Raw genomic sequence first — 112602 nt, 5'->3', positions numbered from 1 at the left:
CGCCCTCATGGCCTGAACCCCGCTCACACGGCCGGAAACCCCGCCACAATGGCCGGATTCTTACCGCTCAAACGGCCGACATCCACTTGACGGAACACATCGGTACCTGAAACCCCACAAGGCCGCCGCGTACCCGGTCACGCTGTCGGGCACGAAACGTTCGCATATCCTGCGATCCTCGATCGCGACCCGCACCGTCATGGACGACCCGCTCACCGTGCCCGGGTTCATCGAAGTGGACACCATCGCGCACTGCGGGCATTCGCTCAAAGGCGAGTTCCTGTGGACGCTGGACGGCACCGACCCCGTCACCGGGTGGGGCATGATGCGCACCGTGAAGAACAAGGCGTACGTGCACGTGCACAGCGGACTGGAATGGTTCATCGGCAAGGCTCCCGGCTACAGCTGGGAAGAGAAGGCTGCGAAGGAGGACCGCGACGTGCCAGCGAAAGGTCAACGACCACTCGCTGGGCGGTGGCCGGTACGTCGCCGCGACGACAGGGTCGATGTGGCAACCACAGTTGAACTGGGCACTCGCGGCATAGCCGGGTCAGTAGAACCTCTGCCCGTCGACCACCTGCTTCGACGCGGTTCCGAGGGGGCTCGTCCAGAAGACGCGCCACGGAACCTTTGTACCGTACTCGCGCACTTTCAACTCACGATATGGACCGGTCACGACGTCACGGTCCTCGTCAGCTTCGATCGTTCCAAGCTCGAAGATCTGCGAGCGAGGTTCTGTGTCCACCACCAATGTCACGTTGGCGGCCGACGTTAGGCCCCGGTGTCTGAGCGTGAACACCCAGCCGTCCTGATTCTCCAGGTGGTGGCTACCCTCCCACCGCACGTCACTGAACTCTGCGGCTCGCGCGTCGATCCTCTTCTGCAAATCGAGGGCCTCTGCGGTCATTCGGTTCGCACGATCTGCGCGCGTGTTTGCGCCCCACGCGTAGAACGCCAACGCCACTGCAGCAGCAGCCGCGACCACAGCGATGACGAATGCGGCGATGTCCATGCGCCGAGCCTATTGCGTGACCCTTCTTAACGAGGGAACAGCCATGCGAGCAAACCGATCAAACCGGGGATGGCAACTGCACACCACGCACCTACCGTCCCTGAGCGGGTCCATTGCCGGGCCCGCGCGGTTTCACGCTTGTCTGCGTCACGCTCAGTCTTCTCGGTCTCCGCATACTCGACGAGCTTGTCCAGCGATTCGATCTGACGTCTCTGCATCTCGTTCGCGGCGAAATGGATTGTCGATGCAAACTCAGCGACGGTTTCTTCCGTGGCGTTCGCATTGGACTCTAGCTTCCAGAGCGGCTTCATCCCGACTTCGACTCCAGCCAACTTAGCCACTCCCGCCGACGACTTACTGATCGCGTCGAATGTTGACTGCATCCTCTCGCTGAGGGGCGCGAGCATCGACTTCAGAGACTCTTGGATCGGCGCAAACATCTCGTCCTGGACCTCCAGCGCCTTCGAGTGCAGCGGGTTGCCCTCGTGTTCGACGATGTCGCTGAACTGGCTGAAGGTCATCCCATAGAGCGCGTCTTTGTCAGCGTCGCCCGTCGACTCACGCTTACGCGGCTCCCCAACGTTGAATGCGAGACGCTTCCGCTCCTGGTGCTCTTCGTCGTGTCCCTCCGGGTTACCGTTCGGCATGCGTTGGCCTCCGCCCCACGTTTGCTCGGTATTCAAGCCTACGAGCCGCCACCGACACCAAGAGAGCTTCCCGTGTCCGGCCGGGTCGGCCCCTCAGTAGGAGCATCACGACCAGGAGAACTCATGGCGGAGTCTGCCCATCTGTTTCCGGAAGCCCCGGGCTGAGCACCGGCGGACCATCACTGTCCGTCGTCGTGCAGATCGGCACACCGTGACCTACCGGGTGACAGCCGACCCTGACACGTGCATGCGGATCGAGCATTCCACGCAAACGAAGGGCGACTACGGGCACACGCACCACCACGACGCGATCATCTACATCAACCCCCGGATCCCCGCCCGACGTGCAACGAGTCACCCTCTGGCATGAAGTCGGAGCGATGGGGGGGTACCACCCCGACAACGGATTGAACCCGATCATCGTCACAACGTAGTTGGAGCTTGGAGGCGATACCGCCTATTGGCTAGGCCAGAGCCCTTGCGGCCCGTGTGTTCTGAGTCGAACCGCAAGAGTTCCATGGGCCTGACGGTGGGCTTGTGTCGAAGTCCACCTCGCGTGCCGCGCGTCGCAACTCGTGAAGTGCGGCCTGAATCCCGTCGTCAAGGGTGATCTCAGGGGTACCGCGCAACATGTTGTCTGCAATCCGGTCCCGTGCGGCGTCATCTGTTCTGGCGATCGCGATCGCCTCGTTCTGTATTCGGCCTCGTGTCATGCCGACATACAGCCCCGACGCATCCACCCCCGGCCCCACGATCGAAGCATCAGTCGTCTCTCCCTGAATGCCATGCACCGTCGACGCGTACGCGAGATGCACGTGCTCAGCCGCGTAATCCCGCGAAACCGTTCGAGTGTCGAGACTGTCACCAAGGCTGGCGAGTTCGAGCCCGCAGGCGGTGATTCGCCGAATCTTCCAGATCGCACGGTTCTCGACTTCCGCCTGACGGTCGTTCCGGCGCGTCTGGACGACATCCCCTTCCAGCAGCCGTTGCTCGTTCTGCCCGACAGCAATGCGCGAATCGCTCAACTCGCCGCGATCGACTCGACGTTGTTGAATGGCTTCGTTGATCGCGTCGGCTTCCTCATTCGTGTTCGTCACCAACGCAATCCGTCGCCGGACCGCCGCCCAGCGGAAGTACTCTTCGACCATCACGTCGCGCGCCTGCTCGTGATTGTCTACGCGATGGATCAGGCCGCGCTTGTCGAGCTCCAACGCAACCATGAGTGCTGCCTCTTTCGACGTGGGCTCCCGCAGGCGCAGCGTGAGCTCCGCGTACTCGGGATCGTGGAAGCGGTGCACCGCCGTCATCTCAACGACAGCGGTTGCGCGACGGGTCAGCGCGGCCATTGCTCCGGAATGACCGACTGGACGAGCTTGGAGGGGGTCCCCCACCATCGCGATGCCGGCCCCTGTGTCGGCAGCGACCGCCGCCAACGCGTTCGCGGCGTGCAAGTCGACCATGCCCGCCTCGTCCACCACGATTCGGTCACCAACACCCAACACAAAGCGACGCGGCCCCTCGAACACGCGGCCGGTGGTCGGGTCCGTTTGTCCGACGGACAGCCGCATCCACGCAGCGGCGCCGGCGTCGTCATGCCCCCACCGGAAGCCGTGATCGGCGAGCAGCGCGTGCAGGCTTGATGCCGACGTGCCAATCTCGCGACCGGCCACGGACGCTGCCTTCTTCGTTGGAGCAACCACGAACATCCGGCGGCCGCTGCGGTTGAGCACCGCTTTTGCGATACGCAACATGGTGGTCTTACCCGCCCCTGCTGGCCCGGTCACGGATGCGAGGCGGTCGGTTCCGCCGATCGCGGCAGCCGCCGCGAACTGTTGTTGATTCAGGTTGACGTGAGCCGGCAACGCGCGGGCTGCAGCATCCACGATCAACGCGTCGTCAGCGACGGCACCCGCCTGGGCCAGTGCGTCGAAGCGCGCTGCGAGATCGACCTTGAGCGTGGCGGTAGCGGCAGCCATGTACCCCTTTACATGCGCGGGACGATTTGGCTCCTCGAGCAGGTCGATCGTCAGCGTCAGCGCCCGGTCAGCCACCCGATCGATGGTCGGCTGCAGTTCCGAACGGTCAGCTACGGCGCCGGATGCCGCGACCGCGCGAATCGCACCGGCTCGGATGTCGAAGCCGCTGAAGCGCCCACCAGAAGCTGCAGACCGTGCATCCGCCTCCACAATCGCTCGCGCCGCAAGCAACCCGATGTCCACGTCGGTGATGGCGACCGAGCGCGGCGACACGGGCCGGCGAAGAGCCAGGATATGAGAGTCGACGTGTTGAAGCTCGTCAGCGATGAACTGCTCCCACTCGTGCTCATTGATCCCGCCCGGCTTGTTCGGGCGCGACTTCGCCCAAGCGAGCCTGTCGACCTGCTGCAACACGTCGGGCGACGGCTGCTGTCCGGGATGCTCGCCCCGCCACGCCGCGAGGAGCATCGCGCGATTCGCCTCGATCTGCGTGGACCGTCGCGACAGCGGGCGTACCGCGTGCGCGAGCTCCGCGATCTCCCCGTCTGCGCTTAGCGTGTATCCGTGCCGGGCGAGCGCGTCCACCCACTGCGGATCGGTGCGCGCGGCAAGCTCTCCCTCTGCGTTGATGACCGTGTGGAGCTTCATCGCTACGCGGGAATCGACGTTCGACCACTTGCCGTCTTCACCCAGCACCTTGACGTTCAACCACAGGTGCCGGTGGATGTGCGGGTCGAGCGCGCGCGATCGCCGGTGCCGCAGTTCGACCACCTCGACCCGCTGCAGTGGTTCCCGGATGCAGCCTCCTGCCCCTCGGCGCGCATTGAGCTCGCGACGCCATGTGGTGATGATCCGATCACGCATTCTGTCTTGCAACGCTTCGAACTCACGGGCGAGGTCCGGGTTGATCAGTGCGACGATGCTGTAGGTCTTCGGGGCGTTGATCGTGCCGTCCAGGACCAGGTCTGCGTCTGGCGACGATAGCTCGCGTCCACGACGCTCGCCCGTGTGGGGGTCGCAGCCGTCCACCCAGCGACGCAGCTGCGCCTCATCCAGTGAGTCAACGCCGATGACGTCGGCTTCGACCGTGAACCTCTGGACTCCGAGGTTGGCTGCGTCGCTGTACCCGGCCAGCGCGTCGATACCGGCCGCTGCGCGGAGATGAGAATCGCATGATCCTTGGAACGCGTACGCAAGCGCTTGTCGGACCCCGTGGGATCCAGCACCACGTTTCCAGCGTTCGAGCCCTCCACGCATGCACCCAGGCTACGCGCTAGTTGCGTAACTCGCTACGCATTCCACAGAAAGTGCCTGCGTGCATCATTCCAATCGCGGTCCGATCGTGATGGACTATGCACGTTCTACCCGCCGCTCGACGCCTCGACGAGAGAGCGCGCCATCACTTTGGATGGCTGCGATGTTGCTCGACGTATGCGGCGCGACTCGTGTCATGCGCCCGGCCCGAGCCGACGCTCGGCGACCTAGGCGATGTCCGGTGCATAGACGCTGAGCAATGTTCGCGTGAGCTGCTCCCCGCGAACAGCGATGGCGTCGAGTTCAGCGGCTTTCATGGGAGCGAAGTTCGTCGGGTATTTCTCAACCTGGCTACGCGGAACAAGATCTGCAAGCGGGACGGGCAGTCGCTCGTCTCGCATCCCGAGGTATACGTGGATGAACCCCCTCAGCTCAGCGTTCTCGCGAGCGGCGTGAATGCGGCTACGCGCGGCGTCCTGAGACTTGGTATGGGTGATGTCGAAGCTTTGCGACATTCGGCCCAGCAGGTACCGGGCTGCCGTCTTCTCCGCACGACCGCGTCCGGCATCGACCGCGACAATGTAGTCGAGGTCATAGACGTGGGAGTTGAACCGAGCCGACCGGCCAGGCAGCAGCGGTGCGAGTCCGAGGTTGTCATAGACGCCGCCATCGGTCATGGTCAGCTGCTCGCGGCGGCGTGTGCCGTCTCGGCGCTCAAACTCGTAGCCCCGTCGTAGCGCCGGGAGCAGTAGGGGGAAGGCGGCTGAAGCGGCGACAGCTTCCGCGACGGGGATGTCATCAAGGATTGTTCCGTACGGCGAGCAGGCGCTGATGACGCTCCCGAACCGTACGGCATTGCCGCTCCTCATGTCGGTCGCTGAGATCACGATGTCGGTGCGGGCATGCGTGGGGTTGGCGACAAGCTTGCGGCCGAATTGCCGCGCCGCCAATGCTTCAACGAGTGCGTCGGTGCGGGAGTAAGAACGCTGCCGCTGTGGGCCGAGCGCGCGGACGGCGCTCGCGATGGCTCGACCTGCTGCTCGAGGCGCGAACGCGCGTCGAGCGAGCTCAGCCTGCAGGCCCGTGCGGAGCAGCGCCGTCACGGTGTCGTCGAACTCGTCGAAGCGGTCCGGGCCATAGGCCCACATCGCGGTCAGGAGGCTTCCGCCGCTGATCCCGGACACCACAGCGACGTGGCGGAGAAGGTCGCGGTCTTGTAGGGCTCTCAGGCTACCGAGGCCGAACGCTGTCGCTCGGAATCCGCCGCCCGACAGCGCCAGTCCGATCCGCGGGCTCATCCTTCGGCTCCTCTGCTTCCGCGCGGTCCGTTGCCGCCGCGCAACGCGGGGTAGCCATATCCGCCCCGGAACCACTTCGCGGACGAGGTCACGTGCAGAGCGAGCAGCCTCGCGGGTTGGCGGGTGGCATTGCGATCGACAACGCGTGCGTATACGTCCGGAGGTGTTCCGTCCTCGAGCCAGCGCTCCCAGACCGTCGTTTCGCCGCCCAGAATGAGCATGAGGGACCGTCGGCTATGCCCACCCGAGGCGACGATGTCGGCCATGCCGGTCTCGTCGGTCGGGCTTGGCGACGCGATCCCGTAAGGGTGGGTGTGCCACATGCCGGCGAACCCGACGCGACTCGCCGTGGCGTCCCCGTAGGCGCTCACGATCTCTTGCGTCCCGTCAGTGCCGTGGTCGAAATACGCCGCTGAGAGATAGCTGTCCGGCGAGGGACCAGCGACCGTGTCCACGAACACGATCTGCGTCGCCTCGTCGAAGCTACCCAGCAGCATCCCGCCAGTCTCGATCCGAGGCCCTCGCACTCGACGCCCGCGGCGCGCTTCCGCACGCATCTCCGCGAGTGCGCGTGAGCTGATGCGGATCTCATTCTCTCCGGTCTCATCTGTGAGCGTCAGATCGTCGCTCCAGCTGAGCGTGACAGGCCGCGGGCCCTTCGCACCCGGCGCGAGGTCGCAGCCTACGGCTGTCATGGGGTCGGCGACTTCGCCCGCTACGAGGGCGATCGCGGACACGAACAAGGCGGAAGCCAGAGCGGTGGTCTCAGCGGCGGAACCGGTGAACGTGGGTGCAGAGCAACCCGGCTCGGGGAAGAACCGCTCGGTTCGAGGAGGATCGGGGAAGACATCGTCTGCGATGCTTTCCCAACCCGCTGGTGACGTCGTGGCGGTGTCGATGGCGAGTCGCCGGAGGATGTCGCACCCGCTGCCCGTTGCCCCTCGTCGTGAGATCGTCGCCACGCCGCGTTGAGCGGTGTGACCGAACAATGCGCTGATGGTGGTCGGCCACTGTTCACGAACGGCCAAGCGGGCTCGTTCGATGCCGACCCGGACTCCGATGTCGGCGGTGGCATCGATGATGAGGTCGTATTGCAGCAGGCTCTGCGGATCGGTGAGCACACCGGTGACGATGTTCGCCCGGGAGCTGGTGACGGTCAGATCTTGGCGGATTCGCGACAGGCGCCGCGCGAGTCGCTCCGCCTTGTTGTATCCGATGTCGACGTCTTCGTATGGCTGCCGGAGGAGGATCCCGGGCGTGACTGCGCCCTTGTCAATGAGGTGCAGCTGCGCGGCTCCGGCGCGGACGCAGTGTTCGGCAATGGGGGCGCCGAGAGCGCCGCAGCCCAGCACCAGTACATTCTTGTCTGCGAGCCACTGCGTCGGCGAGCCGGTGTCTCGCCGGCGCGTCACCTCCGGGCGTGCTTCGTGGATGACCATCCACTGCACGTTGGCAAACCCGAACCAGTCGTCCGCCAGCTCCCGGACCCGCTCATTGAGTTCGACATGTTCGGGCGCGATCTTCTCAAGCAGGCCGGTGATCTTCGTACCAAGGTCGTCGACGTGCCAACCGGTGATGTGGGCGAGGATCTCCCCCGACTCCAGACGACGCGCAGGTGTGCCCAAGAGCATCATCGTGGGCGCGGCGTCGCCGCCGTCAAGCGCCACACCGACGACCTTGTTGACGGTTCGCGCGCCAATGAGAGCCCTCAACAGCTCGTCGCGGCTGACCCCATACGCATCGAGCGCGGTCACGAGGAGCTTGGCCGTGCTCGGGTACTCCATGTCAAGTGTGTCACTCACCAGCACCAGCGGCGCTACAAACAGCGCGACTCCGTCTTCCTGCCGCGCCGGAAGCTGCCCCGCCGTGTACCGGTCGTACACCTGCTGGGCGGTGAGCCATTCGAGCACGTCCACCCGGTTGCCTCGCTGCGCGCACCATGCGTAGAGGAAGCGGACTCGGCCGGACCCGGAGGGCGACCAGGGAACGAGGTCGCCGAGGTCCGGGCGGACTATGACCGAACCGTTCCCGTAGGAGCTGTACGCGACTGGCGGATGGAGTGGCTGCCCGGCGGGGTCGAGGTCGGCAGCGGCCGCGCGCTGCAGCCAGAGATTGAGGCGAGCGACCAGTCCCCGCATCCCATCTGACGGATTCCACTCCACGGCGGGAGCCGCGTAAAGGCAGAGCAAACGTCCCCATTGTACGTGCGGGGTTCCCGCCCATCGCCGATGCGTGACGTACACGTCGGGGTGGATGTATGGGAAGGAGGAGTCGACCGCGATCTCGAACCGCTCGCGCGTGCGAAGCCGAATGCCGCCACCCTTGGTCTCGATTCCGGACGTGTCGAGGGAAACGGTGTAGGTGGTCAGTCCGTTCTCGTCGGGATCGACGCCCAGCAATTGGATGGCGCCATCGCTGATCTCGGCGAGTTCGGTCAGCTGACGGTGCGCAAGGTCACTCAATGCCGAACCCGACCGGTGTCTCGGGAGCGCGGCTGCCACCCCGGTCAACGCTCACCGCCATATCCACCCGCTCGGGGCCGGTGAGCGGCGCAACCGCGGCCGCCGACCGCGGAATCTCGCTCGCCACCGCGACGGCCGCCGCGGTGATAGCGGCGAACCGGCGCCCGACCGCGGAGGCAGCCAGCTCGACTACAGCCTCGGATGCGGCGGACTTCACGAGCTCACCGCGAATGATGCGGGCGCCAGCCGTGTCGACACCGAAGACGACCGGCGACGGTGCGCCCTCATCGACCCACGACATTGTGCAGATCACCTCGTCCGCAATCTCCTCGTACCGGTCTGCAGCCATCCGATGCGGCGGGTTGTGTCCGTCGACATCCTCATCTGGGAAGGTGCCGCTGCTGCACACGACGGTCCCACCGGTGCGCGCGTTCCGCTCGAAGGCGTTGAGGACGTCCATTTGCAGTTGCTCGGTACCGTCCGCGTCGCGCTTGTACATCACCCGCTTCGAACAGTGGTGCGGCGCCAGCAGCAGGTCCCACTCGAGGTATCGCTGACGGTTGTGGTACTCGCTGTAGTTGAAGACTTTCATGATGGTGTCGTGCGCGAGGTCGCCGAACAGCAGCACCTTGCCATCGACGCCGGTCTCGTCGGTGAGGGTCACCTGCATTGACAAGGAAGTCTCGTTCCGCGGTGCCGACGCATCATCCTTGAATGGCGCGTGAATGAATGCTTCGAACACGCCGCGACGATCATGACCGTCGAGCGTCGTCAGAGACTGTCCAGGCCACGCAAGGTACTCGTCGGGGAGCTCGTCGTACGCGTGCGAGCCATGACCGTCGTCGTAGCCCACGACCCGAATCCGATCGCCACTCGCCGGGACGCCGCCCGACTTGACGGCATCCATGGTCGCCGTGATGCGGCGTTCGGACTCTTCGCGGAACGCGACCGCGTCGCTGCACAATTCCGGAGCGTCCGCGTCGTTGTACTCCCGCCACAGTCGGGGTGTCGACCACAGTTCCCCGATGTTCACCTTCTCCAGTAGGTCCGCGAACCCGAGGCAGTGGTCCTTGTCGGCGTGGGTGAGCACGAACGTGGCGAGGTAGGGCGTTCCGTCGATCACCGGCAGCGCCTCGACGAGGCGATCCACGACCGCCACCTCCGGCGTGTCGGAGTCGTCCGCCTTGGCCATGTCGTGGATGTCCACCTGCATGACGACTTCGTCGTCGACAACCACCGTGGTGCTGTCCCCGGTGCCGACCGGCCAGAACACCACGCCGCGGGCCGGAAGCCCTTCAGATTCGCTCACGTCTACTTCTCCCCAGATGATCGAAACATCTCAAGCCACGCTACCTGGGGGCTCTGACACCGACGCTCCAGCCGCCATACGGCCAGAGATTCGGGACTGCCCGACAACGACTAGACCGAGCACGTCGGGGCGGCAGAACGTCGTGAGGTCACGATTGTCGGAAGTAGCGTGAGACACATCGAGGTCCTCCGCATGGGCAACGTAAGAACTCCCGCCCTCCGGGGACCTCAAGCCCTACCCGCCCACCATCACCCCGCGAGCCTCACCACACCGGATGTGCGAAGAGCCGACAATGCAGACCCCATTTCCAGATCGCACACTATCGTCACTCGATCGCCTGCCATGCGCGCCCTTGGCGGACCTAAAACGAATCCCTACTGATGACACCAGTCTCGGCCATCCGCGCGAGGAGCCGAAGCAATACCGCGGCCTGCTTCTCACTCGGAACGCCGCCGGCGCGCTGGCCGAACAATCGAACAAGATCGCCCTCCAAGGGCGACAGGTTTCCGGACTGAGCGACGCTCGCCCACGTCGCCGTCGGCACAGCCATCACCCTCGTCGCGTTTTCGATGCCCGCGTCCATCACGCGTTGCTTGCGTTCGTCTTTGATCGACGACAGTGCTTCCTCATGGCTGATGAGATCGGCCGCGATCGACGCGGGCAGTCGCATCTGCGACTTCGAAAACCGGTCCCAACACGCTTGCTGCTTGGCCCACTGCGTCACGTTCGCTTGCGGTCGACTGTCATCTGTCAGATGCAGTTGGGCGGCGTGGGCAACGTCGAGGAGCGCCGTCAGCGTGTTGTCGCTGATCGCCTGGCGCTCCCAAACCCGGCCGAAGTCGTACTTCGCGCCGCTGAACTGAATGTCGATCTGCAGTGCGAACCGGGCAATCGCGTAGGCGACGATATTCGCCAGGTAGCCCGGCGTCGATGTGTACCAATCCTGCCTGAGCACGGCGGATCGGAGTCGTTCGTAGAGGATCGCCTTACCGACGTTGCGTCGGAAGTAGCCCTCTCCGAACTGCGCGTCATCGCTCTCCCACTGCCTGTCGACGGCGACCGCGTAGTCCGCGAAGACGCTCTGGGCTCCCTTGCTCACTAGATGGGGCTTCTTTCCCCAGCAGTACGCGTACTTCGCCCAGTCGGTCTTCGTGACGCGCTGCGCCTTCGGATACTCGAGTTCGAACTTCTTCTGCTCGGACGGCGATCCGCGAGCGGCTCGATCGTTCTCCCATTGCCCTCGCGCTCGCTCGTAGTACCAGCCCGTCCGATACTGCTGTCCCTCCTTCGCCGGAGCACGAAGTCGTCGGCTGATCTGCTCCATCCGCACGTGGAAATCGTGAGTGGAGAACAAATCAGCCCCGCTGATCCGGTTCTGGCTGTTTGCAAACTTGGCGACCGCATGCACAACGCCGGATGCTTCGACTGGGTCGACGACGACGAGTTTCATCTGGACTGAGACTCCGTCGGCTTTGCGGTCCTTGCCAGCGCGGAGGAAGTGCGCGATCGACGCCGTGGTTTGTCCACCGTTGACGATCTGCCAGCCCCTGATCGACTTGATGAACGTGCCTCGGCGGACGTCGTCGACCTCGACGCTTATCGCAGTTGTCGTAAGGCCGTTGTTATATGCGAGAAAGCGGTCGGGGGCATCGCGCAACGTCTCTTGGATGCCTCGATTTACGGCGCCCCGGGCGCTGAGGAAGGTGCGGACGTTCGATTCGAGGAGCAGGCTGCCGTGCTGCTCGAAGATGTCTGCAAGGATCCTCGCCGGGAGCACGGCGAGATAGCTGGGCAGGGAGGAATCTGCGGAGGCTGCGATCAGAGACGGCAACCCGCTCGGCAACCAGCGCGTGAAGTCGATCTCGATGTCTTCACTACGGGATTCCGGTTGCGCTGCGTCCAGGATGCGCCGCTGGTCCCAGATCTCGTAGGCGGCTTTGACGCCGGCGACGGTGTCGCTATCAATCGTGCGGATGCGGTCGCTCATCACCCCATCGGTGATGAGCACGACTCGAATTCTGGAGACCATGCCCGAGCTGAGCCGTCGGCGGAAATAGTCGGCATACTCGGCCTCGCGGGACGACTGCTCGAGGTTCGCTCCGAGCCATCCGTCCGCAGCCGAGTCTACGAACCCTGTCGCCCTTCCGAACACTTCCTTGGCATCGGTCAAAGTGAGGGTCGAGTCGGTTCCGAAGTAGCGTCCTGCGAGGAGGGTCAATGAGTCGTCGGTGGCGTCCTCGGCGTAGCCGAGGAGTTCTAGTTTCCGGCCGCGGATTCCCCTGCACTGCAACGCCTCGACGTTCAGGTCGAAGACCTGCTCCGCGTCCTCCAGTCGACGCGCGTACACGCGTGCGAATGCCTCGACTTCAAAGGCGGTAGATCCCGCCGCCTCGATTTTGATCTCGTTGCGGAGTTCTTGCATTTGCTCGTCGGTCATGGCATAACCTCGAGGTCGTCGAAGCGTGCAGCGAATGCCTGCAGGGAGTCGAGTCTTAACGAGTACGCGACCTTCACAACTCCCGAAGGGATGTCGCTCTCTCGGATACCGGGAAAGCCCTCGGTGACGACGAACCGCAACCAGTCGCCGAGCAGGAACTGCCATTGTTCGTAGTATTCATCCGCGAGGTCCAGTCCAAGGACACGCACGGCCGCATCCCAAAGTTCTGCGACATCCCCGCCGTGAGTCGCGGCCAGTACACCGATCTCTCGTACCAGGTCAACGAAGCGGACGTCCGCCTCTGTCCCGATCGCAACCCTTTCCAGAGGAAGGACGACAAGGTCCAGGCCGTCTGGAAGCGGTGCAGTTTGCGCTGGCGAGGAGATGCGGATCTCTGCTGGCGGTCTGTGCGACGATTTCACCTCTATCGCGTTTCCGGCCGCGAATTCGAAGTCGTGGAGAGCGCCAAATGGCCCACCCCAGGCGTGGAAGACATCCCATGTGCGAGCCGCTTCACCGCCATGCAGGTGGAGCAGGAGAAGCAACTCTGCGATGAGCCCTCGGATCTCCTCCTCGCCCAGTCGATCGGGGCGCCGCTGGAAGAAGCGCTTGAACTCGTTGACTGCGGCCACGAGCAATCGGCCTGCATCAGCGGCATCGCGCGCTTCGGCGGTCCGCTCGAGGACGTAGTCGACGAGTTTCAGGAACAGCAGGCTGATGCCCAAGTCTGTGGACGCGATCCGTACGAAGTCGTCGGAGCCGATCCGGACGGTGGTAACGGAGAAGCCTCGTCCGTCCGGAACTATCTGGGTCGGATTGAGCGTGAGCTTTGCAAGCAGCGCGGGGCGGCCGTTGTGGTTCTGAGCGAGGAACGTGACGCGTGGGTGCGGAAGTTGGATCACCCGTTCGTTCGTGCCGCCCAGCGCTGCGGCGAACGCCCCGTAGTTCGCCGTGCTCATTCATCGTCTCCGGTATCAAGGTCGTCGCCGTCGTCCAGGTATCCGCGCATGTTGTTCCACCAGACCGTGTTCACCCAGAACTTCTGGACTCGGCGCGCGTTGATTCGCGCGGCCGCTTCGGCCACGTCAATGGCGGGGAAGGCGAGCACGACTGCAATGAGCGGGTCGCTCGGGAGGATGGCTACCTTCGGCGGTTCCCCCGTGATCTTGTCCGGCGCCGTCGTGATCGCGTACAGGAGGAGCATCGGGTGGCGGAGCTGCTGCAGCACCCGTTGCTCGGTGGTCTTCTCGTCAGGGCGGAGCGCCTCGTCGAGGGCGCGGTTCGCGTCCGGCGTCAGGGCCCCTGCGAGGTTCGTCGCGGTCGCGACTCGGCGGTTGCCGATCTCGATCGTTTGCCCGTCACTGCTGAGCGAGTTCCGGAGGCTGCTCTTGATCTTGATCCGGGGGGCGATCTCGACCTCTTCGGCGCCGCCCTGGACAAGAACGACGTCCCACGTCTCCGCCCCTTCCGCTTCACCAAGGTAGGGCGCGATCTGCGGCACTGACATTCCTGGCGCGAACCCAAAGAACGGATCGCGTCGGTCGGCACGGAACCGCGTGAAGAAGTCCTCGACGACCGCCAGCGGAACACCGCGCCAGGACGCATAGCCCGCAGCCGAGGGTTGCGAGGCAGAAGAATCGGCAAGACCGCGGACCAGATGGGCGGCTGCACGGCGATTCTGGTCCCGCACTTCCGGGCTCGCGTCCAGGTAGTACGACTCGAACTTGTTGCCGTGAATGAGCACATCACCGTTTGTCAGCTCGGCGTTCTGCCGCTTGTTGGCGGCCACGATCTCGAAACCGCCGGGGTGTGCGCGCACTCGAAGACCGAAGTCGCGCGGCGTCAATTCTTTGGCGCGCATCTCGATGAGCAGGTCGCGGAGTTCGTGCGTGACCTCCGCCGACCAGACGAAGTCCGCCTCCGTGGACTCCGGCATCCAGATTCTGACGAGGTCGTCGTAGCCGGGCCGGTAGCCGAACCAGCGGCCCATCTGCATCAGCGTGTCCATGGTGCGTGGTTCGCGAACGAAGTAGCTGACTTGGAGCCCATCAAGGGTGAGCCCTCGGGCGAGAACATCGCCACCGACGAAGATCGTGGGTCTGGCGTCTTCGGCTGCGCGCTGGTCAGCGGTCATCGCCCGTCGACGCTTGGCTCGTGCGGTCGCGGTGGCGCTGTTGACCAACTCGACCCGGATGTTTCCGGCGACAATCTTGAGGAAGGGGACGATGTCCTCCCAGCGTTCATCCTGCTTGTCGTCGCCGAACTCGATGGTCCACACCCTGCGCATTCTCGCGCCGAATGCACTGGCAGGCCGGCCCTCATCGCGGGCGAGATCGGCGGTGATGAGTCCGTTGACGGACATGGAGAACGCCTCGATCAGCTCGCTGAACTGTGCCTGGACGTCGTTAAAGCGCGAGACGTTTACGAGCATTGACGCGGCACTGGTCTTGCCGCGTCGACGGAGTAGGCGAATCGCCGTACCCAGGTAGAAGGTCAAGATGGCGTCTTCGAGGCTTCGGGGAAGCTCATCGACTGGATGGGTCTTCTTGTGCTTGATCGGCAAGAGGGCGAGGCAGTCCTCGACGTTCCGATGGATTGCGGGGTGCTCTCCGGTGAAGTAGCCGCCGATGCCCTGGTAGTTGCTCGGGCTGCTCATGACCCGGATATAGTCCGCAGGGAAGAGGTCCTGACCGAGGTCCTGACTCTCAGCCGTGTGGTCGATGAAGATGTTGGCAAAGGGTGTGGCGGTTATCCCGAGATAGGAGCTGCGGCGAGAAGTGTCGAGGAGCCTTCGGATCGCTGCATTGACCCGGGTCGGGTCTGTGTCGCTCCCCGTGTTCGGCGTTCCCCAGTCGGCTTCGTCGTCGATGAGCACGAGGGGCATGTCAAGGCGCCCGCCGTTCGTCTGCTGCTTGATGTAGGTCGTGACGTTCTGGATGACCTTGGCGTTCTTCTTGATGACCAGAACTGTCGGCAACGAGTCCTGGATCCAGTTCAGTCCCGCTCGTGTCTTGCCCTTGCTGAAGTCGCCGTCGACTGTGGTGAGCACGTTCGCGCGGATCGTCCGATCGAATTCGGCGACTCCGATCGGATCAAGTGCTGAGGTGGAGATGTTCTCGCCGATCCTGCTGGTGTCGTATCCGATGAGGTCGGAGTCCATTCGCACCTGCGTCTGACGGCGGAGGTCGTTCGTGTGCCCGCCGATCACGATGATGAGCCGGTACCCGTAGTCGATCGCCTTGTTCAGGATCCCGATGTATGTCGCGGTCTTCCCGGACTGCACTTCGCCAAGCAGTAAACCTCGCCGTGCCATGTCGTTCGGATCTGCAGGATCGCCGAGGAGCTCGACAACTTCATCCGTCTGCTCTGCCAAGTCCTCGATCACCGACTTTGCCCAGTCGCGCGAGACCAGGAGTTGATTGTAGGCGTTCCACCGCGCGTGGGAAACCGAGCCCCGGCGGTCGGCCAACCACTTCGTGAACGTCTTGGGGTCGTAGACGGTGCCGCCGCCGGCAAGCACGATCTCCTCCTCCTGCGTGATCTCCATGACGACTGCTGTGATCTCGGCTTCTTTGAGCTCTTTGAAGAAGAGTGCTGCGAGCTGGCTCGCGACCGCCGTGAGCTCGACGAAGTCGACCGAAGCGTTGCCTTCGACGAGCTGCTGCTTCAACGAGCGCTTCAGGCTCAGTTGCCGTTCACTCAGTGCCATCGAGATCCTCCTGCCAGATCTTGCGGACTACAGCGTCCAGGTCGCTCATGGTGCTGAACGGCTCCACGTGGGCAAGCATCGCAACCACTTCATCCACAGGCGGACGCGTATCCGTCGAGTCGCGGAAAACGCGGAGCGACTCGACGGCCGCATCGTCAGCCCGGTCCGCGGAGATCGGAGCGACATTCCCCGCCATCTCCGCGAAGAGGTCGTGCACCGGGAAGGCATCGGCAAGGGACTCGAGCAACCGGAGAACCCGCGAGGCATCGCCGGTCGGGAGTCCGCTGAGGAGAGCTGAGACGACGGGGTGCTCCAGGTTGACCTCGTAGCGGAACCCGTCGCGTTCTCGGATCTTCTCCCAGAGATGAACTGTCGGGGCGCCGCCTTCCCTGCGACCCCGGTAAGTATAGACCCGTCTGCCCTTCTCGATGACTCCGCTCATCAGCCTCCGAAGCTCCGTCTTGAAGGAGGCCGGAGGCTCTGCGCGCGACTTCTTGATATCGAGGTTCCAAAGGTAATCGATGGTGTTCGGCACATCCACCTGAACCCGGGTCTGCTTCGAGAGATCGTCCATCCGGGCGAGGCCATACCAGTGGCCGTGCGAGATCAGTCGCTCGTTCCGGTAGATGTAGAAGCCCTGCATCTCGCGCATGTGCTCGCCCAAGTCCGGCCGCCGCCGCTCGTCTGGTGTCAGACCGGACACGTGCGGCAGCGTGTAAGCCGTCACCTTCACCTCATCGCCGCCGATTGCGATCTTTTGCGTCGGCGATACCTGTGTCTTCGGATTCGAGGTGAGGAACGGGTCAAGCGGCTTGACTGTGTTGCCGTTCACGACGATCTGGATGCCGCCTTTCCTCGCGTGCAGGTAACGGTGAAACACGAGCGCAAGACTTTCGATCAACGGTTCGACCCGTTGCCTCACGAGCTCACCCGGGTCGGCAGCATCCCCGACGAGAAGGTCCAGTCGTTGCCAGAGGACAAGGGTTCCAGACTGTTGGAGGTCCAGTCGGTTCGCCCAGGGCAGCTTGCGCACTTCGATAGGCGCTAGCCGAAGAAGGCTCCACCGTCCGGAAGCCTTGATGTGATCGATATCCCAGCGAAGCGCAGTCCTCTCCCCGAGGTGCCTCGTGACGACGGTGAGGCACCGCGCTTGCGACAGCGACGCGGTCTTCAGTCCGAGTCCGAATCTGCCGAGGTCCGAGCTCGTCCGCTCACCGACAGACCCCGCGAGCCGCAAGGCCTCGACCGCAGCATCGGGCGCGATCCCCTTGCCGTCGTCCAGAATCGCGACGTAGTCGCCCGAAGCCGGCTCTAGGTCAATGTCGATGTGCCGAGATCCGGCAGCGATGCTGTTGTCGATCAAGTCGGCGATAGCGGCCTCGAGAGAATAGCCCACAGACCGCATTGACTCGAGCAGATCGATGCTCGGGGCGACGTCTTCCTCCAACACGCCGACCTCCACATCTGATCACGTCGGACACTGCCACCATTCTGGTCGGTGGCACCGACATAGCGTTCACGACTGCCCGAGATGTCCAGGCGAGAGGATCTTCGCAACCTCGATGTTCGGATCGATCGAGGGATACGGTGCTCGTGCGAAAGACTTGAACAGGGCGGTGAAGATGGCCTCGGCACCCTTCACGGGGACCGCCATTCCGACTTGCTTGCGGACACTGTCCTTGAGTCCTTCGAATATGAAATCGTCGGGGAACGACTGGAGTCGGGCCTTCTCCCGATTCGTCAGGGCTCGGCTGGCCGACCAGTGGTACATGTGCGAACCGCCACCGCCCGCGCCTGTGACTGTGTACGCGGGCTTATCCGGCTCAAGTCGCTTATAGATCGTGCTGATCGTGGTCTTGGTCTTGATACGGAGGTGTTTGGGCAAGACCTTGACCACTCGCGGGGAGAAGGCGTGCTCGCCCGGATATATGTGGTTCAGCCGGTCGACGACATTCTTGGACTGTCTCGTGAACTCGTGGTTCGGTGCGCGACGATCGATCGGCGGCGAGGTGATTCCCGTTCGGGCGGTGACGTCCACGTCCTTGTATATCTCGGGCGACGGCACGCGGAACTCGACGTCGATGTCTTCCCGAATGCCGACAATCACAATCCGCTGACGGCGCTGGGGGACCCCGTAGTCGTCGAACGAGTACAGGTGCGGGACGATCGTGTAGCCAGGACCGTCATCGGGCCTTTGGAGGTGTTCCAGGATCTGCTTGAAGGCACGCCCCTCGTTCGCACCGCGGAGGCCTGACACGTTCTCGGCGACGAACCACTTGGGCTTCTTCGATGCGAGCACCTTCACCCCGTAGGAGTACAGCGGTCCGTATGTACCGGCCAGCCCCTTCCACTCTCCAACGAGGCTGTAGTCGTTGCAAGGGAAACCGAAGGCGAAGCCCTCGATGTCGCCAAGTGCATCGATGTCGAGGTCGTGCACGTTCTGATGGACGATTCCTCCGCCACCGACAGGCAATTCGGTCGACGAATCGACGACCTTTGCATCCTCACCATATTCGGGTACAAGGATGTTGCGGCGGTAGGTTCTGCAGGTGTCGAGGTCGTAGTCATTCGCCCAAGCATGCAGAAGCTCGACACCCTCGGTTGCCTGCGCCGCGAGCCGGGCTCCGAGAGCCATGCCTCCGGGGCCGCTGAAGAGCTCCCCCATCCGGAAGGACTCGGACACGATCAACTCCTCGGTGGGTTTGTCTGTGAAGTCGGACTCTGAATTAGCAGCCTACCGGGTACATCGACATCACGCAGCGACGCAGCGCCGAGTTCGCTCCGAAGGCACCCCGAATACTAGTTCGAGGGTACGACATCGTCGATTCGGCGTAGCGTTGTGAGATGTCGTGGGCGAGCTCGGACGGATCACGCCGATCGATGCAAGGGAATCGGCGTCGAGACACATCGCCCGAGCTTGCCATCCGAAGACGCATCCACGCGGCAGGACTCCGCTACCGAGTCGACTTCGCACCGCTCGGAGGGCGGCGTAAGGCGGACATCGTGTTCACCCGCAAGCACATCGCAGTCTTCATTGATGGATGCTACTGGCACAGCTGCCCCGAGCACGGGACCTTGCCCAAGCGGAACAGCGAGTACTGGCTGCCGAAACTCCAGCGGAACGTCGAACGCGACCGCGAAACCACCGGGCTACTGCAGGAGGCTGGGTGGATCGTGATGCGGTTCTGGGAGCACGAGGCCGCGGACGATGTCGTGAGGCGCATCAAGGCCGCCGTCCTATGAGCGGATGCCCACTCACCTGAGCGGATGCCCACGGGCCTTGACCCTCGATCGTGGACACGGTGTCGGTTCGGTTATGCCGCTTCCGCGAGGGTAGCGGACGTGGCGGCTGCGTGGGCGGCCTCGTAGCTGTTCGGGGTGATCTGGCCGATCGCGGAGTGGCGTCGGCGAGTGTTGTAGCGGCTCGCCCATCGGAACACGGCCCGGTAGGCGGTGGCCTGGTCAGGGAACGCCGACCGTCCCTCGAGCAGCTCCCGTTTGAGCGCCGCGTTGACGCTCTCCGCCAGCGAGTTGTCGGCACTCGATCCGATCGCGCCCATGGACTGCGTCACCTTCAGCTCCTTGCAGAGCGCGGCGTAGTCCTTCGACGTGTAGACGCTGCCGTGGTCGCTGTGGAAGATCGCGCCGGCCAGTGAGCCGCGGTCGCGGGCCGCGGCGCGGAGGGCGTCTTCGACGAGTTCGGTGCGCATGTGGTCGGCGATCTGCCAACCGGCGAGCTTGCGGGACCCGAGGTCGATGCAGGTCGCGAGATACAGGTTCGAGCCGTCCGCGATGGGGAGGTAGGTGATGTCGCCGACGTAGCGACGGTTCGGCTCACCGATGCTGAAGTCCCGTCCGATCAGGTCGGGGTACTTGCGTCCGGACTGGTCCGGGATCGTGGTCTTGACCCGCCGGCGCAGCCGGATCCCCGCGAGCTGGTGTTCCCGCATCACGCGGGCGACTCGCTTGTGATTCACCCGTTCCGTGGGCGTCGCGCCGTCGTTGAGGTCGGCGGTGATCCGCGGCGCCCCGTAGGCGCGGTCGCCACCCTGAGCGGGGTCTTGCAGCACCCGGATCCGCTCGGCGAGAGCCGCGTCCTCCGCCGCTCTCGCGGCCCGTCCCGGGGCGGCTGCGAGCCAGGCGTAGAACGACGACCTGGCGATCTCGACGACCTCACACAACCGCTTCACGCCGTAGGCGTCCTTGTGGTCCTCGACGAACTGGAAGCGGTTCACCAGTTCGTCTCCCCGGCGAAATACTTCGCCGCCTGACGGAGAATGTCCCGCTCCGTCTCGAGCTTCAACTTCTCCGCCTTCGACTCGGCCAGCTCGGCCTCCAGCCGTGCGATCCGCGCCGCCTGGGACTCCGGCCGACGACCCACCGGCACCGGCCCTGCCCCCGCGGTCGTGGTCCCGGAGCTGTGCTTCTCGACCCACTCCCGCAGCGCACCGCGGGAGACCCCGAGGTCTGCCGCGATGCCCTTCAACGTCGCCCCAGGCGTGGACTCATACAAGTCCACCGCCCGCTGCCGGAACTCGTCCGTGTAGTTCTTCCTAGCCATCCCCTGGATTCTCGCTTCCCCAGCAACGTGCTGGAATCAGCGTGTCCAAGATCAGGGGTCAAGCGCCCACTCACCTTTCGACACCGTGCGGCTCGTCTGGGCGCGTGAGGAGTGAACCCGCAGGCACGAGGTCCTCTGAGTCTCCACGCGAAACTCGCACGGTACCTTTTCGGCGGCGAGGCTACGATGGGTGCTGGGAGGCGAGTTTGGCTGAGATGTCGGCGTGGCGGGTGAATGATGTCGTCGCGTACGACCGCTTGCGCGCGGCTGCCACGTCGCTCACGGCGTTGTTACTCGGTTCTGCGCTGCCTCATGATGTTGCCCGTGCCGAGGTGATTCAGCTGCGCCGCGATCTGCTCGCTGTCGACGGCTTCGATCGCACTGCCGTCGATGAGCTCGCGGGGCGTGTCAGTGAGAGGATCCGCGACCTCGCGGGTGGGCGCTCATGACGGGCTCGGATCTGAGTGAGGATGCCCGGCGCGAGATCTTCGAGCGCAAGATCGTGCCGCTCTACTTCGCACCGGGATCGGCGGACGATGAGCCGGTGCTGGTGCTGTTGGCAGCGCAACTGGGTGCCGGGCGAGCACGCGCCGCGGCCGCGCTCGTCGCAGAGTCTGGTGGCACGCTCAGCGCTCTGCATGGTGACGACCTCCGCGCGTTCCACCCGGGCGCGGTCGAACTGATGAGATCCGGTTCGCAAGAGGCCGCCGCGGGCCTCGATCGGGCGACGGCATCGTGGGTCAGCGCGGGCATCCGGTATGCGCGCGAGCATAGGCGCTCTCTGCTTCTGGATGGCACCTTCCCGGACCCAGCGCTTGTGGCGGCAACCGCGGAGCGCTTCGCCGATGCGGGTTTCCGCACGCGTGTGGTCGTGGTGGGGTCGCGACGGGCGGAGAGCCTGTTGACGGTGACGTCGCGTTATCTGCGGGACGTGCAGGCGGGTGTTCCTGCCCGTTTCACCAGCCGCGAGGCCCATGACAGCGGATTCGACGCGACTCGTGTTCTGGTCGCAGCGCTGGAGACGACACCATTCACGGACCGGCTGACTGTTCTGGACCGAGGCGGTCGTGCCGTGTTCGACGGCCAGCGCTCGGATGGAGAGAACGCCTTCACCGGAGCCCGCGATGCGCTGCTCGCGGCGCAGTCGACGCGCATGGGTCGCCGGGATGCCACGCAGTGGTTGAGTGAGTTGCACCATGTCACCGAGTTCGCGGCATCCCGTCGTGATCTCCCCGTGGGAGTCACGGAGGCGCTGGTGGATCTTCATGAGACCGCGTTGCGCGAGGTCATCCCGGAACTGCACGTCCCCGCCAACGGGAAGTTCGCGACCTTGATCGAGCAGCGCACCGTCGCACGCCTGGTGGCGCTGCGGCGCGATGTGCAGCGCGAACATGAACAGCCGGATGTCGCGGCGCCCATACTCGTGCCGCGCGGGCCCGACCGCGACGGTCCGACCCGATGAACCGACTCATCGGTTACACGCGCGACCTGTCCGGCGGAAGCGGAACGCAGGCGGATGTCGATGCGCTGGCGGGCGCGGGAGCGAGACGCGTCTTCACCGATATCGAATCAGCGGATGTGCGTATGCGGCCGGGGCTGCGGGACTGTCTCGCGCTTCTGGAGACAGGTGACGTGCTGGTCGTGCCGAGTGCGGCTGCGCTGTCGCATACCGTTGCGCACTTCCTGGCCACGGTCGACGCCCTTGCCCGTCGCGGGGTCGGGTTTCGCTCGCTGGCGGAGCCGGCGCTGTGCACAGGCGATGTCGCGGATCCGGCGGAGGTGTTCGCAGCGCTGGAGTCGTTGCGACGACGGTTGACGAGTCTGCAGACACGTGCCGGCATGGCATCAGCTGCCAGCGAAGGGCGCCGACCGGGCAGGCCCACTGTGATGACGCCGGAACGGATCGCGATGGCCGTAGAACTGCGCAACCTCGGCCGTCCCATCACTCACATCGCGCGCGTGCTCGGGGTGAGCGCGAACGCCGTCAAGCGCGCACTCGGGGCGACAGCGGAGACTCCGGTCACCGTCCGGCGCGGTGACCTGGCCGAGTAGCGCGCGGACTACCTGCCGATTTCGCTGGCCCTGCGGCGCCAGATCGGCGTGTGACGCGCGACCTTCTGCCACGCCACCGCTACTGCACCCGCCTGTCGCGCACCACGCTCTCGACCATTCCTGGGCGGCTTCCTGGCAAGTGGCTACGGGAAGCGACCGGAGGGGTGCGCAGTGCCGGGACCGTGGAATACCGGAGCCCCGGAGCGGTAGCTGCGGGGCGAGGATATGCCGCGAAAGCCCGGCACGGAGAGGCCCGGAGGGAGCTATCATCGGCCGCCAGGAGGTTGCGCTCCTCCGCGTCCTCCGCCGACGCGGTCACCCCTCCGCGAGGGAGGCGAGTCGTGCGATGAAGTCGCGCCGGTTGGCCGTTGGGTTGGTGATCATCGCGCGGACGGCGCTGCGCATCTCGGTCAGGACTGCGTCGGGCAGGGAGGCGAGAGGCTCTATGCACCATGCGACGTCTTCATCGACGGTGTAGCCGGGTTCGGCGTCCGGCTTGTCGGGGTAGTAGGTGAATGCGCTGATCGCGACGCGGTACAGCGTCGTCTCAGTGTCGGTGCGGTCGATCATGAAGTCTCCCTGGCTGATCGTACTTGTGGTCATCGGTTCATTCCCCTCGGCTGCTGCGGCTGCAACATAGGATGCGGCGCGGCCGGATCCGGCCACTGGTGACGGCGCGGGGTCTGGCGCAGACGGTCGTTGATCTGCCGGCCGATGTCGTCGAGCCGTTCCGCCTCGGCACGTGCTCGCCTCGCCGCCTCCGCACGGCGGGCTTGATCCCGTTGTGCGCCGCGGTCGAGCTCTTGGTGGAGGCGGGCGAGCTCGTCGCGCTTTTCGGAGAGGCGGTGTGTGGCGCGGGCCCGCGTGCAGTCCCGCACCCAGGCGGCCAGCAGCTCGGGTGGTGTGGCAATGCTGGCGCGGCGCATCCGGTCCACGTCATCGGGGCTCCATTCCCGTGCGAAGAAGGCGTCCGCGTCACGCTCGTTGAAGAACCGTTCTCGCGCGGTGGTCTTGTGCGGTTGCGGGGGCGGCAGTCCGAGTTCGCTGACGCGGCGTTCCAGGCCCCTGCGTTCACGACTCACAGCGCGCTGATGCGCGTTCTTCGCGGAGGCGCGATCGCGGTGGCGCGCCCGCACCTGGTCGGCGTGCTCGGCATAGTACTTGTCACGGCTGGTCTTCTCCCGCTCGGGATGCAGGTGATAGTCCTCGCGGCGCTTGGCGCGCCGCTGCTCCTTGTGCCGCTGGTAGTACCGGTTGGTGCGCGCACGCTGCTGCGCCTTGATCCGCTCCGGGTCCGCGGCGCGCCGGCTGGCGGCATGCTGCTTGGACTGTTCGAGGAGCTTCTCGCGGTGCGCGACGTAGTAGTCGTGGTTGTACTGCTGCTGTCGCTGACGCTGCTCATATTGGCGTTTGCGCAGTCGGGCTCGTGCGGCCGCGATTGCGGCCTGCACGTCTTCGGTCTGACGAGTGAGCTCGTCGGCCGCGTCGTCGTCAGTCATCAGGGTTCGTCCCTTCCGGTGTGTGGGATGCCGGCGGCCAGCCGGTCGATGAGGTCAGGCCGGAAACCGGCCCAGTGCTGGTCTGGCTCGTCGTCCACAATCACCACGGGCGCTTCGCTGTACCCCAGGTCATCGGTGAGGTACTGCCGCGTGTGGGAGTTGGCCTGGGTGGTGAGGTCAATGACCCGGGAGGGGATGCCCGCTTCGGCGAGCTTCCGGCATGTGAGCATGCACCGCACACATCCGCGACCAGTGCTGTAGACGGTGACCGTGGTCATGGCCGGCCTCCCGGAAGGAGAGTCTCGGCGATGGGAGTGACGTCGGTGGCTACGTGGGTCGCGGCATCCGATCCCGTGCCCATCGACGCTCGACACCGGCTTCCCACTCGGCGCGGTTGGTCGGGTCGTTCAGGAACAGCTGCGGGTCCGGCGCTGAGACGAGGGCGGTCAGGAACTGCTCGGTGAGCAGGAATCTGCGGGATGCCGCGGTTATGCCGGATGCGTCGGTTGCGGCATCCGTCCCCTGGTCGCGGACCGTTTCTGCCCACGCATGCAACTGTGCTTCGAGTTCGGAATCGGCGCGTTCCCATGCCAGCCTGGTCAGCGGCGGCGCTGTCGGAATGCCGAAGTCGTTGAACGCCTCGCCCACCGCCATGGCAGTGGCCGTGTCCAGCCGTGCACCCTTGTCCAGCGGGTGTTCCCCCGGTCTGTCGCGGCCAGCGAGTTGCGGGGTGAGTTCCGCAACTCGGCGGCTGATTTGGTGGCCCATCCACGTGAAGAACTTGTCGGGGTTCTCGGTCTGCGCGTACGCGTCGGGCCGGTGGGCACGCCAGTACCCCCGCGCCATCCGGCCGTACTCGTTCATCGGAGCCTCCGCTCTCAGGATCACGCACCGCGATCCCGGTGCGGTCGCGACGTGCGGGGCATCCAGCTTCTCGCGCAGGGATTCGTTCATAACCGGTTCCTGTCATGCCGTCACCGTCGCCTCGCCGACGCGACGCCCGCGCCGACCGTCGGCATCCCGGAAGTACCGGACTGCGGCGAATGCGGTGTGCGGGCCTGCCTCGGCCCGGATGTCCGGGTGTCCCGTACATCAGTGGTCGGGAGCTCCGGAACCCCGGAACTACGGGAAGCCCGGCCTGTGGAAGTTCGGGAGTGCGGAAGTGCGGTAATGATGCCGTCACGCAGTTCGTTCTCCGTTGAGCCGCGCAGTTCGTCGGCGTGGGCCAAGAGCAGGTCGATAGCCACCCGGATGAGCGTGTTCTCGGTGATGCGTTCGGCCTTCACGCGACGCTGGCGCATCAGCGACCTCGCGAGCGCTGTCAGCGCGGCATCCTGGTCAACCCGGATCCGCGCGTCCTTGCGCGCCATCCGCGCGAACCTCGGCTCCGTGTGGCCGGTCGGCGCCTGCTCCCCATCGATGCGTGCACGTGCGTCCTCAAGCCTGTCGGCGAGGTCGATCCTGCCCATCGTCACCACCATCCGTTCAACGCCGGTGTGAACTGTTCGGACATCTCGTGGCCGATCCGGGTGACGTCGGCGATGGTTCCAGCGGTGCGACGGTTATCGCCCAGTGTCGTGGCGAGTTCACCCAGCACGGGGGCGTCAGACTGCGCCTTGTACTGACGCAAATACGCGTCGAAGCGAGGGACACCCCACGTGGTGTCAAGCAGGTCCTGCCAAGTGCGCAGCTGTGAAGGGATGCGGGGATCAATCCGGTTCAACAGCACCGCGTATCGCAGTTGTCGCGGCTCGATCAGGCACGAGATGGTCCGCATCGACGACTCGACGGCGAGGGGCTCCGGCGTCAACGGGACGACCGCATAGTCGGCCGCGTCGAGCACAGTCTCCAGTATCGACGTGTCCTCGAGGCTGCCCGGGGTGTCGACCAGCACGAAGTCGTATTGGATGTGCAGGTCGCGCATCCGGGTGAGCGACTTCGGGTTCTGCTCACCGGTGAAATCGAACGGGAGCCGGTCGCGCATGTTCTCGGCCCACCAGACTGTCGACCGCTGCCGGTCGACATCGACAACGAGCACCTGGTAGCGGCGCGACAACGCGGCAGCGAGTTGCATCGTGACCGTGGTCTTGCCGACTCCGCCCTTCTGGTTCGCGACCGCGACGATACGCATCGGGGTGACGTCGGCGCTGAGCTCAGTCGTCATCTCGCAGCCCAGTCCCGCCCTCGAGACCCTCAAACCACGCCTCGAGGTCGTCAAATGGATACAGAATGATGCGCCCGACCTTGTAGAACCGTGGCCCCGTCTTCTTGTATCTCCACTCGGCCAGCAGCTTCAGCTTGAGCCCCGGGATAAGCGCGACCACGTCGCTCGGCGTCAGTAACTGCTTCGTCAGCACCGGATCCGTCGGCTTCACCGTGGTTGTCATCTCCGACTCCTTCTGCGTAATGCTCGATCCACTTGACATGAGTACACACCTAAGCAATATGGTTAGTCAAGAGGTTTCTGCAGAACGCAGCAGCGGTAAGGCAAACTAAGGGGGTGAAGGTCGACGTGAAGACACCCGACGGCGAGATCATGTCCGCGCGCGCCGCGACACAAGCCGTAGGGGCCGCTCTGCGTATCGCTCCCGCGTTCGTCGCGACAGCAGTCGATGAGACGAGCGGCGTCGAGACCACGATCGAAGCGCACTACCTCGCGGAGCGCGGCCGATACATCATCACCACGATCGTGAACCGGGCAGTGGCGGCAGACTTCGATGAAGACCGGCTCAAGCACACGGCGCCACAAGCCATCCTGCGCATCGCCATCCCCCACTGCGTTGCATTGCAGCTCGACGACAGTCCAACCGCCAGCTGGACGACCGTGGCGGACCTGACCACCGCCGAGGGCCGCATCGTGCCGCCCTGGATGGCACAGGCCGTCGTCAAGCGCGGGATGAAGGACGAGCGATGGGAAGTGATCGAGATCCTCTACGGCACCGCGACGCTCGCGGACCTACCGCCTGTCAAGCTCATCGCACTTGAGCTCAATGTGCCCGAACGCACCGCCTCCGACTGGATTCAGAAGGCTCGTGCGGCCGGCTGGCTCGTCGGAATGACGTCCAACGTCGGTCGACCGGCGGGTGGGTAGCGTCGCCTCGTACACGACCACCCAGGGCAAGCGATACCGGGTGCGATACCGGCGGCCCGACGGTACACAGACCGACAAGCGTGGATTCACGACCAAACGCGACGCCGAACTCTTCCTCGCCGGCGTCGAAGTCTCGAAGGCCAAGGGCGAGTTCATCGATCTCAGCGCCGCCGAGGTCAAGATCGGAAGCCTGGGCGCGAGGTGGGTAGCGTCGCGCGAGCAGGTGCTCAAGCCGTCGGCGTACCGCTCCATCGAGTCCTCGTGGCGGATACACGTCGAACCAAGATGGGGTCGTCGAGTACTGGCGAAGGTCCGCCACTCGGAAATCCAGGACTGGGTATCCGAGATGTCAGCGACACAGAGTGCGACGAACGTCTTGCGAGCACACGGGATCTTGGCCGGCATCTTCGACACAGCTATAGAGGACCGGATTCTTTCGAGCAACCCGGCCCGCAAGATGACTTTGCCCCGCAAGACCAGCAAGCGCAAGGCCTATCTCACGCACGCGCAGGTAGAACTGCTCGCCCTCAATTCGCGGGATCCCGTGCTCATCCGGTTCCTCGCCTACACCGGCCTGCGCTGGGGTGAAGCCACAGGCATCCGCGTACGCCACCTCGACCTGCCGAGGGGCCGGGTCCGGATCGAAGAGAACGCCGTCATGGTCAACAACACGGTCGTGATCGGAACCCCCAAGTCGCATCGACACAGAACGGTGCCGATCCCCCCATTCGTGGTCGACATGCTGACTCTTCGCGCTCAAACACGCGGCCCCGAAGCCTTCGTCTTCGGTGACGGGGCACAGCCGATGCGTCTGCCAAACTCGCGTGACGGATGGTTTGCGGGCGCGGTTCGCCGAGCGCAGAGGTCTGACCCGAACCTCCCGCGCGTGACCCCACACGACCTTCGTCACACCGCCGCCTCGCTTTCGGTCAGCGCCGGCGCGAATGTCAAAGCCGTGCAACGTATGCTCGGCCACGCGAGCGCCGCCGTCACCCTCGACATATACAGCGACCTGTTCGATGACGACCTCGACAAGGTTGCCACGGCGCTCGACAGAGCGCGGACCGAGAGCCTCAACCGCACGATCCCCGAATCGCCGACGACTCAGTGACGCGGCCGGCCCGCGAGCCGGTCTTGATCATGGGAACTGACGACGCCGCGACCCCGGCATAGAGACCGAACATTCATGCGATCTCGGCAACTCGCAGCGCACGTCCCCACCCCATTTCCCGCTCTCAATCGCCCTGGATCGCTTTCAAGTGTGGGCAAAATGTGTGCACGGGGCCCTTTTCGGGCAAAGAGCAAGCCCCGCGATCCCAGTGTTTTCAATGGATCGCGGGGCTTCTAAGCTGGCGGTGACGGTGGGATTTGAACCCACGGTAGGGGGTTACCCTACACAACTTTTCGAGAGTTGCACCTTCGGCCGCTCGGACACGTCACCGCGCACAAGTGTACGTGACGAAAATAGGCGTCACCAAATGCCGGCGGCCTGCCAATCAGCGGCTCGCCACCCGCGACAGCGCGCCGGCACCGGCCGCGATCGCCGCGCGACATCAGCCACCCGCCCTACCAGGCCGTAGCAACCTCCGCATGCGCCCGCAGAATGCCGTCCGTCGTACCCTCCGGCGCACGCCCGATGCCGCACTCGGTGGCCACGCCGAACGTGTCGACATGCCGCAGCGCCGTCGCGATCCGCCGCTGTGCGCCCTCGGCACCGTCCTCGCGATGCACCAGCCCCAGGTACAGCTCGGTGTCACCGATCTCAAGCCTCTCCAGCGGCGCGAAATACCCGTCGTCATCCCGCTCGATCGGCACCGGCAGGTGGATCCAGTCGACGTGCCGGCCGGATGCCGCCACCAGCGCGTTGGCGAACCGCACCAGGTTCGCGGCGTCTGCCGGTTCGATGAAGTGCTGCTCGGCCACGTCTCCGTAGCAGAGGTGGAATCCGACCTCGACGTCGGCCGGCACCCGGTCGGCCTGCTCACCCGACCGCGCCGTCAGCCCGTCCCAGACATCCCCGCTCCACCAGGGCTGTCCCCCGATCTGCTCGACCTGCTCGATCAGCCCGAACTCGACCGCGTTGTCCCACTGGATCGCCAGATCCTCGTGCGGGATCGCCGCGAGGATCTCATCGAGCTCCCGATACAGCGCCTTCCGATACACCGGCTCGATGCCGGCGCGCTGGTCCGGCGGGAAGAACGCCCCCACGACGGCCAGCGGCGTGGGCAGCGAGACCTGGAATCGCGTCCCGGCCGCCACCACCCCCTCGCCACGCAGCCGCGTGAAGATCGCATAGGACTCGATCGCCGCGCTCGCATAGCCCAGCGCCGCCAGCCGAATGGATGCCGGGTCGACCCCGTCGGCCACCCGCACCGGGCGGGCATCCAGCATCCGCAGCGGAATCGGCTCGTCGCCGACCCGCTCGATGCCCTCGGCCTGCCCGAGGATGTCGGCCTGGAAGACGATCCAGTGGAACCGCCGCCCGGGCTCGCCGTCCGGGATGCGCTTCAGATGCGCCCCGAGGATGCTTGCCGCCTGCCGGATGGTGGTCTCGGCGTCGTCGTAGTTGACGCTGCCCACCAGCTGCGCGCCTCGCACGTGTGTCATGGCTCTCTCCTTCGTGAAGGTCGGGAGCCCAGACGACTCCCGGCACGGATATGGGGAGTCGCAGCCAGTGCCCATGATGGGCGCGAGGCTTCGCGTCAGCGCTGCGAACGCACTCACTCTGCCACCGCGCCTCAGGGCGGCATAGCGCCGTGTCGCGGGCCGTAACAATGTCGGACCCGGGATGTCGGCGGCCGGGCCTAGCCTGGACGCATGGCCCGTCGACCCGCAACAGCCGCCCCGTACCGCTGCACCGAATGCGGGTGGACGACGCTGAAGTGGGTCGGCCGCTGCGGCGAATGCCAGCAGTGGGGCACCGTGGTCGAAGCGGCCGATGCCACCGGCATCCCGTCCCGCGCCGTCACTGCGATCGCTCCCAGGGCGAACCGCAAGGCCCGCCCCATCACGATGGTCGACACCGCCGCCACGCCGCGCCGCACCAGCGGCGTCGGAGAGTTCGACCGGGTGCTCGGCGGCGGCATCGTGCCCGGCGCGGCCATTCTGCTGTCCGGCGAGCCGGGTGTGGGCAAGTCCACGCTGCTGCTCGAGGTCGCCGCCCAGTCCGCACGCTCGGGCCGGCGTGTGCTGTACGCCAGCGGTGAGGAGTCCACCGCCCAGGTGCGCCTGCGCGCCGAGCGCACCGGCGCGCTGCACGACGAGCTCTTCCTGGCGGCCGAGACCGATCTGGCCACGATCCTCGGGCACATCGACGAGGTCGAGCCCGAGCTTCTGATCATCGACTCGGTGCAGACGATCTCCTCCAGCCTCAGCGACGGCCTGGCCGGCCACCCGGGTCAGGTGCGCGAGGTTGCCGCGACCTTGATCCGCATCGCGAAGGAGCGCGCGCTGCCGGTCATCCTCGTCGGCCACGTCACCAAAGACGGGTCGATCGCCGGTCCCCGCATCCTCGAGCACCTCGTCGACGTGGTCTGCCACTTCGAGGGCGACCGGCAGACCGCGCTGCGCTTTCTGCGCACCCTGAAGAACCGGTTCGGACCCACCGATGAGGTCGGATGCTTCGACATGACCGGCGCCGGCATCGAAGAGGTGCCCGATCCGAGTCGGCTGTTCCTGGGCAGCGGCAAGCCCGTCGCCGGCACCTGCATCACGATCGCACTGGAGGGCCGGCGCGCGCTGCCGGTCGAGGTGCAGGCGCTGACCGTGCCGGCATCCGGCCCGAATCCGCGGCGCGTGGTCAGCGGCGTGGACTCCTCCCGCGTCGCGATGATCCTCGCCCTGCTCGAGCGCCGTGCCGAGATCGACCTGTCCCGTCACGACGTGTACGTCTCGACCGTCGGCGGGGTGCGTCTGGTCGAACCCGCCGCCGACCTTGCCATCGCCATCGCCATCGCGACGGCGCTGCGCGACAAGGCGGTGCGGCACGACCTGGCGGCGATCGGCGAGCTCAGCCTGTCCGGCGAGATCCGGCCGGTGACCCTGGCCGATCAGCGCCGGCACGAAGCCCGCCGGCTCGGCTACCGCACCGTCGTCGATGAGAAGTCCGAGTCCATCGGCCGCGCGCTGAACGTCGTCAAGGCCACGGCGATGGCGGCGACCTCCGACGACGTGCCGCGGTTCTGACCCGGGTCGGGCGCTGCCACCAGGCGACAGGACCGGGCAGCGCCTGACCGTCTGAGGCTCAGGCTCCAGGCGCGGGGTCCGGTGCAACCCAAATCTCCGTACCGCCCACGCTCACGCGGTGGGATGCCACCGGCCGGGTGGGTGGGTCCGAGAGCACCGATCCGTCGCGCAGACAGAACCCGCCCTGAGGTTTGAGAGCGCGACCGGCACCTGTTCCGGAGCGACCCCCGAGTGCCCACCGATCTTGACGCCATCGAGCTCGCGGAGCCGTGACCCTCGTGGCAGTAGGGCGATAACTGGTATCCGGGTTCCGCCATTCCCCGACACCCCACGCACACCTAGCGTGGGCACCGTCGCGCATCGAGGTCGCCTACGCAGAGCTCAACGGTCGCGGCACCCGTAGGCCGAAGCGCACCCGCAAGCATCACCAATCAATGAGGATCAGATGAACACGAAACCCCTACCCCGCCTCCGCCGCCCTGGCACAGTGGCCCTCGCCCTCGGCGCGGCCCTGACGCTTGTCACCGGTCTGACGGCTTGTTCTACGGACGCCGGCGCACCGGCCGAAGCGGCCGCCGCGGACGGCACCGCAGTCACGACCATTCGAGTGCAGACGCCGCCGTTCGCGTTCGAAGGCGTGGAGATCGGAATCCGCAACGGCATCTTCGCCAAGCACGGCTTGAAGGTCGTCAGCGACTACGCCGGCGGCGATCCGACCTCCCAGATCGCGAAGGTCGTCAGCGGGCAGCTCGATCTCGCGATGAGCGGCGGTCCGGACGCGATCCGCGCCGTCGCGAAGGGCATCCCGATCATGATCACCGGCGGCGCCCAGCATTCCAGTGCCGACGGCGAGCCCACCGACGGCATCCTGGTCGCACCCGACAGCCCGATCAAGGACTGGAAGGATCTCACGGGGGCCACCATCGGCATCTCTGGGCTGGGAAGCCTTCCCCAGATCGTCACGGACATCGCGCTCGAGAAGAACGGGGTCGACTTCTCCACCGTGAAGTACGTCAACCTGCCCAATGACGCACTCGAGGGTGCGGCGGCCAAGGGCCAGATCGACGCGGCCCTGCCGACGTCGGTGTTCTACACGAAGGCCGTCGCGGACGGCTTCCGGGCGCTGGGGCGTGGTACGAAGGAGTTCTTCCCAGGGGCGCCCCAGATCGTGTGGGTCGCCTCGAAGGCCTTCGTCCAGAAGAACGCCACGGCGCTGAAGGCGTTCAACGAGGCCATGGCCGAAGCCAACGCCTATGCCAACCAGCACCCCGACCTGATCCGTCAGATCGACCATGAGAAGACGAAGCTGCCGGCCGCCTTCATCGACAACCGCCCGATCGAGAAGATGGACAACACCGTCGATCGCAACGTGTATGCAACGCTCACCGGCGCGATGAACAAGTTCGGCTTCGTTGAGAAGAACGTGTCGGTCGACGACGTCGTCTGGAAGGACGCCCCCCAGCCGTGATCCGTTCGGCCGGGGGCGGCATGCCCTCCCCCGGCCGAACCCGTCCTCCCGAGAGGAAAGGTACTTCGTGAACGGGCTCCTGAAGACACCCGCCGGTCTGATCGGCGCGCAACTGATCGCGCTGGTGGTGATCATCCTGCTGTGGTGGGGCGCGGCCATTGCCGCAGTGCTTCCGCCCGCCGTGCTGCCGACGCCGTATGCCGTCGGGCGCGCGTTCGCAGAACTCGTCACCGACTCGGTCTACTGGGCTGCCATCGGCAACACGCTGATCGGTGCACTCCAGGGCTTTGTGGCGGCGATCATCGTCGGCATACCCGTCGGCATGCTGACCGGGAGGTCCCGCTTCGCTGAAGAGTCCGGCCGGTTCCTCGTCGAGTTCGGGCGATCATTCCCGACCATCGCACTCCTGCCGGTACTCGTGCTGATCCTGGGCGCGACCACGCCGATGAAGGCCGTCGTGGTATTCACGGCGACGCTGTTCCCGCTCATCATCCAGGTGCAGCACGGCGCGCGACGGATCGAGCCCTCGATCACCGAGACCATCCAGGCGTACCGGATCCCCCCGATGCTGCGCGTCGTGAAAGTCGTGCTGCCCACCGCGGCGCCGTTCATCGCCACCGGGATCAAACTCGCCGCAACCGTGTCAGTGCTGGTCTCGCTCGGCGTCGAGGTCCTGGGCGGAGTACCAGGCGTCGGCCGCCAGCTCACCATGGCGCAGCAGGACGGCGCCCCCGACTTCGCGTTCGCCTACATCTTCACCGCGGGGGTGCTCGGCTTCGGCGTCAACGCGATCGTCGGGCTGCTGCGCGACAAACTGGTCCGCTGGGACACCGCGGACACGGAGGAGTGAGCACCGTGAACGAATCGACTCGCACACGCACCCTCCTGGTACGGCTGCTGACCATATGCTGGCTGCCGGTGCTGCTGGTGGCAGCGTGGTTCGTCGTCTCGGCGAACTCGACCGACGTGTTCTGGCCGCCGCTGGCCACGATCCTCGACGAACTGGTGACATCGTTCACGGCGGGAACGATGTGGTCCGACCTCGGCTACAGCTTCACGAACTACTTCGCAGGGCTCGCGATAGCCCTCGTCGTGGCCATGGCGATCGGCATCCTCGTCGGCGAGGTGACCGTCCTGCACAAGACCCTCATGCCGTTCCTGGACTTCGCCCGAGCCACCCCGCACGTATCATTCGTGCCGATCATCATCCTCGGCTTCGGGATCGGCGCGGGGCCCAAGATCTTCCTGATCGCGTTCGCCTGCCTCTGGCCGATCCTGCTGAACACCATCGACGGCATCCGCGCGGTGCCCGCCAGCGTCCACGAATCCGCACGCGCCTTCCGGATTCCGCTGCACCTGCGGATTCTGAAGGTCACGCTTCCGGGGGCACTGCCGCAGATCGTGGTCGGAGTCCGCATCGCCATCTCAGTGGGCGTCGTGATGCTCATCGTCAGCGAGATGTTCGGAGCCGATCGCGGCATCGGCTACTTCATCGTCGACACCGGAGCGAACTTCGCAATCGCCTCGACTTGGGCGGGTGTGATCCTCATCGGGCTCATCGGCTACCTGCTGAGCCAGGCCTTCAGCCTTCTCGAGAACCGCCTCCTGCGATGGCACCGGCAGTTCGTGCCGTCCGGAAAGACCAAGGCATCCTCGCCGCTGCCAGGTTCCGACTCGGCATCCCTGGCATCGGCCTTGAACTGATACGAAATGGACGACAAGATGATGACTTCCCCGATTCAGGCCCTACCCGGCGTATCGAACACTCCCACCCCATCGGGCGGCGGTGCCGGCGAGCTGATGCTGACCTCCACCGGGGTCGCCAAGAGCTATGGCGCGCACCGGGTGCTCGCCGACGTCGACCTCGAAGTCCGCCGCGGTGAGATCGTCTGCATCGTCGGACCGTCGGGTGCGGGAAAGACCACACTGCTGCGCTGTCTGGCGGGGCTGACCAAGCTGACCGAGGGCGAGGTGACTCTGGCCGGGCAGAAGGTGACCGGCCCGATGGCCGACATGTCCCTCGTGTTCCAGGACTATCGAGGGTCGCTGCTGCCGTGGATGCATGTGATCTCCAACGTCGCGTTCCCGTTGGAGGGCAACCGCGTGCCCAAGCGCGAACGGCTGGAGCGGGCGCGACGCCGGCTGGCCACGGTGGGTCTGATCGGCTCCGAGGACAAGTACCCGTGGCAGCTGTCCGGAGGCATGCAGCAGCGGGTCGCGATCGCCCGCGCCCTGGCCTACGACTCCCCCGTCATGCTGATGGACGAACCATTCGGCTCGCTTGATGCGCAGACACGCTATGACCTCGAGGAGCTCGTCCTGCGGCTGCGCCGTGAACTCGGCATCACGATCATCGTCGTCACCCACGACATCGACGAGGCCGTCTTCCTCGGCGATCGGGTCGTCGTTTTCGGTGGTGCGCCCTCCAAGGTCGTCGAGAGCGTCGATGTCGACCTCGGCGATGAGCGCGACCAGATCGCAACCAAGGCCCTGCCCCGGTTCGCCCAGCTGCGCTCGCACATCCTCGGCGAGATCAAGCAGCTCGCAGCGGTGACCGGACCGATCGGGACTCTGTGATGGCGGCAGACGGGTCTGCGATCCCCGCCGGGGCACGGGGCTACGAGGGCTTCGCCGGGCAGATCGGCGATACCTTCGCCCAGTCCACCCCGTCTTGGCCGGCCCCGCCGGCCGCCCCGGATGGCGCCCCCAACGTCATCGTCATGGTGATCGACGACATGGGCTGGAGCGATCTCGGCCCGTTCGGCAGCGAGATCCCCACGCCGACGATCGACTCCCTCGCCGCGCGGGGCGTCGTCGCGACGAACTACCACTCCGCCCCGGTCTGCTCACCCGCGCGCGCCGCGCTGCTCACGGGGATCAATCCGCACCGCGCCGGCTACGCGACTGTGGCCGGCGCCGACCCGGGCTTCCCGGGCTACACGCTGCAGCTGCCCGAAGACGTGCACACGATGCCCGAGATCCTCCAAGCGAACGGGTACGCGACCTTCGCCGTGGGCAAATGGCATCTGGCGAGCGAGCACACGCTGCACGAAGGCGGCACGAAGCAGTCCTGGCCGGTGCAGCGCGGATTCGACCACTATTACGGGTGCCTCGAGGGGTACACGACGTTCTTCGCGCCCAACGCCCTCACCCGCGATAACAGCACGGTCGAGGTCGACCGCTACCCGGACGACTACTACCTCACCAACGATCTCACCGACCAGGCGATCTCGATGATCCGGGATCTTCGCGCCTCGGACGAGCGGAAGCCGTTCTTCCTGTACTTCGCCCACAACGCGATGCACGGACCGTTGGGCGCACGCCGGTCCGACATTGAGAAGCACCGCGGCAAGTACGCCGACGGGTGGGATGCCGTCCGGCGGGCTCGCTTCGAGCGGCAGCGCGCGTCCGGGGTCATCGCCGCCGACACCGAGATGGTCGACCGCAACGTCGAGCCGGGGTTCGACGTGCAGCCGTGGGCCGAGCTCAGTGACGAGCAGCGCGGTCTGGCGCAGCGGCACATGGAGGTCTACGCCGCGATGGTCGACAACATCGACCAGAACCTCGCCCGGCTGCTGGACGCCGTCGACGACTACGGGCAGCTCGACAATACGATCGTCATGGTCGTCTCCGACAATGGGGGCACCAGCGAAGGCGGTGCCGACGGCACCCGCAGCTACTTCAGCCAGTTCATCAACGGCCTGCCACTGCCCGACGACTGGGATCGCGACCGCCCCCTCGACCCGGAGCTGATCGGCGGCCCGCAGGCGATGATCCACTATCCGCGCGGCTGGGCACAGGCCTCGAACACCCCCTTCCGGCTGTACAAGATGACTCCGTATGAAGGCGGCATCCGGGTCCCGTGCATCATCAGCTGGCCCGCGGGGCTGCCCCGCCAGGCCGCGGACGACGGCATCCGCGGTCAGTACCTGTACGCCACCGACGTCCTGCCGACGCTGCTGGCCGCCATCGGCGTCGAGGCACCGACGACCCGCAACGGGCTGCCGACGCGCGACATCGACGGCGTCAGTGCGCTCGAGGTCCTCCGCAGCCGGGATGCTGCGCCCGTCCGTGCGCAGCAGTACACCGAGTTCAGCGGCAACCGCGCCTATAGTGACGGTCGGTTCAAGATCGTATCGCTCCACCCCCGCGGCGCCGCCGCACTGGACGACGGCTCCTTCCGGCTGTTCGACATGCGCGCGGACCCCGCCGAGGTGCACGATCTGGCCGCCCAGCAGCCGGAGGTGGTCGCACGACTGGCGGCCGAATGGCGCGATGCCGCATGGCACAACACCGTGTTCCCGATCGCCCTCACACCCGGCGACGTGTTCGCGCCCCGGCGACCCGGCACGGAGCGCCTGCAGCAGGCGGTGACGATCTTCCCCGGGACCCCCACCCTGGAGAGGTTCCGGTCGCTCGAGCTGATCGCGCTGCGCGACGTGGACATCGACCTGGACGTCGACTACGCACCCGGTGACGAGGGCGTCCTCGTCGCGCACGGCGATCAGGGCGGCGGCTATGTCGCGTACGTCGAAGACGGCAACCTGGTGCTCGAGTACAACGAGTACGGCATCATGCACCGGATGGCCACGCCCGTCCCCTGCCCCGGGCGCCGCACGACCCGGATCAGCGCCCACTGCCGCCCCGGCTACCGCTGGGAGTGGAGCATCATCGCCGACCTCGACGCGGCCACGAAGCCCGTGGTCATGGAGCAGGTGATGATCATGGCTGGAATGGCTCCATTCACAGGGATAGACGTGGGGATCGATCGCCGCGGCCCGGTGTCCTGGTCGATGCACGAGCGACACGGATCGTTCCGCTACACCGGCCGGCTACGGTCCGTCCGCTACCTTCCGGGCGCACGGGGCGACTTCGATCCGAGCGAACTGCGCGGGGCCGAGCGCGCCGCGGCCAGGGTGTTCGACTGACGCCAGGCCGCCGACCGAGAATCCAACCAAGAATCCGTCCGAGAAGAGGAACCATGCAGGAGTCCCGTTTCCGCGAGTACATCGCCCGTTTCAACGCCGAGGACGACACGGCGTTCGACGACTTCCTCGCCCCGGATGTGCACGTGAAGAACGGCACCCTGGAGTTCATGGGGATCGACGGGATGAAGCACCACTACCGCGATCTGATCTGGCCGGACTTCACGGAGGAGCTGACCGTCCCGCGCTTCGTCTCCGACGCCGGCCGCGCCGCGATCCAGATGCACACGCGGTTCACCGCCCGCCACGACGCCAAGGAGTCTCTGTTCGGCCCCGTGCACGCGGGCGAAACCTTCGAGTTCGACGGCGTCATCATGTACGAGATCGACGACACCGAGCGCTTCCGCGACATCCTGGTCGCGTACAACAGCTTCGTCCACACCGACCTCGCCGGCAACAGGCGGGATCTCGGGATCCCGCACTGATCCCCGGTCAGCCAGGGGCGAGGCACCTCAGGCGGTCAGCTCGGCGAACGCCTCGGCGATCCAGTCGGCCGTGAACTGGCCGACGTAGGGCATGTTGTCGAGGCCGATGTGCTCGGCGCCGCCCTCTTCCCGCGTGAAGATGCGCAGTTCGCGCTTGGGCGAGTTCACCGCGGCCTCGTACTCCTGGTGCGCGTACGCGACCGGGATCTGCCGGTCGCCCTCGCCATGCGTGACCAGGAACGGCACGGTGATCTTCTCGACCACCCCCTGTAGGCGCATGTTCTTGGTCTTCTCGATGAAATCGTCCAAGTCCGACGCGCCGAACACCCACTGCACGTGGTCCCAGTAGTGCGGCACCGGGTTCTCGCCCTCGCGGTTGCGGCGTGCCTGCTGCACGGCTGCCCAGTCGTAGTTCGCGCCCCACGCGACCGCCAGGGCGATGCGCTTGTCGAACGCCGCCGCACGCGGCACGTAGTAGCCGCCGAGCGACCAGCCGACCAGGCCGACCCGGGCGGCATCCACGTTCAGCTCGGCGGCATTGCGCTCGATCCAGTCCAGCGTCGACGCCGCCCACACCTCGGTGTCGTAGCGGGCGTGCAGGTCGCGCATGCGCAGCGCTTCACCAGACCCGGGCGGGTCCATCATGAGCGTCGAGATGCCGCGCGCGGCCAGCTGCTGCCCGAACCCGGAGGTGTACATCATCTCCTTGGTCGAATCCAGTCCGTTCCACACCACCACGAGCGGGTGCGGGCCTGCTCCGGGGGCGCGGTAGAAGTAGCCGGGCAGTGCGGCGCCCTCGGACGCGTCGTCGCCGTGGTACGGGATCTCGACGGTCGTCAGCGGGACGCCCCCGAGCTCGACGTGCTTCAGGAGCAGGTCGATCGACTTCTGGTAGGCGGCGCGGCGCCCCTCCCACTTCGGCGACTGCAGCCGCTCGGCCTGCGAAGTGTACAGCGCGGCGCGGTAGTACTTCTCGGCGGCGCCGAGCTTCCAGCCCCGCGCCTCGTCCTGCTGCGCCGAGGCCAGGATGCGGTCGGCGACGGCCTGCCACGAGTCGTAGAGCAGCTCGGTGCCCACGTCGTCACCGTGCTCGGACGCCTCCAGGACGGGGCGCGACGCCTTGTCGACGTCGTCGATGAGGCCGCCGTTGTTCAGCGTGGCGACGACCGACATGCTCCAGACGTAGTTGGTGGGGAAGTACATGTACACGGAGGACTCCTAGGAGGTCTGGGGACGCACCGCGTCCGAAAGATAGGTGGCGACACCGGAGAGGTACTGGCCGCCGTCGGCGCTGATCTCGGCACCGGTGACGAAGGATGCGGCATCCGACAGCAGGAACACCACGACGTTCGCGACCTCTTCGGGTTCGCCGCCGCGGTGCAGCGGCGACACGTCGAGGTTCGCCGCGAGGAATGTGCTGGGCGCGTTCGCGGTCATCTCCGTGCGGATGTAGCCGGGGTGCACCAGGTTGGATCGGATGCCGCGCGGCCCGAGCTCCGTGGCGGCCGAGTGCGAGAGCCCTCGGATCGCCCACTTGCTCGTGGTGTACGCGGCCGTGTAGTGCCCCGTCAGCCCCGCCGCCGATCCGATGTTCACGATCGACGAGCCCTCGGCCATCAGCGGCAGCAGCGCCTGGATGCCGAGCATTGCGCCCGTGACGTTGACCGCGAGCACGCGGTCCCAGTCGGCGCGCTCGACGGCGCCGATGCGCACCCGGTGGGTGACCCCGGCGTTGTTCACGAGTCCCTTCACCGTACGTGAGCCGAGCGAGGCGGCGAGCGCCTGCCACGCGGCCTCGTCCGTGACGTCCAGCCGGCGATAGGTCACCGTGCCGGCCAGGCCTTCGGCCTCGGCCCGCAGCTCGGGCGCCTCGTCGCGGATGTCGGCGGCGACGACATCCGCTCCCTGGCCCGCCAGCAGCAGCGCTTCTTTGGCGCCCTGGCCGCCGGCCGCGCCGGTCACGACGAAGAGGTTCCCCGCGATGCCGGGAAGGTTCAGGTCGGTCACGATGCCACCGGGCTTCCGGGAGAACCGGGACGGTCGAGCATCTCGATGAAGTTCCCTTCCGGGTCGGCGACGAACGCCATCCGCACACCCGAGACCGGCGAGTCGCCGGGCGGCTGGACGGGCGACGCGCCGGCCGCGATCAGCCGGTCGTACTGCACGTCGACATCGTCGACGCGCAGGCAGATGTGCCCATACCCCTGCGTCAGCACGTGCTCGGGTGCGGTGGCTGCCAACGGCGGATGCTGCGAACCGGGCCGGTGCAGCAGCTCGATGGCCCACTTGTGCTCGGGTTCGACGAGGAACACGACCCGCAGCCCCACCGCGGGGATGCCGCCGGGCTCGAGCTGCTGCAGGCCCAGGGCGCGGGTATACCACTCGGCCTGGGCGTCGAGGTCGGCCACCGAGAGGCCGACGTGGTCGAGGGCTGGGCCCCCGCGCCCGCAGGCTCCGGACGACGCACCGGCGGCGTGCGGGGTGGGTGCGGGGATCATGCGTTCTCCTTCACAGGAGTCGAGCCGGGCGCGTCGCGGGGGCCGTGGCGCATGAGCGAATCGCGCACGCCGTCGGGCAGCACGGCGAGGGTGTCGTCGCCGTACCGGCCGCCGACGAGCACGAATGCGACGCGTGCGATCAGGTCGCCGCGATTGGCCCATGCGTGGTCGGTGCCGCGCTGGACGACGATGTCGCCCGCCCGAGCGGTCACCTCGCTGTCGTCGAGGATGAGGGTGATCTCGCCGTCGAGCACGATGCCGTAGTCGATCGACTCGGTGCGGTGCACCGGGGACTGCAGCCCGCGCTCGTCGAGGTGGCCCGGCAGGAACTCGTTGATGCGGATACGCGTGCCGCGCTCCGGCGGCGGCACGGTGATGCTTCCTGCCGTCGGGTCCTCCGGGCCGGCATGGATCGGTGCCGGCGAGTCGCCCGTCAGCCACACCTCGTGGAAGGCGGCGCCGTCTTCGTCGAGGATGCGGCTGACCGGAACGGGGCCGTCGCTGATCACGACCGAGGCGCCCTGGGCGTCGTGGCCCGTGACGATGCGGCGCGGCGCGTGAAACCCGGCGGCATCGGGGCCACCGGTCACGGGGCCGCCTCCAGCGCCACGAGCGATTCGGCCATCACGCGACCGGGGTCGGCATCGGGCGTGCCCGGATGCAGCTCCCATTTCGCGAGCAGCAACGAGGCATCCACCACGCCCTTGATGCGTGGGATGCGGCGGGAGTGGAACCGGGTGAGCAGGTGCTCGAAGTCGCCGTCCTGTGTGAGGTGCTCGGCGAACACCACGGCGTCTTCGAGACACTGCGCGGCGCCCTGGGCGATCAGCGGCGGCACGGCGTGAACGACCTCACCGAGGGCTACCACGCGGCCGGAGTGCCACGGCCCCTCGACGAAGATCCACTCGATCTCCTGGAAGTTCAGGAACGTGTCGGGGCCCAGCGATTCACGCAGGTAGTCCAATTCGCCGTGATAGTTCGCCATCAGGCGCCGTACCTCCTGCCAGTCCGCAAGCCCGTTGTCGGGGCGCTCCGGCGGGCACAGCACATAGATATAGCACTGGTCGTCACTGACCGGGGTGTAACCGACCTTGTAGGCGCCGGTGTCGTCGGGGGGAAACGCCATGCCGCCGGTCATCTCAGGCAGCCGTGACGTGACGGCGCGCCAGATGCCCAACCCGGTGGGCTGACGATCCTCGGTGATGCCCAGTTTCGGGCGCGTTTGCGACTTGATCCCCTCGGCGATGACGATGACATCCCACGTCTCGGTCGTCCCGTCGGAGAGGACGGATGTCGCCGAATCGGCGTGGTTCTCGAATGAGGTCAACTCGAGTCCGAGCCGGATCCGCACGCCGAGCTCTTCCGCACGGCGCAGCAGGATCTCGTGCAGGTCGGGCCGCAGTGCGCCGATCGTGGCGGGCAGGTCGTCGCCGCCGGTGCGCGGAGTGGGCAGCTCCGCCATCACCCGACCGTCGGCGTGGTACAGCATGACGCTGTTCTCAACCTGTCCCTTCGCCAGCACCTCGTCGATGACACCGATCTCGCGGAACACCCGAAGCGCGTTGCCTTGGATCGTCAGGCCGTGCCCGACGCGCGCCCACGCCGGCGCCTTGTCGATGAGGGTCACCTGCACATCGCGCTGGGCGAGCGCAATGGCCGTCGTCAGACCGGTGAATCCGCCACCGACGATGAGCACGTTCCGAACCGACATCTGCGTCTCCCACTTCTGCGGCGCCCCGCCGTCGGGGCACCTGTCGCTTGGCTCGACGTTAGGGCGCGCTGACCGCATGCCACCAGTCGCCCAGCACGATGCCTGCTATCGGAGCGGCAAGGCGGCGATGTCGGCACGCCGGCGCCCGGATCGCGGATGCATGGTATCCGTGGCACGCATGGCACGCCGACATCCGATCACCCTAGCCTCGGGAGAGCGCCCCCAATGCGTCCCGACACGTGAAAGAAGGTCGACGATGACTCAGCGCCTCGTTTCCCACCTGCGCTATGCCGCCCTCGCTGTCCCGAACTTCGAGCAGGAGCGGGACTTCTTCGTCCGCCACTGGGGACTGACCGAGGTCGAGTCCGCAGACGGGCTCAGTTACCTCGCCGCCGAGGGTTCGGACGAGCCGTTCATCCTGCGCCTGCGCAAGGACGACAAGCGCATCGACCTCGCCGGGTTCGGTGTGCGCAATCGTGCGGACGTCGATGCCCTGGCCGCGAAGCTGCATGCCGACCACGTGCAGTTCGTGCACGAGCCCCAGGCGCTGACCGGCTACAGCGGCGGCTACGGCTTCCGCGTCTTCGACGGCGACGGCCGGGTGCTCGAGTTCGCCACGGGCTACCAGCAGCGCCAGGCGCGCAAGATCCGCGAGCGCGAGCCGATCCCCGCGAAGCTCTCGCACATGGTCTTCAACTCGGCCAATCTGAACGACACCGTCCGATGGTACGTCGACCACCTCGACTTCACGATCTCGGACTCGCTGATCACTCCCACCGGCGAGGACATGATGCATTTCATGCGGTGCAATCCGAACCACCACTCGATCGCGATCGCGCGGGGCCCGCATCACGCGCTGCACCACTTGTCGTTCGAGATGCGCGGCATCGAGGAGTGGATGCGCGGATCGGGCAAGATCCTGCGGTCCGGTGCCCGCATGGTCTGGGGCCCCGGCCGCCACAACGCCGGAGACAACACGTTCGCGTACTTCCTGGACCCCGCCGGAAACACGATCGAGTACACCACCGAGCTCGCCATGGTCGACGACGACTCGTGGGTGGCGAACCGCCACGACATCAGCCACCTCTCGACGCAGGATCAGTGGGGAACCGCCGCAGAGATGAGCGAGCTCGTCGCTCGCGAGTCGTTCAATGACATCGACAAGGGACTGTTCGTCGCCCCGCCGGTCTGAGTCCCGCAGCTTTACCCTTGGACCTGGAGGTCAGATCATGACACGCATCCACATCGCCGCCGATCACGGCGGATATCAGCTGGGTCGTGCGCTCGAGCAGCGCGCGGGCGCGGCGGGCTTCGACGTCGTCTGGCACGGCGCCGACGCGCTCGACCCCGGTGACGACTATCCCGTCTTCGCGATCCGGGTGGGCGCCGCGATGGTGGCCGACCAGGACGCGGGTATCGACGCGTTCGGGGTGCTCGTCGTCGACGAAGCGGTCGCCGGCGTCGTCGCCGCCAACAAGGTCAACGGCGCCCGCGCCGTGACGACCACGTCGCCGCGCGCGGCGATGAGCGCCCGCGCCGTGGTCGACGCCAACGTGCTCGTGGTCGAGGGCATCGCCTTCGAGGAGTCGGCGTGGCTGAGCGTCCACGCGTTCGTCACCTCGCCGATGGAGCAGACCGTCGAGCGCGGCCGCCAGATCCTGCAGATCGAGGAGTACGAGAACGCGGGCACGATCGAGGGATGGGCCGTGCAGCTCGAGCCCGACCAGATCCACCGCTCGTACGAGTGACCCCACCTGTGCCCGCACGCGTGACCTGCTCGTGAAGGAGACTCGATGACCCGCGCCGCCCTGTACGACCGCACCGGCGGACCGGACGCCCTGTACGTCGGTGCGGTCGCGGACGCCGAGCCCGGCCCGGGCGAGGTGGCCGTGCGCGTCCACGCGGCCGGGCTGAATCCGTTCGACGGCAAGCTGCGGTCGGGGTTCATCCCGTCCTATGCGGCGTTCCCGCGCCGCCTGGGCTCGGACCTCGCCGGCACCGTCGAGGCCGTCGGCGCGGACGCCGTCTACTGGGACGGCACGGCGATCGCGGTGGGCGACGAGGTCCTCGGCCGCGGCGAGGGGGCGGTCGCCGAACGCGCGATCGCACCGGCGGACGCACTCACCAGGCGGCCGGACGCCGTGCCCGTCGAGGTGGCCGGAGGCCTCTGGGTGGCCGGACTCACCGCCGTCTCATGCCTGGCGACCGTACCGGTCGGCGCCGGGGACGTCGTGCTCGTCGGCGGCGCATCGGGCGCCGTGGGTCTGGTGACCACGCAGCTGGCGATCGCCGCGGGCGCACGCGTCATCGGCACCGCAGGCGAGCGCAACCATGCGTTCCTGCGCTCGATCGGCGCCGAGCCGGTGACGTACGGTGCAGGGCTCGTGACGCGGGTCGCCGCGCTCGGCGAGATCACCGTCGTGATGGACTGCCACGGCCGCGAGGCGCTCGACGCCGGCGTGGCGCTCGGTGTCCCGGTCGAGCGGATGGTGGCCATCGCCGCCTACGCGGCGCTCGACGAACTGGGCGTGCACAACGCCGAGCGCGCAGCGCGGACGGCGCAGAACCTCGCCGGGCTGGCCGGCCGGATCGCCGCCGGCATCCTGGTGCTGCCGGTCGCGGGTGCGTTCGCGCTCGACGACGTGGCCGCCGCGTTCACCGCGCTCGAGTCTGCGCACGCCCCAGGCAAGGTCATCGTCACCCCCTGACGCGCGGCGGCGGCCGCGCGCTGTCGCATCGCGGGCGCCTCTTACAACGCATCACCCCCAGGGCGGGAACGCCGCACGTTCTGAGACCGGATCCCCGCGCCGGTCCCACACGATGTCACTCCAGGGCGGGAACGCCGCACGTTCTGAGACCGGCTCGCCGCGGCACTGAGCGCGCCGATCGGCACCGGCCTACACCTCCGCCCCCGCCGCCGCCTCCGGGAGCGGCCGGTGCCCGCATCCATCGTCTTCGCCGATGGCTGGCATGCCCGGGCACGCGTTCCGCATGGAGTGGATATTGGATATTCCTTGGGTATGGCCACCCTGTCACCCCGTCGCATGACGGACGAAGTCATCCGGATCCTGCGTGATCGGATCATCGCCGGCGAGCTGCCGCCCGGCAGCCGCATCGACTCGGCGACGTTCGCCGCCGAGCTCGGCATCAGCCGTACGCCGGTGCGCGAGGCGATGCTGCAGCTCGAGGCGGCAGGGCTCGTCGTGCGCCAGCCCTACCGTGGCACGGTGGTGAGCGGCATCGACCCGAACCGGCTCGAAGAAGTGACCGCCCTGCGCATCGACCTCGAGGGCCGGGCGACCCTCCTCGGCGTCCCCCGAATCTCCGATGCCGGCGTCGCGCGGATGGCGCGGATCCTCGACGAGCTCGAACAGCGCCGCACCGACGACGACTTCTCGATGGGCGGGTTCAACGAGCTCAACCACGCGTTCCACGGCACCTTGTACGGTGCCGCCGACAGCCCGACACTGCTGCGACTCATCGACCTGCTCGGCGCAGAGGCCGACCGCATCCGGCTCCACTTCGATCTGCGGGCGCCGCTCGCGGACGCATATCACCGCGCCATCCTCGACGCCTGCCGGCGGCGTGATGCCGACGCGGCGGCCCACTCGACGCGCCTGCACCTTCTCGAGTCGTGTCTCGGCATGCGCGGCGGCGACCGCGCCGTGCACGACGGCATCCTCGCCGACGTGCTGCGCGAGCAGGGGATGGAGGTGACCCGATGACCGACAGCGGCGTCGCGGCCGAGGCCGCGACGCTTTTTCTCACCGACGCGGATGTCGCCGCCCTCGCCGACTGGGACGCGGCGATCGCCGCGCTGCGTGACGCGTACGCACGCCCTGAAGACCCGAAGGCGACGCCGGAGCGTGCCGTCGCAGTGACGGCGACCGGCTGGCAGCGGGTCATGCCGTCTGCTCCCCCCGGCGCACGCTTCGCCGGGTCGAAGACGATCGCCGCGTCGATGACCGACGGCGTCGCGAGCTATCTCGTCACGCTCTTCGACCAGCACGATTCGCGGCTGGCCGCACTCATCGACGGCAATCGGATCACCGGCATCCGCACCGCGGCGACCGCGGCCGCCGCACTCACGGCGCTGCTCCCCGACCGCCCGCTGACGGCGGCCGTCGTCGGCAGCGGATTCGAGGCGCGCGCGCAGCTGCGCGCGGCATCTCGCATCGCCCGCATCGAGGGCGTCCGCGTGTCGAGTCCGACAGCGGCCCACCGTGCACGGTTCGCCCGCGAGCTCGGCACTGAGCTCGGCATCCCGATCACGGCCGTCACCGACGCGCGCACCGCCGTCGACGGAGCCGACCTCGTGCTCTGCGCGGCGCGCTCGCACGACGAGACGCCTACGGTACTGGCCGACTGGGTGACTCGCGATGCGACCATCGTCTCGGTGGGCTCGACCACGCCGTCGCAGCGAGAGCTCGACCCGGCACTGATCGACCGCGCCGGATTCATCGTGGCCGACGCCCTCGCCGAGGTGCTGCACGACAGCGGCGACATGATCGCGGCACGTGAGGCGGGATTCGATCCGGATGCTGTGACGGTCTCGCTGCACGATCTGCTCGGCGGCGCCGCGAGAAGGCCGGAGCAGGGCATCGCGATCTACAAGTCCACCGGCAGCGGCTTCCAGGACATCGTGCTGGCCGAGCTGCTGTACGACCGCGCCGTCGCGCAGGGCGCGGGAACGCCCCTGCCGGTCGGCATCCTGACCATCCGCAAGTAAGGAAGAGCATGGCGAACTATACGAAGTCCGAGGCCCGCGACTGGGCGCGCGAGCGCCTCGTCGGGGCAGTGAACTGCACGATCCCCTCGTTCACGACCGACCTCACCGCGATCAACGAGCGCGGCATCCGGCACGACGTCCGACTCGCCACGGAGCATGGATTCCTCGGCTCGCTCGCCGTCTCGGAAGTGAATATCACGCTTCCGGAATATCTCGAGTTCATCCAGATCATGAAGGACGAGGCCGGCGACGACCTGGTCATCGTGCACCACGGCAGCTGGTCGACCCTCGAGCAGAACATCCAGGCGGTCAAGGGCGCCGAGGCCGCTGGTGCCGAGCTGGTGCTGCTGAGCTACCCGCCGAACTTCTACCCGCAGTCCGAGCAGGACATCTACGACTACACGAAGGCCGTGTGCGATGCGACGAACCTCGCTGTGATCGTGTTCCCGATGTTCCTGTGGGGCTTCTCCAGCCGCATCCACCCCTCCGACATCCCGGCCCGACTCATCCGGCGGATGCTCGATGACATCCCGAACATCGCCGTGATCAAGGCCGAGGGCGGGTTCCCGTCCATCATGGGAATCGTCGAGGCGCACCGCCTGTTCGGTGACGAGGTCGTCATCTCGTGCCCGATCGAGGGCGAACTGCTGCCCCTGGGCCAGCTCATCCCGCTCCAGCTGTCGGCCACGAGTGACCACGAGTTCTGGGGCCCGACGATCCCACATGCGATGAACCTGCTGCGCGACGGCCGGTTCGACGAGGTCACCGAGCTGTACTGGCAGATGCATCCAGCTCGAAGGGCCAAGGGCGCGATGGCACAGCAGCTCAACGGCGGCCACTTCATCGACCGGGAGCTGTGGAAGTTCCAGGGATGGCTGCGCGGCTACAACGGCGGCCCGCTGCGGCTGCCGACCCAGCGCATCCACGACCCGCAGATGAACATCCTGCGCAAGGGGCTGCTGGATGCCGGTTTCGAGCCGAGCATGGACCCGTTCAGCGAGTTCTTCGTCGGCCGCAACCCCATGTGATCACTGCTCCGGCGCGGGCAGCCGCGATCTCGAGATACGCCGCATCGTACGCAGTCAGCCTCTTCTCGGCGGCCCATTCGATCGTCGAGGTCGAAGACGGCTGAGCCAGCTCGAGCTCGAGCGATCCGAAGGCTCGCATCAGCTCCCGGACCCGATCGTGCGTCAGTTCGCCGGTGCTGCTGGCTCGCCCGAGCTGCCGACCGGTAGCCACTGGGGAACAGGAACCGCACGGCCATCTCCTGCAGCAGGGCGGTGAAATGCCTGAGTGCCACGACGCGGAACAGGTCGGCCGTCCATGCACGAGCCGCGTGTGTGCGCTGCGCGACTTCGGCATCGACCTCCGTGCGCCACTGACCCCGCCGCACCGATGCCTGGCATCGCCCCGCCACGGTGGTCCGCGGTATCCCGCACCCCTAGCGTGAAGCATGGGGCTCGTGCCCCGACGACGATGTTGAGAGAGGAAAACCCCATGGCCTTCATATGCAGTGCCACCTGGACCGCCAAGCCCGGTGAAGAGCAGACCGTCCGCGACGCGCTCGAGAAGCTCTCGCCCGCCTCGCGCGAAGAGCCCGGCAACCTGTACTACCAGGCGTATCAGGACCCCGCCGAGCCGAGCGTATTCCGCATCTTCGAGGTCTACACCGACGAGGCGGCGTTCACCGCCCACGGCACCTACCCGCACTTCGAGAAGTGGGCGGCCGGCCAGGCGGTTCCGGCACTCGCGATCCGACAGAAGGACTTCTACGAGACGCTGGACTTCTGACATGACGCAGTACGCGCGCTACGTCGGGCCGAACGGCATGGTCCACACCGGGCGCGTCCAGTACGGCAGACTGCAGGACATCCCGGGCGACCCCGAGATCCTCGATCTGCTGAACGCGCCGGCCGGCGTGCGTCGCGACCTCGACGTGCGCGCCGGCCGCCAGCAGAGACTCCCTCTCGAAGAAGCGACCCTCGCCGTGCCGGTGCAGCCGCGCGCGATGCGCGACTTCCTGGTGTTCGAGGCGCACATCGCGGGCATGAAGAAGCTCGATGGCCCCGGCACGCCCGTGCCCGCCCAGTGGTACGAGGCGCCTGCATTCCTGTTCATGAACCCGTGGTCGGTGCTGCCGAGCGGCGCCGACATCCCGATGCCGCCGTTCACTCAGCGGCTCGACTTCGAGCTCGAGGTCGCGATGATCGTCAAGGACACCGTCCGCGACGTTCCGATCGAAGAGGCCGCCGAGCACATCGCCGGGTTCTGCATCCTCAACGACTGGAGCGCGCGCGACATCCAGGCGGGTGAGATGCGGGTGGGGCTGGGGCCTTCCAAGGGCAAGGACTTCGCGAACACGCTCGGTCCCTGGCTGACCACCCCGGACGCGCTCGAGCAGTACCGCGAAGGCGACCGCTACGCGCTGCAGATGTCTGTCGCGGTCAACGGCGAGGTGGTGGGCACCGACAACCTGCGCAACATGTCGTGGTCGTTCGAGGAGATGCTCGTGCACGCCTCGCGCGACGCGTGGGTCGGCGCGGGCGACGTGCTCGCCACCGGCACCGCCTCGCAGGGCGCGCTGAGCGAGCGCTGGGCGCGCTCTGGTTCGCTCACGCCCGCGCCGCTGCAGGTGGGAGATGTCGTGACCATGACGGTCGAAGGACTCGGCACCGTCTCCAACCGCATCGTCGAGTCGACCAGCCCGGCGCACACGGTTCCGCCGGCACGCCGCACCTATGGGGCGGACCGGCTCTGAGCAGCGCCGGCCGAGGCCCAGCGGCACAGGGTGCGTCAGCGGACCGGGCCGAGTGCGCCCGTGCCCGAAGCGCCCTGCCCGGCGGAGGGTGCCCGGTCGCCACCGGTGATCAGACGCATCTGACCATCACCGGCGAGGACGACGAGATCGTAGTTCTCGATGCGTCCGTCGGACAGCTCCGCCTCCACATGGCGATCGACGGCGATCGATCCCACGAGCCACGTGCCCGGGCGCTCCTCCACGGAGGCTTCGCGCCCGCGGCCCCTCGCTGCGCAGGCGCCCGCGGATGCGTCGATGCCAGGCCATAGGGCGACCGCCTCGAGGAGATCGGCTCCCACCGGCAGCACCATGCCGGCTGCGACATCCTGCAACCGCGGCGAGTGCCCGACGAGCGTCACGTCCAGACCCCGGCCGGCAAGCGCGATCGCCGCCGCGCGGCTGCTGTCGCCTTCACCTGCGACAAGGACGGATGAGACCACCATCGACACCACTCCCTCTTCTGCTGCACACGAACGTATGCGGGTGCAGGCCGGCCGGGAACGCGATCCAGTCGATGACAGCTATCGGCTGCAGGCTACGAGCCGGCGGGTGCCTCGGCGCGCACGGCTGCGATCAGCTGGTCACGGAACCACACATGCGCGGGGTCGCTGTCGTGGCTGGCGTGCCACCACAGCTTGAGATCGACCGGAACGCGGCCGAACGGCGCGTCCACACCGATCACGCCGTTGACGGGTCCGAGCTGTTCGGCGAGCACTCGTGGCACCACCGCGACCAGGTCAGTGTCGGCCACGATCGACGGCAGCGCGAGGAAGCTGCCCGCCGTCACCCGTGGCTCGCTGCGGTCGACCCCGAGCTCGCGCAGCCGACGGTCGGCGGGAGTGAAATGCAGACGACCGAACTGAGCGACCGCTTGCGGCAGCGCGACGAACGCCTCGAACGAGAGCACGCCGTCGACCAATGCCGGGTTGTCCGGATCGATGAGACACACATAGTCGTCCACGATCAGGTCGGCGCTCTCGCCGTCGATGCCGATACCCGCAACCGTCACCACGAAGTCGTTGGTGATCAGGTCCCGCTCGCTCTCCATCGGATGCTCGGGCAGCGCCACGACGTCGATCTCGATGTCAGGCGCCTGCTCGAGCACGGCACCGAGCGGCCCGCGCAGGCGCATGGCTCCGTAGTCCGTCGCCATCAGGGTGAGACCGCGTCGGGCCGTGGCCGGATCGAACTCCTTCTCGCCACGCAGCACGCGTTCGATCAGCGGCAGGGTGTGCTGCACTTGTGGCAGCAGCAGCCGGGCGAGCGGCGTGAGCTCGTACTCGCGCCCCACCCGCACGAGCAGCTCGTCGTGGAACACCGTGCGCAGGCGTGCCAGCGCAGTGCTCATCGATGATTGGCCCATCTGCACCCGCTGACCAGCACGCGTGACGTTGGCCTCTTCCAGCAGGGCGCGCAGCGGCACGAGAAGGTTCAGATCGTACTCGGCACCGGCCATGCCCCGCATGCTATCGCGCACGGCTGTGCGGCGCCGGGTCCCGATGGTGCGCGCCGGCGGCGGACGATAGCTGCTATGCCGACACCGGCATTCCGTCACAGTCAGCCGACCCCTAGCGTATGAGGGCGGCCTCGGATGCCGCCCACCTCAGGGAGGAGCCCGCAATGGGTCGACTGCAGGACAAGGTCGCGCTGATCACCGGTATCGGCGGTGGCATGGGCCGCGAAGCGGCACGCCGCTTCGCGGCAGAGGGCGCTGCCGTCATCGGCTGCGACATCGACGCGGCGGCGCTGGAGGAGACGGTGCGTCTGGTGCGGGCCGACGGCGGCACGATCAGCGGTTCGGCACCGGTCGATGCGGGCGACGCGGCGGCGGTGCAGGCCTGGATCGACGATGCCGCGGCCGCCCACGGCGGAATCGACATCCTCTACAACAACGCCTCCATCCAGCGCTTCGGGGCGATCGACGAGATCAGCGTCGCCGACTGGGACTTCGCGATCGACATGGAGTTGAACATCGTCTTCTACGCGGTGCGCGCCGTGTGGAAGCACCTCAAGACCCGCGGCGGCGGCGTGATCCTCAACATCGGCTCGATCGCCGGCACCCGAGGAGTCGAGTTCATGCCCCAGAACGCGCACGGCGCCGCCAAGGCCGGCGTGATCAACCTCACGCAGCAGCTTGCCGTCGAGGGCGGCCCACACGGCATTCGCGCCGTGTGCATCTCGCCGGGCTTCATTCAGACCCCGGCCACCACGTTCCTCGTCGAAGACCCGCCGCCGGCGTTGCGGGACGCATGGGAGCGCATACCCCTGCGCCGTGTCGGCCAGCCCGACGACGTCGTCAACGCCGCCGTGTTCCTCACGTCGGACGAGGCATCCTGGATCACCGGCGTCAATCTCGTCGTCGACGGGGGCGGCTCCACCCTCGGGTGACCCGACGAGCCGAGGCCTGTCCCCGGTCACCACCCCGCCTGATAGCTGGTATCCCGCCTGCGATCTTCAGGCTCCGGCATCTGCTCTCTACCGTAGGTCCCACACACACCGAGGAGTTCGACGATGACCCCTGACACGCTCGCCTTCGACGGCCGCCTCGTGCTGCCCACCGACCCCGAGTGGGACGACGCGCGCGTCGGCCGCGTGTTCAACGGCCGCCGGCCCGACCGGCAGCCCGACGCCGTGCTCATCGCCGCGAGCGTCGCGGACGTGCAGCGCGGCGTGCGCCTGGCTGCCGCGCGCGGCTGGACGGTCGCGGTGCGCTCGGGTGGCCACGCGTGGGCCGCGTGGAGTGTGCGAGACGGCGGCCTGCTCATCGACCTGGGCGCATTCGACGAGATCTCCTACGACGAGCAGACCCACATCGTCAGCGCCGGCCCGGCGACCAAGGGCGGCGAGGTGCTCTCGCCCTATCTCGAGGAGCGCGGTCGGTTCTTCGGCGGCGGCCACTGCCCGACCGTGGGCATCGGCGGGTTCCTGCTGCAGGGCGGCCAGGGCTGGAACCAGCGCGGCTGGGGCTGGGCGGCCGAGGCGATCGTCGCGCTCGACGTCGTCACCGCCGACGGCGCGCTCGTCCGCGCCGACGGGGAGCACAACAGCGACCTCTACTGGGCGGCGCGCGGCGCCGGACCCACCTTCCCCGGAATCGTCGTGCGCTTCCACCTGCAGACGCGGCCGCTGTTCGGCGCCCTCGCGCACACCGTGCACGGCTACGAGCTCGACGACTTCACCGAGGTGATGACGTGGCTGTACGAGACGCACCACCGCATCCCCGACAACGTCGAGATCGTATGCGTGTCGACCCCGGTGGAGCTGCCCGACGGCTCCGAGCGCCGGCTGTTCCTGGTGACCGGCACGGCGTTCGGCGACGACATGGCGCAGGCGCGCGCGTCACTGGCCGAGTTCCGCACCTCACCGGTGCTCGGCCGCGCCGTGTTCGTGAAGGATGCCGCCCCCTCGGCGATGGCCGAGCACCGCCAAGAGCAGGTCAAGCAGAATCCTGAGCACTGGCAGTACATCTGCGACAACGCCTGGATCGATGGCGAGAACACGCCGGAGGGCATTGCCGCGATGGTCGAAGGCATCCGGCCGCTGTTCACCACGAACCCGACCGAGCGCGGCTTCGCGATCTGGATGAGCAATGCCCCGCGGCGACCGCTGCCCGACATGGCGTTCTCGTTGCAGACCGACGCCTATGTCGCGGCCTACACGGTCTACGAGGACCCCACCGAGTTCGCGCGCAACCGCGCCTGGGTCGACGATGTGTTCGCGCACGCCGAGCCGGTCACCGCCGGGCAGTACCTCGGCGACTCCGACATGACGAACCGGCAGCTGACGTTCATGGCGCCGGCGAACTGGACGAAGCTGCAGCAGATCATCGCCGCCCGCGACCCAGAGGGCCGCTTCCACCGGTACCTCGCCGGCGACCCTGCGACCGTGAACGTCAACCACTGGGAGCTCGCGCGCGCATGAGCGACTCGCTCCTCTCCCCCGCCGGGCTGTTCTCGCTGGCCGGCCAGGTGGCGATCGTCACCGGGGCGACCAGCGGCATCGGACTCGCCTCGGCCGAGGCGATCGCCGCCGCAGGTGCACGGGTGGTGCTGGCCGGGCTCGGCGACGCCGACGGTGCGGCGGCGGCGCTGCAGGGGCGCGGCCTCGATGTCGTGGGGGTGCCGTGCGACCTGAGCGACCCCGGCGCGCCCGCATCCCTCGTCCGCACCGCACAACAGCACTGGGGACGCCTGGACATCGTGTTCGCCAACGCCGGCGTCGCACTCGGCGAGGACGTCGCATCGCTGCAGGCCATGTTCGACCTGCACGTGATCTCGGTGCTGCGCCTGGCCGACGCGGCGCTGCCGGTCATGGCCGACGGCGGCGGCGGGCTGTTCCTCGTGATGTCGAGCCTGTCCGGCCTGCGCGGCAACAAGGCGATCGGCGGGTACGGCATCACGAAGGCTGCCAACGCCCAGCTCGCGCGGAACATCGCCGTGCAGTGGGGGCCGCGCGGCATCCGCGCCAACGCGCTGTCGCCCGGCGTCATCGCCACCGAGTTCGCGACGCCCATCACGGGCGATCCGGATGCCGCGCACAGCCGCCTCGCCAAGACACCGATGGGCCGCTTCGGCACGCCCGCCGAGGTCGCCGGCACCGTCGTGTGGCTGGCTTCGCCGGCGGGCGCTTTCGTCAGCGGACAGAACATCGTCATCGACGGGGGCACGCTGGCCTCGGACTGACCGGATGCCGCCCGCGTATCGCCATGCCCGATGTGTGGCATCAGCCCGGCGGCGTTCCGGATCCGCTCGTTCGTTGGTGTGATGGCAGAGTTGGCGAAGCAGCCAGACCCGACGCAGGCGAGGACGCCCTGGCTTCCTCCCGACACACAGCAGGAGTGTCAGTGAAAATCACACGCACATTCGCGATGGCCGCAGCCGTCGCCGCGATCGCGCTCACGGTGAGCGCATGTTCCACCGGCGATGCCGGCGCTCCGGCCCCGAGCGGTTCCAGCTCGCTCAGCAGCGCTGCCCAGACCGCGCTCGACACCGCCTACACCGGCGTCGGCTCGACGCTCGACGACCTCACCCCGGCCAAGCCCAAGGCCGGCCTCAAGTTCTACGCGATGTCATGCGGCGAGTCCAACGCGACATGCTCTGCGCCGGCCGCCGCGATGGTCGACGCCGCGAAGGCCGCCGGCTGGTCCGGCACCGTCGTGGACGGCAAGCTCAGCCCCGAGGGCTTCGCGACCGCGATCCGCCAGGCGGTCGCCGGCGGCGCCAACGTGCTCGTGCCGGTCGGCATCAGCTGCTCGGCGGCGGCAGCCGCGTTCGCCGAAGCCAAAGCCGCCGGCGTCACGATCATCGGTGGCGGCGGCGTGGACGACTGCAGCCCGAAGGAATGGGCCTCTGAGCGCCTGTGGCTGAAGGACTCGCCCGTGCCCACCCCCTTCCAGGCGATCGGCAAGCTGCAGGCCGACTACACGTTCGGCAAGAACAACGGCGACGTCAAGGCCGTCGTGCTCAACATGACCAGCAACCCCTGGGGCGGCCTGGTCACCCAGGCGTACAAGGACGAGCTGAAGGCTCTGGGCAGCGGCGAGGTCGTCGAGACCGTCGACATCTCGGACCCCGAGCAGGCGGACGGCTCGTTCGTGCAGAAGGTCGTCAGCGCACTGCTGGCCAACCCCGACGTGAACACGCTGGTGATGCCGACCGACGGATTCCTCGTGAACGGCCTCGCCGCGGCCATCGCCCAGGCGGGCCTCGCCGACAAGATCGTGTCGGTGGGCGGCTTCGGCTCCGCAGCGGCCCTCGACATGATCCGCAGCGGCCAGCCGGGCATCACCGCCACCATCGGCCAGGCGCAGAACTGGCAGGCCTGGGGTTCCATCGACACGGCCATCCGAGTGCTCGACAGCCAGAATCCGGCCTACATCGGGGAGTCGGTGCAGGCGGTCGACAAGGATCACAACATGCCGAAGTCCGGTCCGTATGACGGCAGTATCGACTGGAAGTCGAAGTTCCTCACGGCGTGGGGCAAGTGACCGACGCCACGACGAACCCGGGAGCGGCAGGGTCCATCCCTGCCGCTCCCGGCACGTCGACCTCCGATCTCGCCGTGGAGGTCCGGCACCTCGACAAGGACTTCGCCGGCACCAGGGCACTGAACGATGCCTCGCTACTGGTGCGCGGCGGCACGGTGCACGCCCTGCTCGGCGGCAACGGCTCGGGCAAGTCGACGACGATCAAGATCCTCGCGGGCGTCTATCGGGCGGATGCCGGCGACCTGACGATCTTCGGTCAGACGCATGACCTGGGCGAGTACACACCCGCCACCGCCCAGCAGGCGGGGCTGCGGTTCGTGCACCAGGACCTCGGGCTGTTTCTCGACCTGTCGGTCGAGGAGAACTTCGCCCTCGACTCGGGCTACCCGACGCGCCGCGGCGGCATCGACTGGCGCGCGCTGCGCCGGAAGGTCACACGGCTGCTCGCCGAATACGAACTCGACGTCGATCCCCGCGCCGCCATACGCACGCTGCGCCCGTCCGACCAGACCATGGTCGCGATCGCGCGTGCCCTGCAGGATCAGGATTCCGAACAGCAGCTGATCCTCGTGCTCGACGAGCCGACCGCGCGCCTGGCCGCGCACGAATCCGAGCTGCTGCTGCAGCGCGTGCGCCGTCGCGCCGACGCCGGCCAGACAGTGCTCATCGTCAGCCACCGGCTGCGCGAGGTGCTCGGCGTCTCGGACGACTTCACGATCTACCGCGACGGCCGCCTGGCGGGCGCGCTCGTCGACGCCTCGCCGACCGAGGAAGAGCTCGTCGAGATCATGGCGGGCAAGGCCGTGCGGGCCCTGCACCCCACCGGCGATCGCGCCCACGCCGACGGCACTCCGGTCTTCACCGCGAGGGGCCTGCGCGGTGGACCGGTGCGCGGCATCGACCTGACCGTGCACCGCGGCGAGATCCTGGGGCTGACCGGTCTGGTCGGCGCCGGCCGCTCCAGCGTGCTCAAGATGCTCTTCGGCGAGCACACCCCGGCCGGCGGCACCATGACCCTCGACGGCAAGCGCTACGCGCCGCACAACGTGGGCGAGGCGATGGCGGCCGGTGTGGCGATGGTCCCCGAGGACCGCGCGCACGAGGCATCCTTCATGGACCAGACCGTCACCGAGAATCTCGCGGTCGCTCGCCTCTCGGAGAACTGGACCGGCGGATTCATGCCGCGCGGACGGGAGCGCGACGCAGCCCGAGAGCTCATCGCCGAGTTCGGCGTCAAGGTCGCCGGGCCCGAGGCCCCCTATTCGTCGATGTCCGGCGGCAACCAGCAGAAGGTGGTGCTCGCGCGCTGGATGCAGCGCCGCCCGCGCCTGCTGCTACTGGACGAACCGACCCAGGGGGTCGACGTGATGAGCCGCGCCGACATCTACGACAGCATCCGCCGCGCCGCCGCCGCCGGCTGTGCAGTCATCGTCGCCTCCAGCGACCTGGCCGAGATCCACGCGCTCTGCGACCGGACGCTGGTACTCAGCCGCGGCAAGATCTCTGACGAGGTCGCCGCCGGCACCCTCGACGTCGACGCCCTCACCAGCCTGGTGCTGCGTGAGAAGACCATTCCCGATGCCGCCACGGAGGCAACCCCATGACCGATACCCAGAGTCCGCCGACGACGGCGACCGTCTCCATCCCAGCAAGGCGCAGACCCAAAGCCATGCAGCTGCTGGAGAATTACGCGCTGCCGCTGCTGACGGTCATCGTGTACGCGTTCTTCTGCCTCTTCCCGCTCTCGGCGCGGGCCTTCCCGACGGTGAACAACCTCAACGTCATCCTCGGCAGCAACGCGCTCATCGCGCTCATCGCGATCGCGGCGATCTTCCCACTGGTGTGCAATTACTTCGACTTCTCGCTCGGCGCGAACGCCGTCATGACGCAGGTGATGACGGCGGGCATGATGTCGGTGTTCGGGATGCCGCTGTGGCTGTCGATCGTCATCTCGCTGTGCCTCGGAACCCTGGTGGGCGTTGTGAACGGCTACTTCGTCACCAAGCTGCGGATGAACCCGTTCGTCACCACCCTGGGCATGTCGATGCTCCTGGCAGGTCTGATGTCGTGGTTCACCGGCGGCCGGACGCTGGTCAGCGGCATCGACCCGGCGCTGATCACGTTCGGGTCGACGCGATTCCTCGGCATCCCGCTCGTGTTCCTGATCACCCTGCTGGTGGGGCTGGTCGCCTGGTACTTCTTCTCGCACACGCCGTTCGGCCGCTCGCTGTATGCCATCGGCTCGAACGCGACCGCGGCACGGCTCGTCGGCCTGCCGGTGACCCGGAACGTGTGGTGGAGCTTCATCGTGGCCGGATTCATCGCCGGATTCGCAGGCGTGCTGCAGCTGTCGCGGGTGGGCAGCGCCGCCGCATCGGACGGCGGCAGCCTGCTGTTCCCCGCCCTTGCGGCCGTGTTCCTGGGCGCCACCGCGATCCGGCCGGGCTTCTTCAACGTGTGGGGCACGATCATCGGCGCGGTGTTCGTGTCGGTGTCGGTCAGCGGGCTCGCCCTGTCCGGCGCCAGCGGCTGGGCGTCCAACGTGTTCAACGGCGCTGCGCTGCTGGCGGCCGTCGCGCTGTCGACGTACCTGGGTCGGGTCAAGCGGCAGGGGTGAGCCGGGCGCCGCCCGTAGGATGGGCGCGTGACCGATGTCCGCAAGCTCGACCTCAACCTCGTGGTCGTGCTCGACGCTCTGCTCGCCGAACGCAATCTCACCCGGGCCGGCGAACTGGTCGGCATGGCGCAACCGGCCGTCAGCGCCGCCCTCGGGCGCCTGCGCGAGCTGTTCGATGATCCGCTGCTCGAGCGCGCCGGCCGCGGCTTCGTGCTCACCCCGCGCGCCGAATCGCTCATCCCCAGCGTCGCCGAGTGCATGGCGGCTGTGCAGCACACCTTCCAGGCGCTGCCGACCTTCGAGCCGGCCACCAGCACCCGCACGTTCCTGGTGTCGGCATCCGATTACGTCCTCGCCGAGATCACGAGCCCGCTGCTGACGGTGCTCGGACGGGATGCTCCGCACACCAGCGTCGAGTTCGACGGGCTCCCCGTCGCAGAGATGGTCTCGCCCATCGATCTGCTGCGCCGCGACATCACGATCGCCGGCACCGGGCGCGGCGTTCCCGGCAAGCGGGCGTCGCTGTTCTCGGACCGATTCGTGTGCGTCGTGGATGCCGCCAACCCGGCGCTGCAGGACGGCGCACTGTCGCTGCAGTCGCTGGCGCGGCTGCGGCACGTGCGCTCGGTGTTCGGCCCGCACGTGTCCACCCACATCGATGACATGCTCAGCGCCGCCGAGATCTCACCCCGGGTCGCCCTGACCGTGCAGGGCTTCATGACGGTGCCGTTCGTGCTGGCCGGCACACCGTGGGTGGGCTGGGTGCCCGAGCGCACCGCGAACCGCTATGCCGCCTCGCTCGGCCTGGTGATCGCCGACACACCGATCGCGCCGAGCGTGCTCATCGAGGCCGCCTACTGGCATCCGTCCAAGTCCGACGACCCGGCACTGCAGTGGCTCGTGCAGCAGCTGCGCCGCGCCGCCGAACTCGTCGAGTTCGGCGAGGACGCCGAGTGACCCGTACTCGTCGGGGTGGCCGGAGGAGTCCCGATGCCCCATTCCGCTGACAACCCGATCGTCGTGCTCGGCGGCGGTCCCGCCGGCATGGCCAGCGCTCGCGCTGCATACCGCCGGCCACCACGTCATGATCCTTGAGCGTTATCGCGAAGCGCGGCCAGCCGGCAACATCCTCAACCTGTGGCCGCCGCCGATCAAGGCGCTAGGGCTGATGGGTGTGGACACGGATGACCTCGGCGCCCCCTGCCACTCCACATTCCGCAGCGTACGAGGCGAGATCCGCGCGGACATCGACATTCCGGCCGATGTCGTCGCCGAATACGGCGGGGGATTCACCGGGATGCTGCGCCCCGACCTGTACCAGCGCATGCTCACCGCTCTGCCGGACGGAATGCTGCACACGAGCCAGGAAGTCGTCCGCATCGACGACCGCGGCGATCACGTGGAACTGCAGCTGAAGGACGGCGCCGTCCTTCAGACACCGCTGCTGGTGGGCGCCGACGGCATCGACTCGGCAGTGCGCGCGCATCTGTGGGGTGCGTCCCCCAAGCGAGAACACCGGCTGCACATCATCGGCGGGTACACGTTCGATCACGTGCCCGGCGTCGAGGAGGGCGAAGCGATCATCGCGCACTCCCGCACGGTGCAGGGTTCGTACACGGCCATCCGCAGCCAGGGTCGAGACGGAGACCAGTGGTGGGTGCTGCAGGCCTGCGATCCGGACGCGGCGGCGCAGGCCGACCTGCGCCGATTCGCGCTGGAGAGTGCGCAGGAGTTCGGCGCACGGCTGACCTCGCTGATCGAGGCGACCGGCGAGGCGAAGTCCACACCGTACATCGTGGCGATCACGAGCTCGGCGAAAAGCATCGTCGCGATGTCGAGACCGGCTTCGCCTCCGAGCGCAAGGGTGTCGGCGGCGAGCCGGATCACGCGTTGCGCCTCTTCGACGCCACGGTCGTGCACCCAATCATCGCGAAGGGAAGCCGCGATGATGGGCCGCAGCAGATCCGCGTTGCGTGCGAAATGGTCGGCGAGAGCCTCAACGACGGCCGCGATGCGCTCGGCCAGCGGGCGTCGGACCCCCGGACCCCCGCAAACGCTGCGCTGTCGGAGCGCCGGAGATCGACCATGGCATGCTCGTAGACGGCGGCGACCAGGCCCGCCAGCCCGTCGACGCGCGCATACAGCGAGGGCGCCGAAATCTCTGCCCGTCGGCACACCTCACTGATCGTGAGCCCATCCAGCCCGCCCTCGATGAACAAGGCCAGTCCGACATCGAGCACACGGTTCCACGCCTCGCGGGTGCGCTGCTGCTTCGGCTCACGCACGACTGGAGCCTGGGTCACCCCTCGATTCTCGCGCGCGCTCAGGCGCGCTCCCCTTTCTGCCCGAACCGGCGACGCCGGGTTCTGCCCGAACCGGCGATTCCTGGCATCATCGCCGCGCGGTGGTTCACGCCATCGGTTCGCCGGCGCCGATGACAGGCATCGCGCCGACGACGTCCCCTGAGAGCCGGTCGCAGCGTAGCGTCGAGCGCGCAGACGTGTCATCGTTGATCGGGGCACACACCCCGCGGCATCCAGGAGGACCCATGGCCATCGCCATCACCAACCCGACCACCGGAGAGGTCGTCGAGACCTTCAAGCCGCACAGCGACGACGAGGTCGACCGCCGCATCGCGCAGGCGCAGTCGGCCTACGAGGCTCTGGCCGGCACGACGTTCGCGCAGCGCGCCGCGTGGATGCACCAGGCCGCCGACATCCTCGAATCCGACGTGGACCAGCTGGCCCGCATGATCACGATCGAGATGGGCCGGCCGATCGTGCAGGCACGCGCCGAGGTGCTCAAATCCGCGCGCGGATGCCGCTTCTACGCGGACAACGCCGAGGATTTCCTCGCCCCCACGACGCTCGGCGATCCGAGCACCGTGGGTGCCTCGGCGGCGGGCACCCGCTATGCGCCGATCGGCATCGTGCTGGCCGTCATGCCGTGGAACTACCCGCTCTGGCAGGTGCTGCGCTTCGCGGCCCCGGCTCTGATGGCCGGCAATGCGGGCCTGCTCAAGCACGCCTCCAACGTCCCGGGGTCGGCGCTGTACCTCGACGCGCTCTTCGAGCACGCCGGGTTTCCCGAGGGCTCGTTCCGCACGCTGCTGATCCCGGCATCCGGCGTCGAGCGCGTGCTGCGCGACGACCGGGTCAAGGCGACGACGCTCACCGGCTCGGAGCCGGCCGGCCGGTCGCTGGCCGCGATCGCCGGCTCCGAGGTCAAGCACGTCGTGCTCGAGCTGGGCGGGTCCGATCCCTTCGTCGTGATGCCCAGCGCCGACCTCGAGCGGGCCGCGACCGTGGCCGTGACAGCGCGCAATCAGAACAACGGGCAGTCGTGCATCGCCGCCAAGCGCTTCATCGTGCACCAGGACGTCTACGACGCGTTCCTCTCATCGTTCGCCGCCAAGGTCGCCGCGTTGACCGTCGGCGACCCGCTGGACGAGTCGACCGACATCGGGCCGCTGGCCACGAAGTCGGGGCGCGACGAGCTCGCCGGTCAGGTCGATGACGCCGTGCGGCACGGGGCGACCGTCGTCACGGGCGGCCAGGTGCCGCAGCGTGCCGGGTGGTATTACCAGCCCACCGTCGTCGCCGACATCACCCCCGAGATGCGCCTGTTCGCCGAAGAGGCGTTCGGGCCGGTGGCATCCGTCTACAAGGCCGCATCACGCGAGGACGCGCTGCGGCTAGCCAACGGCACCACCTTCGGGCTGAGCTCGTCGGTCTGGACGAACGACGCGGATGAGGAGGACTGGTTCGTCGATCACCTCGACGCCGGAGCCGTCTTCGTCAACGGGATGACCGCCTCGCACCCCGAGCTGCCGTTCGGCGGCGTGAAGGACTCGGGCCTGGGGCGCGAGCTCGCCGCCGCCGGCATCCGCGAGTTCTGCAACCTGAAGACCGTCTGGAAGGCCTGACCCGCGGCCGTTTCCGGCATCCGCGCATGAAAGAAACAAGCGCGGATGTCGGAAACAATAGCGCGAGCCGCGCCAGCGCCCGACCGCACGCCGTCGCGAACCACTCAGACGACCGCGCGAGCAGTAAAGCGGACGGGATCAGAACACGTACTCCATCAGGTCGACGCCGAGGGTGCGGAACGCCTCGTGTGCGCGCAGCCGATGCGTGATCGACAGGTCGTCGAAGCACACGATCAGCGCATACGCCACCCCGGCACGGGGACCGGCAAGCACGCCGGCCTCGGCTCGGATGCCCGCACCCCGCCCGGTCTTGTTGATGAACAGCAGTCCGTGCTGGTCGTTGAAGTGCGCGAACGGGTCGAGCCCGGTCGCCGACGCCACCAGCGACAGGTCCTGGTTCAGGCTCAGCCATTCGGCCACCTGCGCGCTGACCCCGGCGGTGACCGCCTCGGAGTTCACGAGCGCCGCGAACATCTGCGCGAGCTCGCGCGTGGACGCGAGCGCCACCTCGGGTGCGTCATCCGGCCCGCGCTGGTCGCGGAACCGGTCCAGCAGCGCCGACCGGGCCAGCCCGAGCTGCTCGATCCGCGCGCGCACCGCCGGCAGCGTGACCTTGTCGATCAGCGCGTTCGCGGCGATCGCGTCGCCCGACGCCGCCGCCAGCACCGCGAGGTCGACCACCGGCAGCGCGGGCGCCTTCAGGTGCTGCCACACACCGGCGACCTCGACGCGTTCGAGCGTGGACCGGTCGATGATCTCCAGCGGGTCGAGCGTGCCCGCCTCGATCTGGGCGGCCACTTCGATCAGCAGCGGGACGATGCCCAGCCCGCCGACCGGCAGCGTGACGAAGTCGTCGCCGCTGAGCACGGTGCCACCGCGATCGAGGTCGTTCACGCGCACCGACACCTTCGCGCCGAGCGATGCGAGCTCGTCGAGCGACTTGAGCGTCGACGTGAACGTCCGCCGGCCCACTGCCGCCCTCCTCGGCAATGGTCTGGCCCTGCTGCTGCGTCGCGACCCCCGTAGCGATGCAGTGTCCCGTTGGGGCTCTGGGGGCGTGCCCACTGGATTCCTTCCTGAGCTGAGGGGCTCGTGCGCGCGGCGCGCGCGACGGTGTTCAGTCGTCTGCGGAGGATGCCGCCGCAGCGGTCACCAGATGGTGACGCGCTGTTGCTCGGGCAGCCACAGCGCGTCGGATTCGGTGACCTCGAACGCATCATAGAACGCATCGACGTTGCGCACGATCTGATTGCACCGGAATTCGTTGGGCGAGTGCGGGTCGATCGTCAGCAGTCGGATGGTCTCGGCATCCCGGCCCTTCTGCCGCCACACCTGACCCCAGCTCAGCAGCAGACGCTGGATGCCGGTGAGCCCATCGATCTCGGGCGCCGGCTCGTCGCCCAGCGACAGCTCGTAGGCGCGGATCGCAATGCCCAGGCCCCCCAGATCGCCGATGTTCTCGCCGATGGTCAGGGCCCCGTTGACGTGGTGCTCGCCGTCCAGCCCCAGCGGCACCAGCGCGTCGTATTGCGCGATCAGACTCTTGGTGCGCTCCTCGAACGCGGCGCGGTCGGCGTCGGTCCACCAGTCCGCCAGCTTGCCGGTGCCGTCGTAGCGGCTGCCCTGGTCGTCGAAGCCGTGGCCGATCTCGTGGCCGATCACGGCGCCGATGCCGCCGTAGTTGGCCGCGGCATCCCGATCCGACTCGAAGAACGGGTACTGCAGGATCGCCGCCGGGAAGACGATCTCGTTCATCAGAGGGTTGTAATAGGCGTTCACGGTCTGCGGCGTCATGAACCACTCGTCGCGATCGATCGGCTGGCCCACCTTCGCCAGTTGGCGGTCGTGCTCGAGCACGTGCGCGGCGCGGACGTTGCCGACCAGGTCGTCGGCATCGATCTGCAGGCCGGAGTAGTCGCGCCACTTCACCGGGTAGCCGATCTTCGGCGTGAAGGTGTCGAGCTTGGCCAGGGCGCGCCCGCGGGTCTCGGGGCTCATCCAGTCGAGCGCGGTGATGCTCTGCCGGTAGGCCGCGATGAGGTGGGCGACCAGCTGGTCCATCGCCGCCTTGGCCGCCGGCGGGAAGTGCCGCTGCACGTAGACGCGGCCGACCGCCTCGCCCATCGCCGCCTCGACGATGCCGACGCCGCGCTTCCAGCGCTCGCGGTTGACCGGCACGCCGGTCAGCGCGGTGCCGTAGAAGGCGAAGTTCTCCTCGACGAACGGGTCGGACAGGAACGCGGCGGCACCGTGGACGATCTTGAACCGCAGCCATGCCTTCCAGTCCTGCAGGCGCTCATCGACCAGCAGTGCACCGAGCCCCTCGATGAAGCTCGGCTGATAGACGACGAGCTCGTCGAACGCGGCGTCGTGTGCGCCGGAGACAGCGGTCCGCCACGGCTGCAGGTCGACGCCGGCCAGCGCCTGCACCTCGGCCCAGGTCTTCAGGTTGTAGGTCTCGATGGCGTCTCTGCTGCGCACATTGTCCCAGTGCTGCCCGGCGATCTCGGTCTCGAGCGCGAAGACGCGATCGGCGTCGCCGGTGGCATCCGGGATCTCGGCGAGCGCGAGCATGCGCGCGATGTGCGCGCGGTAGGTCTCGCGCACCTCGGCGAAGTTGTCGAGCCGGAAGTAGCTCTCGTCGGGCAGCGTGATGCCGCTCTGCACGACGAACGGCACGTACCGCTCCGGGTCGCCCGGGTCCGGTTCGACGTACACGTCGATGATGCCGCCGACGCCGTCGCGCTCGAGCCGCCCGACGGTGGCCAGCAGCTCGGGGATCGACTCGATGGCGTCGACCGCCGCGAGCTGGTCGACGATCGGCGCGGCACCGGACTGCTGAATGCGCTCGGTGTTCATGAAGCTGGCGTACAGGTCGCCGATCTTGCGGTCCTCGGTGCCCCGGGCGGCATCCGGTGCCTCTTCGATGATGGCGCGGACGTCCTTCTCGGCCTGCTCGGCCAGGAAGTGGAATGAGCCCCAGCGGGCCTTGTCCTCGGGGATCTCGGTCGCCTCGATCCAGGCGCCGTTGACGTGGCGGAACAGGTCGTCCTGCGGGCGGATCTGGGCGCGGAACGCGTCGAGCTCCAGGCCCGAACGGGGGGATTCGGTCATGCCCTCCAGGATATGCCGCGAAGGCGACATCCGTGGCTCGGGCACCGGGCGACGCCGACGGTGCCCATAGGCTCAGAGCGTGCACACGCCGACGACGCTGAACCGCGACATCCTGCGGCTCGCCGTGCCCGCGCTGGGCGCGCTGATCGCCGAGCCGCTGTTCCTCATCCTCGACTCGGCCATGGTCGGCCATCTCGGCCTGGTGCCGCTGGCGGCGCTGGGCATCGCCGCAGCGGTGCTGCAGACGATCGTCGGCCTGATGGTGTTCCTGGCCTATTCGACCACCCCGGCCGTGGCGCGTCGGTTCGGCGCGGGCCGGCCCGCGAGCGCCGTGTCGGTCGGCATCGACGGCCTGTGGCTCGCCCTCGGCCTGGGCGCGATCCTGGCCTTGGTCGGCTACCTGTCGACGCCGGCGCTGATCGGGGCGTTTGGCGCCTCGCCCGAGGTCGCCGCCGACGCCCGTGCCTACCTGGGCATCTCGATGTGGGGGCTGCCGGCGATGCTGATCGTGTTCGCCGCGACCGGTCTGCTGCGCGGCATGCAGGACACCGTCACGCCGCTGTGGATCGCCGGCTGCGGCTTCGGCGCCAACGCGCTGCTGAACTTCGCGTTCATCTACGGGCTGGGCTGGGGCATCTCGGGCTCGGCGGTCGGCACCGTGGTCGCGCAGTGGGGCATGGTGGCCGCCTACGTCGCCGTGATCGGCCGGCTCGCACGCCGCCACCAGGCGCCGCTGCGCCCGCGCCGCGAGGGCGTGCGCGGGTCGGCCCGCTCGGGCGGGTGGATGTTCCTGCGCACCGTGTCGCTGCGCCTGGCGCTGCTGCTGACCGTCGCGGTGGCGACCGGGTTCGGCACACACGAGCTGGCCGGCTGGCAGGTGGCGTTCACGATGTTCTCGACCGCGGCGTTCGCGCTGGATGCCCTCGCCATCGCCGCGCAGGCGCTGATCGGCAAGCAGCTCGGCGCCGGTTCCACGGCCGAGGTGCGCCGCGTGCTGCGCCGGACGCTGGCGTGGGGCGCCTGGTTCGGCGTGATCACGGGCGGCCTGGTCGGGGCGCTGTCGAGCGTGATCGGCCTGCTGTTCACGGGGGATGCCGCACTCGCGGCACTCGTGCAGCCGGCGCTGATCGTGCTGGCGGTGGCCCAGCCGGTGTGCGGAGTCGTGTTCGTGCTGGACGGTGTGCTGATCGGCGCGAACGACGCCCGCTATCTGGCGATCGTGGGCGGTCTGAATCTGGTGGTGTACCTGCCGACGCTGCTCGCGCTGTGGCTGTGGCATCCGGGCGGAGCCGGAGGCCTGGCCTGGCTGGCCGTCGCCTTCTTCGGCGTGTACATGCTCGCGCGGCTGGTCGGGCTCGGCTGGCGACTGCGCCGCCCGGTCTGGATGACCCAGCCGGCCTGAGCGCGCGGCCGCGCGAGCGCGTCAGGTTGCAGCATCCGCCCCGCTTTCAGTCGGCGCAAATGCTTACCTGAGGGCCCGCCAACCCTGCATATGCGACGACCGAACGAGAGCGCCAATCCTTCAGTCGGCGCAAATGCCTACCTGCGGGCCCGCCAACCCTGCATATGCGACGACCGAACGAACCGGCCCGACCTCGAGCATCCACCCGACCGTCAGCGCGCGGGCGCGGCCCAGCGCCGGCACCAGTCGTACATGATCACGGCGGCCGCCGCGGCGGCGTTCAGCGACCGGGTCGAGCCGTACTGGCTGATCTGCACGATGCCGGTGGCCGCTTCCAGCGCCTCCGGCGACAGCCCCGGGCCCTCCTGGCCGAACAGCAGCACGCACCGCTCGGGCAGTTCGGCCGCCGGCAGCGCGACCGAGCCGCCGATGTTGTCCACGGCGATGATCGGCAAGCCCTCGCCGGCGGCCCAGGCGGCGAGCGAGGCCACATCCGGGTGATGGACGACGTGCTGATACCGGTCGGTGACCATCGCGCCGCGCCGGTTCCAGCGCCGGCGGCCGACGATGTGCACGGTGTCGGCCAGGAACGCGTTGGCGCTGCGCACGATCGACCCGATGTTCAGGTCGTGCTGCCAGTTCTCGATCGCGACGTGGAACGGATGCCGGTGGGTGTCCAGCTCGGCCACGATGGCGTCCATCCGCCAATAGCGGTACCGGTCGACGACGTTGCGGCGGTCGCCGTCGGCCAGCAGCTGCCGGTCATACCGGGGGTCGTCGGGCCAGGCATCCGGCCCACCCGGCCAGGGACCGACGCCGTACGCCGGGGCCGCAGCGGCGGGCACGGGCGGCAGATCGGTCACCCATCCAGCGTAGCCGCGGCGCCGAGGCGGCGGCCGGACAATCGTCTGGATCGGTTTCGGCACACCGAAAACAGCGGTAGAATTTCGGTATGCCGAAATCTGCCGAGGTCCTCGCCCCGGTGCAGCATGCGTCCCAGGGTCGTGCGGCATGGATGCTGGGGCCGGCCCTGGTCGCCGGCGTCGCGTACCTGGACCCCGGCAACGTCGCCAGCAACATGACCGCCGGCGCCCGGTACGGCTACCTGCTGGTCTGGGTCGTGGTGCTGGCGAGCCTGATCGCCTGGCTCGTGCAGTACCTGTCGGCCAAGCTCGGGGTCGTCACCGGACGGAGCCTGCCCGAGCTGCTCGGGCAGCGCATCCAGCGCCGCGGCGGCCGCATCGCCTACTGGCTGCAGGCCGAGCTGGTCGCCATCGCCACCGACGTCGCCGAGGTGATCGGCGGTGCCGTCGCCCTGCAGCTGCTGTTCGGCCTGCCGCTGGTGTGGGGCGGTGTCATCACCGGCCTCGTCTCGCTCGCACTGCTGAGCCTGCACTCCGGCCGCGGCCCGCGCACGTTCGAGTTCGTCATCATCGGCCTGGTCGCCGTCATCGCGATCGGCTTCGTGGCCGGCGTGTTCGTCGCCCCGCCCAGCGCCGGCGGTGTCCTGGGCGGCCTGGTGCCGCGGCTGACCGACTCGGGGTCGGTGCTGCTGGCGGCATCCATCCTCGGCGCCACCGTGATGCCGCATGCCATCTATGCGCACTCGGCACTGGCCCGCGACCGGTTCGCGCCCGATCCCACCCCGATCCCCCGCATCCTGCGCGCGACCCGCTGGGACGTGTCGATCGCGCTGGGCGTGGCCGGCGCCGTGAACGTGTTCATCCTGCTGCTGGCGGCCGCGAGCCTGGCCGGAGTGCCCGGCACCGACTCGCTCGAAGGTGCCTATGCGGCGCTGCGCGCGGGGATGGGACCCGTCATCGCGGTCATGTTCGCGATCGGGCTGCTGGCCAGCGGCCTGGCCAGCACGTCGGTCGGGGCCTATGCCGGCGCCGAGATCATGCACGGCCTGCTGCGGCTGCGCGTGCCGCTGCTGATCCGCCGACTGGTCTCGATCCTGCCGGCGCTGCTGCTGCTCGGGTTCGGCGCCGACCCGACCCAGTCGCTCGTGCTCAGCCAGGTGGTGCTCTCGTTCGGCATTCCGTTCGCGGTGATCCCGCTGATCGTCCTGACCGCGCGGCGCAGCCTGCTCGGCCGGTTCCGCAACCGCTGGCAGACCACGGCGCTCGGAGTCGCGGCATCCCTGTTCCTGATCGTGCTGAACGGGATGCTGCTGGTCCTGCTCTTCACCGGTCGCTGAGCGGGCCCGGGTACCCTGGTGGGCGTGGCATCCCCCGCGGTCGACGACTATCTGAAGACGATCTACCACCACACCGAGTGGCAGGACGAGCAGATCACGCCATCACAGCTGGCCGCCGTGCTGGGGCTGGCACCGTCGTCGGTCACCGAGATGGTGCAGAAGCTGGCCGCGCAGAACCTGGTCACGCACCGGCCCTACGGGCCGATCTCGCTGACCGCGGAGGGCGCGCAGCGGGCGGCGGCGATCATCCGCCGGCACCGACTGGTCGAGACCTGGCTGGTGCAGGAGTTCGGCTACGCCTGGCACGAAGTGCACGACGAGGCCGAGGTGCTCGAGCACGCCGTCAGCGACCGGCTGCTGGCCGGCATCGCCGCCCGACTCGGGCATCCGCACTTCGACCCGCATGGAGATGCGATCCCCGACGCCGACGGACGGGTGCACCGCGAGGACTTCGTGCTGCTGCGCGACGCCGCGCCCGGCCACCGCGGCCGCGTGCTGCGAGTCAGCGATCGCGATCCGCAGCTGCTGCAGGCCCTCGAGGATGCCGGGCTGTCGATCCGCCGGCAGGTGGAGGTCGTCGACGCGCAGACCGTGCGCATCGACGGAGGGGCCGACGCCGTGCTGCCGGACGGGGCCGCCGACGCGGTGTGGCTCGCCGCCTGAGCGGCCGCCCCGTCTCATCTCCGCGGGCTCTTACCAGAGTGCAGCTCGGCGCCGCGTGACCGGCCGCTCAGCGGCGCCGGCGGCGGGCCTTCGCGGCCTTCTCGAACGGCCAGCGCACCCGGGTCGCGTTCTCGCAGTACTCCCACAGCCGCACCCCGACTTCGGGGTCGCGCTCGGTGCGGGTGGCGCGGCCGCGATGCGGCGCACCGTGCACGATGAAGCGCGGGCCCCAGTACTCGCCACCGGAGATCTCGGGATCGGTCAGCGCCCGCACCAGGTTGTGGGCGCCGGTGTCCTTGGACTGGGCGATCGGCAGCTGCAGGCTGTCGACGAAGCGGGTCAGCCGGGTCGGCTCGTTGACGCCGCGGATGCCGATCGTCCGCCCGCTGATCGCGTAGCCGGGATGGACCACGACGCTGGCTGCCGGCACCCCGGCCTCGCGCAGCCGCCGGTCGGCCTCCAGGCCGAGCACGGTGGTGGCGACCTTGGACTGCACGTATGCGCGCCACGGCGTGTACCGCGTGGTCAGCTCGGGGTCGACCGGCTCGTAGGCGCCGAGCGCCGTCGACATGCTGCCGAGCCACACCATCCGGCCGCTGACGACCGCGAGGTTCTGCAGCAGCTCGCCGGCCAGTGCGAAGTGGCCGAGCACATTCGTGGCGAACACCAGTTCGTGGCCGCCGGCGGTGCGGCGCTTCTTGGGGGCGTGCACGATGCCGGCGTTCAGGAGCAGGCCGTGCAGCGGCCCGCGGGTGCGGGCCGTGGCGGCTGCGGCCCGGATCGATCCGAAGTTGCTGACATCCATCAGCAGCGTCTCGACGGACCCCGGCGGGGCGCCGGTCTGGTCGGCGTCCGCCCGCTCCACCACCCGGCGCAGGATCGCCGCATGCGCGGCTTGCAGGCGGTTCGGGCTGCGGCCGGTCATGATCACGTGCGCGCCCGCGCGCACGAGCTGTTCGGTGGCGAAATATCCCAGGCCACGGGTGGAACCGGTGATCAGATACCGCCTGCCCGAAAGGTCGAGCAGACGCTGCTGGTTTCGCCCTGCCCGCGCCACACTCCGAGCCTATGCCCACTGCGCCCGGCATGCCCGTGCGGAGCCCGACGACGCGCCCGCGATCGCTAAGCTGGCCGCATGCGGACTCGCGCGGACATCGACTGCTGGCTGACCGACATGGACGGTGTGCTGGTGCACGACAATCGGCCGATTCCGGGCGCCGCCGAGCTGCTCGCACAGTGGCGCGACGAGGGCACGCCGTTTCTGGTGCTGACGAACAACCCGATCTTCACGCCGCGGGATCTGTCGGCCCGGCTGGCACGCTCGGGCCTGGATGTCCCGGAGGAGCGGATCTGGACGTCGGCGCTGGCGACCGCCGAGTTCCTGCGGTCGCAGCTGCCCGGCGGCTCGGCGTTCGTGATCGGCGAAGCGGGCCTGACCACGGCGCTGCATGAGGCCGGGTTCATCATGACCGAGACGCAGCCCGACTACGTCGTGGTCGGCGAGACCCGGCAGTACTCCTTCGAGGCGATCACGGCGGCGATCCGGTTCATCGGCGCAGGGGCCCGGTTCATCATCACCAACCCCGACTCGACCGGGCCGACGCCGTCGGGTGTCGTGCCGGCGACCGGGTCGTTCGCGGCCCTCATCACGAAGGCCACCGGCCGGGAGCCGTATGTGGTCGGCAAGCCGAACCCGATGATGTTCCGCTCCGCGATGAACAAGATCCGCGCGCACTCCGAGAACACCGGCATGATCGGCGACCGGATGGACACGGATGTCATCGCGGGCATCGAGGCGGGCCTGCACACCGTGCTGGTGCTGACCGGCATCAGCGACCGCGACGAGGTGGACCGCTACCCGTTCCGGCCCGACGAGATCGTCGACTCGGTCGCCGACCTGATCCGCCCGGCATCGACGTGAACGGGGTCGAGCAGGCGCTGCTGTACGGGGCCACGATAGTGGTGCTCGCCGGCACCCTGGTCGTGTTCGTGGTGCAGTACCTGCGGCGCAACAAGCACGACGACAGGTAGCGCCGCGAGGCGCCACCCGGCATTCGAGTTCCACAGCCGACGTGGGGTCGTCAGATATGGCGACATGGATGCCGATCCACGCGGCATATGTGACGACGGAAGAATTCGGGTCGGCGTTCGGTCGTCGCATATGGCGACCTGCCGCGCGATTCGGCCGCCATATGCGACGACTCAACGGGCCGTCCGCGCGTGCGCTGCGTTGCGCTGTGCTGCCGCGTGCTCGCGCCGACACGGTCGCGCACGCCACGAGCCGGGCAGCTGGACAGGCTGGGCCGCATGCGCACCCGTGCCCAGGCCGACGACGATGGGCACGACCGACGAGCGGATGCCCCGGCCCCACGGGTGATCCACACCGGGCAGGCCCCGGGTTTTCCACAGACCCCGATCGACACCAACGGCGCGGGCGACACGCATACCGGCGCGCTGCTGGCCGGCATCGCCGCCGGCGCGACGTGGGCGGCGGCCTGCCGGCGGGCCGACGCCGCCGCGATCAAGGTCACCCGTCGTGGGCCGACCACCGCACCCACCGCCGCCGAGGTCGACGACTTTCTGCGCGGCCGGTGACCGCGACCGCCGCGGAGCCGAGCCGTCGCGCATGACGGCCCGGGCCGCGATGGCCCATCGCCCGCGGCGACCGGGCTGAGTCGAGCGCACGGCGTGACGCGCCGTGCGACTACACCCCCGGGTGCAGCACCAGCGCGGCTGCGCCGATGACCGGGCCGTCGCCGGCCAGGCCGCTCGGCACCACGCGCACGGCGGCGGCGTACGGCAGTGTCGCCGCCTCGCGCAGCGCGGCCGCCACCAGATCGACGTAGTCGTCAGACACCTGCGCGAACCCGCCGCCGATCGCGATGACGTCCAGGTCGATGAGCACGGCGGCATCGGCCAGGGCCTGGCCCACCGCCCGTGCGGACCGCTCGATCGCGGCCCGGGCAACGGGGTCGCCGGATGCCGCGGCCTTGCCGAGCTGCTCACCCGAGTCGCCGTCCCAGCCCTGCTCCCGCGCCCATGCCACGCTGGCGGGGCCGGAGGCGATCTGCTCGAGCATCAGAGCGCCGTCCACGCGGGTCTGACCGAGGTGCCCGGCGTTGCCGGATGCGCCGGTGACCCACCGACCGTCGAGCACGAGGCCGCCGCCGATGCCGGTCGAGACCACGATCGACATCGACGCCGCAGCCCCCTGTGTCGCCCCCACCCACGACTCGGCCAGGGCGAGGCATCCGCCGTCGTGTCCGAGGCGCACATCGACGTCGCCGAGCTCGGCCCAGCGCGCGGCCTCGGCCACGGCGTCCCGCAGCGCGAATCCGCTCACACCCGGCAGGTTCACGGGAAAGATCGTGCCCGCGGCGCGGTCGACGGGCCCCGCGCTGCCGACCCCGATCGCCTGCACCGGCCGCGGCGCGTTGCGCACCGACTGGCGCACGACCTGGATCAGGGTGGCCTGCAGCAGATCCGGGGTCAGCCGCGCCCCCGTCGGGCGGCGTGCGCGACTGCCGGGCAGCACCGCGCCGCCGGAGTCGACCAGCGCGGCCTCGATCTTCGTGCCGCCGAGGTCCACGGCCAGTGCCAGTTCGGTCACGATCGGCTCCATTCCTTCATCGGTCCTGCACTATCTGCCCAGCCCGCTCTGCTGCGCCTGGACCAGGGCGGCCTGCAGCACTTCGGCGTCCCGCGTGGTCACATACTGGCCGAGCGCCGTGGTGATGTCGGTCAGCCACGACGTGGGCACTGCGGCGCCGTATGCGAGCGAACTGACGATCGGGTCGGCGGCGAAGGCCGCGATCGCGCCCTGCTGATAGAGCGGATAGTCGTCGGGTGCGACATCGGTGCGGGCCGGGATCGAGCTGGTCAGCAGCGTGAGCACCTTCTGCCCGGCGTCGGAGCTGACGGTGTGCAGCCATTGCAGCGCCGCATCGGGGTGCGCAGCGCCCACCGGCAGGGTGAACGAGTCGGCCGAGAAGTCGAACGCGCCGGCGGTGCCCGGCGTGGGCCAGGCGGTGTAGTCGCTGTCGTAGGTCTGGCCGCTGGCGGTGAACTCGATGGGCGCCCAATCGCCGGTGACGGTGTAGGCGGCGTCACCGGCGATGAGCAGGTCGACCGCCGCCCGCCAGTCCTGCTCGGCGCCGGCCGGGGCCGTGAACGCCAGCAGCCGCCCGTAGTAGTCGATCGCCCGGGCGACGGCAGGCGTGTCGAACCCGATCGATCCGTTCCACAGCGCCTGGTAGTCGCTCGGGCCGAGCACCGCCAGCAGCACGTTCTCGAACAGCTGCACCTGGCCCCCGGCGGCGGCCACCGCCAGCGGAGCGGTCACGCCGGAGTGCTTCAGCCGGGCCAGGTCGGCCAGCCATGCATTCAGGTCTGCGGGGGCGGCGCGCGGATCGATGCCGGCCTTGTGCAGCAGTGCGGCGCTGGCCCACACCATGTTGACGCGGTGGATGGCGACGGGCACGGAGTAGATCGACCCGCCGACGGTCAGGCGTGCCAGCAGCGATGCGGGGAGGACGTCATCCAGTCCGCTGTCGGAGTAGAACGTGCTGAGGTCCTGCAACCGGCCCGCCGCGACGTAGTCGCCGAGCCCGGCACCGGCAGGCGCCTGGAACGAGTCCGGCGGCTTGTCCGCCTGCAGCAGGGCAGCCAGTGCCGCGGCCGGGTTCGACCCGGCGCCGCTGGATGCGGCGACATCGACGAAGGCGACGCGCGGGTACTGCCGGGCGAACACCTTGACCAGACTGTCCAGGCCGAGCTTGCCGGCACCGGACGACCACGAGGTGAACACGTCGACCTGGCTCGTGGTGTCGGGCGTCTGGGCGGGGCCGGGCAGGCCCGTGCAGCCGACCAGCGCAAGCGAAGCGACCGCCAGCCCGGCGATCGTCGCGAGTGCTCTGCGCATCTGGTCCTCCCCGGCTACTGCGGGTCGAGCCCCAGGTCGTCCAGGTCGATGGCGGCCAGCCACTGCAGGCCCGCGGCCTCGACGGCGGCTTGCGCGCCGGTCTTGCGGTCGACGATCACCGCGACCGCGACCGGTTCGGCGCCTTCGCGGCGCAGGGCCTCGACCGCCTTCAGCGCGGACTGCCCGGTGGTCGAGGTGTCCTCGACGACGACGACGCGCTTGCCCACGACATCCGCGCCCTCGATCTGGCGACCGCGGCCGTGGTCCTTGGGCTCCTTGCGCACCACGAACGCGTCCAGCGGCCGGCCCGCGCGCACCGACTCGTGCATGACCGCGTTGGCGATCGGGTCGGCGCCGAGGGTCAGGCCACCGACGGCGAGGATGCCCAGGTCGCCGACCAGGTCGAGCATGATCCGCCCGATGGCGGGAGCCGCTCGGTGATCGAGGGTGAGCTTGCGCATGTCGACGTAATAGGTGGCCTGCTTGCCGCTGGACAGCGTGAAGTCACCGTGGAAGACGGCCTCGGCGGTGATCAGGCCGATCAGCTGCTGGCGGTCGGCTTCGAGTTCGGGCGTGGCGGCGACGGTCATGGCCTCGATTCTACGGGCGGGGGCGCACCGCCACACTCACGCGGGAGGATGCGCACAGCCGGCCCGAGTCATCGGTGAAATCGACATCCCATACCCAGCTGGTGCGGCCCCGATGCAGCGCACGGGCGTCCGCATGGATCGTGCCGCCGGAGATGGGGCGGAAGAATGACGTGCTGTTCGAGCTGCCCATGGCGCTGTCACCGCGCGGCCAGACGTGGTGCACGGTGGCCTCGGTCGCCACCATCTCGCCCAGTGCGGCATACACCCCGCCGTGCACGACGCCGAACCGCTGGCAGATGCGGTCCGCGAACGGCACCTCACCGCGCGCGGTGGTCTCGCCCACCTCGATCAGGCGGAAGCCCAGCACCCCGTCGAGCGAGTCCGCCGGGGCGACCGGATAGTCGTCGAGGATGTCGGGCATGCCCAGAGTGTCCCGGTGGCTGTTCATGGCGACGCCCCTTCCACGAGTTCCGCAGTCGGCGGCGGCCGACGCCTGCGTTTCGATCACGGTATCAGTTCTCTGTAAGAACCGACTCGCGGTACATTCGGGTGCATGCCCGGCTCCCCCACGACCTCCGTCCAGCGGATCGAAGCGCTTCTGCAGTTCGGCGCTACCTCTGTCGTCCTCCGCGAGGCGTTCTTCGGAGTGCGCCGATTCGACCAGTTCCAGCGGAACCTCGAGATCTCGCGGTCGGTGCTCACCCGCACCCTGAAGTTCATGGTGGAGCAGGGACTGCTCCAGCGCCGGCTCTACCAGAATCGACCGGACCGGTACGAGTACCGGTTGAGCGAATCCGGCATCGAGCTGTACCCGATGTTCCTGGCGATGAAGGCCTGGGGCGACCGCTGGCTCGGGGGCGACGCCGGCCGCGTGATCCTGCATCATGAGCTGTGCGGAAAGGACTGCTCACCTCGAGTCACCTGCGACCGGTGCGGCAAGCCCGTGCACGCCCGCGAGGTCCGCTATCGGATCGAGCCGCCTCCTGCCGATGACGCCGGCGCCCTCTAGCGCGAGCGGTCCAGGAAGAGTAAGTTCTCTATGAGAACTCACTCGGAGGAGGTCGCCGTGCCGAAGCAGTCGCTGCAGTCCATCGTCGACGGAGCGTCGAGCATCGTCGACGTGCTCTATGCGAACCCGCCCAAGACCGCGCTGAACGTGTTCGGCGTGATGATGCCCACAGACGTGGTCCGCGCGGAATACACCACCTGGCGCGACGAGCAGCGTTCCTGGCGCGAGGGCGTCGCGCTGCATGACCAGAGCTACCACATGAACAACCTGCGGCTGCACGGCCCGGACGCCATCGCGCTGCTGAGCCACCTGGCGATCAACTCGTTCGCGAGCTTCCAGCCCGGCGCGGCCAAGCAGTTCGTGGCGTGCTCGCCCGAGGGCTTCGTGATCGGCGACGCGATCCTCTACCACCTGGCCGAGAACGATCTGCTGCTGGTCGGCAACCCCGCCACGACCGATTGGGTGCAGTTCACCGCCGAGACCGGCGGCTTCGACGTCGATGCGGAACTGGACCCGATCTGGGTGCTGAACAAGACCAAGCAGCGCATGGCCTACCGGTATCAGGTGGAGGGGCCGAACGCGTATCACTTGCTCGAAGAACTCAACGGTGGCCCGCTGCCGGAGATCAGGTTCTTCCGGTGGGCGACGATCACCATCGCGGGCCACCAGGTGCGCGCGATGCGGCACAGCATGGGCGGCGTGCCGGGACTGGAGCTGTCCGGCCCCTGGGCCGACCGTCGCGACGTGAAATCCGCACTCGTGGCCGCCGGCCGCAAGCACGGCCTGCGGCAGGTGGGGTCACTGGCGTACTTCAGCACCGTGATCGAGTCGGGATGGTGGGCGGTCCCGTTCTCTGCCGTCTATTCCAGCCCGCAGCTGCGCGGCTATCGGGAGTGGCTCTCGGACAAGAGCGCCTCCGCGCGGATGTCTCTGGGCGGCAGCTTCTATTCCGCCGACCCGCAGGACTACTACGCGACCCCGTGGGACCTCGGCTACGGCCGCATCATCCGCTTCGATCACGACTTCGTCGGCCGCGCAGCGCTGGAGAAGATGCAGCCGGAGCCGCACCGCACCAAGGTGACCTTGCTGTGGAATGCCGATGACTTCACCGACGTCTTCCACCGCCTCGTCACCGACGGTCCCACCGCGCAGCACATCGACCTGCCGGTCGCCGCCACCGGCCGCATGCACTACGACAAGGTGCTCGACGCCGACGGCGCCGTGGTCGGCGTGGGCACCTACCCGACCTACACCTACAACGAACGCTGCATGATGTCGCTCGGCTGCGTCGACGACCGGTTCAGCGCACCCGGAACCGAGCTGACCATGATCTGGGGCGAGGACGGCGGCGGCGCACGCAGCGCCGGCCTGGTCGAGCCGCACGAGCAGGTCGCCATCCGGGTGAGGGTGGCCCCATCGCCGATCAGCTCGACGGCGCGCGAGTACCGTGATCGCAGCCGCGCGCAGTCGGCGCCCCAGTGACATCCACCGCACACCCGACGATCTCTGCACACTGTCAAGGAGGACACGATGACCCGGCGAGGTTCCCGCGCGGAGCAGACCCGCACCGCCTGGAAGGACGTACTGGAGAAGTACCACGAGGATCGCGACGCCCCGGTGCATCCGGACTACTGGTCGGACAAGGACCTCTGGCCGCGGGACCGCATCCGCGAGGTGCAGGACGAGAAGATCGCCGCCGTCGCGCCGTTCCTGTACGAGAACAGCGCGTTCTACCGGGCACGATTCGACCGGCTGGGCATCGCCCCGACGGACATCACCTCGGTCGACACCATGATCGCCAATTGGCCGATCGTCACGAAGGAGGAGATGATGGCGGATGCCTCGGCGCATCCGCCGTACGGCACGTACTCCACGTGCGGCCCCGACGAATGGGATGACCGCGGCTGGATGCTGTTCTCCTCCTCCGGATCGACCGGGGTACCCCGGGTGTTCCGCTACACCCATTTCGATCGCGCGTACTGGGAGCAGGCGAACGCCCGCGCCCTCTATTCCGGCGGGCTGCGCAAGGGCGACAGCGCCATCCCGGTGGTCGGCTTCGGCCCGCACGTGTTCGCGTGGGGCGTCCAGTTCGCGCTGGTGAAGATGGGGCTGCCGCTCGTGCCCGGCGGCGGCATGGACAGCGCCGCGCGGGTCGGACTGATCGATCGGTTCCAGCCGCACGTGCTCGTGTGCACGCCCTCCTACGCGCTCTATCTCGGACATGCCATGCAGGAGGCGGGCCTGGATCCGGCCCGCAGTTCGGTGAACTGGATCGTCCAGGGCGGCGAGCCGTTCTCCGGCGTGCGCGGCACGATGGAGCGCATCCAGGACCTGTGGGGCGCGACGGCGGTCGAGTTCTACGGCTGCACCGAGGCGTCTCCGCATTGCGGCGGCTATTCCTGCCCCGAGTACCAGCGCGGCGACGAGACGTTCATCCACCTGATGGAGGACATCCAGGTGTGGGAGACGGTCGACCCCGACAGCCTCGAGCCCGTCCCGGCGGGCGAGCGCGGCATCTCGGTGTGCACGAACCTGAACTCCGAGAGTTCGGCGCAGCTGCGCTTTCTCGTCGGCGACTACACCCGGCTGTCCTACGAGCCCTGTGCGTGCGGGCGCAACCACGTGCGTGCGATGGGGTGCATGACCGGCCGCGCCGACGATCTGATCAACCTGCGCGGCATCAAGTTCTTCCCGGTGCAGATCGAAGAGGCCGTCCGTGCCGTGCCCGGCACCGGCGACGAGTTCCAGATCCGCTTGTCCACGCATCCCGACGGACTCGACGTGATGACCGTGCTCGTCGAGCATCAGGATCTCGCGGCCGCCGAACACGTCGCCCGCGAGATCCATGCCCGCTGCGAGATCCGGTGCGAGGTCGACGTGCTGGCGCCGAACACGCTGCCGAAGACCCAGATGAAGGCCAAGCGGGTCTTCGACGAGCGCGCCGGGGTCTGACGCCGCGGTTCGGGCGGGCGGCGGCCGCGCACCTTCCGGCACGCGAAGATCCGCCGGTTCTTTCGCACCGGATCGCGGGCAAGACCGCGATCCGGGCGCGAAGCGCACCTATAGTCGGTGACATCGACGATTTTCCGCTGCGGGGCACGTTCCCGTCATGCACCCGCGCGGCCGACGGCAAGAGGGAGTCCATTGATGCGCATCGGCATAGTCGCGCAATCCCCCGGCGAGAACCGCGTGGCCGCGACACCGGACACCGTCGCGCGGATCCGCAGACTGGGTTACGACGTTCTCGTGCAGCGATCGGCGGGTGCGGCATCCTCGTTCCCCGATGACGCCTATGCGGATGCCGGAGCGACCCTGGTCGATGCCGCCGCGGCGTGGGCGGCCGACGTCGTGCTGATGGTGACGGCGCCCACGCCCGACCAGATCGCCCTGCTGACACCCGGCGCGACGCTGATCGGTCTGCTCTCGCCCGCGCTGGAACCCGACCTGCTGAGTCGGCTGGCCGCCCGCGGCGTGACGGCGCTGGCGATGGATGCCGTCCCCCGCATCTCGCGCGCCCAGTCGATGGACGTGCTCAGTTCGATGGCCAACATCTCGGGCTATCGCGCCGTCATCGAGGCCGCGCATGAGTTCGGCCGGTTCTTCACCGGCCAGGTCACCGCTGCCGGCAAGGTGCCGCCGGCGAAGGTGCTCGTGGCCGGCGCCGGAGTCGCCGGGCTCGCCGCGATCGGCGCGGCCTCCAGCCTGGGCGCGATCGTGCGGGCCACCGACCCGCGGCCCGAGGTCGCCGACCAGGTGCGCTCGATCGGCGGCGAGTACCTGCCGGTCGACGTGCAGGTCGAGCAGTCCACCGACGGCTACGCCAAGGCCACCAGCGCCGCCTACGACCGGCGCGCCGCCGAGATCTACTCCGAGCAGGCGCGCGATGTCGACATCATCATCACGACGGCGCAGATCCCCGGGCGCACGGCGCCCCGGCTGATCACCGAAGCGGACGTCGCGGCGATGCGCCCGGGCAGCGTCATCGTCGACATGGCCGCCGCGCAGGGCGGCAACGTCGCCGGCTCCGTCGCCGGCGAGCGCACCGTCACAGCGAACGGCGTCAAAATCCTCGGCTACACCGACCTGGCGGGGCGTCTGCCGGCCCAGGCGTCGCAGCTGTACGGCACGAACCTGGTCAACCTGCTCACGCTGCTCACCCCCGAGCAGGACGGCGAGCTGAGCATCGACTTCGACGATGTCGTGCAGCGCGCCGTCACCGTCGTGCGCGATGGCGACGTCACCTGGCCGCCGCCGCCCATCCAGGTCTCGGCGGCGCCGGCAGCGGCGAAGCCCGCTGAGGCATCCACCGCCCCGGCTGTGAAGCCCAAGATGTCCTCCGGCAAGCGGGCCGGGCTCATCGCGCTCGGCATGGCTGCGCTGTTCGCCCTGTGCGCGATCTCGCCGCCGCCGCTGCCGCAGCACTTCCTGGTGCTCGCGCTGGCGGTCGTGGTCGGGTTCTACGTGATCGGGCGCGTGACGCACGCGCTGCACACCCCGCTGATGAGCGTGACCAACGCGATCTCGGGCATCATCATCGTCGGCGCCATGGTGCAGCTGATCTCACCGAGCCTGATCGTGCAGATCCTCGCCGCGCTGGCCGTGCTGGTGGCCAGCATCAACGTCTTCGGCGGCTTCGCCGTCACCGAGCGGATGCTGTCGATGTTCGTCAAGGCCCCCGCCGATACGTCCCGCGCGGCGAAGGGTGCCACCCGATGAACGACCAGGTCCTGGCCGGCGCGATCGCCGGCGCGTCGTACATCGTCGCCGCCCTGCTGTTCATCATGAGCCTGGCGGGTCTGAGCCGGCACGAGAGCGCGCGCGGCGGCGTCGTCTACGGCATCGTCGGCATGATCATCGCGCTGCTGGCCACACTGTGGCTGATGATCGCCGACGCCTGGGGTCAGCCCGGCGCGGTGCTCGGCTTCATCCTGCTGGTGGTCGCCATGGCCATCGGCGCCGCGATCGGCCTGTGGCGCGCGGCGACCGTGAAGATGACCGGGATGCCGGAGCTGATCGCGCTGTTCCACAGCTTCGTCGGGGCCGCCGCCGTGCTCGTCGGCTGGAACGGCGCGCTGTCGGTCGAGGGCATCGCGCCGAACCTGCTCGGCATCCACCGTGCGGAGGTGTTCATCGGCGTGTTCATCGGCGCCGTGACCTTCACCGGCTCGATCGTGGCGTACTTGAAGCTGTCGGCGAAGATCTCGTCGCGGCCGCTGATGCTGCCCGGCAAGAACGCACTGAACATCGGCGCGATCGTCGTGTTCATCGCCCTGACGGTCTGGTACGTGATCACCCCGCAGCTGTGGCTGCTGGTCGTGGTCACCGTGCTCGCGCTGGCCCTGGGCTGGCACCTGGTCGCCTCGATCGGCGGCGGCGACATGCCGGTGGTCATCTCGATGCTCAACAGCTACTCGGGCTGGGCTGCCGCGGCCGCTGGGTTCCTGCTGAACAACGACCTGCTGATAGTGACCGGCGCGCTGGTCGGCTCGTCCGGCGCGTACCTGTCGTACATCATGTGCAAGGCCATGAACCGGTCGTTCATCTCGGTGATCGCGGGCGGCTTCGGCATCGAGGCACCGCGCAAGGACGGTGACGAGCCGGCCGGCGAGCACCACGACACCGACGCGGCCGCCGTGGCGCAGCTGCTGACCGGGGCATCCACCGTCGTGATCACCCCCGGCTACGGCATGGCCGTCGCGCAGGCGCAGTACCCGGTCGCGGACCTGGCCCGTCGGCTGCGGGAGCGGGGCATCGACGTGAAGTTCGGCATCCACCCGGTCGCCGGGCGGCTGCCCGGGCACATGAACGTGCTGCTGGCCGAGGCGAAGGTGCCGTACGACATCGTGCTCGAGATGGATGAGATCAACGACGACCTGGCCGAGACCGACGTGGTGCTGGTGATCGGCGCCAACGACACCGTCAACCCGGCAGCGGCCGAAGACCCCGGCAGCCCGATCGCCGGAATGCCGGTGCTGCGGGTGTGGGAGGCCGCGCACGTGGTCGTGTTCAAGCGGTCGATGGCGTCCGGCTATGCCGGCGTCGCCAACCCGCTGTTCTACCGCGACAACACGCAGATGCTCTTCGGCGACGCGAAGGAGCGGGTCGAAGACATCCTGCACGCCCTGGCGGCGGTGCCCGCGCACTGAGGCGGACGTGGCCACGACGGGATCGCGCGGGCGCGCCGGGCCTCGCGGGCGCCACCGGGACGCGCGGGCGTGCGCCGAACTCCTCTGATTTCGAGAGCGCGGTCGATATCAGGGCCGTTCCGGGCCACCCGGGCGGTTTCTGGAGGAGTTCTGCACGACGCCGTGCGGCCGCGGCGACCCGGCGCGCCGGGTAGCCTGGGCGGCAGGACTGCGACGAAGGAGGACGGGATGCTGGAGTACGACCCGTATGCAGAGCTGGCGCGGCTGAAGCACTTCCCCGCGATGACGGTCACGAGTGCTGATTTCGAGAACGGCCGACCGGTGCCGAAGGAGTGCTGGGGGGCGGGCATGGGCGGCGCGGATCGTTCGCCGCAGCTGAGCTGGTCGGAGGCGCCGGAGGGCACCCGCAGCTTCGCGCTGTCATGCTTCGACCCGGACGCGCCGACGGGGTCCGGCTTCTGGCACTGGGCCGTCTACGACCTGGATCCGTCGGTCACCTCGCTGGATGCCGACGCCGGCAACGGCACCGCCGGGGCGCTGCCGGCCGGTGCGGTGACCCTGCCGAACGAGGCGCGCACCGAGCGCTACATCGGGTCGGCACCGCCGGCGGGAACCGGCGTGCACCGGTATTTCTACGTCGTCGACGCCCTCGACGTGTCGCACCTGGACCTCGCGCCGGGCTCGACGCCGGCCGTCCTCGGGTTCAACCGGCACTTCCACAGCCTCGCCCGCGGCATCCTGATCGGCACTGCGTCGTCGGACTGACCCCGCGAGCCGCTGCGGGGGGCAGGCCGGGCGGCAGCGGAATAGGCTGGATGGCATGCGCCTGGCCACCTGGAATGTCAACTCGATCCGCGCTCGCGTCGCCCGCACCGTGGATTTCGCCGTGCGCGAGCACGTCGACGTGCTGGCCATGCAGGAGATCAAGTGCCGGCCCGACCAGTTCCCATACGGGCCGTTCGAGGATGCCGGCTACGAGGTGCACGCGCACGGGCTGAACCAGTGGAACGGCGTCGCGATCGCGAGCCGGCTGCCGATGGAGGACGTGCAGGAGTCCTTCCCGGGGATGCCCGGATTCGCCAAGGGCCGGGAGGGCGCGAATCAGCCGCTCGAGGCGCGGGCGCTGAGCGCCCTGATCGACGGCGTACGGGTGTGGAGCCTGTACGTGCCCAACGGACGCGCCCTGGGCGACCCGCACTACGACTACAAGCTCGAGTGGCTGACCGCGCTGGCCGCCCATACCGACGACGAGCTGACCCGCGACCCGCAGCTGCCGCTGGCGCTGGTCGGCGACTTCAACATCGCCCCGACCGACGCCGACAACGGCGACCCGACCGTGGTCGAGGGCGTGTCCACGCATGTGTCGCCGCCCGAGCGCGCCGCGTTCGCGGCGCTGGAGGCGGCGGGGCTCACCGATGTCGTCCGTCCCCTGGTGCCGACCGGGTTCACGTACTGGGACTACAAGCAGCTGCGCTTCCCGCGCAACGAGGGCATGCGCATCGACTTCATCCTCGGCTCGCACGCGTTCGCGGATGCCGTGACCGGGGCATCCATCCAGCGCAATGAGCGCAAGGGCGAGATCCCCAGCGACCACGTGCCGGTGGTCGTCGACCTCGATCTGGCCGGCGGCGATGACGACGACGTCCCGATGATCTTCGGCTGATGCACCGGGGGGCCTCCGGGCCCAGGTTCAGGTCAGGTCGCCGGTCGTCGGCGCCCCGTCGGGCGCATAGCGCAGCTGGACCACGCCCACCGGTGACGGCGCGGATGCCGCGACCAGCCGCAGCCGTGCCGGCACCGCGCCGTCGGGGAACACCTTCTTGCCCTCGCCGAGCACGATCGGGTACACCCACAGCACGAGCTCGTCGAACAGCTGCCGATCCAGCAGCGTGCGGGCGAAGTCGATGCTGCCGATCACATGCACCTCGACGTGCCGCTCGCGCAGCGCGTCGAGCTCGGCCTCCAGGTCGGGCCCGAGCAGGCTGCTGCCCCGCCAGTCGAGCTGCGGTGTGCCGCGCGAGGCGACGTACTTCGGCACGGCGTCGAACAGCCGGCCGATGCCGCCCTCGGGGCCATCGGTGTGATGCGGCCAGTACGCGGCGAAGATGTCATACGTGCGCCGGCCGAGCAGCAGGGCATCCAGCGACTCCATCCCGGCCATGATCTGGCGGCCGGTCATCTCGTCGCCGAGCGGGGCCTGCCACCCCCCGAAGCGAAAGCCGCCCGACGTGTCCTCCTCGGGCCCGCCCGGCGCCTGTGCCACGCCGTCGAGCGTGCTGAACAGGTCGATGACGATGCGTCCGGTCATGCGATCCTCTTTTCGTCGTCCGCCTCGACGGAATCGAGGCGGAATGTCGCGGCGAATCGTTCCAGGAGAGCGGGGTCGCCGGTCGCGACGGCGACGTCCCCGTCGGCGAGGGCGGCGGCGGCATCCTTGCGCCCCGAGAGCAGGTGACGGATGCCGCTGCCCGCCGTGATCGTGATCCGGGCCTCGCCCGCCGGCGGCGTGCCCCCGCCCGGCGGCGCGGGCGGGGCCAGCTGGGTGATGCGCACGTCGTCGCCGACCTGGATCCGCAGGGCGATGTCGTCGACGCGCAGCTCGTAGTCGCCCGGTTCGGCGTCCTTGCGGAACACCGCGCGCAGCACCACCGTCAGCGAGTCGGCCGTGAAGACATCACCGTCGCCGGGGTCGCCCAGTGCACCGAGCCCCCACCGTGCCAGACCCAGTACGACCGGCTCGATCTCGCGGCCGTACTCGGTGAGTTCATAGACGAGTCCGCAGCGCAGCAGGGGCACCCGGCGCACGACCCCGCCTTCCTGCAGCTCTTTCAGCCGCGCGGACAGGATGTTCGTGGGGATGCGCGGCAACCCCTGTTTGAGGTCGGTGTAGCGCCGCGGGCCGACGAGCAGATTGCGGACGATGAGCAGCGCCCATCGTTCGCCCACCAGTTCGACGGCCGCGGCGACACCGCCGTACTGGCCGTAGCCGCGGGCCGCCACTTAGGCGACGTCCTGACCGTGGTCGTCCATGTAGGCCTCAGGACCCACTTCGACGGCCTCGGGCGCCATGTAGAGGAATCCGAGGGAATTGCCGTCCGGGTCATCCAGGTCGCGGCTGTACATGAAGCCGAGATCCTGCGCGGGGCGCGGCTCGGCGCCGCCGGCGGCCAAGCCCGCCTCGATGATGCGGTCGACCTCCTCCCGTGAGTCGCAGCTGAACGCCGTCGACGCCTGCACGGAGACGGCCGGGTCGCCGATCGGCTTGTCGGTGAAGGTCGCGAAGAACTCGCGCCGCAGCACCATGAAGAAGACGTTGTCGTCCCACACGATGCACGCGGCGTTGTCGTCGGTGAACTGCGGATTCAGCGACGTGCCGAGCGCGGCGTAGAACGCCTTGCTGCGCTCGAGGTCGTTCGTGGGGAGGTTGACGAAGATGTTGGTGGCCATGTCGGCTCCTTCCCGTGCGACTTGTTATTTGCAAGCAAGGTTGCAACGAACAAGTCCCGGTGTCAAGACCCCGCGGAAACAGCCCCGCGCGGGCAGCCGCCGCAGTGGTGCACGAGACTCGGTCAACCTTGCAGGCTGTGCAGAACTCCTCTGAACCCGCGCCGGATGGGCGAAATCGCGGCCGAACCGCCGGGTCGGCGACCGGATCGAAGGAGTTCTGCACCGGCCGGCGACGCGCTGCTCTCGCCCGAGGTGATCGCCCGGTTCGCCGCGGCGCCCGGCGCGCCGCCTGCGGAGGCTCCGGGAGCGGTGTCCACGGCAGCAGCATCCGCTCGGTCGCCAGAGATCGCGGGCGCGACGGCCGCGAACCCGCAATTCGTGACGAACCAACACAGCCCGCACACTCGCTCCGACCCGCAGGGACCGAAGCATCGCGACCGGCACTCGCCGTCGACCTGACCGAGCGCGAGGCCGCGGTGCTGGCGCTGATGGCGGATGCCCGCAGCAACGCCGAGATCGCCCGGCAGCTGTACATCGGCGCGGCCACCGTCAGGACGCACGTGTCGAACGTGCTGCAAAAGCTGGGCGCGCGCGACCGGGTGCAGGCGATCGTGGTCGCCGACCGGCTGGGGCTGGCGAGCCCCCACTGACCACGGCGCCGGCTCCCCTTGCGGGGGAGGCGCACACATCGCCTGCAGGGGGATGCCGCCACGGGCCGGGATCCGTAGCGTAGAAGCACGACCTGGAGGAGGACGGATGCTCGAACTGAGCGGCATCACCAAGAGCTACGGCGGACGCAGGGTGCTCGACGACGTCGGGTTCGCGGTCCGGCCCGAGCGGCTGACCGGATTCGTCGGAGCCAATGGCGCCGGCAAGACCACGACGATGCGCATCGCGCTCGGCGTGCTCGACGCCGACGGCGGCCAGGTGCTCCTGGACGGCGCGCCGATCGGCGACACCGATCGCCGCCGCTTCGGCTACATGCCCGAAGAGCGCGGCCTGTACCCGAAGATGAAGGTCGGCGAGCAGATCGCCTATCTTGCGCGACTGCACGGGTATCCGAAAGCGGATGCCACCGCCGGCGCCACGGACCTGCTGGAGCAGCTGGGCCTTGGCGAGCGCCTGAATGACAAGGTCGAGACGCTGTCGCTGGGCAACCAGCAGCGCGCGCAGATCGCCGCCGCACTCGTGCACGACCCCCAGGTGCTGATCCTCGACGAGCCGTTCTCGGGTCTGGACCCGCTGGCGGTGGATGCCGTCGCCGCCGTGCTGCAGGAGCGCGCCGCGCGCGGCGTGGCGGTGCTGTTCTCATCGCACCAGCTCGACGTCGTCGAGCGGCTGTGCGACGACCTGGTGATCATCGCCGGCGGCACCATCCGCGCGAAGGGCCCAGCCGACGCGCTGCGCGAGGAGTACTCCGGGCAGCGCTACACACTGACCATCGCCGGCGACGCCGGCTGGCTGCGCGCCGAGCCCGGCGTGAGCGTGGTCGACTTCGCCACCGGCTCGGCGGTGTTCGACGTGGACGAGCCGGCGACCGCGCAGCGGGTGCTGGCCCGCGCCGTGCAGGCCGGCCCCGTGCACAGCTTCGCACCACAGCGTCCCACCCTTGCCCAGATCTTCAAGGAGGTCATCCAGTGAGCACCACCGGCATCCCCCCGGCCCCCTCGATCGCGCAGAGCACGTGGCTGGTCGCCACCCGCGAGGTCGAGTCCAAGCTGCGCAGCAAGGCGTTCGTCATCTCGACGGCGATCCTGCTGCTGGCCGCCCTCGCCGGCGTGATCTGGGGCGGCATCGCCGCCGCCCACCCGTCCCAGACCGATGTCGCCGTCACCGGCGAGACCGCCGCCCTGGTGGCCGACGTGCCCGGTCTGGCGCTGACCCGAGCAGACAGCACCGCGGCCGCCATCGCCCTGGTGAAGGCGGGCACGGTGTCGGCGGCGCTGGTGCCGGATGCCCAGTCACCCGTGCAGATCAAGATCGTCGCGCAGGACTCGGCGCCCGAGAGCCTGGTCGCCCAGCTGAGCGTGTCACCGACCGTGCAGCTGCTGAACACCACCTCGCAGGATGCGCTGCTGCGCTATCTGGTGGCGATCGGGTTCGGCGTGGTGTTCCTGATGGCCGCGTCGATGTTCGGCAGCACCATCGCGCAGAGCGTCGTGGAGGAGAAGCAGACCCGGGTCGTCGAGATCCTGATCTCGGCGATTCCGGTGCGGGTGCTGATGGCCGGCAAGGTGATCGGCAACACGATCCTGGCGATGGGGCAGATCATCCTGTTGGCGGCGATCGCGACCATCGGCCTGAGCGTGACCGGACAGGGCGCCGTCCTGGCGGGGCTGGGCGGACCGATCGTGTGGTTCGCGGTGTTCTTCCTGTTCGGCTTCATCCTGCTGGCGGCGCTGTTCGCCGGCTCGGGGGCGATGATCTCGCGGCAGGAGGACATCGGCTCGACCACGATGCCGTTGACGATGCTGATCGTGGCGCCGTACGTGCTCGTGATCCTGTTCAACGACAATCCGCTCGTGCTCGCGGTGATGTCGTACGTGCCGTTCTCTGCGCCGGTGGCGATGCCGCTGCGCCTGTACCTGGGCGACGCGATGTGGTGGGAGCCGCTGCTGTCGCTGGCCATCCTGATCGCGACCTGCCTGGCCGCGATCGTGGTCGGCTCGCGCATCTACCGCAACTCGCTGCTGCGGATGGGGGCGCGAGTGAAGCTGGCCGAAGCGCTCAAGGCGTGACCGGCGGCGTGCTCGTCCCGCTAGCGCTGCTTGCGGCGCGCCAGGGCGAGCACGTCGGCGGCGCGCACCAGCGCCAGGTGCGAGAACGCCTGCGGCGTGTTGCCGACCTGGCGCTTGGCGCCCGCGTCGTACTCCTCCGACAGCATCCCGACGTCGTTGACCAGGTCGCACAGTCGGCCCATCAGCTCGCGCGCCTCGTCGAGCCGGCCCGTTGCGGCGTACTGCTCGACCAGCCAGAACGAGCAGGCCAGGAACGGGCTCTCCTCGCCGCGCAGCCCGTCGACGCCGGTGGCGTTCCGGTAGCGGCGCAGCATGCCGTCCTGCAGCAGGTCCCGCTCGATGCGGGCGACGGTGGCCAGCATCCGCGGGTCGTCCGCCTCGCAGAATCCGACCTGCGGCAGCAGCAGCAGCGAGGCGTCGACCTCATCCGTGCCGTAGTACTGCGTGAAGTGGCCGTCTTGCACGCCCTGTGCGTCGATCTCGTCCTTCATCCGGTCGCGCAGTTCGCGCCAGTGCGCCACCGGCCCCTTCTGCCCGTGCGCCTCGACGGCGTGCACGGCGCGGTCGAAGGTCGCCCAGACCATCACCCGGGAGTGCGTGAACATCTGCGGCTCGCCGCGGATCTCCCACAGCCCGTTGTCGGGCCGGTCGATCTGCTCGGCGGCATAGCGCACCAGCTGCCGCTCCAGCGACCACGAGAACTTCGACTCCGACAGGCCCGCCTCCCGTGCCGCCGACAGCGTGACCATCACCTCGCCGACCACATCAGCCTGGTATTGCAGCGCGGCGCCGTTGCCGATGCGCACCGGCGTCGAGCCGGCGTAGCCGGGCAGGCTGGTCAGTTCACGCTCGACCAAGTCGCGCTCGCCGGCCAGCCCGTACATGATCTGCAGGTCGTTCGGGTCCCCCGCCACCGCGCGGACCAGCCACTCGCGCCAGTGCTCGGCAAGCTTGATGAAGCCGTGATCGAGCAGGGCCTCCAGGGTCAGGGCCGCATCGCGCAGCCACACGAACCGGTAGTCCCAGTTGCGCTGCCCGCCGAAATCCTCGGGCAGGGATGTCGTGGCCGCCGCCGCAATGCCGCCGGTCTCACGGTTGGTCAGCGCTCGCAGGATCAGCAGCGACCGCACCACCTCGGCGCGGTGCGGCCCGTGGTGCTCGATGCGATCGGCCCAGGACTGCCACCAGCCGCGGGTGTGGATCAGCGCTTCCTCCACATCCAGCCGATCAGGGTGCGTCACGTGCGAGCGGAACCACGTCAGCGTGACGTCCACGTGCTCACCGGCATCGACGGTCACCGTGCCCCGGTGCACGTGATCGGCCGCCTTCATCGCCGCCCCGCGCAGCATGATCGCGTCGGGCCCGGCCATCGCGATGATCTCGGGCTCGTCGGCGGTGCCGGTCTGGCGCACCCACGGCATCGCACGGGCATAGTCGAACCGCAGCCGCAGCGCGTGGTCGAACTGCACCCGGCCGCTGACGCCGACGACGCGCCGGATGACGTCGACCCGGTCGGTGTGGGCGTGCTTGTGCGCCGCGATCGGCATCACGTCGTGCACCTCGGCGACGCCGTCGGCGGTGGTCCACCGGGTGATCAGGATGAAGGTGTCGTGGTCATAGTGCCGCTTCGCGGTGGCGCCGGGATCGCTCGGGCGCAGGCTCCAGCTGCCGTGGTCGTCATCACCCAGCAGCGCGCCGAACACGGATGCCGAGTCCAGGCGCGGCAGGCAGAGCCAATCGATGCTGCCCTCGCGTGAGACCAGTGCCGCAGTGCGGCAATTGCTCAGCAGTGCGTAATCCTCAATCGGTACTGTCATCGCCTCCGAGTCTGGCACTTGTCGATGCGATCGGCGAGAGGCCGTTGCGCAGCGCGGGCGAGCCGATATCGTGAAAGTCATGCCCAAGACGACGACATTTCTGATTCTGGGGGCGTCCGGCGATCTCACCTCGCGCCTGCTCCTGCCCGCGCTCGGCCAGCTGCTGCAACGCGAACCGGAGCGGCACGTGACACTGCGCGGAGCGGGCTCGGATGCCTGGACGGACAAGCGCTGGCAGTCCGCCGTGCGCACCTCGTTCGCCTCGACGAACGCCCAAGACATGGTCGAGCGCGTCGCCGGCACCACCTACGCGCAGGCCGACATCACCAAGGTCGCCGATCTGAAGAAGCTGCTGGCCGGCATCGAGGGTTCCCTCGTGCTGTACTTCGCGGTGCCGCCGGCGGTCACCGTCGCCGCCTGCGCCGCGCTGGCGCAGATCGAGCTGCCCGCCGACACCGTGCTGGCCCTGGAGAAGCCGTTCGGCGGCGACGAGGCCGGTGCCCAGGAGCTCAACCACAGCCTGCTGCAGCTGGTGCCCGAGAACCAGATCTTCCGGGTCGACCACTTCCTGGGCCGGTCGACGCTGCTGAACATCCTCGGCGTGCGGTTCGCCAACCGGGTGATCGAGCCGGTCTGGTCGGCCGACCACGTCGAATCGGTGCTGGTGCGCTACGACGAGTCGCTGGCGCTGGAGAACCGGGCGCGCTACTACGACAAGGCCGGCGCGATGATCGACATGATCCAGAGCCATCTGCTGCAGGTGCTGGCCGTGCTCGCGATGGAGCCGCCGTCGACGCTGGGTGAGATGGACTTCCGTTCGGCGACCGCCGCGGCGCTGCGGGCCACCTACATCCACCGCGACAACCCGGTGCACTTCTCCCGGCGCGGCCGCTACACCGCCGGCACGATCGGCGACCGCAAGGTGCCCTCCTATGTCGAGGAGGACGGCGTCGACCCCACCCGCGGCACCGAGACGCTCGCCGAGATCACCTGCGAGGTGCGCACCGCGCGCTGGAAGGGCGTGCCGTTCACGCTGCGCAGCGGCAAGGCGCTCGGCGAGAAGCGCGCCGAGATCGTCGTCACCTTCCGCCCCGTGCGGCACGTTCCGGTCGGCCTGACCGGCATCCCCGCCGACGGCGGCGTGCTGCGCTTTCTGCTGGGCCCCGACCAGATCAGCCTCGAGCTGAACGTCAACGGCGGCGACGACCCGTTCGCGCTGCACCGCGAGATCCTCGACACCGACCTGGGCGAAGGCACCCTGAAGGCCTACACCGAGGTGCTCAGCGAGATCCTCGACGGCGACGTCGCCCTGTCGGTGCGTGCCGACGCCGCGGAGCAGTGCTGGCGGATCATCCAGCCGGTGCGCGACGCGTGGGAGCGCGGCGACGTGCCGCTGGAGGACTACCCCGCCGGCTCGAACGGCCCCGCCGACTGGGCCACCTCCATGGTGGACTGAGCGGCGCGGGTCAGGCCGGCGCCGGCTCGGCCCGCAGCTCACCGAGCATCGCGCCCAGCTCCAACTCGGGCACGGCGCCGAGGTGGGTGAACCGCAGGTTGCCCGCCCGGTCGACGAGCAGGGTGGACGGCGTGCCCTGCAGCTCGTAGGCGCGCATCGTCACCGGCATCCGCTGCCCGTCGTGCCGGTCGACGCCGACCGGGAAGAAGATGCCGAACTCGTCCAGGAAGACCTTCAGTGCGGCGGGCCCGGTGACCTCGTGGTGCTCGAACACGGTGTGCAGGCCGAGCACGGCTACGTCGGGGAACAGCTTGTGCACCCGCTGCGCCTGCGGCAGCCCATAGCTGATGCAGCCGGGGCACAGCATCTGGAACGCCTCGATCATGACGACCTGGCCGCGCAGCTGCGCGAGGGAGGTCTCGGAGCCGAACCACTGCGTCACATCGAGCATCGGCGCCGGGTACGCCGACCCGGCCGCCGTCAACCGCGGCATGTCATGCTCCTCCGGTCAGGCGAACTCGACGCTCGGATGGATGCGCTTGACCAGGTGCAGCGTGTTCTTGTCGGTGTGGTCCATCTCGACACCGCCGGTGGCGGCGAGCTTGAGCACGAGCGTCTGCTCGTAGCTGAACGTGCCGTCTGCGTGGTGCGTGAACGTGCAGTCGAAGCGGCGCAGTTCGGCGCGCCGCGACAGGTACTTGTTCTGCAGGATGCCGTAGTTCGGGTCGCCCGGGGTCGCACGCAGCGTGAATTGCTCGTCGTACAGCGCGACGTCGCCGCCGGCCATCAGCGCGATGCCGCGGCCGAACACGACGGTGCGGATGACCTGACCGGTCGTCTTCTCCCACAGCAGGTAGCCGACCTCGTCGTGGAACGGATCCATCGCCTCTTCGCCGTGCCGCCACGCCGTCATCTTGTAATTGAGGCCGTCCATGGCCTGCTGGCCGTTCTCCTGGATGGGGATGGGGCGGAACGATGCCTTCTCGAAGTAGCCGGTAGGCACCGTCTCATCATCCTTGTTGTGGTACGAGACGTCTTCGCCGACGTCGCCCTCCCAGTCGCCGACCAGCCATGACAGCGGTCCCAGCCGCCGCGGTCCACGCATCTCCGCCATCGATATTCTCCTTTTCGCATCTGCCCGGCCATCGGCTGAAAGCACGCAGATACCTCGATTATCCCGCGGATCCGCAGACGCCGGGCCACCGCGTCGCTCAGTCGATCAGCTCGGCCTCGATCACGTCGTCGCCGGGCGATTCGGCCGGGCCGGTGCTGGTGAGCACCAGCGCGGCCCCGGCGGCGTCGACATCCACCCGCACGACGTCGCCGTCGTGCACGCCGCCGCTGAGGATCGCCCGGGCCAGACCGTCCTGGATCTCGGACTGGATGAGCCGGCGCAGCGGCCGCGCACCGAAGATCGGGTCGTACCCGCGCTGGGCGAGCCACGCGCGCGCGTCCGGTGTGACCGCCAGGGTCAGCCGGCGGTCGGCGAGCCGGCGCTGCAGCTGGTCGACGGACAGCTCGACGATCTGGGCGAGGTCGTCCTCGGTCAGCGCCTGGAACATGACGATGTCGTCGAGCCGGTTGATGAACTCGGGCTTGAACGACTGGCGCACCAGCGCCATCACCTGCTCGCGCTTGTCCTCGGCCGACAGCACGGGGTCGATCAGGATCGGCGAGCCCAGGTTCGAGGTGAGGATCAGGATGACGTTGGTGAAGTCCACCGTGCGCCCCTGTCCATCGGTGAGCCGGCCGTCGTCGAGCACCTGCAGCAGCACGTCGAACACCTCGGGGTGGGCCTTCTCGATCTCATCCAGCAGCACCACGCTGTAGGGGCGCCGGCGCACGGCCTCGGTCAGCTGCCCGCCCTGTTCGTACCCGACGTAGCCGGGAGGGGCCCCGACCAGCCGCGAGACGGTGTGCTTCTCGCCGTACTCCGACATGTCGATGCGCACCATGGCGTGCTCATCGTCGAAGAGGAACTCGGCCAGGGCCTTGGCCAGTTCGGTCTTGCCGACGCCGGTCGGGCCCAGGAACAGGAACGAGCCGGTGGGCCGGTTCGGGTCGCTGATGCCCGCGCGCGAGCGGCGCACCGCGTCGGCCACCGCCGTGACGGCGGCCTTCTGCCCGATCAGGCGCTTGCCCAGTTCCGCCTCCAGGTGCAGCAGCTTCTCGGTCTCGCCCTGCAGCAGCCGGCCGACCGGGATGCCGGTCCACGCGGCGATGACGGCGGCGATGTCGTCGTCGGTCACCTGGTCGCCCACCATCCTCGGCTCGGTGGGCTCCGACTCGGCCTGCTCGGCCTCCGCCAGCTGCAGCTGCAGCTTCTTGATCGTCTCGTACTCCAGGCGCGACGCCCGGGCGTAGTCGGCGTCGCGCAGCGCGCGGTCGCGGTCGGTCGTGGCCTGGTCGAGCTGCTTCTTCAGCTCGCCCACCCGGTTCAGTCCCGCGCGTTCGCGCGCCCACCGCTGTTCGAGCCCGCCGAGCTCCTGCTCGGCCTCGGCCATCTGCTCGCGGAGCCTGGCCAGTCGCTCCTTCGAGGCGTCGTCCTTCTCCTTCTTCAGAGCCAGCTCCTCCAGGCGCATCCGGTCGACCTGGCGCTTGAGCTGGTCGATCTCGACGGGGCTCGAGTCGATCTCCATCTTCAGCCGGCTCATCGCCTCGTCGATCAGGTCGATCGCCTTGTCGGGCAGCTGCCGGCTGGGCAGATAGCGATTGGACAGCGCCGCGGCGGCCACCAGCGCGCTGTCGCTGATCGTCACGCCGTGGTGCGCCTCGTACCGGCCCTTCAGCCCGCGCAGGATCGCGACGGTGTCCTCGACGCTGGGCTCGCCGACGTAGACCTGTTGGAAGCGGCGCTCCAGCGCGGCATCCTTCTCGATGAACTCGCGATACTCGTTCAGGGTGGTCGCGCCGATCATGCGCAGCTCGCCGCGCGCGAGCATCGGCTTGAGCATGTTGGACGCCGCCACCGACCCCTCGCCGCCGCCGGCGCCCATCAGCACGTGCAGCTCGTCGATGAACGTGATCACGCGCCCCTCGGACTCGGTGATCTCCTTGAGCACGCTCTTGAGGCGCTCTTCGAACTGGCCGCGGTACATCGCGCCGGCCACCAGCGCCGAGATGTCCAGCGCGATCAGGTCCTTGCCCTTGAGCGATTCGGCCACATCGCCGGCGACGATGCGCTGCGCGAGCCCCTCGACCACGGCGGTCTTGCCGACACCGGGTTCGCCGATGAGCACCGGGTTGTTCTTGGTGCGCCGGGTCAGCACCTGGCTGACCCGGCGGATCTCGGCGTCGCGACCGATGACCGGGTCGAGTTTTCCCTGCCGGGCGCGGTCGGTGAGGTTGATGCCGAACTGCTCGAGCGGGCTCTGCTGCTCCTCCTGCCCGGCCTGGGGCTGCGCGTTCATGTGTCTCCTTGACGTCTTCCGCGACTCGACAAACTTGAGTCGTACAGGCTCAAGTTTATCTCGCGACGGAGGCCGAAGCAAGAGCGTGCCGGCCGCGGCCGAGGTCGCGCGCCGGGTTCGGACGGCGTGCCGAGACCCGCGCGCACACGAGCGCCTGGTGCGGTCGCGGACACGAGCACTCCGCGCGCACCAGGCGCCGCCGGGCCCTCAGAGCACGAGGTGCGTGCCCAGCGAGAAGTTGAACGCCGAGGCGATCATCAGCCACATCAGCCACAGGCCGGTCACGATGTGCACCAGTCCCAGTGCGCGCTCGGCCGCCTTGACGCCGATCGACGCGAAGAAGTCGGCGGCATAGATCAGCGCCAGTCCGACGAACAGCAGACCGACAGCCCAGTCGCCGGCGATGAAGAAGATCAGCAGGCCGACGACCGAGAGGATGAAGTACGCGACGCACATGCCGGCGTTGGGGCGCGCGTCCAGCTGCTTGCCCCGGTTGTTGCCCAGCACGAACCAGTGGATGCCATATGCCGAGAACGCGAGCGCGGCCATGTACAGCGGCGCGTCTTTGAACACCTGGAACCACGTCATGCCCACGAACAGCAGAATGCCGGCGAACAGCTGACAGGCGCCGGGCAACCAGATGCCCCACATGCCGGTTGCGGCATCGACTTTCGCGTCGCGTCGTGGCCAGCCGAACAGTTCTTGCGGACCATAGATGAGATAGCCCGTCCCGAGCCCGAAGAAACCGATGGCCAACGGAACGAACGGGGATACTGCGAACATCTTCATTCGCCTCCTGGGCGCCTCCCTGGCGCCTCGGGCCACACGTTATTCGCGTGTGCGTATGCGCACAAGGGGGTGTCTGCGAAGGTGGATTTCGATGCCCGCGCGTGGATGCACTCTCAGTCGGGCAGCGGTTGCCCGCGGTAGAGCGCCTCGAACGTGTCCAGCGTCCGGTTGATGTCGTGGATGATCACACCCTCCAGCGATGCCTGCTGCATGCGCAGGCGCTGTGCCGGGTCGGCGCTGAGCACCTGGGTCATCCGATCGGCGAGTGCGTCGACGTCGCCAGGCGGGAACAGATAGCCGTTCTCGCCGTCGTGCACCAGGTGCGGCAGAGCCATCGCGTCGGCTGCGATCACCGGCAGACCCGACGCCATCGCCTCCAGCGTCGCGATCGACTGCAGTTCGGCGATGGAGGCGATGACGAACACGCTCGCCCGGGAGTAGATGTCGCGCAGGTCGTCTTCGGAGGCGTGCCCGTGGAAGGTCACCCGCTCGTCGAGCTCGAGCTGGTGCGCGAGCTGTTCGAGGCTGCGGCGCTGGTCGCCGCTGCCGACGATGTCCACATGCACGTCCAGCGCGGCATCCAGCGCATGTACGGCGCGCAGCAGCACATCGACGTTCTTCTCGCTGGTCAGGCGCCCGACGAACAGGATGCGGTTCGCGTCCCGCGGGGTCAGGTCCGGGCGGTAGTGCGTGCGATCGATTCCGCATGAGACCGGGATCACGCCGGAGATGGCGATCGTCCGCTCGAGGAAGTCGGCCGCCTTGCGGGTGGGCGTGGTCACCGCACGCGCCATCTTCAGCGTGCGCGCGGCATCGTCCCACGCGAGCTTGAGGAGCAGCTTGTCCAGCAGCGGCGGCAGCGTCGTGAAATCGAGGATGTTCTCGGCCATCACGTGGTTGGTGGCGATGATGGGGATGCCGCGCTTGCGCGCCTCGCGTGCGAGCCCCCGGCCGATCACGATGTGCGACTGGATGTGCACGACGTCAGGCTGCACCTCGTCGAGCGCCTTGCGGGCATAGTGCTTGCTCAGCCAGGGCAGCACGAAGGTGAGCCAGTCGTGCGGGTACCAGCGCCAGGACGGCAGCCGGTGCACGGTGACCGACTGACCTTCGATCTCCTCGACGAACGTGCCATGGTTGCGGTGCCCGGCGCTGGGCGCCGAGACGTGCACATCGTGGCCGCGGGCGACCAGGCCCGCGGCGAGCCGCTCGGCGAAGCGGGCCGCCCCGTTCACATGGGGAGCGAAGGTGTCGGCTCCGATGAGCACGGTCAGCGGTCGCTGCGGAGGGACGGGCGGGTGCTGCGGCTGTGCGGCGGCGGCATCCTGCGGATCCGCTGGTGCGGCGGCAGTCACGGTGTGATGGGGGCCTCTCTCTGCTTCGGCGCGGCGCGCGCCGGTAACACTGTAGCCGAGCATCCGGGCGTTCCCCTGGAGCGGGTCGGGTGCGCGTGCACAATGTCGGCGCGACACGGGCACGGCGGCAGGCCTACCCTTGATCCCATGCCGAGACTGCAGGCCGACGCGTCCCCCGATCGCTGGGTGCCCGTCACGGGTTCGCTGGGATTGCGCGGCCGCCGGCACCGCAAATCGGCGATCCGGATGCTGCTGGCCCAGGCCGGCACCGCGCTGGGCGCGGGACCTGGATCGGGCGGCGGCGTGTTCGCGTGGATACTCAGCCAGGCGACGCCGCTGCTGATGCGCAAGGCCGACGGTCGGGTGCTGGTCTGGGTGTGGAAGGACGACCCGGAGCTGCTGGTCGCGATGGCGCAGCTGCGGGAGGCCACGCCGCACCTGCGCACCGCCCGCGCCATGATGCCGATGGAGTACGACGACACCGAGGCGTTCCGCAACCCGCACCTGGGGATGGGCGAGCGCCTGCTGATGCCGATGCCCGCCGATCCGGGTACGCCCCCGTTCGCGACCTACACCTGGGACGTGACGACGCACTTCGTCACACTCACCGCGGTGTGCCCGCAGCGCGAGCGGTTCGGCACCCTGGTTCCCGCGCTGGACGCCCTGGCCCGCACGCTGCGGATCGTCGACGACCTGACCATCGACGAGCACAACGTGCTCCGGCTCGGCCCGAGCTGAGACTGTGCCATCGATGCGGTCGCCTGCTCCGACCAGGCCCCCCTCCTCGGCCGGTGGCCGGACGTACTCTGACAAAGCGCCCCGTCGGAGGCGCAGCCGTGAGGGAGGGGTCGAAAAGTGAGCGGATCCACCGCGGCAGCGGCGACCGTCTGGAAGCCCAGCGACCGCTGGCTGCTGGGCATCGTTCTGGCCGTCATCAACTTCTGGCTGTTCGCCCAGACCCTGCTCAACGTCATCCCCGGCATCCAGGGTGAACTGGGCGTGACCCGCACCCTGGGCAACCTGGCCGTCGCGGCCACCTCGCTGTTCTCGGGCATCTTCATCGTCGTCGCCGGTGGGCTCGCCGACCGGGTCGGCCGCGTTCGGATCCTGTACGCGGGCGTCTTCCTGAGCATCCTCGGCTCGCTGCTGATCGCGTTGACGCCGCCCGATGTCGGGGGCCTCACCTCCGGGATGCTGTTGACCGGGCGCGCCGTGCAGGGGCTGTCCGCCGCCTGCGTCATGCCCGCCAGCCTCGCGCTGATCAAGACGCACTATCAGGGCCGGGCGCGTCAGCGCGCGCTGTCGTTCTGGTCGATCGGATCGTGGGGCGGCTCGGGGTTCTGCTCGCTGTTCGGCGGGCTCATGGCCACGTCCGTGCTGGGCTGGCGCTCGATCTTCTGGATCTCGATCGTACTGTCGCTCGTGGCGCTGTTCCTGCTGCGGGGCACGCCCGAGTCCCGTACGGCACCGGCCCCGGGCACGGGCGATGCGCGGTTCGACTGGACGGGGCTGGTCTGCTTCGTCATCGCGCTCGTGGCGGTGAACGTCTACATCTCGCAGGGGCCGAACATCGGCTGGCTGAGCGTTGCTGGAATCGCGCTGATCGCGCTGTTCGTGATCTTCGGCATCCTCTTCTTCCAGGTGGAGACCGCCAAGAGCAACTCCTTCGTGGACCTGAGCGTGTTCCGCAATCCGACCTTCACCGGCGCCACGGTGTCGAACTTCCTGCTCAATGGTGCGGCGGGGACGCTGATCGTGGCGCTGGGCCTGGTGCAGGTGGCGGCCGGGTTCTCCGCGCTGCAGTCCGGGCTGCTGACCTTGGGCTACCTGATCGCGATCCTGGCCACCATTCGGGTCGGCGAGAAGCTGCTGCAGCGGTTCGGGCCGCGCCGGCCGATGATCTGGGGCAGTGTGATCACCGGCGTCGGCATCCTGATGTGCTCGATGACCTTCGTCCTGGTCGGGCAGTACATCGTGCTGGCGTTCCTCGGATTCACGCTGTTCGGCGTCGGACTCGGCTTCTATGCGACCCCGTCCACCGACGCGGCGCTGTCGAACGTGCCCGAGAAGCAGGTGGGTGCCGCGTCCGGCATCTACAAGATGGCGTCGTCGCTGGGCAACGCGATCGGCGTGGCGATCTCGGCGGCCCTGTACGTCGCCGCGCAGTCCGTGGACCCGGGAGTCATCCGCAGCCTGGGGCTGTTCATCGGCAATCAGAACAATGTGGGTATGCGCTTCGGCGGGGCGATCGGACTGCTGTTCAACCTGTTCATGGTCGTGATCGCCATCATCTCGATCATCGTCACGGTGCCGCGTGAGCGCCCCGCCGCCGAAGAGGCGGCACGTCCGGAGGTGCCGGCCTCGCCGCACTTCGGCAACTGACGCCCCACCGGCCGGCTCGCCGTGACCGTGTCGTGCCGGCTATATGCGATGAGGCGCACGTGCTTGTCGTCATCGACGATCCGGACATGCGCGTCAAAGCATGTATCGGGTTCCGGGCGTGATGGTCAGGACACCGCGCGGTGGATGTCGGTGACCGGGCAGCTGCGCGCGCTCAGGCCGAACAGTGCCGAGATGGCATCGCCGAAGTCGTCGGCGCGCCCCTGCGCGGCGAGCTCCCGGGCCCGCACCGACGGCGTGTGCAGCAGCACGCCGGCCAGGTGGCGCAGCGCCGCCTCGGTCTGCGGCGAGCTGTCGCCGCGGCGGCGCGCCCACGCGATCTCGCCGTCGAGCACGTCGAACACGTGCCGGCGCAGCGCGACCAGGGCCGGGGTCACGGCGTCTTCGGCGCTCGCGCGGCGGTAGTCGGCGACGGCCTCGTCGACCAGCGCGCGTGCCTGCGCGGTCTCCGCGAGCTCGGGCACCTCGGCGTGCGCACCGATGGTCTCCAGGTCGAGCAGTTCGACATCGGGCAACTGCGCGACGGACGGATCGACGTTGCGCGGCAGTCCGAGGTCGATGATCAACCGACGCGGCAGGGCGGCCGGGCGCCGCCGTGCCGACGCGACGGTGGCGGCATCCAGGATCACCTGCGGCGCGACGCTGCACGCGACGATCAGATCGCTGTCGGCGACGGCGCTCTCCAGGTCGGTCGCGGCAGCGATCCCGTGGCTCGCGGCGAAGCCGGCGGCCCGGCCGGTGCGGGAGAACACCTGCACGGTGCGCACCCCCCGCGCGCGCAGCGCCGCCAGGCTCGCGCCGGCGTAGCGCCCGGTGCCGACCAGCAGCACGCGCGTCTGCGCCCAGTCGGTGATGCGGCCCTCGGCCAGATCCAGTGCCAGGCGCACGACCGAGCGACCCGCCTGCGACAGCGCGGTCCGGCTCTGCACGCCGCGCGAGGCGCGGGATGCCCGCTGGAAAACGCGCTCGAGTTCACGCGTGACGGTGCCCCGCGAGCGCGCCGACTCGAGGGCGCGGCGCACCTGCCCGGCGATCTCGCCCTCGCCGACGACGATCGATTCCAGCCCGCTGGCCACGGCGAACACGTGCTCCACGACGGCATCGCCGACCAACAGCGCACCCGCGCCGTGCACCTCGTCGACGGGCATGTCCGCGCTCGCTCCGATGGCCGCGAGGGTGGCCTCACGAGCCTGTGCGGACGTGCCGTCGGGCACCTCCAGATACGCTTCGAAGCGGTTGCAGGTGGAGAGCACGACGCTGCCGGCGATCAGGTCGCAGTCGGCGAGCCGGGCGATCACACCGTCCGCGCCGCGTTCGAGCCGACCGAGCTCGTCGAAGCCGGTCGTGCGATGGTTTGCGGAATAGCACAGCAGCACGGCTGGAAGGATACCCCTGGAACCTGGCAGTGCCGATTCGGGCGCCGCTCCCGGACTGATCTGCGAGAATCGGCGCGTGCTGACTCCCCGCTCCCCCCGCCCGTTGCCCGCCGACCATCCGCTGACCGGCGGCGCCACCGCATCGTCCCCGCTCGTGCAGGCCTATCGCGGGCACCGGAGTGCGGTCACGCCGGTGTGGTTCATGCGCCAGGCGGGCCGGTCGCTGCCCGAATACCGGGCGCTGCGCACCGGGCCGATGCTCGAGGCGTGCCTCGACCCGGCGACCTCCAGCGAGATCACGCTGCAGCCGGTGCGCCGGCACCACGTGGACGCCGCGATCTTCTTCAGCGACATCGTCATCCCGCTGCGGCTGGCCGGCATCGGCGTGCAGATAGCGCCGGGCACCGGTCCGGTGTTCGACCGCGCGATCGCCACTGCGGCCGACGTCGACGCCCTGGTGGCGGCACCCGTCGACCTGCGCCCGGAGGACGACGACGGTCCGCTGCAGCCCGTGCGCGAGGGCGTGCGGCGCACGGTCGCGCAGCTCGGCGCGACGCCGCTGATCGGCTTCGCCGGCGCGCCGTTCACGCTCGCCGCCTACCTGGTCGAGGGTCGGCCGTCCCGCGATCACCTCGCCGCACGCCGGCTCATGCACGTCGACCCGCAGGCGTGGGCGCGCCTGCTGCAGTGGTGCGCCGACGTCACCGGGGCGTTCCTGCGCGCTCAGATCCTGGCCGGCGCCAGTGCCGGCCAGCTGTTCGACTCCTGGGCCGGTTCACTCTCTCGCGCCGACTACGTCACGCATGTCGCGCCGGCGTCGGCGCGGGCGCTGGCCTGGGCGCGCGGGCTCACTGCGACGGCGGATGCCGCCAGCGCCGCGCCGCTGGTGCACTTCGGCCTCGGCACCGGTGCGTTCCTGCCCGAGCTGCACGAGGCCGGAGCCGACGCGGTCGGCATCGACTACCGGATGCCGCTGGATCAGGCATCCACCCGGCTCGGCGACGCCGTGCCGCTGCAGGGCAACATCGACCCGGCCATGCTCGCCGCGCCCTGGCCCGTGCTCGAGCAGCACGTGCGCGATGTGCTCGAGCGCGGTCGGCGGGCGCCCGCCCACGTCGTCAACCTCGGCCACGGCGTGCCGCCGGACACCGACCCCGACGTGCTCACCCGCATCGTCCGCCTCGTGCACGACGCCGGCGCGCGGTGACCGCAGCGCACGCCCGCGGCGACCGGGCGCAGCCGCGCCGAGTCGTGGTGATCGGCGGCGGCATCGCCGGCCTCGTCGCGGCGCGGGCGTGCGCGGCGCGTGGCGCCACGGTGACGGTCCTCGAGGCGGGGCCGGTCGTCGGCGGGAGCGTCGCCCGGCACGAGGTCGCCGGGCTTGCGCTGGATGCCGGTGCGGAGAGCTTCGCGACCCGCGGCGGCGCGGTCGCCGCACTGATCGACCAGCTCGGCCTGACCGGCCGGCTGCTGTGGCCCAACAGCGCCGGCGCCTGGCTGCACCTGGCCGATCGCACCGTGCCGATGCCGGCCGGCGGGCTGCTCGGAATCCCGGCGGACCCGTCCGCCCCCGACGTCGTCGCCGCCATCGGCGCGGAGGCCGCCCGGCGCGCGCAGCGCGATCTGACCGAGCCGCTGCCGCCGCGGTTCGCGCCGACGACCCTGGGGGCGCTGGTCCGGGAGCGGATGGGGCAGGCGGTCCTCGACCGGCTCGTGTCGCCCGTCGCGACCGGCGTGTATTCGACGGCCGCCGACGACCTCGCCGTCGACGCGATCGCGCCGGGCCTTGCGGCCGCGCTCGCGCGCACCGGGTCGCTGGCCCGTGCCGTCGCCGAGCTGCGCAGCGCGGCCGCGGCACGCTCCGCCGAGCCGCGCGCGGGATCGGCCGCACCGCCGGGCGCTGCGCCGGGGGCGCCGGCCGCGGTGCCGCCGGCGAAGCCCGGATCGGCGGCCGGGGGACTGCGCGGCGGGATGTGGACGCTCGTCGACGCGCTCGCCGGCGACCTGCGTGGCCGCGGCGCACGGATCGCGACGGGCGCCCGCGCGACGAGCCTGGCGCGCACGGCCGGCGGCTGGGAGGTGTCGGTCGCGGCGGCGGCAGGTCCGGCCGATCGCGCCCTGGCCGCCCCGCTGCGCGCGGACACCGTCATCGTCGCCGCCGGCCAGCCGGACGCCGTGCGGCTGCTGCGCGCGGCGCTGTCCGCCGACGTCTCCGACCGCGAGCGAGGCGACGCCGGACCGGACGCCATCGCCCCGGCCGCGCAGTGGCCCGCCCCGACGCGGGTCGATCTGGCCACGCTCGTGCTCGACGCCCCTGACCTGGACGCCGCCCCGCGCGGCACCGGCTTGCTCGTGGCCGAGGACGCCCACGGCGACGTCGCGGCGAAAGCGCTCACCCACGCGACCGCCAAGTGGCCGTGGCTCGCCGAGCAGGCGGGCCCGGGCCGGCACGTGGTGCGGCTGTCGTACGGGCAGAGCGGGCACCCGGGCCCCGCTGCCGGCATCGACGACGCGGCGCTGCGGGCGCTCGCGCTGCGCGACGCCGCGACCCTGTTGGGCGTGCCGCTGGATGCCGCGCAGATCGTCGGGTTCGCCCGGTCGGTGTGGACCAATGCGGTCTCGCTCGCCTCCCCCGGCCAGGCCGCACGCGTCCGCGCGGTGCGCGACGCCGTCGCGGGCGCCGAGGGTCTGGAGGTCGCCGGCGCGTGGCTCGCCGGCACCGGCATGGCCTCGGTGATCCCAGACGCCCTGGCCGCGGCATCCCGGACCCGAATCTGACCCCTCCCCACCGCATACAGCGAAGCTGAAGGTTTACTGGGAACTCACAAGACACCGGACGAAGATGGCAATCGTGCCTGACCACGCTGCTGCAGTTTCCCCGTCCCCCTCCGCCGCCTCCGATGACCCGCAGTCCCCGAGCGTCTACACGCTCTGGACCGTGTTCCGCCGGCCGCCGGCATCCATCGATCCGGCCGCGCTGGGCGCCGCCGAAGCCGACCTGAGCGCGGCGTTGGCGGGCCTGGAGGCCGCCGGCGTGACCGTGCGCGGCATCTACGACGTGTCGGGGCTGAAGGCCGACACCGACCTGATGTTCTGGTTGCACGGCGAGACCCCCGAGGCGCTGCAGGCGGCCGCCCGCACACTGCGCCGGGTTCCGGTGATCGCCGCGCTCACCCCGCACTGGAACTACCTGGGCGTGGCCCGCGCGGCCGAGTTCAACCGCGCGCACATCCCCGCGTTCGTGCGCGGCGCCGCGCCGAAGCAGTGGCTGGCGGTGTACCCGTTCGTGCGCAGCCACGAGTGGTACCTGTTGCAGGACGGCGAGCGCAGCCGCATGCTGGTCGAGCACGGCCGCGCCGGCGCCGCCTTCACGGGGGTGCTCTCGAACACCGTCGCCGCGTTCGCGCTCGGCGACTACGAGTGGATCGTGCCGGTCGAGAGCGACGACCTCACCGAGTTGGTCGACATGATGCGGGCGCTGCGCTACGTCGACGCCCGGCTGCACGTCACCGAGGAGACCCCGTTCTTCACCGGCCGCCGCATCGGACCCGCCGAGGTGGCCGAGGTCGTGTCGTGACGGCAGGCGCCTTCGACGCGCTCCTGCTGGCGAGCTTCGGCGGCCCCGAGGGGCAGGACGACGTCATCCCGTTCCTGCGCAATGTGACCCGCGGCCGCGGCGTGCCCGACGAGCGGCTCGAAGATGTCGCGACCCACTACCGTCACTTCGGCGGTGTGAGCCCGATAAACGCGCAGAACCGCGCCCTGAAGGCGGCGCTCGAGGCGGAGCTTGCCGCGCGCGGCATCGACCTGCCGGTGCACTGGGGCAACCGCAACTGGGATCCGTACTTCGCCGGCGCCCTGCGCGCCGCGCATGACGTCGGCCATGACCGGCTGCTGGCCGTGGTCACCAGCGCCTACACGTCGTACTCGGGCGTCGGCCAGTACCGCGAGAACTTCACGCAGGCCCTCGCCGACACCGGCCTCACCCAGACGATGACGATCGACCGGCTGCGCGAGTTCTTCGACCACCCCGGGTTCGTCGCGCCGTTCGTCGAGGGCGTGCGCACCGCGATCGGCGGGGATGTCTCGTCCCGTCCGGACGCATCGGGTGCGGATGCCGCGCCTCGCCGTTCGGACCCGGATGCGGCGACGCACGTGCTGTTCGTCACGCATTCGATCCCGACTGCGGCGGCTGCGGCATCCGGCCCGGAATACGGGCCCGGCGGCGCGTACCTCGCCCAGCACCTCGCGGTCGCCGAGGTGATCGCCGCGCAGGCCGCCCCCGGCGTGGCGTACTCGCTGGCCTACCAGTCGCGCAGCGGCGACCCGCGCACGCCGTGGCTCGAGCCCGACGTCAACGACGAGATCCGCCGGCTGGCCGCCACGGGTGTGCAGCGCGTGGTCGTCGTGCCGATCGGGTTCGTCAGCGACCACATGGAGGTGCTCTGGGACCTCGACACCGAGGCCGCGCAGACCGCCGCCGAGGTCGGCATCGGCTTCGCGCGCGTGGCCACGCCCGGCGTGCATCCGGCGTTCGTGGCGGGCCTGGTCGACCTGATCGAGGAGCGCGTGGATGCCGTGCCCGACGCGCAGCGCCCCCACCTGACCGCGCTCGGGCCGTGGCCCGACCACGCACCGGTCGGCGCGACGGCGTCGTCGGGCGAATCGGCCGTTCCCGTGGTGGCCCGATGACCCTGCGGATCGGCACGCGCGGCAGCGCCCTCGCCGTCGCGCAGACGCAGCTGGTCGCCGACGCGCTGGCCGCCGCCCTGGGCGGCGCCGACGTCGAGATCGTCCGCGTGACGACGCACGGCGACACGTCGCGTGCGTCGCTGTCGAGCCTGGGCGGTACCGGCGTGTTCGCCACGGCACTGCGCGACGCCCTGCGCGAAGGCCGCTGCGACGTCGTCGTGCACTCGTTCAAGGACCTGCCCACGGCGCCCTCGCCCGGCCTCGTGGTCGGGGCCGTCCCGCTCCGCGAGGACCCGCGCGATGTCGTCGTCACCCGCGACGGCACCGCCCTGGCGGACCTGCCCGCCGGCGCCCGCGTGGGCACCGGCTCACCCCGCCGCGTCGCCCAGGTGCGCGCAGCACGGCCCGACCTCGAGGTCGTCGACATCCGCGGCAACGTCGACTCGCGCCTGGCCCGGCTCGACGCGACCGGCGACGAGCGGCTGGATGCCGTCATCCTGTCGGCCGCGGGGCTGAATCGCCTGGGCCGCACCTCCGTCCCCACCGAGCCGATGCCGCTGCCGGAGTGGCCCTCGGCCCCCGCGCAGGGGGCGCTGGCGATCGAGGTGCGCGAGGCGGACGCCACCGGCACTGCGCTCGCGGCCGCGCTCACGCAGATCGCCGATCCGATCAGCGCCGCCGGCGCCGCCGCCGAGCGCGGCGTGCTGGCGGGCCTGCAGGCCGGCTGCTCGGCACCCGTGGGCGCGACGGCCGCCGTGCACGACGGCGTGCTGACCCTGACCGCCGCGGTGTACAGCCTCGACGGCTCGCGCCGCATCTCGGCATCCCACACCATCCCCGGCCAGGGCGCCGGCCTCACCGCCGCCGCCGCCGAGGCCGCGCGCATCGTGACCGCGCAGCTGCTGGCCGACGGGGCCGCCGATCTCGCCCCGCTGGGAGCTGCGGAGGGCACGGCGTGAACGCCGGGCGCACCGCGACCGGTGCCCGTCTGCGATCCCGTGCTCATCTGGTCGGATCTCCTCGTTTCGCGCCGGCAGGAAGCAGCATGACTCTCCTCAGCCGGTCGAATCCCCTCTTCTCATGCCAGAAGGAAGCACCCGAATGAACCCCGTCATCCGGCCGCGCCGCCTGCGCACCACCCCGGCGATGCGCCGGCTGGTGGCCGAGACGCACATCCACCCCGCGCAGCTGATCCTGCCCGTCTTCGTGCGGGAGGACATCGCCGCGCCGGTGCCGATCACCGCGATGCCCGGGGTCGTGCAGCACACCGTCGACTCGCTGCGCCGCGCCGCAGCCGAAGCCGCCGCGGCAGGGCTCGGCGGGATCATGCTGTTCGGCATCCCGGCCACCCGTGATGCGATCGGGTCCGCCGCGACCGAGGCCGACGGCATCCTGAACCTCGCGACGCGTGCCGTGGTGGCCGAGGTGGGCGAGGCGCTGGTCGTGCAGACCGACCTGTGCCTGGACGAGTTCACCGACCACGGGCACTGCGGGGTGCTCGACGCGCACGGCGGCGTCGACAACGACGCGACGCTGCTGCGCTACCGCGACATGGCGCTCGCGCAGGCCGAGGCAGGGTCCCAGCTGCTGGGTCTGTCAGGCATGATGGACGGCCAGGTCGCCGCCGTGCGCGAAGCGCTCGACGCCGCCGGGCACACCGGCACCGCGATCCTCGCCTATGCCGCGAAGTACGCGTCGGCGTTCTACGGCCCGTTCCGCGAGGCCGTCGACTCGCAGCTGCAGGGTGACCGCCGCACCTATCAGCAGGATCCGGCGAACCGGATCGAAGGCATGCGCGAGGCCGGGCTCGATGAGGCCGAGGGCGCCGACGTGCTGATGGTCAAGCCCGCGATGAGCTACCTGGATGTACTCGCGGATGTCGCCGCCACGGCGCAGGTTCCGGTGTGGGCGTACCAGGTCTCGGGCGAATACGCGATGATCGAGGCCGCCGCCGGCAACGGCTGGATCGACCGCGACCGGGCGATCCGCGAGAGCGTCACCGGCATCCTGCGGGCCGGGGCCGGCGCGGTGCTGACGTATTGGGCGCTCGAGCTGGCGCGCTCGGCCGCCGCGGAATTCGGAGGGCACGCATGACCGACAACGACCAGTCCTTCGCCGAGGCATCCCGGGTCATCCCCGGCGGGGTGAACTCGCCGGTGCGCGCCTACCGGTCGGTGGGCGGCGCGCCGCGCTTCATGGTCTCGGGCCGCGGCCCGTACATCACCGACGTCGAGGGGCACGAGTACGTCGACCTGGTCTGCTCGTGGGGGCCCCTGCTGCTCGGGCATGCGCATCCGGCGGTGGTGGATGCCGTGCACGCGGCCGTCTCGCGCGGGCTGTCGTTCGGGGCATCGACGCCCGCCGAGACCGAGCTCGCCGAGGCGGTCATCGCGCGGCTGAGCCCGGTCGCGGCCGACGGCCAGCCCGTCATCGAGCAGCTCCGCCTGGTCTCGACCGGCACCGAGGCCACGATGACGGCGATCCGGCTCGCGCGCGGCGTGACCGGGCGATCGCTGATCGTGAAGTTCGCCGGGCACTACCACGGACATTCCGACGGACTGCTCGCCGATGCCGGCAGCGGCCTGGCCACCCTGGCGCTGCCTGCCTCGGCCGGGGTGCCGGCCGAGATCGCCGCGCAGACCCTGGTGCTGCCGTACAACGACCGGGCCGCCGTGACGCAGGCCTTCGAGACGTATGGTCCGCGCATCGCGGCCGTCATCGTCGAGGCGGCGGCGGCGAACATGGGCGTGGTCGCGCCGCAGCCGGGGTTCAACGCGTTCCTGGCGTCCGTGGCGCACGCCGCCGGGGCGCTGCTGATCGTCGACGAGGTGCTCACGGGCTTCCGCGTCTCGCCGGCCGGATGGCTGGGGCTGGAGCCGATCGACGCCGACATCGTCACGTTCGGCAAGGTGATCGGAGGCGGCATGCCCCTGGCGGCCCTCGGTGCGCGACGGTCGGTGATGGAGTATCTCGCGCCGCTGGGCCCGGTGTACCAGGCCGGCACGCTGTCGGGCAATCCGGTCGCGGTCGCCGCCGGCCTTGCGACCCTTCAGGCGGCGGACGCGGATGTCTATGCCCGCGTCGACGCGGTGGCGCGGACGATCGCGGATGCGGCATCCGACGCCTTGTCCGCCACGGGCGTCGCGCACGCCGTCTCGCGCGCGGGGAGCCTGTTCAGCATCCAGTTCCAGAACGAGCTCGCCGTCGACTACGCCGGCGTGCAGCGCCAGGAGGCGTTCCGGTACGGGCCGTTCTTCCACGCGATGCTCGACGCGGGCGTCTCGCTGCCGCCGAGTGCGTACGAGGCGTGGTTCGTCAGCGCGGCGCACGACGATGCCGCCGTCGCACGCGTGCTCGACGCGCTGCCGGCCGCGGCCCGCGCCGCGGCCGCCGCGCAACCGGGCTGAGCGCCCGGGCGCGCTGCGCGATGGCGCCGCCTGCGATGCCTCGGGCGATTCACCCGGCGCTCTCGGGCGGTTCACTCAGCCGGTGCGGCCAGAACTCCTCTGATCCGAGCGCATCTCCCCCGAATCGAGGGCGTTTGGCGCCTTTCGCTCACGGATGAGAGGAGTTCTGGCCGCTCGCCGGCGCATCCCGGCCGCTATCCTGACGGCATGGACCCCATCACAACCCTGGTTCTCACGCTGTGCATCGTGGCGGTCGGCTTCTACGTCCTCTTCCTCGTGGTGCGCGCGGCCATCCTGTCTGCACTGCGCCAGCACGCCGAAGAGCAGTCCGCGCCGGCGGACGCGACCTCGCACGCCGGGCGGCCCTCCGACCGATGAGGCGCTCAGCCTGGCTGATCACGGCCTGTGCGCTGGTGCCCGTTCTGACCGGCTGCGCCACCGCCCCCGGGCCGCTGCAGACGGGCGGAGATCAGGGGCGGCATGTGCCGAGACATCCGCCACCGGAGTCTGGGCGTTCGGCGAAGTCGTGACCCCGGCGGTGGATGCCCAGATCCAGCGCGTGGAATTGGTCGGCGCCGCCGGGCTGACCCAGGTGCGGGCGCTCGCGGTCGCCGACCTCGACACGGGAGCTGAAGCCTTGGGCGTCGTCGCGCTCGACTACCTCGAGTCGGAGACCACCGGGTGGGGTCCGCATCCGCATCGCGCAGAGCACGCGCTGCTGCAGGCGGGCACGCCCTACAACGTCGTCGTCCTCGTGGCGGCACCGGACGGATGGGGCTCGGCAGCCGGCATGCGGATCACGTATACCGTCGACAGGCAGACCTACCAGGCGGCCGACACCACGTCATACACGCTTGCGCCGCACTGCTGACTGGGCCCAGGCTGGGCACCTCGCGCGCCAGTTTCTTGCACGCGCGCCTGTTTATTTCAGGCGCGTTCGCAAGTTTCTGCAGCGCGAGCGCGCACCGCGCGCCGGTCCCGACAGCGCGCGCAGGTTTCGATAGCGAGCACAGCGCGCCGCCGCGAGCCCAGCGCCGACGCTCAGCGCTCGTCGCCGCGGCGGTAGTTGCCAGTGGCCCGCTGCAGCAGCGCCTGATCGGATGCCTCATCCGCACCGAGGCGGGCACCGGGGTGCTGCGCCGCCGAACCGCGCACGGTCGTCACGAGGCGCCCGGAGCGCTAGACGAGCACGTCGCCGGCCTTCGTGATCCGATATGTGAAGGGTTCGCACTCCGCCACGCTCAGCCGTGGTCGCGGCGGTGCGGGCGCCACACCACGATCTCGGTGGAGCGGCGCATCCGCCGGCCGTGCCGCAGCGGCACGACGGCGCCGGTCGCGCCGGCGGCGAACACGCGCGCTCCGGGGCGGTTCTCGACCTCGGTGCGCACCTGCGCCTCCAGCGCCGCGACCCGCCGGTGCAGCTCGCGGACGTGCTCCTCGAGCTCGAGGATGCGCACCACCGCGGGCAGGCTCACCCCCGCTGCCGACATCCGCGCCACCTCGCGCAGCTGCTGCACGTGGCGCAGCGAGTACCGGCGCGACCCGCCCTGCGTGCGGGCGGGCACCACCAATCCCATCCGGTCATACTGCCGCAGCGTCTGGGGGTGCATCCCGGACAGGTCAGCGGCCGCGGCGATCGCGAAGATCGGCGCGTCCTGATCCAACTCCTTCTCCGGCATCCGGTTCACCTCCTCTGCTGGTCACCTTATGCGCGGTCCGTGTTCGGACCGCTCAGCCGCGCGCCTTGGCCATCAGGTCCGCGCGCGGATTCTCCTCGGGCTCGAGCTCTTGAAAGCGCCGGAGCGCGTCGCGCGCCGCGTCGTCCAGGTGCGATGGCACCGCCACCTGCACCTCGGCGAGCAGGTCGCCGGTGCCCTTCTTGCTCTCGACGCCCCGGCCCTTCACCCGCAGCACCCGCCCCGACGGCGTGCCCGGAGCGACGCGCAGCCGCACCGGATCACCGCCGAGCGTGGGCACCTCGATGGTGGCGCCCAGCGCCGCCTCGCTGAAGGTGACCGGCACGGTCACGCGCAGGTTCAGCCCGTCACGGGTGAACACCGGATGCGGGCGCACGGTCACCGATACGACGATGTCGCCGCGCTCGCCGCCGTCGGGCGACGGCCGCCCGCGGCCCCGCAGCCGCACCTTCTGCCCGTCCGCGACGCCGGCGGGGATCTTCACCTTGAACGGCGTGCCGTCCTCGCCCTGCAGGCTGATGGTCTCACCCCGCACCGCGGTCAAGAAGTCCAGCGTGGTGCGGGCTGTGACATCCGCCCCCTTCGTTGGTCCGCCATAGCCGCGGTACCCGCCGCTGGGCTCGCCGAAGCGGCCCGAGCCGAACCCGCCGCCGCCCTGGTTGAACATCGAGAAGATGTCCTCGAAGCCGCCCGCGGCCTGGAAGCGCTGGCCACCACCCTGGCCGAACCGGCTGAAGACGTCCTCGAAGCCGCCGGCGCCCTGACCGCCGGCGGAGAAGCGCGCACCCGAGCCCATCGCCCGGATCTGGTCGTACTCCTCGCGCTGCTCCTTGTCGGAGAGCACCGAATACGCTTCGCTGATCTCTTTGAACTTCGACTCGGCGGCGTCATCACCCGGATTCGAGTCGGGGTGGTACTTGCGCGCGAGCTTGCGATAGGTCTTCTTCAGTTCAGCGTCGGTGACGTCCTTGGACACACCGAGCGTCTTGTAGAAGTCCTTGTCGAACCAGTCCTGACTGGCCATGGATGCTCCCCTGTCTGGTTCAGTCCGCCGGAACGGCCACGACGACCTTCGCAGGGCGCAGCTCCACCGTACCCAGTCGGTACCCGACCTCGACGACCTCGAGGATCGTCGCCTCGGTCGCGCCGGGGGTGGGCTGCTGGAAGACGGCCTCATGCTCCTGCGGGTCGAACGGCTCACCGGCCGCACCATAGGCGACCACGCCCAGACGCTCGGCGACCAGCCGGATCTTCTCGGCGATCACCGCGAACGCGCTGCCCTCGACCAGGTCGCCGTGCTTGTCGGCACGGTCGAGGTCGTCCAGCACCGGGATCATGCC

The 112602-nt window shown here is 69.0% G+C and carries 107 protein-coding genes, 1 tRNA gene and 1 pseudogene (1 of these 109 only partly in view); 56 read left to right on the top strand and 53 right to left on the bottom strand.

The genetic code is table 11. The annotated features are described in order from the left end of the window. Positions 1 to 550: 550 nt before the first annotated feature. The 11 genes from ABD705_RS03130 to ABD705_RS03080 form a co-directional block, all read right to left on the bottom strand. Positions 551 to 1012, bottom strand: coding sequence for a hypothetical protein (locus ABD705_RS03130; RefSeq protein ID WP_344780396.1), 462 nt, complete (start codon positions 1010 to 1012; stop codon positions 551 to 553). A gap of 26 nt (positions 1013 to 1038) precedes the next feature. Further along, complete coding sequence (locus ABD705_RS03125; RefSeq protein ID WP_344780394.1) at positions 1039 to 1659, bottom strand: BAR domain-containing protein; 621 nt, start codon at positions 1657 to 1659, stop codon at positions 1039 to 1041. Between the two features lie 464 nt (positions 1660 to 2123). Continuing rightward, positions 2124 to 4892 (bottom strand): AAA family ATPase, encoded by a 2769-nt coding sequence (locus ABD705_RS03120; RefSeq protein WP_344780392.1) that lies wholly within the window; start codon positions 4890 to 4892, stop codon positions 2124 to 2126. A gap of 224 nt (positions 4893 to 5116) precedes the next feature. Continuing rightward, complete coding sequence (locus ABD705_RS03115; RefSeq protein ID WP_344780390.1) at positions 5117 to 6187, bottom strand: patatin-like phospholipase family protein; 1071 nt, start codon at positions 6185 to 6187, stop codon at positions 5117 to 5119. Then, positions 6184 to 8649, bottom strand: a complete 2466-nt coding sequence (gene cap2-3 / locus ABD705_RS03110; RefSeq protein WP_344780388.1) for an anti-phage 6A-MBL system cap2_3 protein — start codon at positions 8647 to 8649, stop codon at positions 6184 to 6186. The genes ABD705_RS03115 and cap2-3 overlap by 4 nt, the downstream gene beginning before the upstream one ends. Then, the gene (gene mblB, locus ABD705_RS03105; protein ID WP_486341548.1) at positions 8642 to 9922 is read right to left on the bottom strand and encodes an anti-phage 6A-MBL system MBL-fold protein; all 1281 of its coding nucleotides are present in this window, start codon (positions 9920 to 9922) and stop codon (positions 8642 to 8644) included. Before mblB ends, cap2-3 begins: the two co-directional genes overlap by 8 nt. Before the next feature lie 397 nt (positions 9923 to 10319). Next, positions 10320 to 12395 carry an AIPR family protein gene (locus ABD705_RS03100; protein ID WP_344780384.1) on the bottom strand — a complete coding sequence of 692 codons (2076 nt, stop codon included), beginning with the start codon at positions 12393 to 12395 and terminating at the stop codon, positions 10320 to 10322. After that, positions 12392 to 13354, bottom strand: a complete 963-nt coding sequence (locus tag ABD705_RS03095) for a PD-(D/E)XK motif protein (RefSeq protein WP_344780382.1) — start codon at positions 13352 to 13354, stop codon at positions 12392 to 12394. Before ABD705_RS03095 ends, ABD705_RS03100 begins: the two co-directional genes overlap by 4 nt. Next, the gene (locus ABD705_RS03090; protein ID WP_344780380.1) at positions 13351 to 16104 is read right to left on the bottom strand and encodes a Z1 domain-containing protein; all 2754 of its coding nucleotides are present in this window, start codon (positions 16102 to 16104) and stop codon (positions 13351 to 13353) included. The genes ABD705_RS03095 and ABD705_RS03090 overlap by 4 nt, the downstream gene beginning before the upstream one ends. Beyond that, complete coding sequence (locus tag ABD705_RS03085; protein ID WP_344780378.1) at positions 16091 to 17554, bottom strand: ATP-binding protein; 1464 nt, start codon at positions 17552 to 17554, stop codon at positions 16091 to 16093. Before ABD705_RS03085 ends, ABD705_RS03090 begins: the two co-directional genes overlap by 14 nt. 66 nt (positions 17555 to 17620) lie before the next feature. After that, a complete protein-coding gene (locus ABD705_RS03080; RefSeq protein WP_344780376.1) occupies positions 17621 to 18787 on the bottom strand; it encodes a DNA cytosine methyltransferase in 1167 nt (388 codons plus the stop codon). A gap of 161 nt (positions 18788 to 18948) precedes the next feature. Between ABD705_RS03080 and ABD705_RS03075 the strand changes: the two genes are divergently transcribed. Then, positions 18949 to 19347 (top strand): very short patch repair endonuclease, encoded by a 399-nt coding sequence (locus ABD705_RS03075; protein WP_344780374.1) that lies wholly within the window; start codon positions 18949 to 18951, stop codon positions 19345 to 19347. Positions 19348 to 19418: 71 nt separating this feature from the next. Here ABD705_RS03075 and ABD705_RS03070 read toward each other — a convergent pair. Beyond that, positions 19419 to 20665, bottom strand: a protein-coding gene (locus ABD705_RS03070; protein ID WP_425562017.1) for an IS3 family transposase whose coding sequence is annotated in 2 segments (ribosomal slippage) — positions 19419 to 20356 and positions 20356 to 20665 — 1248 coding nt in all. Because the reading frame shifts where the segments join, the coding sequence is not laid out codon by codon here. 230 nt (positions 20666 to 20895) lie between these two features. Here ABD705_RS03070 and ABD705_RS03065 point away from each other — a divergent pair. The 3 genes from ABD705_RS03065 (at position 20896) to ABD705_RS03055 (ending at position 22717) form a co-directional block, all read left to right on the top strand. Continuing rightward, positions 20896 to 21114: a hypothetical protein gene (locus tag ABD705_RS03065; protein ID WP_344780370.1), complete on the top strand. Its 219-nt coding sequence runs from the start codon at positions 20896 to 20898 to the stop codon at positions 21112 to 21114. 95 nt (positions 21115 to 21209) lie between these two features. Next, a complete protein-coding gene (locus ABD705_RS03060; protein WP_344780368.1) occupies positions 21210 to 22127 on the top strand; it encodes a zeta toxin family protein in 918 nt (305 codons plus the stop codon). Beyond that, positions 22124 to 22717 carry a recombinase family protein gene (locus tag ABD705_RS03055; protein ID WP_344780366.1) on the top strand — a complete coding sequence of 198 codons (594 nt, stop codon included), beginning with the start codon at positions 22124 to 22126 and terminating at the stop codon, positions 22715 to 22717. Before ABD705_RS03060 ends, ABD705_RS03055 begins: the two co-directional genes overlap by 4 nt. Before the next feature lie 315 nt (positions 22718 to 23032). Here ABD705_RS03055 and ABD705_RS03050 read toward each other — a convergent pair whose 3' ends face one another. From ABD705_RS03050 to ABD705_RS03020, 7 genes are read right to left on the bottom strand one after another with little or no spacing between them, the layout of a single operon-like run. Continuing rightward, on the bottom strand, positions 23033 to 23287 hold the full coding sequence (locus ABD705_RS03050; protein WP_344780364.1) for a hypothetical protein: 255 nt from the start codon (positions 23285 to 23287) through the stop codon (positions 23033 to 23035). Positions 23288 to 23316: 29 nt separating this feature from the next. Next, complete coding sequence (locus tag ABD705_RS03045) at positions 23317 to 24168, bottom strand: hypothetical protein (protein ID WP_344780363.1); 852 nt, start codon at positions 24166 to 24168, stop codon at positions 23317 to 23319. Positions 24169 to 24215: 47 nt separating this feature from the next. Continuing rightward, on the bottom strand, positions 24216 to 24494 hold the full coding sequence (locus ABD705_RS03040; RefSeq protein WP_344780362.1) for a glutaredoxin family protein: 279 nt from the start codon (positions 24492 to 24494) through the stop codon (positions 24216 to 24218). Positions 24495 to 24543: 49 nt separating this feature from the next. Further along, positions 24544 to 25170, bottom strand: a complete 627-nt coding sequence (locus ABD705_RS03035; RefSeq protein WP_344780361.1) for a hypothetical protein — start codon at positions 25168 to 25170, stop codon at positions 24544 to 24546. Positions 25171 to 25190: 20 nt separating this feature from the next. Then, the gene (locus ABD705_RS03030; RefSeq protein ID WP_344780360.1) at positions 25191 to 25697 is read right to left on the bottom strand and encodes a hypothetical protein; all 507 of its coding nucleotides are present in this window, start codon (positions 25695 to 25697) and stop codon (positions 25191 to 25193) included. After that, positions 25688 to 26380, bottom strand: coding sequence for a ParA family protein (locus ABD705_RS03025; RefSeq protein ID WP_344780359.1), 693 nt, complete (start codon positions 26378 to 26380; stop codon positions 25688 to 25690). Before ABD705_RS03025 ends, ABD705_RS03030 begins: the two co-directional genes overlap by 10 nt. After that, on the bottom strand, positions 26370 to 26603 hold the full coding sequence (locus ABD705_RS03020) for a DNA-binding protein (protein ID WP_344780358.1): 234 nt from the start codon (positions 26601 to 26603) through the stop codon (positions 26370 to 26372). The genes ABD705_RS03025 and ABD705_RS03020 overlap by 11 nt, the downstream gene beginning before the upstream one ends. Before the next feature lie 113 nt (positions 26604 to 26716). Here ABD705_RS03020 and ABD705_RS03015 point away from each other — a divergent pair, with 113 nt between their 5' ends. Further along, positions 26717 to 27307 carry a hypothetical protein gene (locus tag ABD705_RS03015; protein ID WP_344780357.1) on the top strand — a complete coding sequence of 197 codons (591 nt, stop codon included), beginning with the start codon at positions 26717 to 26719 and terminating at the stop codon, positions 27305 to 27307. Continuing rightward, positions 27300 to 28418: a tyrosine-type recombinase/integrase gene (locus ABD705_RS03010; RefSeq protein ID WP_344780355.1), complete on the top strand. Its 1119-nt coding sequence runs from the start codon at positions 27300 to 27302 to the stop codon at positions 28416 to 28418. Before ABD705_RS03015 ends, ABD705_RS03010 begins: the two co-directional genes overlap by 8 nt. A gap of 239 nt (positions 28419 to 28657) precedes the next feature. Here ABD705_RS03010 and ABD705_RS03005 read toward each other — a convergent pair. Beyond that, a tRNA-Ser gene (locus ABD705_RS03005) sits at positions 28658 to 28748 on the bottom strand. 125 nt (positions 28749 to 28873) lie between these two features. Continuing rightward, positions 28874 to 29914, bottom strand: a complete 1041-nt coding sequence (locus ABD705_RS03000) for a uroporphyrinogen decarboxylase/cobalamine-independent methonine synthase family protein (protein WP_344780353.1) — start codon at positions 29912 to 29914, stop codon at positions 28874 to 28876. Between the two features lie 210 nt (positions 29915 to 30124). Here ABD705_RS03000 and radA point away from each other — a divergent pair, with 210 nt between their 5' ends. The 7 genes from radA to ABD705_RS02965 all read left to right on the top strand — a co-directional run bounded on the left by radA (position 30125) and on the right by ABD705_RS02965 (position 38370). Continuing rightward, a complete protein-coding gene (radA, locus tag ABD705_RS02995) occupies positions 30125 to 31492 on the top strand; it encodes a DNA repair protein RadA (RefSeq protein WP_344780351.1) in 1368 nt (455 codons plus the stop codon). A 445-nt stretch (positions 31493 to 31937) separates the two neighbouring features. After that, a complete protein-coding gene (locus ABD705_RS02990; protein WP_344780349.1) occupies positions 31938 to 32960 on the top strand; it encodes an ABC transporter substrate-binding protein in 1023 nt (340 codons plus the stop codon). A gap of 67 nt (positions 32961 to 33027) precedes the next feature. After that, positions 33028 to 33810 carry an ABC transporter permease gene (locus ABD705_RS02985; protein WP_344780347.1) on the top strand — a complete coding sequence of 261 codons (783 nt, stop codon included), beginning with the start codon at positions 33028 to 33030 and terminating at the stop codon, positions 33808 to 33810. 5 nt (positions 33811 to 33815) lie between these two features. Further along, positions 33816 to 34664 (top strand): ABC transporter permease, encoded by an 849-nt coding sequence (locus tag ABD705_RS02980; RefSeq protein ID WP_344780345.1) that lies wholly within the window; start codon positions 33816 to 33818, stop codon positions 34662 to 34664. A gap of 21 nt (positions 34665 to 34685) precedes the next feature. After that, a complete protein-coding gene (locus ABD705_RS02975; RefSeq protein WP_344780343.1) occupies positions 34686 to 35537 on the top strand; it encodes an ABC transporter ATP-binding protein in 852 nt (283 codons plus the stop codon). After that, positions 35537 to 37888 (top strand): arylsulfatase, encoded by a 2352-nt coding sequence (locus ABD705_RS02970; protein WP_344780341.1) that lies wholly within the window; start codon positions 35537 to 35539, stop codon positions 37886 to 37888. Before ABD705_RS02975 ends, ABD705_RS02970 begins: the two co-directional genes overlap by 1 nt. 53 nt (positions 37889 to 37941) lie before the next feature. Continuing rightward, on the top strand, positions 37942 to 38370 hold the full coding sequence (locus tag ABD705_RS02965; protein ID WP_344780339.1) for a nuclear transport factor 2 family protein: 429 nt from the start codon (positions 37942 to 37944) through the stop codon (positions 38368 to 38370). Between the two features lie 27 nt (positions 38371 to 38397). Here the strand turns inward: ABD705_RS02965 and ABD705_RS02960 are convergent, their stop codons facing one another. From ABD705_RS02960 to ABD705_RS02940, 5 genes are read right to left on the bottom strand one after another with little or no spacing between them, the layout of a single operon-like run. Next, positions 38398 to 39573, bottom strand: a complete 1176-nt coding sequence (locus ABD705_RS02960; RefSeq protein WP_344780440.1) for an alpha/beta hydrolase family protein — start codon at positions 39571 to 39573, stop codon at positions 38398 to 38400. Between the two features lie 15 nt (positions 39574 to 39588). Continuing rightward, positions 39589 to 40377, bottom strand: coding sequence for an SDR family NAD(P)-dependent oxidoreductase (locus ABD705_RS02955; protein ID WP_344780337.1), 789 nt, complete (start codon positions 40375 to 40377; stop codon positions 39589 to 39591). Continuing rightward, positions 40374 to 40868, bottom strand: a complete 495-nt coding sequence (locus tag ABD705_RS02950) for a VOC family protein (RefSeq protein ID WP_344780335.1) — start codon at positions 40866 to 40868, stop codon at positions 40374 to 40376. The genes ABD705_RS02955 and ABD705_RS02950 overlap by 4 nt, the downstream gene beginning before the upstream one ends. Next, positions 40865 to 41458 (bottom strand): cupin domain-containing protein, encoded by a 594-nt coding sequence (locus tag ABD705_RS02945; protein ID WP_344780333.1) that lies wholly within the window; start codon positions 41456 to 41458, stop codon positions 40865 to 40867. The genes ABD705_RS02950 and ABD705_RS02945 overlap by 4 nt, the downstream gene beginning before the upstream one ends. Then, positions 41455 to 42657 (bottom strand): FAD-dependent oxidoreductase, encoded by a 1203-nt coding sequence (locus ABD705_RS02940; RefSeq protein WP_344780331.1) that lies wholly within the window; start codon positions 42655 to 42657, stop codon positions 41455 to 41457. The genes ABD705_RS02945 and ABD705_RS02940 overlap by 4 nt, the downstream gene beginning before the upstream one ends. A gap of 178 nt (positions 42658 to 42835) precedes the next feature. Here ABD705_RS02940 and ABD705_RS02935 point away from each other — a divergent pair, with 178 nt between their 5' ends. The 8 genes from ABD705_RS02935 (at position 42836) to ABD705_RS02900 (ending at position 50066) form a co-directional block, all read left to right on the top strand. Continuing rightward, positions 42836 to 43771 carry a VOC family protein gene (locus ABD705_RS02935; RefSeq protein ID WP_344780329.1) on the top strand — a complete coding sequence of 312 codons (936 nt, stop codon included), beginning with the start codon at positions 42836 to 42838 and terminating at the stop codon, positions 43769 to 43771. A 37-nt stretch (positions 43772 to 43808) separates the two neighbouring features. After that, positions 43809 to 44327, top strand: coding sequence for an RpiB/LacA/LacB family sugar-phosphate isomerase (locus ABD705_RS02930; RefSeq protein WP_344780327.1), 519 nt, complete (start codon positions 43809 to 43811; stop codon positions 44325 to 44327). 45 nt (positions 44328 to 44372) lie between these two features. Continuing rightward, positions 44373 to 45287 (top strand): NADP-dependent oxidoreductase, encoded by a 915-nt coding sequence (locus ABD705_RS02925; RefSeq protein WP_344780325.1) that lies wholly within the window; start codon positions 44373 to 44375, stop codon positions 45285 to 45287. Between the two features lie 336 nt (positions 45288 to 45623). After that, the gene (locus tag ABD705_RS02920) at positions 45624 to 46304 is read left to right on the top strand and encodes a GntR family transcriptional regulator (protein WP_344780323.1); all 681 of its coding nucleotides are present in this window, start codon (positions 45624 to 45626) and stop codon (positions 46302 to 46304) included. Then, a complete protein-coding gene (locus ABD705_RS02915) occupies positions 46301 to 47308 on the top strand; it encodes an ornithine cyclodeaminase family protein (RefSeq protein ID WP_344780321.1) in 1008 nt (335 codons plus the stop codon). The genes ABD705_RS02920 and ABD705_RS02915 overlap by 4 nt, the downstream gene beginning before the upstream one ends. A gap of 8 nt (positions 47309 to 47316) precedes the next feature. Beyond that, positions 47317 to 48336, top strand: a complete 1020-nt coding sequence (locus ABD705_RS02910; protein ID WP_344780319.1) for a dihydrodipicolinate synthase family protein — start codon at positions 47317 to 47319, stop codon at positions 48334 to 48336. A 469-nt stretch (positions 48337 to 48805) separates the two neighbouring features. Then, entirely contained in the window at positions 48806 to 49099 is a 294-nt protein-coding gene (locus ABD705_RS02905; protein WP_344780317.1) for a putative quinol monooxygenase, read from the top strand. 1 nt (position 49100) lies between these two features. After that, positions 49101 to 50066 (top strand): fumarylacetoacetate hydrolase family protein, encoded by a 966-nt coding sequence (locus tag ABD705_RS02900; protein WP_344780315.1) that lies wholly within the window; start codon positions 49101 to 49103, stop codon positions 50064 to 50066. Positions 50067 to 50101: 35 nt separating this feature from the next. Here the strand turns inward: ABD705_RS02900 and ABD705_RS02895 are convergent, their stop codons facing one another. Both ABD705_RS02895 and ABD705_RS02890 read right to left on the bottom strand, forming a co-directional pair. Then, positions 50102 to 50554, bottom strand: coding sequence for a hypothetical protein (locus ABD705_RS02895; protein WP_344780313.1), 453 nt, complete (start codon positions 50552 to 50554; stop codon positions 50102 to 50104). A gap of 86 nt (positions 50555 to 50640) precedes the next feature. Then, positions 50641 to 51561 carry a LysR family transcriptional regulator gene (locus ABD705_RS02890; protein WP_344780311.1) on the bottom strand — a complete coding sequence of 307 codons (921 nt, stop codon included), beginning with the start codon at positions 51559 to 51561 and terminating at the stop codon, positions 50641 to 50643. Between the two features lie 164 nt (positions 51562 to 51725). Between ABD705_RS02890 and ABD705_RS02885 the strand changes: the two genes are divergently transcribed. The 7 genes from ABD705_RS02885 to ABD705_RS02855 all read left to right on the top strand — a co-directional run bounded on the left by ABD705_RS02885 (position 51726) and on the right by ABD705_RS02855 (position 59665). After that, a complete protein-coding gene (locus ABD705_RS02885) occupies positions 51726 to 52493 on the top strand; it encodes an SDR family NAD(P)-dependent oxidoreductase (protein ID WP_344780309.1) in 768 nt (255 codons plus the stop codon). A gap of 123 nt (positions 52494 to 52616) precedes the next feature. Continuing rightward, positions 52617 to 54026: an FAD-binding oxidoreductase gene (locus ABD705_RS02880; protein WP_344780307.1), complete on the top strand. Its 1410-nt coding sequence runs from the start codon at positions 52617 to 52619 to the stop codon at positions 54024 to 54026. Continuing rightward, a complete protein-coding gene (locus ABD705_RS02875; protein ID WP_344780305.1) occupies positions 54023 to 54787 on the top strand; it encodes an SDR family NAD(P)-dependent oxidoreductase in 765 nt (254 codons plus the stop codon). Before ABD705_RS02880 ends, ABD705_RS02875 begins: the two co-directional genes overlap by 4 nt. 161 nt (positions 54788 to 54948) lie before the next feature. Then, on the top strand, positions 54949 to 56091 hold the full coding sequence (locus tag ABD705_RS02870; RefSeq protein ID WP_344780303.1) for a substrate-binding domain-containing protein: 1143 nt from the start codon (positions 54949 to 54951) through the stop codon (positions 56089 to 56091). After that, positions 56088 to 57695 (top strand): sugar ABC transporter ATP-binding protein, encoded by a 1608-nt coding sequence (locus ABD705_RS02865; RefSeq protein ID WP_344780301.1) that lies wholly within the window; start codon positions 56088 to 56090, stop codon positions 57693 to 57695. Before ABD705_RS02870 ends, ABD705_RS02865 begins: the two co-directional genes overlap by 4 nt. Next, positions 57692 to 58708 carry an ABC transporter permease gene (locus tag ABD705_RS02860; RefSeq protein ID WP_344780299.1) on the top strand — a complete coding sequence of 339 codons (1017 nt, stop codon included), beginning with the start codon at positions 57692 to 57694 and terminating at the stop codon, positions 58706 to 58708. Before ABD705_RS02865 ends, ABD705_RS02860 begins: the two co-directional genes overlap by 4 nt. A gap of 27 nt (positions 58709 to 58735) precedes the next feature. Next, positions 58736 to 59665, top strand: coding sequence for a LysR family transcriptional regulator (locus ABD705_RS02855; RefSeq protein WP_344780297.1), 930 nt, complete (start codon positions 58736 to 58738; stop codon positions 59663 to 59665). A gap of 202 nt (positions 59666 to 59867) precedes the next feature. Here ABD705_RS02855 and ABD705_RS16065 read toward each other — a convergent pair whose 3' ends face one another. Genes ABD705_RS16065 through ABD705_RS16055 form a run of 3 tightly spaced genes read right to left on the bottom strand, consistent with a single transcriptional unit; the run spans position 59868 to position 61215 of the window. Further along, the gene (locus tag ABD705_RS16065) at positions 59868 to 60299 is read right to left on the bottom strand and encodes a hypothetical protein (RefSeq protein WP_425562016.1); all 432 of its coding nucleotides are present in this window, start codon (positions 60297 to 60299) and stop codon (positions 59868 to 59870) included. Beyond that, the gene (locus ABD705_RS16060) at positions 60257 to 60595 is read right to left on the bottom strand and encodes a hypothetical protein (RefSeq protein WP_425562015.1); all 339 of its coding nucleotides are present in this window, start codon (positions 60593 to 60595) and stop codon (positions 60257 to 60259) included. Before ABD705_RS16060 ends, ABD705_RS16065 begins: the two co-directional genes overlap by 43 nt. Beyond that, positions 60592 to 61215 carry a TetR/AcrR family transcriptional regulator gene (locus ABD705_RS16055; RefSeq protein WP_425562014.1) on the bottom strand — a complete coding sequence of 208 codons (624 nt, stop codon included), beginning with the start codon at positions 61213 to 61215 and terminating at the stop codon, positions 60592 to 60594. Before ABD705_RS16055 ends, ABD705_RS16060 begins: the two co-directional genes overlap by 4 nt. Positions 61216 to 61256: 41 nt before the next feature. Here ABD705_RS16055 and ABD705_RS02845 point away from each other — a divergent pair, with 41 nt between their 5' ends. Beyond that, on the top strand, positions 61257 to 62633 hold the full coding sequence (locus ABD705_RS02845; protein ID WP_344780293.1) for an NADP-dependent succinic semialdehyde dehydrogenase: 1377 nt from the start codon (positions 61257 to 61259) through the stop codon (positions 62631 to 62633). 138 nt (positions 62634 to 62771) lie between these two features. Here ABD705_RS02845 and ABD705_RS02840 read toward each other — a convergent pair whose 3' ends face one another. After that, entirely contained in the window at positions 62772 to 63605 is an 834-nt protein-coding gene (locus ABD705_RS02840; RefSeq protein WP_344780291.1) for a serine hydrolase, read from the bottom strand. Positions 63606 to 63782: 177 nt separating this feature from the next. Further along, entirely contained in the window at positions 63783 to 65747 is a 1965-nt protein-coding gene (locus tag ABD705_RS02835; RefSeq protein WP_344780289.1) for a M13 family metallopeptidase, read from the bottom strand. A gap of 79 nt (positions 65748 to 65826) precedes the next feature. On the opposite strand from ABD705_RS02835, the gene ABD705_RS02830 reads away from it, so the two are divergent. After that, positions 65827 to 67149 (top strand): MATE family efflux transporter, encoded by a 1323-nt coding sequence (locus ABD705_RS02830; protein WP_344780287.1) that lies wholly within the window; start codon positions 65827 to 65829, stop codon positions 67147 to 67149. Between the two features lie 212 nt (positions 67150 to 67361). Here ABD705_RS02830 and ABD705_RS02825 read toward each other — a convergent pair whose 3' ends face one another. Then, positions 67362 to 68003, bottom strand: a complete 642-nt coding sequence (locus ABD705_RS02825; protein WP_425562020.1) for a TrmH family RNA methyltransferase — start codon at positions 68001 to 68003, stop codon at positions 67362 to 67364. A gap of 98 nt (positions 68004 to 68101) precedes the next feature. Here ABD705_RS02825 and ABD705_RS02820 point away from each other — a divergent pair, with 98 nt between their 5' ends. Both ABD705_RS02820 and ABD705_RS02815 read left to right on the top strand, forming a co-directional pair. Next, a complete protein-coding gene (locus ABD705_RS02820; protein ID WP_344780283.1) occupies positions 68102 to 69349 on the top strand; it encodes an Nramp family divalent metal transporter in 1248 nt (415 codons plus the stop codon). 24 nt (positions 69350 to 69373) lie between these two features. Then, entirely contained in the window at positions 69374 to 70012 is a 639-nt protein-coding gene (locus ABD705_RS02815; RefSeq protein WP_344780281.1) for a metal-dependent transcriptional regulator, read from the top strand. A gap of 67 nt (positions 70013 to 70079) precedes the next feature. On the opposite strand, the gene ABD705_RS02810 is transcribed toward ABD705_RS02815, so the two are convergent. Beyond that, positions 70080 to 71069 carry an SDR family NAD(P)-dependent oxidoreductase gene (locus ABD705_RS02810; protein WP_344780279.1) on the bottom strand — a complete coding sequence of 330 codons (990 nt, stop codon included), beginning with the start codon at positions 71067 to 71069 and terminating at the stop codon, positions 70080 to 70082. A 78-nt stretch (positions 71070 to 71147) separates the two neighbouring features. On the opposite strand from ABD705_RS02810, the gene ABD705_RS02805 reads away from it, so the two are divergent. Beyond that, positions 71148 to 71933 (top strand): HAD-IIA family hydrolase, encoded by a 786-nt coding sequence (locus tag ABD705_RS02805; protein ID WP_344780277.1) that lies wholly within the window; start codon positions 71148 to 71150, stop codon positions 71931 to 71933. A 473-nt stretch (positions 71934 to 72406) separates the two neighbouring features. Next, positions 72407 to 72607 (top strand): annotated as a pseudogene (locus tag ABD705_RS02800) (PfkB family carbohydrate kinase); the annotation flags it as partial. 109 nt (positions 72608 to 72716) lie between these two features. Here the strand turns inward: ABD705_RS02800 and ABD705_RS02795 are convergent. Genes ABD705_RS02795 through ABD705_RS02780 form a run of 4 tightly spaced genes read right to left on the bottom strand, consistent with a single transcriptional unit; the run spans position 72717 to position 75971 of the window. Continuing rightward, the gene (locus ABD705_RS02795; protein ID WP_344780276.1) at positions 72717 to 73622 is read right to left on the bottom strand and encodes an ROK family protein; all 906 of its coding nucleotides are present in this window, start codon (positions 73620 to 73622) and stop codon (positions 72717 to 72719) included. A 30-nt stretch (positions 73623 to 73652) separates the two neighbouring features. Next, a complete protein-coding gene (locus ABD705_RS02790; RefSeq protein WP_344780274.1) occupies positions 73653 to 74933 on the bottom strand; it encodes an ABC transporter substrate-binding protein in 1281 nt (426 codons plus the stop codon). Between the two features lie 14 nt (positions 74934 to 74947). Next, entirely contained in the window at positions 74948 to 75523 is a 576-nt protein-coding gene (gene pyrE, locus ABD705_RS02785) for an orotate phosphoribosyltransferase (protein ID WP_344780272.1), read from the bottom strand. A gap of 10 nt (positions 75524 to 75533) precedes the next feature. Further along, positions 75534 to 75971: a PaaI family thioesterase gene (locus ABD705_RS02780; protein ID WP_344780270.1), complete on the bottom strand. Its 438-nt coding sequence runs from the start codon at positions 75969 to 75971 to the stop codon at positions 75534 to 75536. 105 nt (positions 75972 to 76076) lie between these two features. Between ABD705_RS02780 and ABD705_RS02775 the strand changes: the two genes are divergently transcribed. The 7 genes from ABD705_RS02775 to ABD705_RS02745 all read left to right on the top strand — a co-directional run bounded on the left by ABD705_RS02775 (position 76077) and on the right by ABD705_RS02745 (position 84341). Next, a complete protein-coding gene (locus ABD705_RS02775) occupies positions 76077 to 76532 on the top strand; it encodes a winged helix-turn-helix transcriptional regulator (protein ID WP_344780268.1) in 456 nt (151 codons plus the stop codon). A gap of 57 nt (positions 76533 to 76589) precedes the next feature. Next, positions 76590 to 78014, top strand: coding sequence for an aminomethyl transferase family protein (locus tag ABD705_RS02770; protein ID WP_344780266.1), 1425 nt, complete (start codon positions 76590 to 76592; stop codon positions 78012 to 78014). A gap of 48 nt (positions 78015 to 78062) precedes the next feature. Continuing rightward, positions 78063 to 79484, top strand: a complete 1422-nt coding sequence (locus ABD705_RS02765; protein WP_344780264.1) for a phenylacetate--CoA ligase family protein — start codon at positions 78063 to 78065, stop codon at positions 79482 to 79484. A gap of 195 nt (positions 79485 to 79679) precedes the next feature. After that, a complete protein-coding gene (locus tag ABD705_RS02760; protein ID WP_425562013.1) occupies positions 79680 to 81248 on the top strand; it encodes a Re/Si-specific NAD(P)(+) transhydrogenase subunit alpha in 1569 nt (522 codons plus the stop codon). After that, positions 81245 to 82678 (top strand): Re/Si-specific NAD(P)(+) transhydrogenase subunit beta, encoded by a 1434-nt coding sequence (pntB, locus tag ABD705_RS02755; protein ID WP_344780260.1) that lies wholly within the window; start codon positions 81245 to 81247, stop codon positions 82676 to 82678. Before ABD705_RS02760 ends, pntB begins: the two co-directional genes overlap by 4 nt. A 228-nt stretch (positions 82679 to 82906) precedes the next feature. Continuing rightward, on the top strand, positions 82907 to 83443 hold the full coding sequence (locus tag ABD705_RS02750; protein ID WP_344780258.1) for a YbhB/YbcL family Raf kinase inhibitor-like protein: 537 nt from the start codon (positions 82907 to 82909) through the stop codon (positions 83441 to 83443). 55 nt (positions 83444 to 83498) lie between these two features. Further along, on the top strand, positions 83499 to 84341 hold the full coding sequence (locus tag ABD705_RS02745) for an exodeoxyribonuclease III (protein ID WP_344780257.1): 843 nt from the start codon (positions 83499 to 83501) through the stop codon (positions 84339 to 84341). Positions 84342 to 84368: 27 nt separating this feature from the next. Here ABD705_RS02745 and ABD705_RS02740 read toward each other — a convergent pair whose 3' ends face one another. Genes ABD705_RS02740 through ABD705_RS02730 form a run of 3 tightly spaced genes read right to left on the bottom strand, consistent with a single transcriptional unit; the run spans position 84369 to position 86125 of the window. Continuing rightward, entirely contained in the window at positions 84369 to 84986 is a 618-nt protein-coding gene (locus tag ABD705_RS02740; RefSeq protein ID WP_344780255.1) for a dihydrofolate reductase family protein, read from the bottom strand. Further along, positions 84983 to 85678 (bottom strand): winged helix-turn-helix transcriptional regulator, encoded by a 696-nt coding sequence (locus ABD705_RS02735; RefSeq protein ID WP_344780253.1) that lies wholly within the window; start codon positions 85676 to 85678, stop codon positions 84983 to 84985. The genes ABD705_RS02740 and ABD705_RS02735 overlap by 4 nt, the downstream gene beginning before the upstream one ends. After that, positions 85679 to 86125 (bottom strand): VOC family protein, encoded by a 447-nt coding sequence (locus tag ABD705_RS02730; RefSeq protein WP_344780251.1) that lies wholly within the window; start codon positions 86123 to 86125, stop codon positions 85679 to 85681. Positions 86126 to 86601: 476 nt separating this feature from the next. Between ABD705_RS02730 and ABD705_RS02725 the strand changes: the two genes are divergently transcribed. The 3 genes from ABD705_RS02725 (at position 86602) to ABD705_RS02715 (ending at position 88863) form a co-directional block, all read left to right on the top strand. Beyond that, a complete protein-coding gene (locus ABD705_RS02725) occupies positions 86602 to 86775 on the top strand; it encodes a LuxR C-terminal-related transcriptional regulator (protein ID WP_425562012.1) in 174 nt (57 codons plus the stop codon). A gap of 106 nt (positions 86776 to 86881) precedes the next feature. Continuing rightward, entirely contained in the window at positions 86882 to 87766 is an 885-nt protein-coding gene (locus tag ABD705_RS02720; protein ID WP_344780249.1) for an ABC transporter ATP-binding protein, read from the top strand. After that, positions 87763 to 88863, top strand: a complete 1101-nt coding sequence (locus ABD705_RS02715) for an ABC transporter permease (RefSeq protein ID WP_344780247.1) — start codon at positions 87763 to 87765, stop codon at positions 88861 to 88863. Before ABD705_RS02720 ends, ABD705_RS02715 begins: the two co-directional genes overlap by 4 nt. Positions 88864 to 88883: 20 nt before the next feature. Here the strand turns inward: ABD705_RS02715 and ABD705_RS02710 are convergent, their stop codons facing one another. Further along, a complete protein-coding gene (locus ABD705_RS02710) occupies positions 88884 to 90680 on the bottom strand; it encodes a glycoside hydrolase family 15 protein (RefSeq protein WP_344780245.1) in 1797 nt (598 codons plus the stop codon). A gap of 79 nt (positions 90681 to 90759) precedes the next feature. On the opposite strand from ABD705_RS02710, the gene ABD705_RS02705 reads away from it, so the two are divergent. Then, positions 90760 to 92136, top strand: coding sequence for a glucose-6-phosphate dehydrogenase (locus tag ABD705_RS02705; RefSeq protein WP_344780243.1), 1377 nt, complete (start codon positions 90760 to 90762; stop codon positions 92134 to 92136). Positions 92137 to 92146: 10 nt separating this feature from the next. Here ABD705_RS02705 and ABD705_RS02700 read toward each other — a convergent pair whose 3' ends face one another. From ABD705_RS02700 to ABD705_RS02680, 5 genes are all read right to left on the bottom strand, one after another. Continuing rightward, complete coding sequence (locus ABD705_RS02700) at positions 92147 to 92629, bottom strand: TlpA family protein disulfide reductase (protein ID WP_344780241.1); 483 nt, start codon at positions 92627 to 92629, stop codon at positions 92147 to 92149. A gap of 15 nt (positions 92630 to 92644) precedes the next feature. Then, positions 92645 to 93250 carry a heme-binding beta-barrel domain-containing protein gene (locus tag ABD705_RS02695; RefSeq protein ID WP_344780240.1) on the bottom strand — a complete coding sequence of 202 codons (606 nt, stop codon included), beginning with the start codon at positions 93248 to 93250 and terminating at the stop codon, positions 92645 to 92647. A 97-nt stretch (positions 93251 to 93347) separates the two neighbouring features. Then, positions 93348 to 95546 carry an ATP-dependent Clp protease ATP-binding subunit gene (locus ABD705_RS02690; RefSeq protein WP_344780238.1) on the bottom strand — a complete coding sequence of 733 codons (2199 nt, stop codon included), beginning with the start codon at positions 95544 to 95546 and terminating at the stop codon, positions 93348 to 93350. Between the two features lie 207 nt (positions 95547 to 95753). Further along, positions 95754 to 96329, bottom strand: coding sequence for a hypothetical protein (locus tag ABD705_RS02685; protein ID WP_344780236.1), 576 nt, complete (start codon positions 96327 to 96329; stop codon positions 95754 to 95756). A gap of 119 nt (positions 96330 to 96448) precedes the next feature. Then, positions 96449 to 97690, bottom strand: a complete 1242-nt coding sequence (locus ABD705_RS02680) for a glycosyltransferase (protein WP_425562011.1) — start codon at positions 97688 to 97690, stop codon at positions 96449 to 96451. Positions 97691 to 97837: 147 nt separating this feature from the next. On the opposite strand from ABD705_RS02680, the gene ABD705_RS02675 reads away from it, so the two are divergent. Further along, complete coding sequence (locus ABD705_RS02675; protein ID WP_344780234.1) at positions 97838 to 98428, top strand: hypothetical protein; 591 nt, start codon at positions 97838 to 97840, stop codon at positions 98426 to 98428. Positions 98429 to 98545: 117 nt separating this feature from the next. Further along, a complete protein-coding gene (locus ABD705_RS02670; protein WP_344780232.1) occupies positions 98546 to 100072 on the top strand; it encodes an MFS transporter in 1527 nt (508 codons plus the stop codon). Positions 100073 to 100197: 125 nt separating this feature from the next. On the opposite strand, the gene ABD705_RS02665 is transcribed toward ABD705_RS02670, so the two are convergent. Continuing rightward, the gene (locus ABD705_RS02665) at positions 100198 to 101466 is read right to left on the bottom strand and encodes a glutamyl-tRNA reductase (RefSeq protein WP_344780230.1); all 1269 of its coding nucleotides are present in this window, start codon (positions 101464 to 101466) and stop codon (positions 100198 to 100200) included. A 76-nt stretch (positions 101467 to 101542) separates the two neighbouring features. Between ABD705_RS02665 and hemE the strand changes: the two genes are divergently transcribed. From hemE to ABD705_RS02620, 9 genes are all read left to right on the top strand, one after another. Continuing rightward, the gene (gene hemE, locus ABD705_RS02660; RefSeq protein WP_344780228.1) at positions 101543 to 102673 is read left to right on the top strand and encodes a uroporphyrinogen decarboxylase; all 1131 of its coding nucleotides are present in this window, start codon (positions 101543 to 101545) and stop codon (positions 102671 to 102673) included. Continuing rightward, positions 102670 to 104244: a protoporphyrinogen/coproporphyrinogen oxidase gene (locus ABD705_RS02655; RefSeq protein ID WP_344780226.1), complete on the top strand. Its 1575-nt coding sequence runs from the start codon at positions 102670 to 102672 to the stop codon at positions 104242 to 104244. The genes hemE and ABD705_RS02655 overlap by 4 nt, the downstream gene beginning before the upstream one ends. Positions 104245 to 104308: 64 nt before the next feature. Next, the gene (hemQ, locus tag ABD705_RS02650) at positions 104309 to 105043 is read left to right on the top strand and encodes a hydrogen peroxide-dependent heme synthase (RefSeq protein ID WP_425562010.1); all 735 of its coding nucleotides are present in this window, start codon (positions 104309 to 104311) and stop codon (positions 105041 to 105043) included. Continuing rightward, on the top strand, positions 105040 to 106158 hold the full coding sequence (locus ABD705_RS02645) for a ferrochelatase (protein ID WP_344780222.1): 1119 nt from the start codon (positions 105040 to 105042) through the stop codon (positions 106156 to 106158). The genes hemQ and ABD705_RS02645 overlap by 4 nt, the downstream gene beginning before the upstream one ends. After that, complete coding sequence (hemC, locus tag ABD705_RS02640; RefSeq protein ID WP_344780220.1) at positions 106155 to 107117, top strand: hydroxymethylbilane synthase; 963 nt, start codon at positions 106155 to 106157, stop codon at positions 107115 to 107117. The genes ABD705_RS02645 and hemC overlap by 4 nt, the downstream gene beginning before the upstream one ends. Before the next feature lie 142 nt (positions 107118 to 107259). After that, complete coding sequence (hemB, locus tag ABD705_RS02635; protein WP_344780218.1) at positions 107260 to 108252, top strand: porphobilinogen synthase; 993 nt, start codon at positions 107260 to 107262, stop codon at positions 108250 to 108252. Beyond that, a complete protein-coding gene (hemL, locus tag ABD705_RS02630) occupies positions 108249 to 109565 on the top strand; it encodes a glutamate-1-semialdehyde 2,1-aminomutase (RefSeq protein ID WP_344780216.1) in 1317 nt (438 codons plus the stop codon). Before hemB ends, hemL begins: the two co-directional genes overlap by 4 nt. A 207-nt stretch (positions 109566 to 109772) precedes the next feature. After that, a complete protein-coding gene (locus tag ABD705_RS02625) occupies positions 109773 to 109943 on the top strand; it encodes a hypothetical protein (protein ID WP_344780214.1) in 171 nt (56 codons plus the stop codon). A 148-nt stretch (positions 109944 to 110091) separates the two neighbouring features. After that, positions 110092 to 110436 (top strand): hypothetical protein, encoded by a 345-nt coding sequence (locus ABD705_RS02620; RefSeq protein ID WP_344780212.1) that lies wholly within the window; start codon positions 110092 to 110094, stop codon positions 110434 to 110436. Positions 110437 to 110606: 170 nt separating this feature from the next. Here the strand turns inward: ABD705_RS02620 and ABD705_RS02615 are convergent, their stop codons facing one another. From ABD705_RS02615 to ABD705_RS02600, 4 genes are all read right to left on the bottom strand, one after another. Further along, the gene (locus tag ABD705_RS02615) at positions 110607 to 110729 is read right to left on the bottom strand and encodes a hypothetical protein (protein WP_344780210.1); all 123 of its coding nucleotides are present in this window, start codon (positions 110727 to 110729) and stop codon (positions 110607 to 110609) included. A 77-nt stretch (positions 110730 to 110806) separates the two neighbouring features. Further along, entirely contained in the window at positions 110807 to 111244 is a 438-nt protein-coding gene (locus ABD705_RS02610; RefSeq protein ID WP_344780208.1) for a heat shock protein transcriptional repressor HspR, read from the bottom strand. A gap of 52 nt (positions 111245 to 111296) precedes the next feature. Beyond that, on the bottom strand, positions 111297 to 112286 hold the full coding sequence (locus ABD705_RS02605; protein WP_344780206.1) for a DnaJ C-terminal domain-containing protein: 990 nt from the start codon (positions 112284 to 112286) through the stop codon (positions 111297 to 111299). A 19-nt stretch (positions 112287 to 112305) separates the two neighbouring features. After that, positions 112306 to 112602: the end of a nucleotide exchange factor GrpE gene (locus tag ABD705_RS02600; RefSeq protein WP_344780204.1), read on the bottom strand. It continues 303 nt past the right edge of the window; 297 of the gene's 600 nt are visible here — the last part of the coding sequence; its start codon lies beyond the right edge, outside the window — the gene reads right to left on this strand; its stop codon occupies positions 112306 to 112308.

It is taken from the genome of Microbacterium kribbense (genome assembly GCF_039537285.1).
Taxonomy (GTDB): Bacteria; Actinomycetota; Actinomycetes; order Actinomycetales; family Microbacteriaceae; genus Microbacterium; species Microbacterium kribbense.
Note: the sequence above shows the minus strand (reverse complement) of the source record. Positions and strands in the feature narration are given on the sequence as shown.

Excerpts from the sequence above, each read along its gene's own strand:
- ABD705_RS03130 (WP_344780396.1), bottom strand. The coding sequence starts at position 1,012 with ATGGACATCGCCGCATTCGTCATCGCTGTGGTCGCGGCTGCTGCTGCA.
- ABD705_RS03125 (WP_344780394.1), bottom strand. The coding sequence starts at position 1,659 with ATGCCGAACGGTAACCCGGAGGGACACGACGAAGAGCACCAGGAGCGG.
- ABD705_RS03120 (WP_344780392.1), bottom strand. The coding sequence starts at position 4,892 with ATGCGTGGAGGGCTCGAACGCTGGAAACGTGGTGCTGGATCCCACGGG.
- ABD705_RS03115 (WP_344780390.1), bottom strand. The coding sequence starts at position 6,187 with ATGAGCCCGCGGATCGGACTGGCGCTGTCGGGCGGCGGATTCCGAGCG.
- ABD705_RS03100 (WP_344780384.1), bottom strand. The coding sequence starts at position 12,395 with ATGACCGACGAGCAAATGCAAGAACTCCGCAACGAGATCAAAATCGAG.
- ABD705_RS03095 (WP_344780382.1), bottom strand. The coding sequence starts at position 13,354 with ATGAGCACGGCGAACTACGGGGCGTTCGCCGCAGCGCTGGGCGGCACG.
- ABD705_RS03090 (WP_344780380.1), bottom strand. The coding sequence starts at position 16,104 with ATGGCACTGAGTGAACGGCAACTGAGCCTGAAGCGCTCGTTGAAGCAG.
- ABD705_RS03075 (WP_344780374.1), top strand. The coding sequence starts at position 18,949 with ATGTCGTGGGCGAGCTCGGACGGATCACGCCGATCGATGCAAGGGAAT.
- ABD705_RS03055 (WP_344780366.1), top strand. The coding sequence starts at position 22,124 with ATGAACCGACTCATCGGTTACACGCGCGACCTGTCCGGCGGAAGCGGA.
- ABD705_RS03050 (WP_344780364.1), bottom strand. The coding sequence starts at position 23,287 with ATGATCGACCGCACCGACACTGAGACGACGCTGTACCGCGTCGCGATC.
- ABD705_RS03040 (WP_344780362.1), bottom strand. The coding sequence starts at position 24,494 with ATGACCACGGTCACCGTCTACAGCACTGGTCGCGGATGTGTGCGGTGC.
- ABD705_RS03035 (WP_344780361.1), bottom strand. The coding sequence starts at position 25,170 with ATGAACGAATCCCTGCGCGAGAAGCTGGATGCCCCGCACGTCGCGACC.
- ABD705_RS03030 (WP_344780360.1), bottom strand. The coding sequence starts at position 25,697 with ATGGTGGTGACGATGGGCAGGATCGACCTCGCCGACAGGCTTGAGGAC.
- ABD705_RS03025 (WP_344780359.1), bottom strand. The coding sequence starts at position 26,380 with ATGACGACTGAGCTCAGCGCCGACGTCACCCCGATGCGTATCGTCGCG.
- ABD705_RS03020 (WP_344780358.1), bottom strand. The coding sequence starts at position 26,603 with ATGACAACCACGGTGAAGCCGACGGATCCGGTGCTGACGAAGCAGTTA.
- ABD705_RS03000 (WP_344780353.1), bottom strand. The coding sequence starts at position 29,914 with ATGACACACGTGCGAGGCGCGCAGCTGGTGGGCAGCGTCAACTACGAC.
- radA (WP_344780351.1), top strand. The coding sequence starts at position 30,125 with ATGGCCCGTCGACCCGCAACAGCCGCCCCGTACCGCTGCACCGAATGC.
- ABD705_RS02990 (WP_344780349.1), top strand. The coding sequence starts at position 31,938 with ATGAACACGAAACCCCTACCCCGCCTCCGCCGCCCTGGCACAGTGGCC.
- ABD705_RS02975 (WP_344780343.1), top strand. The coding sequence starts at position 34,686 with ATGACTTCCCCGATTCAGGCCCTACCCGGCGTATCGAACACTCCCACC.
- ABD705_RS02970 (WP_344780341.1), top strand. The coding sequence starts at position 35,537 with ATGGCGGCAGACGGGTCTGCGATCCCCGCCGGGGCACGGGGCTACGAG.
- ABD705_RS02965 (WP_344780339.1), top strand. The coding sequence starts at position 37,942 with ATGCAGGAGTCCCGTTTCCGCGAGTACATCGCCCGTTTCAACGCCGAG.
- ABD705_RS02960 (WP_344780440.1), bottom strand. The coding sequence starts at position 39,573 with ATGTACTTCCCCACCAACTACGTCTGGAGCATGTCGGTCGTCGCCACG.
- ABD705_RS02950 (WP_344780335.1), bottom strand. The coding sequence starts at position 40,868 with ATGATCCCCGCACCCACCCCGCACGCCGCCGGTGCGTCGTCCGGAGCC.
- ABD705_RS02940 (WP_344780331.1), bottom strand. The coding sequence starts at position 42,657 with ATGCGGTCAGCGCGCCCTAACGTCGAGCCAAGCGACAGGTGCCCCGAC.
- ABD705_RS02935 (WP_344780329.1), top strand. The coding sequence starts at position 42,836 with ATGACTCAGCGCCTCGTTTCCCACCTGCGCTATGCCGCCCTCGCTGTC.
- ABD705_RS02930 (WP_344780327.1), top strand. The coding sequence starts at position 43,809 with ATGACACGCATCCACATCGCCGCCGATCACGGCGGATATCAGCTGGGT.
- ABD705_RS02925 (WP_344780325.1), top strand. The coding sequence starts at position 44,373 with ATGACCCGCGCCGCCCTGTACGACCGCACCGGCGGACCGGACGCCCTG.
- ABD705_RS02920 (WP_344780323.1), top strand. The coding sequence starts at position 45,624 with ATGACGGACGAAGTCATCCGGATCCTGCGTGATCGGATCATCGCCGGC.
- ABD705_RS02915 (WP_344780321.1), top strand. The coding sequence starts at position 46,301 with ATGACCGACAGCGGCGTCGCGGCCGAGGCCGCGACGCTTTTTCTCACC.
- ABD705_RS02910 (WP_344780319.1), top strand. The coding sequence starts at position 47,317 with ATGGCGAACTATACGAAGTCCGAGGCCCGCGACTGGGCGCGCGAGCGC.
- ABD705_RS02905 (WP_344780317.1), top strand. The coding sequence starts at position 48,806 with ATGGCCTTCATATGCAGTGCCACCTGGACCGCCAAGCCCGGTGAAGAG.
- ABD705_RS02900 (WP_344780315.1), top strand. The coding sequence starts at position 49,101 with ATGACGCAGTACGCGCGCTACGTCGGGCCGAACGGCATGGTCCACACC.
- ABD705_RS02890 (WP_344780311.1), bottom strand. The coding sequence starts at position 51,561 with ATGGCCGGTGCCGAGTACGATCTGAACCTTCTCGTGCCGCTGCGCGCC.
- ABD705_RS02885 (WP_344780309.1), top strand. The coding sequence starts at position 51,726 with ATGGGTCGACTGCAGGACAAGGTCGCGCTGATCACCGGTATCGGCGGT.
- ABD705_RS02880 (WP_344780307.1), top strand. The coding sequence starts at position 52,617 with ATGACCCCTGACACGCTCGCCTTCGACGGCCGCCTCGTGCTGCCCACC.
- ABD705_RS02875 (WP_344780305.1), top strand. The coding sequence starts at position 54,023 with ATGAGCGACTCGCTCCTCTCCCCCGCCGGGCTGTTCTCGCTGGCCGGC.
- ABD705_RS02860 (WP_344780299.1), top strand. The coding sequence starts at position 57,692 with ATGACCGATACCCAGAGTCCGCCGACGACGGCGACCGTCTCCATCCCA.
- ABD705_RS16055 (WP_425562014.1), bottom strand. The coding sequence starts at position 61,215 with ATGACACGTCTGCGCGCTCGACGCTACGCTGCGACCGGCTCTCAGGGG.
- ABD705_RS02845 (WP_344780293.1), top strand. The coding sequence starts at position 61,257 with ATGGCCATCGCCATCACCAACCCGACCACCGGAGAGGTCGTCGAGACC.
- ABD705_RS02835 (WP_344780289.1), bottom strand. The coding sequence starts at position 65,747 with ATGACCGAATCCCCCCGTTCGGGCCTGGAGCTCGACGCGTTCCGCGCC.
- ABD705_RS02820 (WP_344780283.1), top strand. The coding sequence starts at position 68,102 with ATGCCGAAATCTGCCGAGGTCCTCGCCCCGGTGCAGCATGCGTCCCAG.
- ABD705_RS02805 (WP_344780277.1), top strand. The coding sequence starts at position 71,148 with ATGCGGACTCGCGCGGACATCGACTGCTGGCTGACCGACATGGACGGT.
- ABD705_RS02790 (WP_344780274.1), bottom strand. The coding sequence starts at position 74,933 with ATGCGCAGAGCACTCGCGACGATCGCCGGGCTGGCGGTCGCTTCGCTT.
- pyrE (WP_344780272.1), bottom strand. The coding sequence starts at position 75,523 with ATGACCGTCGCCGCCACGCCCGAACTCGAAGCCGACCGCCAGCAGCTG.
- ABD705_RS02780 (WP_344780270.1), bottom strand. The coding sequence starts at position 75,971 with ATGAACAGCCACCGGGACACTCTGGGCATGCCCGACATCCTCGACGAC.
- ABD705_RS02775 (WP_344780268.1), top strand. The coding sequence starts at position 76,077 with ATGCCCGGCTCCCCCACGACCTCCGTCCAGCGGATCGAAGCGCTTCTG.
- ABD705_RS02765 (WP_344780264.1), top strand. The coding sequence starts at position 78,063 with ATGACCCGGCGAGGTTCCCGCGCGGAGCAGACCCGCACCGCCTGGAAG.
- ABD705_RS02760 (WP_425562013.1), top strand. The coding sequence starts at position 79,680 with ATGCGCATCGGCATAGTCGCGCAATCCCCCGGCGAGAACCGCGTGGCC.
- pntB (WP_344780260.1), top strand. The coding sequence starts at position 81,245 with ATGAACGACCAGGTCCTGGCCGGCGCGATCGCCGGCGCGTCGTACATC.
- ABD705_RS02750 (WP_344780258.1), top strand. The coding sequence starts at position 82,907 with ATGCTGGAGTACGACCCGTATGCAGAGCTGGCGCGGCTGAAGCACTTC.
- ABD705_RS02745 (WP_344780257.1), top strand. The coding sequence starts at position 83,499 with ATGCGCCTGGCCACCTGGAATGTCAACTCGATCCGCGCTCGCGTCGCC.
- ABD705_RS02740 (WP_344780255.1), bottom strand. The coding sequence starts at position 84,986 with ATGACCGGACGCATCGTCATCGACCTGTTCAGCACGCTCGACGGCGTG.
- ABD705_RS02730 (WP_344780251.1), bottom strand. The coding sequence starts at position 86,125 with ATGGCCACCAACATCTTCGTCAACCTCCCCACGAACGACCTCGAGCGC.
- ABD705_RS02720 (WP_344780249.1), top strand. The coding sequence starts at position 86,882 with ATGCTCGAACTGAGCGGCATCACCAAGAGCTACGGCGGACGCAGGGTG.
- ABD705_RS02710 (WP_344780245.1), bottom strand. The coding sequence starts at position 90,680 with ATGACAGTACCGATTGAGGATTACGCACTGCTGAGCAATTGCCGCACT.
- ABD705_RS02705 (WP_344780243.1), top strand. The coding sequence starts at position 90,760 with ATGCCCAAGACGACGACATTTCTGATTCTGGGGGCGTCCGGCGATCTC.
- ABD705_RS02700 (WP_344780241.1), bottom strand. The coding sequence starts at position 92,629 with ATGCCGCGGTTGACGGCGGCCGGGTCGGCGTACCCGGCGCCGATGCTC.
- ABD705_RS02695 (WP_344780240.1), bottom strand. The coding sequence starts at position 93,250 with ATGGCGGAGATGCGTGGACCGCGGCGGCTGGGACCGCTGTCATGGCTG.
- ABD705_RS02690 (WP_344780238.1), bottom strand. The coding sequence starts at position 95,546 with ATGAACGCGCAGCCCCAGGCCGGGCAGGAGGAGCAGCAGAGCCCGCTC.
- ABD705_RS02685 (WP_344780236.1), bottom strand. The coding sequence starts at position 96,329 with ATGTTCGCAGTATCCCCGTTCGTTCCGTTGGCCATCGGTTTCTTCGGG.
- ABD705_RS02675 (WP_344780234.1), top strand. The coding sequence starts at position 97,838 with ATGCCGAGACTGCAGGCCGACGCGTCCCCCGATCGCTGGGTGCCCGTC.
- hemQ (WP_425562010.1), top strand. The coding sequence starts at position 104,309 with ATGGCAATCGTGCCTGACCACGCTGCTGCAGTTTCCCCGTCCCCCTCC.
- hemC (WP_344780220.1), top strand. The coding sequence starts at position 106,155 with ATGACCCTGCGGATCGGCACGCGCGGCAGCGCCCTCGCCGTCGCGCAG.
- hemB (WP_344780218.1), top strand. The coding sequence starts at position 107,260 with ATGAACCCCGTCATCCGGCCGCGCCGCCTGCGCACCACCCCGGCGATG.
- hemL (WP_344780216.1), top strand. The coding sequence starts at position 108,249 with ATGACCGACAACGACCAGTCCTTCGCCGAGGCATCCCGGGTCATCCCC.
- ABD705_RS02625 (WP_344780214.1), top strand. The coding sequence starts at position 109,773 with ATGGACCCCATCACAACCCTGGTTCTCACGCTGTGCATCGTGGCGGTC.
- ABD705_RS02610 (WP_344780208.1), bottom strand. The coding sequence starts at position 111,244 with ATGCCGGAGAAGGAGTTGGATCAGGACGCGCCGATCTTCGCGATCGCC.
- ABD705_RS02605 (WP_344780206.1), bottom strand. The coding sequence starts at position 112,286 with ATGGCCAGTCAGGACTGGTTCGACAAGGACTTCTACAAGACGCTCGGT.